The sequence below is a fragment of the Aminobacter sp. Y103A genome (assembly GCF_030294925.1).
GTDB lineage: Bacteria > Pseudomonadota > Alphaproteobacteria > Rhizobiales > Rhizobiaceae > Aminobacter > Aminobacter ciceronei.
Window position 1 is genome coordinate 321,473 of sequence record NZ_AP017986.1, and the last position, 115,343, is coordinate 436,815.

98 protein-coding genes and 1 tRNA gene (2 of these 99 running past the window's edge) are annotated in these 115,343 nt (G+C 64.9%); 39 read left to right on the forward strand and 60 right to left on the reverse strand.

The window, feature by feature from the left end; translation table 11 throughout:
• The 6 genes from Amn_RS01525 to Amn_RS01550 all read right to left on the reverse strand — a co-directional run.
• Positions 1-145 carry the beginning of a DUF1513 domain-containing protein gene (locus Amn_RS01525; RefSeq protein WP_286294366.1) on the reverse strand. Its footprint begins 965 nt before the window's first position, so only the first 145 of its 1,110 coding nucleotides appear in the window; its start codon is at positions 143-145; the stop codon falls past the left edge of the window.
• Positions 146-157: 12 nt separating this feature from the next.
• Positions 158-1,237 carry an imelysin family protein gene (locus tag Amn_RS01530; RefSeq protein WP_286294367.1) on the reverse strand — a complete coding sequence of 360 codons (1,080 nt, stop codon included), beginning with the start codon at positions 1,235-1,237 and terminating at the stop codon, positions 158-160.
• The gene (locus tag Amn_RS01535; RefSeq protein WP_083948305.1) at positions 1,237-2,847 is read right to left on the reverse strand and encodes a di-heme oxidoreductase family protein; all 1,611 of its coding nucleotides are present in this window, start codon (positions 2,845-2,847) and stop codon (positions 1,237-1,239) included. The genes Amn_RS01530 and Amn_RS01535 overlap by 1 nt, the downstream gene beginning before the upstream one ends.
• An 11-nt stretch (positions 2,848-2,858) precedes the next feature.
• Positions 2,859-3,344, reverse strand: a complete 486-nt coding sequence (gene bfr, locus Amn_RS01540; RefSeq protein ID WP_154385891.1) for a bacterioferritin — start codon at positions 3,342-3,344, stop codon at positions 2,859-2,861.
• Entirely contained in the window at positions 3,310-3,621 is a 312-nt protein-coding gene (locus Amn_RS01545) for a bacterioferritin-associated ferredoxin (RefSeq protein WP_083948303.1), read from the reverse strand. The genes bfr and Amn_RS01545 overlap by 35 nt, the downstream gene beginning before the upstream one ends.
• A gap of 78 nt (positions 3,622-3,699) precedes the next feature.
• Positions 3,700-5,004 (reverse strand): imelysin family protein, encoded by a 1,305-nt coding sequence (locus Amn_RS01550; protein ID WP_286294368.1) that lies wholly within the window; start codon positions 5,002-5,004, stop codon positions 3,700-3,702.
• 631 nt (positions 5,005-5,635) lie between these two features.
• On the opposite strand from Amn_RS01550, the gene Amn_RS01555 reads away from it, so the two are divergent.
• The gene (locus Amn_RS01555; protein ID WP_067955317.1) at positions 5,636-6,868 is read left to right on the forward strand and encodes an NAD(P)/FAD-dependent oxidoreductase; all 1,233 of its coding nucleotides are present in this window, start codon (positions 5,636-5,638) and stop codon (positions 6,866-6,868) included.
• A gap of 54 nt (positions 6,869-6,922) precedes the next feature.
• Here the strand turns inward: Amn_RS01555 and Amn_RS01560 are convergent, their stop codons facing one another.
• Positions 6,923-7,468, reverse strand: a complete 546-nt coding sequence (locus Amn_RS01560; RefSeq protein ID WP_286294369.1) for a DinB family protein — start codon at positions 7,466-7,468, stop codon at positions 6,923-6,925.
• A 66-nt stretch (positions 7,469-7,534) separates the two neighbouring features.
• On the opposite strand from Amn_RS01560, the gene Amn_RS01565 reads away from it, so the two are divergent.
• Positions 7,535-8,158, forward strand: a complete 624-nt coding sequence (locus tag Amn_RS01565) for a TetR/AcrR family transcriptional regulator (RefSeq protein ID WP_312870997.1) — start codon at positions 7,535-7,537, stop codon at positions 8,156-8,158.
• Between the two features lie 60 nt (positions 8,159-8,218).
• On the opposite strand, the gene Amn_RS01570 is transcribed toward Amn_RS01565, so the two are convergent.
• Complete coding sequence (locus tag Amn_RS01570; protein ID WP_067965823.1) at positions 8,219-9,493, reverse strand: 4-aminobutyrate--2-oxoglutarate transaminase; 1,275 nt, start codon at positions 9,491-9,493, stop codon at positions 8,219-8,221.
• 188 nt (positions 9,494-9,681) lie between these two features.
• On the opposite strand from Amn_RS01570, the gene Amn_RS01575 reads away from it, so the two are divergent.
• Positions 9,682-10,056, forward strand: coding sequence for a YciI family protein (locus tag Amn_RS01575; RefSeq protein ID WP_192319367.1), 375 nt, complete (start codon positions 9,682-9,684; stop codon positions 10,054-10,056).
• Positions 10,053-11,342, forward strand: coding sequence for an RNA polymerase sigma factor (locus Amn_RS01580; RefSeq protein WP_286294370.1), 1,290 nt, complete (start codon positions 10,053-10,055; stop codon positions 11,340-11,342). The genes Amn_RS01575 and Amn_RS01580 overlap by 4 nt, the downstream gene beginning before the upstream one ends.
• A gap of 116 nt (positions 11,343-11,458) precedes the next feature.
• Here the strand turns inward: Amn_RS01580 and Amn_RS01585 are convergent, their stop codons facing one another.
• The 8 genes from Amn_RS01585 to Amn_RS01620 all read right to left on the reverse strand — a co-directional run bounded on the left by Amn_RS01585 (position 11,459) and on the right by Amn_RS01620 (position 20,373).
• Positions 11,459-12,334, reverse strand: a complete 876-nt coding sequence (locus tag Amn_RS01585) for a DUF2189 domain-containing protein (RefSeq protein ID WP_067955308.1) — start codon at positions 12,332-12,334, stop codon at positions 11,459-11,461.
• 214 nt (positions 12,335-12,548) lie between these two features.
• Complete coding sequence (locus Amn_RS01590; protein ID WP_286294371.1) at positions 12,549-13,454, reverse strand: carbohydrate kinase family protein; 906 nt, start codon at positions 13,452-13,454, stop codon at positions 12,549-12,551.
• A 60-nt stretch (positions 13,455-13,514) separates the two neighbouring features.
• Positions 13,515-14,759 carry a Gfo/Idh/MocA family protein gene (locus Amn_RS01595; protein WP_067955306.1) on the reverse strand — a complete coding sequence of 415 codons (1,245 nt, stop codon included), beginning with the start codon at positions 14,757-14,759 and terminating at the stop codon, positions 13,515-13,517.
• A gap of 21 nt (positions 14,760-14,780) precedes the next feature.
• On the reverse strand, positions 14,781-15,797 hold the full coding sequence (locus Amn_RS01600; protein WP_286294372.1) for a LacI family DNA-binding transcriptional regulator: 1,017 nt from the start codon (positions 15,795-15,797) through the stop codon (positions 14,781-14,783).
• A complete protein-coding gene (locus Amn_RS01605) occupies positions 15,794-16,783 on the reverse strand; it encodes an ABC transporter permease (protein ID WP_067955302.1) in 990 nt (329 codons plus the stop codon). Before Amn_RS01605 ends, Amn_RS01600 begins: the two co-directional genes overlap by 4 nt.
• Positions 16,780-17,766, reverse strand: a complete 987-nt coding sequence (locus Amn_RS01610) for an ABC transporter permease (protein WP_439502387.1) — start codon at positions 17,764-17,766, stop codon at positions 16,780-16,782. The genes Amn_RS01605 and Amn_RS01610 overlap by 4 nt, the downstream gene beginning before the upstream one ends.
• Positions 17,766-19,265: a sugar ABC transporter ATP-binding protein gene (locus tag Amn_RS01615; protein WP_286294374.1), complete on the reverse strand. Its 1,500-nt coding sequence runs from the start codon at positions 19,263-19,265 to the stop codon at positions 17,766-17,768. The genes Amn_RS01610 and Amn_RS01615 overlap by 1 nt, the downstream gene beginning before the upstream one ends.
• An 82-nt stretch (positions 19,266-19,347) precedes the next feature.
• Positions 19,348-20,373 carry an ABC transporter substrate-binding protein gene (locus Amn_RS01620; RefSeq protein WP_067965821.1) on the reverse strand — a complete coding sequence of 342 codons (1,026 nt, stop codon included), beginning with the start codon at positions 20,371-20,373 and terminating at the stop codon, positions 19,348-19,350.
• A gap of 211 nt (positions 20,374-20,584) precedes the next feature.
• Here Amn_RS01620 and Amn_RS01625 point away from each other — a divergent pair, with 211 nt between their 5' ends.
• The 4 genes from Amn_RS01625 to rpe all read left to right on the forward strand — a co-directional run bounded on the left by Amn_RS01625 (position 20,585) and on the right by rpe (position 27,964).
• Positions 20,585-21,424, forward strand: coding sequence for a DMT family transporter (locus tag Amn_RS01625; protein ID WP_286294375.1), 840 nt, complete (start codon positions 20,585-20,587; stop codon positions 21,422-21,424).
• A gap of 344 nt (positions 21,425-21,768) precedes the next feature.
• On the forward strand, positions 21,769-23,754 hold the full coding sequence (locus Amn_RS01630; RefSeq protein ID WP_502874744.1) for an NHL repeat-containing protein: 1,986 nt from the start codon (positions 21,769-21,771) through the stop codon (positions 23,752-23,754).
• Between the two features lie 11 nt (positions 23,755-23,765).
• Positions 23,766-27,044 (forward strand): EB domain-containing protein, encoded by a 3,279-nt coding sequence (locus Amn_RS01635; protein WP_286294376.1) that lies wholly within the window; start codon positions 23,766-23,768, stop codon positions 27,042-27,044.
• Positions 27,045-27,289: 245 nt separating this feature from the next.
• Positions 27,290-27,964, forward strand: coding sequence for a ribulose-phosphate 3-epimerase (gene rpe / locus Amn_RS01640; protein ID WP_067955269.1), 675 nt, complete (start codon positions 27,290-27,292; stop codon positions 27,962-27,964).
• Between the two features lie 85 nt (positions 27,965-28,049).
• Here rpe and nagA read toward each other — a convergent pair whose 3' ends face one another.
• Genes nagA through Amn_RS01660 form a run of 4 tightly spaced genes read right to left on the reverse strand, consistent with a single transcriptional unit; the run spans position 28,050 to position 31,891 of the window.
• The gene (gene nagA, locus Amn_RS01645; RefSeq protein WP_286294377.1) at positions 28,050-29,207 is read right to left on the reverse strand and encodes an N-acetylglucosamine-6-phosphate deacetylase; all 1,158 of its coding nucleotides are present in this window, start codon (positions 29,205-29,207) and stop codon (positions 28,050-28,052) included.
• Entirely contained in the window at positions 29,204-30,214 is a 1,011-nt protein-coding gene (locus Amn_RS01650) for an SIS domain-containing protein (RefSeq protein ID WP_286297807.1), read from the reverse strand. Before Amn_RS01650 ends, nagA begins: the two co-directional genes overlap by 4 nt.
• Positions 30,215-30,228: 14 nt before the next feature.
• Entirely contained in the window at positions 30,229-31,017 is a 789-nt protein-coding gene (locus Amn_RS01655; protein ID WP_286294378.1) for a GntR family transcriptional regulator, read from the reverse strand.
• The gene (locus tag Amn_RS01660) at positions 31,010-31,891 is read right to left on the reverse strand and encodes a glucosamine kinase nucleotide-binding domain-containing protein (RefSeq protein WP_192319340.1); all 882 of its coding nucleotides are present in this window, start codon (positions 31,889-31,891) and stop codon (positions 31,010-31,012) included. Before Amn_RS01660 ends, Amn_RS01655 begins: the two co-directional genes overlap by 8 nt.
• Before the next feature lie 198 nt (positions 31,892-32,089).
• Here Amn_RS01660 and Amn_RS01665 point away from each other — a divergent pair, with 198 nt between their 5' ends.
• The 6 genes from Amn_RS01665 (at position 32,090) to Amn_RS01690 (ending at position 38,437) form a co-directional block, all read left to right on the forward strand.
• The gene (locus Amn_RS01665) at positions 32,090-33,004 is read left to right on the forward strand and encodes an N-acetylmuramic acid 6-phosphate etherase (RefSeq protein WP_286294379.1); all 915 of its coding nucleotides are present in this window, start codon (positions 32,090-32,092) and stop codon (positions 33,002-33,004) included.
• Between the two features lie 36 nt (positions 33,005-33,040).
• Positions 33,041-34,300 (forward strand): ABC transporter substrate-binding protein, encoded by a 1,260-nt coding sequence (locus Amn_RS01670; RefSeq protein WP_067955257.1) that lies wholly within the window; start codon positions 33,041-33,043, stop codon positions 34,298-34,300.
• A gap of 218 nt (positions 34,301-34,518) precedes the next feature.
• Positions 34,519-35,460: a carbohydrate ABC transporter permease gene (locus Amn_RS01675; protein ID WP_286294381.1), complete on the forward strand. Its 942-nt coding sequence runs from the start codon at positions 34,519-34,521 to the stop codon at positions 35,458-35,460.
• 7 nt (positions 35,461-35,467) lie between these two features.
• Positions 35,468-36,307, forward strand: a complete 840-nt coding sequence (locus Amn_RS01680) for a carbohydrate ABC transporter permease (protein WP_286294382.1) — start codon at positions 35,468-35,470, stop codon at positions 36,305-36,307.
• A gap of 44 nt (positions 36,308-36,351) precedes the next feature.
• Positions 36,352-37,368, forward strand: a complete 1,017-nt coding sequence (locus Amn_RS01685; protein ID WP_502874762.1) for a Gfo/Idh/MocA family protein — start codon at positions 36,352-36,354, stop codon at positions 37,366-37,368.
• Positions 37,369-37,438: 70 nt separating this feature from the next.
• Complete coding sequence (locus tag Amn_RS01690; protein ID WP_286294384.1) at positions 37,439-38,437, forward strand: ABC transporter ATP-binding protein; 999 nt, start codon at positions 37,439-37,441, stop codon at positions 38,435-38,437.
• Positions 38,438-38,621: 184 nt separating this feature from the next.
• Here the strand turns inward: Amn_RS01690 and Amn_RS01695 are convergent, their stop codons facing one another.
• Positions 38,622-40,355 carry a hydantoinase B/oxoprolinase family protein gene (locus Amn_RS01695; RefSeq protein ID WP_286294385.1) on the reverse strand — a complete coding sequence of 578 codons (1,734 nt, stop codon included), beginning with the start codon at positions 40,353-40,355 and terminating at the stop codon, positions 38,622-38,624.
• A gap of 184 nt (positions 40,356-40,539) precedes the next feature.
• Positions 40,540-42,615 (reverse strand): hydantoinase/oxoprolinase family protein, encoded by a 2,076-nt coding sequence (locus Amn_RS01700; protein ID WP_286294387.1) that lies wholly within the window; start codon positions 42,613-42,615, stop codon positions 40,540-40,542.
• Between the two features lie 186 nt (positions 42,616-42,801).
• On the opposite strand from Amn_RS01700, the gene Amn_RS01705 reads away from it, so the two are divergent.
• From Amn_RS01705 to Amn_RS01715, 3 genes are all read left to right on the forward strand, one after another.
• A complete protein-coding gene (locus Amn_RS01705) occupies positions 42,802-43,629 on the forward strand; it encodes a ferredoxin--NADP reductase (RefSeq protein WP_286294388.1) in 828 nt (275 codons plus the stop codon).
• 222 nt (positions 43,630-43,851) lie between these two features.
• Entirely contained in the window at positions 43,852-44,898 is a 1,047-nt protein-coding gene (gene deoC, locus Amn_RS01710; RefSeq protein WP_286294389.1) for a deoxyribose-phosphate aldolase, read from the forward strand.
• A 255-nt stretch (positions 44,899-45,153) separates the two neighbouring features.
• A complete protein-coding gene (locus tag Amn_RS01715) occupies positions 45,154-47,523 on the forward strand; it encodes an aldehyde dehydrogenase family protein (RefSeq protein ID WP_286294390.1) in 2,370 nt (789 codons plus the stop codon).
• An 83-nt stretch (positions 47,524-47,606) separates the two neighbouring features.
• On the opposite strand, the gene Amn_RS01720 is transcribed toward Amn_RS01715, so the two are convergent.
• From Amn_RS01720 to Amn_RS01745, 6 genes are read right to left on the reverse strand one after another with little or no spacing between them, the layout of a single operon-like run.
• Complete coding sequence (locus Amn_RS01720; RefSeq protein ID WP_067955239.1) at positions 47,607-48,035, reverse strand: MarR family winged helix-turn-helix transcriptional regulator; 429 nt, start codon at positions 48,033-48,035, stop codon at positions 47,607-47,609.
• A complete protein-coding gene (locus tag Amn_RS01725) occupies positions 48,032-48,616 on the reverse strand; it encodes an amino acid synthesis family protein (RefSeq protein ID WP_067955236.1) in 585 nt (194 codons plus the stop codon). Before Amn_RS01725 ends, Amn_RS01720 begins: the two co-directional genes overlap by 4 nt.
• A complete protein-coding gene (locus Amn_RS01730) occupies positions 48,609-49,490 on the reverse strand; it encodes a UPF0280 family protein (RefSeq protein ID WP_067955234.1) in 882 nt (293 codons plus the stop codon). The genes Amn_RS01725 and Amn_RS01730 overlap by 8 nt, the downstream gene beginning before the upstream one ends.
• On the reverse strand, positions 49,487-51,022 hold the full coding sequence (locus Amn_RS01735) for a 6-hydroxynicotinate reductase (RefSeq protein WP_154385741.1): 1,536 nt from the start codon (positions 51,020-51,022) through the stop codon (positions 49,487-49,489). The genes Amn_RS01730 and Amn_RS01735 overlap by 4 nt, the downstream gene beginning before the upstream one ends.
• Positions 51,019-53,775, reverse strand: a complete 2,757-nt coding sequence (locus Amn_RS01740; RefSeq protein WP_286294392.1) for a molybdopterin-dependent oxidoreductase — start codon at positions 53,773-53,775, stop codon at positions 51,019-51,021. The genes Amn_RS01735 and Amn_RS01740 overlap by 4 nt, the downstream gene beginning before the upstream one ends.
• A complete protein-coding gene (locus Amn_RS01745; protein ID WP_185910231.1) occupies positions 53,772-54,629 on the reverse strand; it encodes an FAD binding domain-containing protein in 858 nt (285 codons plus the stop codon). Before Amn_RS01745 ends, Amn_RS01740 begins: the two co-directional genes overlap by 4 nt.
• Positions 54,630-54,835: 206 nt before the next feature.
• On the opposite strand from Amn_RS01745, the gene pncA reads away from it, so the two are divergent.
• Positions 54,836-55,435 carry a bifunctional nicotinamidase/pyrazinamidase gene (gene pncA / locus Amn_RS01750; RefSeq protein ID WP_067955228.1) on the forward strand — a complete coding sequence of 200 codons (600 nt, stop codon included), beginning with the start codon at positions 54,836-54,838 and terminating at the stop codon, positions 55,433-55,435.
• 84 nt (positions 55,436-55,519) lie between these two features.
• Positions 55,520-56,947, forward strand: coding sequence for a sodium:proton antiporter (locus Amn_RS01755; protein WP_286294393.1), 1,428 nt, complete (start codon positions 55,520-55,522; stop codon positions 56,945-56,947).
• Here the strand turns inward: Amn_RS01755 and Amn_RS01760 are convergent.
• From Amn_RS01760 to gcvA, 8 genes are all read right to left on the reverse strand, one after another.
• Positions 56,944-57,651: an ABC transporter ATP-binding protein gene (locus Amn_RS01760; RefSeq protein WP_286294394.1), complete on the reverse strand. Its 708-nt coding sequence runs from the start codon at positions 57,649-57,651 to the stop codon at positions 56,944-56,946. The genes Amn_RS01755 and Amn_RS01760 overlap by 4 nt on opposite strands.
• Positions 57,648-58,385, reverse strand: coding sequence for an ABC transporter ATP-binding protein (locus tag Amn_RS01765; RefSeq protein WP_286294395.1), 738 nt, complete (start codon positions 58,383-58,385; stop codon positions 57,648-57,650). Before Amn_RS01765 ends, Amn_RS01760 begins: the two co-directional genes overlap by 4 nt.
• Entirely contained in the window at positions 58,382-59,347 is a 966-nt protein-coding gene (locus Amn_RS01770; protein ID WP_286294396.1) for a branched-chain amino acid ABC transporter permease, read from the reverse strand. Before Amn_RS01770 ends, Amn_RS01765 begins: the two co-directional genes overlap by 4 nt.
• Positions 59,344-60,225, reverse strand: a complete 882-nt coding sequence (locus Amn_RS01775) for a branched-chain amino acid ABC transporter permease (protein WP_067955222.1) — start codon at positions 60,223-60,225, stop codon at positions 59,344-59,346. Before Amn_RS01775 ends, Amn_RS01770 begins: the two co-directional genes overlap by 4 nt.
• A 225-nt stretch (positions 60,226-60,450) precedes the next feature.
• Entirely contained in the window at positions 60,451-61,755 is a 1,305-nt protein-coding gene (locus tag Amn_RS01780; protein WP_182575106.1) for an ABC transporter substrate-binding protein, read from the reverse strand.
• 154 nt (positions 61,756-61,909) lie between these two features.
• Complete coding sequence (locus Amn_RS01785; protein ID WP_286294397.1) at positions 61,910-63,358, reverse strand: hypothetical protein; 1,449 nt, start codon at positions 63,356-63,358, stop codon at positions 61,910-61,912.
• A 352-nt stretch (positions 63,359-63,710) separates the two neighbouring features.
• Positions 63,711-65,015 (reverse strand): nicotinate phosphoribosyltransferase, encoded by a 1,305-nt coding sequence (gene pncB / locus Amn_RS01790; protein WP_286294398.1) that lies wholly within the window; start codon positions 65,013-65,015, stop codon positions 63,711-63,713.
• 248 nt (positions 65,016-65,263) lie between these two features.
• The gene (gcvA, locus tag Amn_RS01795; RefSeq protein WP_286294399.1) at positions 65,264-66,226 is read right to left on the reverse strand and encodes a transcriptional regulator GcvA; all 963 of its coding nucleotides are present in this window, start codon (positions 66,224-66,226) and stop codon (positions 65,264-65,266) included.
• A gap of 209 nt (positions 66,227-66,435) precedes the next feature.
• Here gcvA and speB point away from each other — a divergent pair, with 209 nt between their 5' ends.
• From speB to asnB, 9 genes are all read left to right on the forward strand, one after another.
• Positions 66,436-67,497: an agmatinase gene (gene speB / locus Amn_RS01800; RefSeq protein ID WP_154385747.1), complete on the forward strand. Its 1,062-nt coding sequence runs from the start codon at positions 66,436-66,438 to the stop codon at positions 67,495-67,497.
• Positions 67,498-67,592: 95 nt separating this feature from the next.
• Entirely contained in the window at positions 67,593-68,396 is an 804-nt protein-coding gene (locus tag Amn_RS01805; protein ID WP_154385748.1) for a transporter substrate-binding domain-containing protein, read from the forward strand.
• 3 nt (positions 68,397-68,399) lie between these two features.
• Complete coding sequence (locus Amn_RS01810) at positions 68,400-69,068, forward strand: amino acid ABC transporter permease (RefSeq protein WP_067955212.1); 669 nt, start codon at positions 68,400-68,402, stop codon at positions 69,066-69,068.
• Positions 69,065-69,712 carry an amino acid ABC transporter permease gene (locus tag Amn_RS01815; protein WP_067955210.1) on the forward strand — a complete coding sequence of 216 codons (648 nt, stop codon included), beginning with the start codon at positions 69,065-69,067 and terminating at the stop codon, positions 69,710-69,712. The genes Amn_RS01810 and Amn_RS01815 overlap by 4 nt, the downstream gene beginning before the upstream one ends.
• Positions 69,713-69,778: 66 nt before the next feature.
• A complete protein-coding gene (locus Amn_RS01820; RefSeq protein WP_154385749.1) occupies positions 69,779-70,867 on the forward strand; it encodes an ABC transporter substrate-binding protein in 1,089 nt (362 codons plus the stop codon).
• Positions 70,868-71,046: 179 nt separating this feature from the next.
• Positions 71,047-72,084 (forward strand): ABC transporter ATP-binding protein, encoded by a 1,038-nt coding sequence (locus Amn_RS01825; protein WP_154385750.1) that lies wholly within the window; start codon positions 71,047-71,049, stop codon positions 72,082-72,084.
• Entirely contained in the window at positions 72,081-72,935 is an 855-nt protein-coding gene (locus Amn_RS01830; protein ID WP_154385751.1) for an ABC transporter permease, read from the forward strand. Before Amn_RS01825 ends, Amn_RS01830 begins: the two co-directional genes overlap by 4 nt.
• Entirely contained in the window at positions 72,935-73,732 is a 798-nt protein-coding gene (locus Amn_RS01835) for an ABC transporter permease (RefSeq protein ID WP_185910376.1), read from the forward strand. Before Amn_RS01830 ends, Amn_RS01835 begins: the two co-directional genes overlap by 1 nt.
• A 150-nt stretch (positions 73,733-73,882) precedes the next feature.
• On the forward strand, positions 73,883-75,403 hold the full coding sequence (gene asnB / locus Amn_RS01840) for an asparagine synthase (glutamine-hydrolyzing) (protein ID WP_154385752.1): 1,521 nt from the start codon (positions 73,883-73,885) through the stop codon (positions 75,401-75,403).
• A 21-nt stretch (positions 75,404-75,424) separates the two neighbouring features.
• Here the strand turns inward: asnB and Amn_RS01845 are convergent, their stop codons facing one another.
• Positions 75,425-76,828 (reverse strand): MATE family efflux transporter, encoded by a 1,404-nt coding sequence (locus Amn_RS01845; protein WP_067955203.1) that lies wholly within the window; start codon positions 76,826-76,828, stop codon positions 75,425-75,427.
• A 177-nt stretch (positions 76,829-77,005) separates the two neighbouring features.
• Positions 77,006-77,908 carry a LysR substrate-binding domain-containing protein gene (locus tag Amn_RS01850; RefSeq protein WP_154385753.1) on the reverse strand — a complete coding sequence of 301 codons (903 nt, stop codon included), beginning with the start codon at positions 77,906-77,908 and terminating at the stop codon, positions 77,006-77,008.
• A 131-nt stretch (positions 77,909-78,039) separates the two neighbouring features.
• Between Amn_RS01850 and Amn_RS01855 the strand changes: the two genes are divergently transcribed.
• Complete coding sequence (locus Amn_RS01855) at positions 78,040-78,219, forward strand: hypothetical protein (RefSeq protein WP_154385754.1); 180 nt, start codon at positions 78,040-78,042, stop codon at positions 78,217-78,219.
• A 96-nt stretch (positions 78,220-78,315) separates the two neighbouring features.
• Positions 78,316-78,951, forward strand: a complete 636-nt coding sequence (locus Amn_RS01860) for an HAD family hydrolase (RefSeq protein WP_154385755.1) — start codon at positions 78,316-78,318, stop codon at positions 78,949-78,951.
• A gap of 3 nt (positions 78,952-78,954) precedes the next feature.
• On the opposite strand, the gene Amn_RS01865 is transcribed toward Amn_RS01860, so the two are convergent.
• The 14 genes from Amn_RS01865 to Amn_RS01930 all read right to left on the reverse strand — a co-directional run bounded on the left by Amn_RS01865 (position 78,955) and on the right by Amn_RS01930 (position 88,575).
• Positions 78,955-79,713: a class II aldolase and adducin N-terminal domain-containing protein gene (locus Amn_RS01865; protein WP_154385756.1), complete on the reverse strand. Its 759-nt coding sequence runs from the start codon at positions 79,711-79,713 to the stop codon at positions 78,955-78,957.
• 115 nt (positions 79,714-79,828) lie between these two features.
• A complete protein-coding gene (ureG, locus tag Amn_RS01870) occupies positions 79,829-80,464 on the reverse strand; it encodes an urease accessory protein UreG (protein ID WP_067955196.1) in 636 nt (211 codons plus the stop codon).
• Entirely contained in the window at positions 80,461-80,901 is a 441-nt protein-coding gene (locus Amn_RS01875) for a DUF3995 domain-containing protein (RefSeq protein WP_154385757.1), read from the reverse strand. The genes ureG and Amn_RS01875 overlap by 4 nt, the downstream gene beginning before the upstream one ends.
• Positions 80,898-81,620, reverse strand: a complete 723-nt coding sequence (locus Amn_RS01880) for an urease accessory protein UreF (protein WP_371746538.1) — start codon at positions 81,618-81,620, stop codon at positions 80,898-80,900. The genes Amn_RS01875 and Amn_RS01880 overlap by 4 nt, the downstream gene beginning before the upstream one ends.
• Positions 81,559-82,158: an urease accessory protein UreE gene (locus Amn_RS01885; RefSeq protein ID WP_286294410.1), complete on the reverse strand. Its 600-nt coding sequence runs from the start codon at positions 82,156-82,158 to the stop codon at positions 81,559-81,561. The genes Amn_RS01880 and Amn_RS01885 overlap by 62 nt, the downstream gene beginning before the upstream one ends.
• A 35-nt stretch (positions 82,159-82,193) precedes the next feature.
• Entirely contained in the window at positions 82,194-82,781 is a 588-nt protein-coding gene (locus tag Amn_RS01890; RefSeq protein WP_286294411.1) for a hypothetical protein, read from the reverse strand.
• A 197-nt stretch (positions 82,782-82,978) separates the two neighbouring features.
• Positions 82,979-83,524, reverse strand: a complete 546-nt coding sequence (locus Amn_RS01895; protein ID WP_067955188.1) for a peroxiredoxin — start codon at positions 83,522-83,524, stop codon at positions 82,979-82,981.
• A 160-nt stretch (positions 83,525-83,684) separates the two neighbouring features.
• A complete protein-coding gene (locus Amn_RS01900) occupies positions 83,685-84,473 on the reverse strand; it encodes a PhzF family phenazine biosynthesis protein (protein ID WP_286294414.1) in 789 nt (262 codons plus the stop codon).
• A 27-nt stretch (positions 84,474-84,500) separates the two neighbouring features.
• The gene (gene ureC / locus Amn_RS01905; protein WP_067955184.1) at positions 84,501-86,213 is read right to left on the reverse strand and encodes an urease subunit alpha; all 1,713 of its coding nucleotides are present in this window, start codon (positions 86,211-86,213) and stop codon (positions 84,501-84,503) included.
• Positions 86,213-86,518 carry an urease subunit beta gene (locus Amn_RS01910; RefSeq protein ID WP_067955182.1) on the reverse strand — a complete coding sequence of 102 codons (306 nt, stop codon included), beginning with the start codon at positions 86,516-86,518 and terminating at the stop codon, positions 86,213-86,215. Before Amn_RS01910 ends, ureC begins: the two co-directional genes overlap by 1 nt.
• Before the next feature lie 4 nt (positions 86,519-86,522).
• The gene (locus Amn_RS01915) at positions 86,523-87,113 is read right to left on the reverse strand and encodes a HupE/UreJ family protein (RefSeq protein WP_286294417.1); all 591 of its coding nucleotides are present in this window, start codon (positions 87,111-87,113) and stop codon (positions 86,523-86,525) included.
• Positions 87,114-87,139: 26 nt separating this feature from the next.
• Positions 87,140-87,394, reverse strand: a complete 255-nt coding sequence (locus Amn_RS01920; protein WP_067955178.1) for a DUF1272 domain-containing protein — start codon at positions 87,392-87,394, stop codon at positions 87,140-87,142.
• A 7-nt stretch (positions 87,395-87,401) separates the two neighbouring features.
• Positions 87,402-87,704, reverse strand: a complete 303-nt coding sequence (locus Amn_RS01925) for an urease subunit gamma (protein WP_286294419.1) — start codon at positions 87,702-87,704, stop codon at positions 87,402-87,404.
• A 16-nt stretch (positions 87,705-87,720) separates the two neighbouring features.
• A complete protein-coding gene (locus tag Amn_RS01930) occupies positions 87,721-88,575 on the reverse strand; it encodes an urease accessory protein UreD (RefSeq protein WP_502874745.1) in 855 nt (284 codons plus the stop codon).
• A 197-nt stretch (positions 88,576-88,772) separates the two neighbouring features.
• Between Amn_RS01930 and Amn_RS01935 the strand changes: the two genes are divergently transcribed.
• The 3 genes from Amn_RS01935 to Amn_RS01945 all read left to right on the forward strand — a co-directional run bounded on the left by Amn_RS01935 (position 88,773) and on the right by Amn_RS01945 (position 91,090).
• Positions 88,773-89,027 (forward strand): acyl carrier protein, encoded by a 255-nt coding sequence (locus Amn_RS01935; protein ID WP_067955172.1) that lies wholly within the window; start codon positions 88,773-88,775, stop codon positions 89,025-89,027.
• A gap of 1 nt (position 89,028) precedes the next feature.
• Positions 89,029-90,240 carry a beta-ketoacyl-[acyl-carrier-protein] synthase family protein gene (locus Amn_RS01940; protein ID WP_286294421.1) on the forward strand — a complete coding sequence of 404 codons (1,212 nt, stop codon included), beginning with the start codon at positions 89,029-89,031 and terminating at the stop codon, positions 90,238-90,240.
• A 145-nt stretch (positions 90,241-90,385) separates the two neighbouring features.
• Positions 90,386-91,090, forward strand: coding sequence for a glutathione S-transferase N-terminal domain-containing protein (locus Amn_RS01945; RefSeq protein WP_154385764.1), 705 nt, complete (start codon positions 90,386-90,388; stop codon positions 91,088-91,090).
• 70 nt (positions 91,091-91,160) lie between these two features.
• Here the strand turns inward: Amn_RS01945 and Amn_RS01950 are convergent, their stop codons facing one another.
• Together Amn_RS01950 and Amn_RS01955 are read right to left on the reverse strand one after the other, a co-directional pair.
• Positions 91,161-91,787 (reverse strand): nucleoside triphosphate hydrolase, encoded by a 627-nt coding sequence (locus Amn_RS01950; protein WP_067955166.1) that lies wholly within the window; start codon positions 91,785-91,787, stop codon positions 91,161-91,163.
• Between the two features lie 66 nt (positions 91,788-91,853).
• Complete coding sequence (locus tag Amn_RS01955; protein ID WP_154385765.1) at positions 91,854-92,945, reverse strand: hypothetical protein; 1,092 nt, start codon at positions 92,943-92,945, stop codon at positions 91,854-91,856.
• Between the two features lie 304 nt (positions 92,946-93,249).
• Between Amn_RS01955 and Amn_RS01960 the strand changes: the two genes are divergently transcribed.
• Positions 93,250-94,221 carry a serine hydrolase gene (locus Amn_RS01960; protein WP_312883648.1) on the forward strand — a complete coding sequence of 324 codons (972 nt, stop codon included), beginning with the start codon at positions 93,250-93,252 and terminating at the stop codon, positions 94,219-94,221.
• Positions 94,222-94,245: 24 nt separating this feature from the next.
• Here the strand turns inward: Amn_RS01960 and Amn_RS01965 are convergent, their stop codons facing one another.
• On the reverse strand, positions 94,246-94,647 hold the full coding sequence (locus tag Amn_RS01965; RefSeq protein ID WP_067955162.1) for a (R)-mandelonitrile lyase: 402 nt from the start codon (positions 94,645-94,647) through the stop codon (positions 94,246-94,248).
• Between the two features lie 275 nt (positions 94,648-94,922).
• The gene (locus Amn_RS01970) at positions 94,923-95,510 is read right to left on the reverse strand and encodes an IMPACT family protein (protein ID WP_067955160.1); all 588 of its coding nucleotides are present in this window, start codon (positions 95,508-95,510) and stop codon (positions 94,923-94,925) included.
• 223 nt (positions 95,511-95,733) lie between these two features.
• On the opposite strand from Amn_RS01970, the gene Amn_RS01975 reads away from it, so the two are divergent.
• Positions 95,734-95,810, forward strand: a tRNA-Arg gene (locus Amn_RS01975).
• Between the two features lie 38 nt (positions 95,811-95,848).
• Here the strand turns inward: Amn_RS01975 and Amn_RS01980 are convergent.
• The 3 genes from Amn_RS01980 to Amn_RS01990 all read right to left on the reverse strand — a co-directional run bounded on the left by Amn_RS01980 (position 95,849) and on the right by Amn_RS01990 (position 107,381).
• On the reverse strand, positions 95,849-96,325 hold the full coding sequence (locus Amn_RS01980; RefSeq protein ID WP_067955064.1) for a pyridoxamine 5'-phosphate oxidase family protein: 477 nt from the start codon (positions 96,323-96,325) through the stop codon (positions 95,849-95,851).
• A gap of 173 nt (positions 96,326-96,498) precedes the next feature.
• Entirely contained in the window at positions 96,499-106,251 is a 9,753-nt protein-coding gene (locus Amn_RS01985; protein ID WP_286294422.1) for an autotransporter-associated beta strand repeat-containing protein, read from the reverse strand.
• A 236-nt stretch (positions 106,252-106,487) separates the two neighbouring features.
• The gene (locus Amn_RS01990; protein WP_246340573.1) at positions 106,488-107,381 is read right to left on the reverse strand and encodes a hypothetical protein; all 894 of its coding nucleotides are present in this window, start codon (positions 107,379-107,381) and stop codon (positions 106,488-106,490) included.
• A 323-nt stretch (positions 107,382-107,704) separates the two neighbouring features.
• Here Amn_RS01990 and Amn_RS01995 point away from each other — a divergent pair, with 323 nt between their 5' ends.
• From Amn_RS01995 to Amn_RS02010, 4 genes are all read left to right on the forward strand, one after another.
• On the forward strand, positions 107,705-108,871 hold the full coding sequence (locus Amn_RS01995; RefSeq protein WP_286294423.1) for an efflux RND transporter periplasmic adaptor subunit: 1,167 nt from the start codon (positions 107,705-107,707) through the stop codon (positions 108,869-108,871).
• Positions 108,868-111,951 carry an efflux RND transporter permease subunit gene (locus tag Amn_RS02000; RefSeq protein ID WP_286294424.1) on the forward strand — a complete coding sequence of 1,028 codons (3,084 nt, stop codon included), beginning with the start codon at positions 108,868-108,870 and terminating at the stop codon, positions 111,949-111,951. Before Amn_RS01995 ends, Amn_RS02000 begins: the two co-directional genes overlap by 4 nt.
• A 227-nt stretch (positions 111,952-112,178) precedes the next feature.
• Positions 112,179-113,240 (forward strand): GNAT family N-acetyltransferase, encoded by a 1,062-nt coding sequence (locus tag Amn_RS02005; RefSeq protein WP_185910228.1) that lies wholly within the window; start codon positions 112,179-112,181, stop codon positions 113,238-113,240.
• Positions 113,241-113,392: 152 nt separating this feature from the next.
• Positions 113,393-114,523, forward strand: a complete 1,131-nt coding sequence (locus tag Amn_RS02010; protein WP_286294425.1) for a glycoside hydrolase family 3 protein — start codon at positions 113,393-113,395, stop codon at positions 114,521-114,523.
• Between the two features lie 15 nt (positions 114,524-114,538).
• Here Amn_RS02010 and Amn_RS02015 read toward each other — a convergent pair whose 3' ends face one another.
• Positions 114,539-115,343 carry the 3' portion of a bile acid:sodium symporter family protein gene (locus tag Amn_RS02015; RefSeq protein WP_286297814.1) on the reverse strand. 167 nt of this gene lie beyond the right edge of the window, so the window shows 805 of its 972 coding nt (coding positions 168-972); its start codon lies off the right edge, out of view; it ends in the stop codon at positions 114,539-114,541.

The window sequence follows — 115,343 nt, forward strand, 5'->3', positions numbered from 1 at the left end:
ACTCGCCGGTCCTGGCCTGGTAAGCTGTGGCGAACATTGCGTCGGTTTCGAGTGCCAGTGCGCGCCTGGCGGGGCTGAGCGAAAGCACGAAGCCTGCTCCAGCTGCCTTGAGGAAATCGCGACGGTCGAACAGCGGTGTGCGCATTGTCCTGGCTCCTCAGTCGCCGTCGAGCGACGAGAAACCGGCAGTCAGTCCGAGGGCCCCGGAAAGCCTGGTGCCGAACTGCTCCGACAGGCTCGACGTCACCAGCGCGAAATAGCCGAGCTTCTCGCGTATGGCGGGGTCGGCAAGGGCCGCATCGATCGGGCCGGTGACCGCAGCCGCCGCTGCCTGTGCATTGGTGAATTCGAAGCCGATCGACTCGGCAACCCAGCGCTCGTCGGCCGGCACCAGCTCGCCGAATTTCGAAGCGGCGAAAAGCGCTTCCATGCCCGCGATGTTGCCGGCAAGCGAGGCGCCCGTGCCTTGAGAGCGCCAATAAAGCGCCTGCTTCGGCTTGTCGGACGCCGCATTCTTGCCGAAAAAGCCATTGAGGCGCACGTCGCGCACCAGCTCGAGCCCGTTGACATAGACTTCGAGCAGTTCGGTCAGCGCTTCGTTGTCGTCGCGGTAGAGCGGATTGGCAGCACCCGGGTTCTTCCACTGGCTGGCAAAACCCTTGTCGTCGCGCCATGCGGCGTCGACCTCGGCGGCAATGGCCCCGATGTTGCCTGATATCGCCTGGCCATAGGCGCAGCGATAGGCGGCCGAGGTGCCGGAAAGCTCATCGGCGGCGGTGCCGAACAGCACGAATTCCAACGCGCCGAGCCCCTGCATGGCAACGCTCTTCTGGCCGAGAGTGGCTGCGTCGGTGGCGGTGGCATCCTTGTCGGCAAGGGCCGACTGCACCTGCTTCAGCCCGGTTCCCTTGCGGTCTGGCCAGAACAGCAGGCGCTCCAGCCGGTTCTGCTCGGTGATTGGTCCGAAGCGGATGATCTCGATCTCCGACCAGGTCGCCGTGGTTCTGGCGAATGCCGCGCGCGCTGCAGCAAGCGTGTCGGAAGACGGTTTTGCACAAAGCGTAACCATAGACTTACTGAGATCGGCAGTCGTGCCGACCAGCCGGCCATAGGCCGGGCGGATGAAACCGTCGATGGCGTCAGTGATCACCTTGGCCGACGCCTCGCTGGCGTAAGCGGCGGTCGACGGCACGAACAGGCAAAAAGCGAGGACAGCAGCCAGGGGACGTCCAGCCATCACAGCGACTCCAGGAACTTGATCAACGCATCGCGGTCCTGCGGCGGCAGCGCGGCAAAGTGGTCTCGTGACTTCTGGCCTTCGCCACCATGCCAAAGGATCGCCTCGGCCAGATTGCGGGCCCGACCATCGTGCAGGAAGAAGGTATGGCCGTTGACCGTCTTGGTCAGGCCGATGCCCCACAGCGGCGGCGTGCGCCATTCGTTGCCGCTGGCGTCGCCGACCTGCTGGCCGTCGCCGAGTTCGTCGCCCATGTCGTGCAGCAGGAAGTCGGAATAGGGCCAGATCAGCTGGAATTTCTGCGCCTTGTTGGGCGCATCGCGGCGCGTGACGAATTTCGGCATGTGGCAGGACGCGCAGCCGGCCTCGTAGAACATCTGCTTGCCGCGCAGCACTTGGCGGTCGTCGATGTCGCGCCGAGCCGGGACGGCCAGGTTCTGCGAATAGAAGGTGACCAGATCCATGATCGGGTCGGGGGCTTCGCTGCTGCCGAGCCGCTCCTGCACGCCATTGGGCTTCTCGAGACACGCCGTCTGGGCGTCGGTGCAGTCGCCCCAGTGCCTGGGCACGTCGGGCGTCGAGATGCCGATGTCGCCGGCAAAGGCATCGGCCGATTGCTGGCGGATCGACGGCGCCGACGCCTTCCAGCCGAAGCGGCCGAGCGTCAGCTCGCCTGATTTGTGGTCGCGCACGATGGAGGCCTTGCCCGAAATGCCGTCGCCGTCCTTGTCGTCGGGATCGGCATTGGCAAGGATGTCGGCGGGATGGATCTGCTCGACGAGGCCCAGGCCGATCATCGGCGGCGTGATGCGTGGCGACAATGTCGTCTTCGGGTCCATCGCACCATAGCCGAGGTCGGTCACCGAATAGATCGGCCAGCGCAGCGTCGTCATGGTGTCGGAAAGCTGGACCGGAAACTGCTGGTAGGAAATCACCATCCGGCCTTCGCTCTTGAGGCCGGGCACGGCAAGATCCTGGAACTGGCCGCCATAGGTGGGATCGGGGAAGTTCAGCACCTTGCGCTCGACGATCGCGGCTTTTTCTTCTGCCGTTTCTGCCGTGCGGGCGAGCCTCAGGAACATTGAGGTGGCGTCGGAATTGCCTTCCGGCGGATGGCCGCGGCCGTCCTTGAGGTGGCAGCTCTGGCAGGCGCGGGCGTTGAACAGCGGCCCCAGCCCGTCGGAGGCCTGGGTCGACGACGGCGACGACACCCATAGCTTGCGGAACATGCCGTTGCCGAGCTTGAAGGTGCCTTCTTCCTCGAAGGTGATGTTGGCCGAGGATTGCGAGAACGCATCCTGGTTGACGCGCTTTTCCGAAGTACCGGCTCCGCCCTGCATGCGCTCGAACTGTTCGGGTTTGCTGAAGTCGGTGGTCGGCCGGACGATGTTGTCGACGCGCGCCTTGTCCTTGGGATCGAGGTCGGTGCGTTCGGTGGCCAGGCCGGCGGGGACCGCTTCGCCTGAAATCACGACCGTTGCCGGCAGGGCCGCTATCAGGCCGGCCAACAGCAGGAGGCGAAGCGCTGTCGCGCTCCGCTGTCGTTTTATCTTGTCGTCGGGAAACTTGCCGGTACGTGCGCGGCGCGTGGTCAGAAAAGTGCGCCGCATTCCGGCATGTCCTATTCGGCCTTGTCAGCTGGTTCGGCGTTGAGCTGGCCGTACTTCTCGTCGCCGATCTCGGCGAGCAACTGCAACTGCGTCTCGAGGAAGTCGATGTGACCTTCCTCATCGGCGAGCAGTTCCTCGAAGAGCTTCATCGATACGTAGTCGCCATGCTGCGAGCAGATATCCCGGGATTTTTTGTAGGAAGTGCGGGCGTCATACTCTCCGGCGAGATCGCTCTCGAGCACTTCCTTGAGGTTCTGGCCGATACGCAGCGGCGAGATGGACTGCAGGTTGGGATGACCTTCGAGGAAGATGATGCGCGCGATCAGCTTGTCGGCGTGGTGCATCTCCTCGATCGATTCCTCACGCTCCTTCTTGGCGAGCTTGCCGTAACCCCAGTCTTCAAGCAGGCGGTAATGCACCCAATACTGGTTGACGGCGCCGAGCTCGAGGAAAAGCGCCTCGTTAAGCCGCTCGATGACCTGTTTTTCGCCCTTCATTTGCCTTGCTCCCAAATTGAACGCGCAACTCTCTGACGCGGTCCAGGTGTGAAACGACATCCACCTCGCCCGATTCCGAACGAGCATGATAAGCTTCGGTAATCCGAATTATCGTTTCGACCACATTTGGGAAGCAGCCGCAACAACGTCCGCGCTTCTGCAGCGTATGATAGACCTTCGCGGGCACGATCAGTGTCCACGGGTCCCGATCCAAAAGCTCGACGATTGTGTCTTCGATCTCCTTTTGGGTAATCAGATTGCAATGGCAGATAAGCATGGTTTCGAACGACCGTGGCTGACGGCGCGCTCCCTTTGGCGCGCCGTTTGGCTAGAGAAACTTAGGCGCGGCAAGCCCTCACTGGAAGACCTTGTCAGGCGAATCCAGGCTGTCCGAACCTTCGAATGCGATGGCGTCGAGCTTGAGCGCGGCAACCGCGCGCTCGATCGACTTGGTCTGGTCGACCAGCGCGTCGATGGCCGCCTGCACCGTGGCGTTGCCTTCGGTGTTGCCTTCGCCGATCTGCTGGTCATAGGCCTCGCCGCCGACGGCGCGGGCCTGGATCGCTTCCATCTTGGCGACCGTGGTGTCGAGCTTGCCGCTGAGCTCGGTGTCGAGCCCTGCGTCCGCTTCCTTGACCATGTCGGAGACCGACGGGCCCTCGACGGTCGAGCCGTCGATGCGCTTGTAGCTGCCGTGATAGGCGTTGCGGATGCCGACGGCGTCATAGAGATGCGAGATATGGGTGTTGTCGGAGAAGCAGTCATGCTCCTCTTCCGGATCGTGGAGCAAAAGGCCGAGCTTCATGCGTTCGCCGGCCAATTCGCCGTAGGACAACGAGCCCATGCCGGTCAGGATGGTCGAAATGCCAGCCTTGGCGTCGCCGTCGAGAAGCGCCTTGCGGGCCGCGCCGTCGGCCTTCCAGTTGCCGACCATCTCCTCGAGATCGGCGACGAGCAGGTCGGAAGCGGCGTTCAGATACTGGCCGCGGCGGTCGCAGTTACCGCCGGTGCAATTGGCGGTGTCATAGTCGGTGTAGGGACGGTTGCCGGCGCCGGGTCCGGTGCCGTTCAAATCCTGGCCCCAGAGCAGGAACTCGATGGCATGATAGCCGCTGGCGACGTTGGCCTCGATGCCACCGGCTTCCTGCAGCGTGCCGGCCAGCAACTCGGGCGTGATCTTGGAGGCATCGACCTTCTGGCCGTTGATCTCGATCGACGGGTTGGCGATGACGTTGGCGGTGTAGAGCGAGTTCTCGTCGGACTCGGTGCCATAGCCCTTGTCGACATAGTCGATCAGGCCTTCATCCAGCGGCCATGCGTTGACGCGGCCTTCCCAGTCGTCGACGATCGCGTTGCCGAAGCGGTAGACTTCCGTCTGCTGGTAGGGGATGCGGGCAGCCTTCCAGGCTTCGCGCGCTGCCTTCAGCGTCTCGTCCGACGGCTTGGCGATCAGCGCTTCGATGGCTGTGTCGAGTGCCTTGGCTGATGTCAGCGAGTCTTCGTATTTGGCAAGCGCAATGTTGGAATAGGTGGTGAGAACGGCCTTGGCGTCGGTTGCGGCCTTGGCCGGCAGCACGAAGATCGCGGCGGTCAGCGCGGTCGTCGCGGCAATGGCGGCGAGCCTGCCGTAGTGACGGTTGCGCGAGATGGATGCAGGCATGGTCTCTCCTCAGTGAACCAGTTGGCGCCGGCAAGCGCCTGGAAATCGTGTGCCGTCAGCATTTCTTGCTGGATCGGCGGCATGGCATCGAAAGAAAGCTCAGGGGCGATCCGGCCTCGGATATGCGCGTGGTTCGAGGCCCTGATAGGGCGCAGCGCGACCAAGCTGCAAACAGCCGCGCCATGGCGCGGTTCGACGAAGGCAGGCACCCAGATAGCTCCAATCGAAAGGGTTAAAGGCCCAGACATCAAAGACAGGCGCTGTAAAGCACGACTTCATAAAAGCCGAGCGCCATCAAAAGTCAACGCAATTTCGGCTAAAAGCGTAGCGGTATCAATAGTTTGGAATGATTCTAAACTGTTTCTGTCCAGTTTTTTTGCAGAGCTTCTTGAGGCCAAGCCGTTGATTTGTCGAGACATGGCGCGGGACCTGCCGAGCAGCACCCGGCACCCGCTGCGACATCAGGTAGCGCCACGACGCGGGATGATCAGGGGGCCACGCCTGGCACTATCTGGCCCGCCTGTACGATATGAAATCCCGCCTGTCAGCCATGAAATCACGTCATGGCCCCTTGCGGCGGAGGCCCCTAGCGGTCATTTCGGTAGAGGTTTCCGGTGTTGCAGAGGCGAGCATGAAGAACGGTGTGGTGATTGTCGGGGCCGGCCATGCCGGCGTGCAGGCTGCAGCCAGCCTTCGCGAGGAGGGCTACGATGGGCCGGTCATTCTGCTCGGCGACGAGAAGGAGCTGCCCTACCACAAGCCGCCGCTGTCCAAGACCTTCATCAAGGATGCTGCCGCCCAACCGCAGCCCTTGCGCGGCGAGGTGTTTTACACCGGCCACACCATCGACTTCCGGCCCGGAACCCTGGTCGAACGCATCGATGCCGCGGCGCGCCGGCTCGAACTCGCCGGCGGCGGTGACCTTGCCTATGACCAGCTGATCCTTGCCACGGGTTCGCGCCCGCGCCTGCTGCCGCTGCCGGGGGCCCATCTTGCAGGCGTGCTGTCGCTTCGCTCTGTGGCCGATGCCCGGCTGATCCGCGAGCAGAGCGCTGCCTGCGAGGAAGTCGTCGTCATCGGCGGAGGCTTCATCGGCCTGGAGATCGCCGCCACGCTCGCCGCCGGCGGCCGCAAGGTGACGGTGATCGAGGCGCTCGACCGCCTGCTCGGCCGCGCCGTGGCACCCCTGATCGCCGAACATGTGCGCCAGCGCCTGACGGCATCGGGTGTCCGCATCCTGCTCAAGACCACCATCGAGCGCATCGAAGGTGAGGACGGCCATGTCGCGAGCGTGCTGACCTCTTCCGGCGAGCATCTGCCGGCGAAGATGGTGATAACAGGCATCGGCGTCGTGCCCAATGTCGAACTGGCCGAGACGGCGGGGCTGGCGATCGCCAACGGCATCCGCATCGACACGGCCATGCGCAGCTCGGTCGAGAACATTCTCGCCATCGGCGACAACGCCAGCTACCGCCATTGGCAGACCGGCAGCGACGTGCGCCTGGAATCGGTGCAGAACGCCACTGACCAGGCCAAGCTCGCCGCCCGCACGGTTCTTGGCCATCCCGGTGACTACGTCGCCGTACCGTGGTTCTGGTCCGACATTGGCGACATGAAGTTGCAGATGGTTGGCCTGACCGCCGGCAGCGACCGCCAGATCCTGTCGGGCGATCCGGCCGAGAACCGCTTCTCGGTGTTCCATTTCATCGGCGACCGCCTTGTCGCCATCGAATCTGTCAATCGTCCCGCCGACCACATGCTCGGCCGCAAGATGCTCGGCCTCGGCTTCTCGCCGACGACGGAGCAGGTGGCGGGTGGGGCCGAGGCGCTCAAGGCTGCACTGGCGGCGCTGCCGGCGGGGTAGTCGCTCGAGAACCCCGCTGGCAAGCCAATCGACCCGTGGATTTGAGGACCCGCGCTAGCCTGAGACTGCTGCTGTTGTGGCGGATGTCGGTGCTTGGCTGCCTTGCAGGCGGCGCGCCGGTTCCGTCTGGTGGAGATAGACGGCGAGCGTATCCCATGGCGGCATGATGGACAGCTGCGACAGGATGCGGCCGACCTCGCCGCGGTGATAGCCGCCGTGCAGGATGACATGGCCCAGCATTTCTTCCCGCGACATGTATCCCTTGTCGCCGTCGGTGAACATGAATGCCAACCGCTCGGTCAGCCGGCCTGATGGTACATGCTCGACATAGTCGAGATACCACCGGTCCGAGTCAGTGACGGCCGACCGCAAGTCCGCAAGGGTCGGTGTTTGCGCGACATTGTCCGAGGTGTAACGGTGCGTCTCGCCGCTCAGATGCGCGGCAAAAATCCGGGCGACGACATGGTAATGGCTGATCAGCCGCAACGCCCTGGCCAGCTCCGCCCCCTGCCGCTCCGGGTCGAGTTCTTCGAGCTTGCCGAACAGATCTGCATTGGCCCAGGTGTGATAGCCGAACAGGGTGTGCAGAAGACCGCTCATCGCGAGGCTCCTTTTGTCTGTGTGCAAATGTGAGTAACGTCCTGATGATCGTCCGGAGCAGCCCAAGTGTCTACTCGCATTGCGAAATCGAACTCCCCGATGCGCAAGCTGCCGCGGCAGGGCCGTTCGCAAGCGACCGTCGAGGCGATCATCGAGGCCGGGGCTCACATTCTGGGCGAGAAGGGCTGGGACGACTTTAGCACCAACAAGGTTGCCGAACTGGCGGGTGTGAGCATCGGATCGCTCTACCAGTATTTTCCCGACAAGCAGTCGCTGGTCGAGGCCATTCGGCGCCGCCATCTCGACGATTGCCTTGCCGTCATGCGCGGGTCGCTGCGCGAGGGAAAGGCTGTCGAGCAATTTGCCGAGGATCTCGTGCGCGACATGTTCGCGGCGCACAGCATCAATCCGGGGCTGCATCGCAAGCTGCTCGACGAGGCTCAGAGCTCCGAGAGCATGAGGGATCCCAACAGCGCTTTCGAAGCCGAGTATCTCGGTCACTACACCGCCGCTGTCGCCGCTTATCGGACCTCGCGATCGGGGGCGAATGAGCGGGTTGCCGGTATGGTCCTTTCCGACCTGATGGACGGCGTGGTTCACAACGCCGCCCGTCGCGGCTTGCTCGGCTCCGAGGAGCTGAAACAAGAGCTGATCCGGCTGGTGCGGGCCTATCTCACAGTTGCGGACTGAACGGCGGCTCCGGCACCATTCATGTGATGCCGGAGGAGACCTGTTGCATCGGCAAGCAGCTTATGTCCGCACTTCCCGGATCGACGCCTCCAGAATATCGAGCGCCTCGGTCAGGACGTCGTCCTGGATGGTGATTGGCGCGAGGAAACGGATGACGTTGCCGTGGACGCCGCAGGTGAGCAGGATCAGGCCCTTGTCGAGCGCCTTGAGCCTGACGGCGTTGGCGAAGTCGGCCGAGGGCAGCTTGGTCTTTGCGTCGTTGAACTCGACAGCATTCATGAAGCCGAGACCGCGGATGTCTGATATCTCCGGCACGTCGTCGCGCAAGGATTCCAGCCGCTGCTTGAGCCGCGCGCCGAGCTGATTGGCGCGGTCGCAGAGTTTTTCGTCCTCGATGACGTCGAGCACGGCGTGTGCTGCCGCGACACCGATCGGGCTGCCGCCATAGGTGCCGCCGAGGCCGCCGGGATTGGGCGCGTCCATCAGTTCGGCGCGGCCGGTGACGGCGGCCAGCGGGAAGCCGCCGGCGAGGCTTTTCGCCATCGTCATCAGGTCGGGCGCGACGTCATGATGGTCCATGGCGAACATCTTGCCGGTGCGCGCAAAGCCGGTCTGAACCTCGTCGGCGATCAAGAGCATGCCGTGCTGGTCGCAGATCTTGCGCAGCGCCGTCATGAAGTCGCGCGGCACCTCGTAGAAGCCGCCTTCGCCCTGCACCGGCTCGATGATGATGGCCGCCACCCGCGCCGGGTCGACATCTGCCTTGAACAGCCGGTCGAGCGCCGCCAGCGCATCGGCCGTGGTGACGCCATGCAGCGGCACCGGGAAGGGCGCATGGAACACATCGGCCGGCATGGCGCCGAAGCCTGCCTTGTAGGGCTGCACCTTTCCGGTCAGCGCCATGCCCATGAATGTGCGGCCGTGGAAGCCGCCGGCAAAGGCGATGACTGCCTGGCGGCCGGTGGCGTTGCGGGCGATCTTGACGGCGTTCTCGACGGCTTCGGCGCCTGTCGTGACGAAGATCGTGCGCTTGTCGCCCTTCATCGGCGCGATCGCGTTCAGCCTTTCGCCGAGCCTGACATAGCTTTCATAGGGCACGACCTGATGGCAGGTATGGGTGAAGCGGTCGAGCTGTGCCTTGACCGCCTCGATGACGCGCGGGTGGCGATGGCCGGTGTTGACGACGGCGATGCCGGAAGAGAAGTCGATGTAGCGGCGGCCTTCGACATCCCAGATCTCGGAGTTCTCGGCGCGGTCGGCATAGACCTGCGTCGTCATGCCGACGCCGCGGGCAATGGTCTGCATCTTGCGCTGTGAAATTTCGGCGTTTTTCATCGGTGGTCCTCCAACCTCGCCGGCACCTTGCAGGCGCCAAACCGGCGTCATATCTGCACCTCTCCCGGTTTTTCACAAGCCGTCACGGTGATCGCAGGCATTGGTCCTCGCCGACGGCAAAAAAAGTTGCCGACGCCTTGTCGGAATTGCACATTCTCGCGCGTCCTAGTCATGAAGGAACTGAAAAGATGCTCTACGCCATCCTTTGCTACAACAACGAAGACGTCGTCTGCGCCTGGTCCAAGGAGCAGGACGACGAGGTGATGGCGCGCCTGCAGGTGGTCACCGGCAAGCTGCGCGACCAGGGCAGGCTCGGGCCGGTGGCCCGGCTGATGCCGACGACGGCTGCCACCACCCTGCGCAAGACCAGGGACGAACCATTGGTCATCGACGGGCCCTTTGCCGAAACCAAGGAGCAGTTCCTCGGTTTCTATGTCGTCGATTGCGAGACGCTCGACGATGCCGTGGCCGTGGCCAAGGACCTGGCGGAAGCCAATCCTGGCGGCGGCTCTTACGAACTGCGCCCGATAGGCGCATTTTTCCCCGGAAAAGAGGCAGCATGACCGACCCGGCCTGGATCAACACGGCACTTTCTTCCGCCCGGCCGCAGGCCGTGGCAGCCTTGCTTCGCTATTTCCGCAACCTCGACACGGCGGAAGAAGCGTTCCAGGAGGCCTGCCTGCGCGCCTTGCGCACATGGCCGGAGAAGGGACCGCCGCGTGATCCGGCCGCCTGGCTGATCTTCGTCGGCCGCAATTCCGGCATCGATGCTGCCCGCCGCCAGAGCAAGCAGGCGCCGCTGCCGGCCGAAGAGCTGGTGTCCGACCTCGAGGACGCCGAGGCCGACATCGCCGAACGGCTCGACGGCCAGCACTATCGCGACGACATCCTGCGCCTGCTGTTCATCTGCTGCCATCCCGATCTGCCGGCGACGCAGCAGGTGGCGCTCGCCCTGCGCATCGTTTCCGGCCTGTCGGTCAAGCAGATCGCCCGCGCCTTCCTCGTCGGCGAAAGCGCCATGGAACAACGCATCACCCGCGCCAAGGCGCGCATTGCCAATGCCGACGTGCCGTTCGAGGCGCCTGGCCCGGTGGAGCGCTCGGAGCGCGTCGCGGCCGTACTTGCCATGGTCTATCTCGTCTTCAACGAAGGCTATTCCGCCGGTGCCACCGAGATCGCCAACCGCGCGCCGCTGTGCGAGGAAGCGATCAGGCTGGCGCGGCTGTTGCTGCGCCTGTTCCAGACCGAGCCCGAGGTGATGGGCCTGACCGCGCTGCTTTTGCTCCAGCATGCCCGCGCTGCCGCCCGCTTCAATGCCGAGGGCGAGCTCGTGCTGATGGAGGATCAGGACCGCACGCTGTGGAACAAGGCGCTGATCGACGAAGGCCTGGCGTTGATCGACAAGGCGATGCGCCACCGTCGACCCGGCCCCTACCAGATCCAGTCGGCGATCGCAGCACTCCATGCCCGCGCCGCCCGGCCCGAGGATACCGACTGGGCCGAGATCGACCTGCTTTATTCGGTGCTGGAATCGATGACGCCGTCGCCTGTCGTCACGCTCAATCGCGCGGTTGCTTTTGCCAAGCTGCGCGGACCTGAGGCGGCGCTGAAGCTGATCGAGCCGCTGGCGCCGAAGCTGTCGGGCTACTTCCACTTCTTCGGTGTGAGGGGTGGGTTGCTGATGCAGCTCGGCCGCACCGACGAAGCGCGCGAAGCCTTCGACAGGGCGATCGCACTGGCCAACACCGCAGCTGAAGCCGCCCACATCCGCATGCATCTCGATCGGCTCTCAGTGCCGTCGCCGGCAGCGAAGCCGAAGGCCAAGGCGCCAAGCCGTCAGCTGCATTAGTCGCGCGGGTCCAAGTATCCACGCGGCGATGTCGATGCCGCGCGCCAGGACCCTCAGCCCATCACAGCAGACAACCTTCTCCCCCGTTACGGGGGAGAAGGTTGCGTCAGATTCGGCTAAGACCCGCGCAGCCAGTACGGGAAGTGCCTGTCTTCCCCCTGCTCGGGAGACGGAGGCAGCGGCGTCTTCTTGTCGGCCGGAACGTCCACGACCTTGCGATAGAGGTGCCAGGTCGCATGACCGAGCACCGGAATGACGACGGCGAGGCCAGCCAGGAACGGCAGCGACCCGATCAGCAGCGCGACGGCGACGATCAGGCCCCACAGAAGCATTGGCACTGGATTGTCCCGTACCGCCCGTGCCGACGTCTCGATCGCGGCATAGGCACCGACATCGGCGTCGAGCAGCAGCGGAAAGGCGACGACGGTGGTGCAGAGCACGACCAGGGCGAACAGGAAGCCGATCAGATTGCCGAGGAGAATCAGCGTCCAGCCGCGCTGGGTGGTGAAGAGATCGCTGAAGAACGCTGCCATCGACAGCGGGGCGTCGGCTCCGTAAAGCCAGCTGTAGAGCGCCTGCGCGACAAAAAGCCAGGCGACGAACAGCGCGAGCAGCATGATGCCGATGGCCACCATTGCCGGGATGGCCGGCGAATGCCTGACATCGAAGGCATGCCTCCAGGATGTGTCGAGGCCCTGCTCACGCCTTCGGCTGATCTCGTAGAGGCCGATGCCGAAGAAGGGACCCAGTAAGGCAAAGCCGGACATCAGCGGGAAAATGAGCTGCAGGGCGTTGCCGCCCGACGTCCATGTGATCAGGAACACCCCGACGATCGGGTAGATCAGGCACAGGAAAACGTAATGCGACGGCTTGTCCCAAAAGTCGTCCAAGCCACGTCGCAGCGCGTCGAACACATCAGCGACCGTTATCCGCCGGATGGCGGGATGCTCGATCGTATTGGTGGCGCCTGCGTACACATGGAAACTTGCCATGACCACTCCTCCGTTGGGGTGGGTCGCGGCCTGCGCTTGGCATGAGTGGTCACGCCAAACCGCGACCTTCACCTGGACAAATCATAGCGTGCTTCGAGAGATTTGACGACCCTGCGCGACCGTGCAGCTGATGGCTCACGCAAAGGTCATCGAACAAGGTGGCTTTGCCCGCCGCCAAAGCGGTCCAGGCAGAGTGCGTGGAGGCGTTCTGGCGTCAGCTGCAATAGCGGCGCGGAAAGGTCGAGATCGCCCGCGCGGCGATGTCGGTGCCGCGCGCCAGAGCTTCGGCAAGCGTCCGGCCCTTGGCGAGCGCCGCGAGCAAGGCAGCGTTGAACGTGTCGCCGGCGCCGACGGTGTCGATCACCTGGACCTTCGGCGATGCGGCGTGGAAATGTGCCCCGCCGGCATAGGCATGCGCGCCTTCGGCTCCGTCCTTGATGACGAGCGTATGCGAAGGGCCGATACGCCCGGCCAGAAGCTCGGCCGCGCCTTCGAGATCGTCCATGCCGGCAAGTCCCTTGGCTTCCTCGGCATTGATCAGCGACACGTCGGCAGCGGCAATCCATTCGCCCAGACGCTGCATGTTGGTCGCGCTCCAGCCGGCGGGTGGCCAGCCCGGATCGATCGCCGTGCGCCAGCCTCTGGCCGCAAGCGCCGCCAGAAGCTTGATGGTGCCTGCCTCGATGGCGGGCATCAGGAAGCCGCCCGAGATCAACGCGAAGGCGTTTTCGCCTGGCGCCCCGGGCAGGCGTTCAATAAGGTCGTCGAGGCTGGCGCGCTGCAAATGTCCGGGCGTGGTGAAAAACACCCGGTCGCCACCCTTGTGGACGATGCCGACGGTGAGCGTCGTCTCGCAGGGTTCGACGATCCATTCGGTCGATGGCTGGTCGAACTGGCCGCTCAGCCACGCGCCGTTCGAGTCGTTGCCGACCGAGGCGATCATGCGGTGTGCGACCTGCATGCCTGACAGCGCCAGCGCGGTGTTGCCGGCCGAGCCGCCCGGCCGCATCTCCGAGCGGTCGACCATCACTTCGGTGCCGACGGCAGGCCAGCCGTCGACCTCGCCGAGCACGAGGTCGACATTGACATTGCCGAGAACCAGCAGCGGCGGAACGGTCATGGGATGGCCTGTGATGCAAGAGAGCGGCCACACACATGGCACGGCCGCCGAATGGTCTGGTCAGGCACCAATGCGGGCCACGACCGGGACATAGTTTTCGAGTTCCGGAGCCGGGAAGCTGACCGAACCGGAAATCTCCGCCGAGCGGTAGAGCCCCATCAGGATCTCGACCACGGCGAGCCCGTCATGGAAGGTTTCCATCGGCGTCTCGCCCTTGCGGAAGCACTCGACCATGTGTCGGTTCTCGTCGGTGTAGCCATAGACGCCCGCTTCGTCTTCCAGCACCGGCATCAGACCCTGTTCGGCATTCTGCTTCTCGACAAGGTCCTCGCCTTCTTCGCCCTTGACCTCCCGCGACATGAATATCTTGAGGCCGGTGTTGAGCGAGTTGAACTCCATCGCATATTCCGGCCCGAGCAGTTCGAGCTGGATCCGCAGGCCGGCACCGACATAGGCCCAGGAGGTCGTCGCCTCGATCACCAGCTCGTTGCCGTCCTCGTCCTCGAGCAGGATGGTGCCGCGGGCGAAATCTTCGGACGGGCGGTTGCGGTAGTCCACCTCGCTGCCGAAGCGCTTGCGCAGCTGGTCGGCATAGTTGGGTCGCGTCCATTTGAGATTGGCGACGGTGCCGCTCACCTGCTTGATGGTCAGCGACTTGCGCGGGGCACCCGGCTTGGTCAGCAGATGGCGGGCGACCTCGACACTGTGGCACATCATGTCGGACAGCACGCCGCCGCCCTGCTTGTCGCCCTGCCAGAACCACGGCTCGTGCGGACCGGAATGCTCTTCGGCCGCGCGTGCCAGATAGGGCCGACCGGTGGCCGAGGCGGCGCGGCGCCAGATAATGTCCTTGCCGCGGATGACCGGCGTGCAGAACACCTGATTTTCAAGATAGCCGTGATTGAGGCCGGCGTCCTCAGCCAGGCGCAGCATCTCGCGCGCCTCGGCGATGGTCCGCGCCAGCGGCTTTTCGCAGGCAACCGCAATCACCTTGCTGCGGCCGGCCTTCACCTCGGCATGCAATGTGCGCATCACGTCGAGGCGGGTGTAGTTGGGCGACAGAATCCAGATCGCGTCGACATTGTCGGCGTTGACGAGCGATTCCAGGCTGTCGTGGCTGGTGCAGTCGCCCAAGCCGAGTTCGGCAACGCGGCTGGCGAAGCGGGCGCGGTTCTCGGCCTTGCGGCTGAACACGCCGGTGACATCGACATTGCGCACGCCGAGCATGCCCTTGAGGTGGAATTCCGCGATGAAGCCGCTTCCGACGAAGCCGACGCGCAGCCGCTGTTTGGGCAATCCGGTCATGTGAGGTCCCCTAGACTGAAATCATTTCGGCGCCGGCGCCGTGGTGCCGCGGACCTTGAGCGTTGTCGGCAGCATCACCGGCCTGCGCGGCGTGGCACCGCCCGACAGCAGGTCGAGCAGCATGGTCATGGCGGCGCGGCCGATGTCGGTGCGCGGCTGGCTGACTGTCGTCAGCGGCGGATAGAAGGCTTCGCTCAGGAACAGGTCGTCGAAGCCGACGACCGAGACCTGGCCGGGCACGTCGAGGCCGAGCTTGCGCAATTCGTGGATCACGCCGAAGGCCATTTCGTCGTTGGCGACGAAGATCGCCGTTGGCGGCTCGGGCAGTTCGAACAGCGCCCGGCACAGGCGCTGGCCGGTGTGCAGCAGATAGTCGCCGCGCTGCTCGTAGCCGTCCGGGATGGCGAGGCCTGCGGCCTGCATTGCGGCGCGATAGCCGTCGCGGCGGTCGACGCTCATGATCTCCGGCACCGGGCCGGAGACATGGGCAATGCGCCTGTGGCCAAGGCCGATCAGATGCTCGACGGCGTTGCGGGCGGCCGCCGCGTTGTCGATCATCACATGCGGGAAGCCGGCGTCCTGGATCTCCTCCAGCGCCACCACGATCGGCGCGCCGCCTTCGACCGAGGCGACAAAACCCTCGCGCCGGGGCAGCTTGCCGGTCATCAGGATCATGCCGTCGGCATGGCCGTCGCGCAGCATGTCGAAATACTCGATTTCGCGGTCGGAGTCGTTTTCGGTGTTGCCCATCAGCACCGAATAGCCGGCGGCGCGGGCGGTCGCTTCGACACCCTTGAGGATCTCGAGGTAGAACGGGTTGCCGACGTCGCGCACCACCATCAGCACCGCCATCGCCTTCTGCGTGCGCAGGTTGCGGGCGCTGACATTGGGCCGGTAATTCATCTCGCGCGCCATGTCGCGAATGCGGCTCAGCGTCGGCTCGGCGACGAGGCCGCTGTCGGAAAGCGCGCGCGACACGGTGGCTGCGGAAACGCCCAGCCGCTCGGCGATATCCTTGATCTTGGGTCGCTCGTTCATGCGCGCATCGCCCTGCCACGGCCGTAGAAGAGCATCAGGATCAGCAAGGTCGCGCCGAACACCATCTGCCGCCCGGATTCATCGATATGCACTGTCGTCAGGATGCTCTGGAGAACGACCAGCAGCACGGCGCCCGCCATCGTGCCCGTGTAGCCGCCCTTGCCGCCCGACAGCGGTGTGCCGCCGAACACCACCGCAATGATCGAAGGCAGCATGTACTGCTCGCCGACATTGGCGAAGGACGAGCCGGAATAGCCGATCAGGCACATGCCGGCGACCGCGGCGAAGGCGCCCGACAGCATGAACAGGGCGATGCGGGTGCGCTTCACCGGGACGCCGGCCATGAAGGCCGCCTGCTCGTTCGAGCCGATGGCGTAGATACGGTGGCCGAACACGGTGCGGCCGAGCATGAAGGCCATCAGCAGGCCGATCGCCACCCACAGCCAGATGATACCGGGCAGGCCGAAGAGGAAAGGCTGGGTGACGAACTGCGACAGACCGGGCGCGGCGCGTCCCGAGGGGATGCCGTTGCGGATGACGACGAGAAGACCTTGCAGCACGCCGAGCATGCCGAGCGTCATGACCAGCGGCGGGATGCGCAGCAGCGTCACGCCGAGGCCGTTGAACAGGCCGATCACTGCACCCGCGGCGATGCAGCCGAGGATCGCCGGCAGGATGCCGCTATCCGCACCGTTCATCAGATTGCCGCCGATGATGGCGCTGAGCGAGACGACGCCGCCGACCGACAGGTCGATGCCTTCGCGGCCGCCAAGGATGACCAGGTTCTGGCCGGCGGCGACGATGCCGAGCAGGGCGGCGACGATGAGCAGGCGCAGGATCTGCTGACCCGAGGCGAAGCCGGGCGACAGCGCCTCGCCGAGCAGCAAGAGCGCGGCGATGAGGGTCAGCGCCACGACCAGCGGCTGCTTGAGGAAGGTCAGCACCGGCGAGGGGGCTGCCGCTGGCGTTTGGGTTGCTGCGGTCATGCGCGTGCCCTCCGTCCGACAAGGATGCCCGCCATCAGGGCGACGAGAATGGCGAGGCCCTGGACCAGGTTCTGCCATTCCGACGGCGTGCCGACGAAGAACACCAGCGAGTTGATCAGCCCGATGATCAGCGCACCGATGATCGAGCCGACGACGGTGCCGAAACCGCCCGACAGCGCGCTGCCGCCTAGCACCACCGCCGCCACAGAGAACAAGGTCATCTTGCCGCCGACAAGTGGGTCGCCGCTGGCCGTGTCGCCGGTGATACAGAAGGCGGCGAGCGCCGCAAACAGGCCGCAGAGCGCGTAGCCCTGGACGCGGATCTTCGTCACCGGCAGGCCGCTCTGGTAGGCAGCCTGCGCATCGTCGCCGACCGCGAGCAACTGCGTTGCGAGCCTTGTGCGGGCAAGCACGTAGAGCACGATCGCCAGCAGAGCCACGGCGAAATAGACAAACGGAATCTCAAAGAAGCGTCCGCCATAGGTACGCCAGAAGGCGGCGGGCGCCGGCGTGCCGGCCACCGGCATGACGTAGAGCGCCAGCCCGGTGAAGAAGATCGAGGTGGCGAAGGTGGCGACGATCGCCTGCAGCCGGAGCGCCGCAACCACGATGCCATTGATAATGCCACAGGCGAGGCCAACGAAGAGCCCGATGCCGAGCGCTGCAACCACCGAGAAGCCGCTGCCGCCCAGCTTCTCCATCGTCACCACGATGACGACATTGACCAAAGAGACGATGGCGCCTGCCGACAGGTCGATGTCGCCGGCATAGACGACATAGGTCTGGGCGATGGCGAGCATCATCAGCGCCAGATAGGTCTTGGTCAGGCCGGTGATGCCGGCAAAGCTTACGCTGCGCGGCTGGTAGAGGCCGTTGAGCGCAAGCAAGACGATGGCGATGACCAGCGCCGGCAGGAACGGATGGCGCTCGACGAGGCGCTTCAATCCGCCCGGCTTGCTGGAGGGAAGGGACGCGGCTGTCATCACGCGGCCTCGTAAGCTGCCTGGTAGAGATTGTAGCGCGTTCTGTCGGCGCCGGTGAGTTCGCGGCGCACCGCACCGCCGTTGAAGACGAGGATGCGGTCGGCATTGTTGAGCAGCTCGGCATCCTCCGAGGAATAGAGCACGATGCCCATGCCCTCGGCGGCGAGCTGGCGGATCAGCGCGAACAGATCTGCCTTAGCCGACAGGTCGATACCCTTGGTCGGATCATCGAGCAACAGCACGTCGGGCCGGTCGATCAGCCAACGGGCGATGACGATCTTCTGCTGGTTGCCGCCCGACAGCGAATTGATCGGGTAGCCGAGCCCGGCAAATTTGGTGTGCAGCGCCTCGAGCGCCGGCTTGACCCGCTCGGCCAATGCCGAGGGTCGGGCGAGGAACAGCTTCTGGCGGAGATAATGGATCGGCGTGACGTTTTCGAGGATCGGCCGGCCCTGGATCACGCCGTCGCGGCTGCGGTCGCCGGAGACATAGGCGAGGCCGCGTCGGATCGCCGCGCGTGGGTCAGATGGCGCAAAAGTCGAACCCGCCAATGTGAGCGTGCCGCCATTCGAGGGAGTGGCGCCGAAGATGGCGCGCAGCACCGCCGACTGGCCCTGGCCATGCAGGCCGCCGAAACCAAGAATCTCACCTTTGGCGACCTCGAAGCCGACATTGGCGAAACCCTTGCCGAAGAAACGGGAGACCGTCAGCACCGGTGCCTTGCGATCGGCGGCCTCGGCCGGCGGTGCGCTGGCGCCGGGCGCCAGCTCGTCCTGGCCGCCGACCATCAGCCTGATGACCTCGCCGGGATTGGTGTCGGCGATGTTCTTGGTGCCGACCGTCTCGCCGTCGCGGATGACGGTGACGCGGTCACCGATGGCGAAGATCTCATCCATGCGGTGCGAGATGAAGATGATGCTGCGGCCCGCGGCCTTGAGGTCGCGCAGGATGTCGAAGAAGCGGTCGACCTGGGCCCGGTCGAGTGCCGATGTCGGTTCGTCGAAGATGGTGATGGGTGCTTCGGTCGCCAGCGCCTTCATGATCTCGACCAATTGGCGCTGGTCGGCGCGCAGGTTCTCGACCACTGCCTCGGCCGAGAAGCCCTCGCCGGAAACGGTGTCGAACAAAGCGATGTAACGCTGTGCCCGGCTCTCCAGGGCTGCGCGGTCGACGAAGATGCCGCCCGGCATGTCGGGCAGGCAGATGTTTTCTGCAACCGTCCGATGTCCGGCCAGGCTGAGCTCCTGGTAGAAGATGCCGATGCCTGATGCGCGTGCGGAATGCGGGCCGGTGATGGTGACCGGCTTGTTGTCGATCAGGATCTCGCCGCCGTCCGGCCGCACGCTGCCGGCCAGCACCTTGCACAAGGTGCTCTTGCCCGAACCGTTCGAGCCGATCAGCACATGCACTTCGCCTGCCTCGACCGTTAGGTCGCCGCGGCGCAAGGCCAAGGTAGCGCCGTAAGCCTTGCTTACGCCGCGCATGATGAGTTTTGACATGGTGGTGGCTTCCCGGTGCTTCGTCGGTCGCGGGGACGCGGGCCTGTGTGCAGGTGCCGCGTCCCCCGTCTTGGGAGGAAGCTTACTTGAAGAGCTTTTCGGCGTCTTCGATGGAAAGCTGGCTGGTGTAGGAATAGTAGCCCGGCTTGCCGTCTACCGCCTTCGCAGCGTCAGCGAGGTTCTTGCTGTCGATGAACGGGATCGGCAGGTACATGGCGTTCTTGTACTGGCCAGCCGTTGCCGGTTCCTTCAGTTCCTTGCCCTGCAGCATCAGCACGGCGACGTTGAGTGCCGAGGCCATCACGCCGGGCGGGTTCACCGAGGCGCCCGAGTTGAGCTTGTCCTTGGTCCAGATGTCGATGAAGTCCTTGCGGATCTCGCCGGTGGCGGCGATCGACGATTCCTTCTTGGCATCGATGATCGACTTCCAGGCGCCCGCCGCCATGCCGTCTTGCACCCAGACGCCGTTGATGTCGGGGTAGGTGGCGAGCAGGTTCTGCATCGCCTGCTGGCCCTGGGCCTGATCCCAGTTGGCGTTGACTTCGTTGACGATCTTGATGTCGGGATACTGGCCGAACACTTCCTTGTAGCCGGCGACGCGCATCTCGTTGGCCGGGTGGCCGGCGACGCCGTTGATCGCAACGACATTGCCCTTGCCGCCGAGCGTTTCGGCGAGCCACTTGGCGCCGGCCGCACCCCAGGCCTTCTGGTCGATGCCGACATAGGTGGCGTCAGGCGACGACACTTCGGCGTCGGTCGAGATTACCAGGATGCCGGCTTCCTTGGCCTGGGCGAAGACCGGGTCGAACGCCGTCGGGCTGTTCGGGTTGATGATGATGGCGTTGACGCCTTCGCTGATGAAGTTGCGGACATGCGCGATCTGGCCGGGCACGTCGACATTGGCGCTCTGCACCACGACCTCGACATTGACGCCCTTGTCCTTCCAGGCAGCCGCTGCGGCCTGGGCTTCCTCGATCATCTGCGTGCGCCACTCCGAGCCGACCCAACCATTGGACAGGCCGATCTTGTAGTCGGCCGCCTGGGTCGAGAACGCCGACACGGCCAGTGCCGCGACGGTGGTGAGCGCCAGTGCTGAAAATTTCCTCATGAACTCCTCCCGATGCACAGAAAAACTGCTGCAAGGGATCATATGCTGAAAATGTAATCGATTTCAATCGCGATTTTCCGGCATTCTGGCGGGGTGATGTCGAAACGCCGACCGCGACCAGTCGCTCCCGGCATGTTACGTTCGCGCAGCTGGTCCAATGGCGGATCCGGCGGCGTCGATGCAGTCGCCAAATACAGACGAGGTCCGTTCCGTGACCATTCTGCTGACGGTGCTGGCGATGATCGCTTTTGCGGCCAACTCGCTGCTGGCGCGTTCAGCTCTCGACGGCGGCGCGATCGATGCGGTTGCCTACACTGCGATCCGCCTGTGCTCCGGCGCGGCGGCGTTGCTGCTGCTGATCTCCTGGCAGCGCGGCCGCAGCATCTTTCGAGCCCGGCCCGGCAACTGGCCGTCGGCTGTCGCCCTGTTCGCTTATGCCTTGGCGTTTTCGCTTGCCTATCTCCGCCTTGGCGCCGCGGTGGGTGCGCTTGTGCTTTTCGCGTCCGTCCAGGGCACCATGATCTTTTGGGGCATTATCAGGCGAACCCGGCCAACCCTGCGCGAGCTTGCCGGGTTGGTCATTGCCTTTGCGGCTTTCCTCTATCTCGTGCTGCCCGGCCTCAACGCTCCTGATGCCATCGGCAGCGTGCTGATGGTGGTTTCGGGCATTGCGTGGGGCATCTACTCGCTACGTGGCCGTGGCTCGGCGAGCCCCCTTGGCGATACCGCCGGCAATTTCCTGCGCGCCGCCTTGATCTGCATCCCACTCGCCCTGCTGCCCACCTTCGGCGCCGGTGTGACCGCGCGCGGCGTCTACCTCGCCGCCGCCTCAGGCGTCGTTGCTTCCGGATTGGGCTATGCGATCTGGTACCGCGCCTTGCCCGGTCTCACGCCGACCCAGGCCGCCGTCGTCCAGCTGACGGTCCCGGTCATTGCGGCGGCGGGCGCCACGGTATTCCTGTCCGAGGTTCTGTCGGCGCGCCTGGTGCTTGCCAGCATCTGCATCCTGTCAGGTGTCGCGCTGGCGATCACGTCACGCCGTCCAGTTTGAAAACGTCGACCCCGGTCCAATCCGGCGTGAACCTTTCCCTGCTCGGCCGCGACCCATGCGCAGGCCCCGCATGATGCGGCGTCAGCAAAGGAAAGAAGCCAATGACCACAGACACCAGGTGTTGCGGGTCACCGCGAGCACCCGGAGCACGGCGCGATCACTGCCTCAGGGAGAGGGTGGACGCGTTGGGCTTCGGGCTTGTTCCATTGACCCAAGGTAAGCCCCGGCGTATCGTCGCGCCGAGGGACATTCTAAGGACTGCAAGGGAGGAAAGTGCCGGGTATCAGCGCTTTGCACTTGCTTGCGCGCCAGCACCTTCTTCCACCCAACTCGGGAGAGGTGCCATGCCGTGCTTTCGTGGTGGTTCCGGCGCGCTCGCGCGACCAGCCGAACCGTCCAGCCTCCGCCTGAGGGCACTGGCGCTCAATGCCGGCATGGCCGCCCTGGCGCTTGCCGCCGGCCTGTGGCTGGCGCCACCGGCACAGGCCCAGGAAACGCAGATCATCAATCCCGGATCGATGGCGGTGACCGGCTTTTCCGGCACCGTCATCCCTGGGTTCGAGGAAGGGCTGCCACCCGGCGTCGATCCGGTCGACGAAACCTTCATCGACACCGAGCGCGCGACCTTGCGCGTTTTCGACGTCACGGCACTTGGCGGACCACCCTCCGGCCAACTCGTCAACACGCCGCAGCCCTTCGAGGTCCTGGCCAGCCAGATCGGCCAGGTCTTCGCCCTGACCTTTGACGATGGCGTCCGCAACGGTACCCCGTCAGGCGTACCCGACCTCTACGCGGGCGCGACCTCGCTGCACGGCATTCGCATCGTCACGCCCGACGCCGACGCAGACGGTCGGCCCGAGCGCGAGCGTCGCGGCAAGGCCGGCGCCACTTTCATGGCCGGCCAGTTCGGCGAGGAGAATGGCGGCGGACCCGGCACCATCTGGCGCATCGACGGCATTTCGGGTGCCGTCAGCAAATTCGCCGACATCGACACAAACAGCGGTCCCGGCATTGGCGACGTCACCTTCGACAAGGTTCATCGCCAGTTCTTCGCCTCCGATCTCGACACCGGCCTGATCCACCGCATCGACGCAACGGGCGCTGCGGTCGACACCTTCGACCACGGTGTTGAGGGGCGTCCGGTGCGCGGACTGGCGCCGACGGCCGACGACGGCGCGGTGATGGATATCGAAGGTGCCGCCTTCGACAGCGAGGACGCAGGCACCTGGGGCTACACCCAGGACGAACGTCGGGTCTGGGGCACAGCCTTTTATGGCGGCCGCGTCTACTACGCGGTCGGTGACAAGGCCGAGATCTGGTCGGTCGGTATCGCCCGCGACGGCAAATTCGCCGGCGATCCGCGCTGGGAGCTGACGGTTACGGCCGACAAGGACCTTCCGGTCACCGACATCGCCTTCGACAACAAGGGCTTCATGTATCTGGCCCAGCGCGGCGAGATCGAAAACCGCTACGACTACAGCCAGTTCGCCGACACCGGCGATGGCGAGGTCATCCGCTACTGGCGCGAAAGCCCCGACGATCCGGCGACCGAAAGCATCTGGGTGCCGGTGCCGCAGGAATATGCCGTCGGTTTCCCCGAGGGCAATCGCCAGTCGGCCGGCGGCATCGACCTGCAATATGGCTATGACGCGCAGGGCTTCCTCAACCCCAACGCCTGCACCGACACCATCGTCAAGACGGGCGACAAGCTGAGGGACAATCCGGCCCTGGCCGAGCAGCTCGCCGTGGGCGGTCCGCTTGCCGTCCATGGCGTGCAGATCACCTCGCCCTCACTCGTCAAGCCGGCCAACGTTCCGCCCTTCGGCTCGTGGTTCGTCGACTTCGACAGCTTCTTCGAGGACCCCGAGGTCGAGGGTCACGTCGGCGACGTCGAGATCTGGCGGCCATGCGAAGGCCGTGCCGGCTACTACGAGCAGCTCCCTTATCCGGGCGATTATCCGACGCCGCTGTGGCCGCCGGACTTCCCGCCGCCCGGCAACATCCCGCCTTGTCTCGACGTCGAGGCGGTCGAGTATTTCTGCACCCCGGCCGGGCTCGAGGCCGATCTCTATGTGCGCGACGTTGCAGGCATCGGCGGCGATTCCGTCAAGGCCGATTCCAGGACGCCGGGCGTCGGCATTACACCGTTGCAACAGACCAAGGCTCCGGGCGCGCCGTTCACCATCGGGGTGACGGGGCACTTCCCCGGCGACACGGTCAATGTCGGCCTGTGCTTCTACAAGCAGTCCGACGCCGACAAGGGTGGCTATTACCCTTGCTGCAAGGTGGTGGTGCCGCTGGCAACGCCCGCCGCAAGCTGCGAACCGTGAGGGAGGGAGAGATGACACTTCACACCTCCGCCCCGCTCGCCACGCAGAGCAACCCAACCGTCATGGAGACGATCATGAAACCCCTGTCCTTTGCCAGGCGCGGCGCGCGCTGGCTGGTGGCAGCAGGGATCGCGCTCGCCGCCATGCCCTTGTCGCCGGCAGCAGCCCAGCCGCTGCCCGAGGTCGTGCCTGAATTGAGGCTCGACCATGCCGTACCGCATCCCGGCCACGACGACGTCGTGCCGTTCTTCACCAAGAAGGGCGTCCAGCGCAATTGCGACTATGTCATCTACAATCTGCGTTTCGGCGCCCGCGGCAATCCGGAGAAATTCTTTGATCCGGCCTTCGCCAACGGCCTGAAGGCGTTGCGGATGGACTTCCGCGACCAGGTCGCCGCTGGGTTGACGATCGTCAACGTCCAGGCATCAGGTGACGGCACCGATGCCGTCGGCGGTCCATTGCCGGCAGCGACCATCGGCACCACGACCAACCCCAATGATACGGCCACGATTTCCGACTTCCGCCTGTCGGCGACCGATCTCGACGGCGTCGGTGTACCCAACGAGCGCTACATCGACATCCGCATCACGGCTCTGATCGACCACGCCGCCTTCCCGGCGCCCGCGGTCGTCGACAATCAGGGCTTCGTCAAGCTTTCGGCAGGCCCCGGCTCGATCGAGATCCCCTCGCACGATCCGTCCAAGCCCGACGACGGCGACTTCCGTACCGGCGAAAAGACCTCTATCCGCATCGACGTCACCGACTGCGAGCCGCCTCCGCCCCCGCCTCCTGGCGGTGACGGGCCGTGCTTCAAAGTCGAACGCGGCGATGTCGATTGTGTGCCCGGCGGCGGCGCCTACATCTACAACATGCCTGTCGGACCCGAGATGGCCGGCCGCTGGGTGCAGCTTCGCACCACCACGCCCGGCATCACCATCGATCCGCCGCTGCAGCTCGTTCCGCCTGGTGGCGGCGTGCTGCACTGGGAGATCGAAGGTGCCGGCCCAGGTGATGTCGTGCATCTGATCGTCACCGGCATCGAGACCTATGCCGGTCCGGAAGAAGGTGTCGGCCTGTGCTGCACCCAGACCGTCGATATCGTCATTCCGCCCGACCTCAGGTGCCCGCCCGAAAAGCAGCCCGACATCAAGGTCGAGAAGCGTGCCGACGTTGCCCGCTGCACCTATCTTGGCGGTTGCAACTTCACCATCCGCGTTACCAATGTCGGCGACGGCCCTTACAACGGCAAGATCGTGCTCGACGAAGTGACCTTGCCAGGCAATGCGACGATAGATTCCGGGCCCAATCCGCCCTGGACCTGTCTGCCGGCAACCAGCCCGATGAGCTGCGAGCATCCCGCGACCACACTCGATCCCGGCGAGTTTGTCGAACTCAAGATCGGCTTCAAGCCCGGACCAGGCTGGGAAGCACGCTTCATCCGCAACTGCGCCGAGTACGACTACACGGCGAGCGGCAAGCCCGAGGCGTTTGGCCGTACCGACAACGACAAGGCCTGCGCCACCATTCCGATCTGCAAGCGCGGCGATCCCGATTGCCGTCCGCCTGTCGAGAAGAAGGTCGACCTGCGCATCACCAAGGACCCACGTTCGGTGTCCTGCAGCGCCGCCGGTGTCTGCAGCTTCCTGATCCGTGTCTACAACAACGGCACCCAAAACTATGTCGGCCCGCTGACCGTGATCGACGACTATCCCACGGGAGCGCCGGCGTCCTCGACCTTCGGACCGACCCCGCCCTGGGCCTGCGGTCCAGCCGGCCCCGGTCAGTTCCGCTGCGATCATCCCGGCGTGGCGCTGGTGCCGGGCGCGTCTGTGCCGCTCTCCGTGGTTGCCATCGTGCCGGCGGACTACCAGTCCGACACGATCCGCAACTGCGGTGAAGTGCAGGCGATCCCCGGTGAGACGGTGCTGGCCAACAACAAGGCCTGTGCCGAGATGCGCATCCCGCATCCGGGACGTCCGAAGCTGAGTGTCCAGAAGACCGGCGACCGGCTGTGCCGGACCGGCCAGCCCTGCACGTTCGAGATCACCATCACCAACAGCGGCACCGGTCCCTTCAATGGCTCGGTCCGCATCGGCGATGCGATCGGCGTGGACGGGCTCGGCCGGCTGGACGGCGTTCCGATCAGCTCGATCGAACCGCCCTTCGGCTGCTCGCCGGAACCGACGACGCTGCCGCTGTCCTGTGTCGCCAACGTCAGCCTCGGCGCCGGCGAAAGCCGTGTCCACAGGGTGACGGTGGTAATCCCGGACGATGGTCGCCTTGCCAACTTCCCGCGGCCGGCGCCGGCCCAGAACTGCGTTGCCGTGCTTCCGCCCGACACGCCGGTTCGCGGGCTCGATATGGCCGGTGGCACGGCAGTTCCGGGCGGCCTTGGCGGCAGCCCTTATGCCTGCCACCGCTTCCTGATCGACCATGAAGAAAAGCAGCAGTGCTCGGAAGGCTTCGTGCTCAACCAGGCAGGCCGCTGCGTTTGCCCCGAGGGGACGACCTTCCGCAATGGCCAGTGCGTGCCCGATGGCGGCACGGTGACGCCGGTTCCGCCGGTCAAACCGCAATGCCGCCTGTTGCCGGGCCAGATCCGCACCGAAGACGGACGCTGCATCTGCCCGCGCGGCACGGAACTGTCGAATGGCAAATGCGTGCGGCCGGAGCAGCCGCCGGAACGGCAGTGCAAGCTGCTGCCCGGCCAGATCCGGACACAGGACGGAAGCTGCATCTGCCCGCGTGGCACCGAGCTCAAGAACGGCCGCTGCGTCAAGGATGTGCCTCCGGTGCGCCAGTGCACGCTGCTTCCGGGCCAGATCCGGACGCAGGACGGACGTTGCATCTGCCCGCGCGGCACCGAGCTCAGGAACGGCCGCTGCGTCAAGGATGTGCCGCCGGTACGTCAGTGCACGCTGCTGCCTGGCCAGATCCGGACCAAGGACGGGCGCTGCATCTGCCCGCGTGGTACCGAGCTGATCAGGGGCGCATGCCGCAAGGCACCGACGACGCAGTGCCCAGACGGCACCTCGCTGGTGCGCGGCCGCTGCGTGCCCGACCGTCAGGACACCGTCTGCCGCCGTGGCGAGGTGCTGATCAACGGCCAGTGCATGACCGTCGAGCGTGAATGCCCGCGCGGCACGATCGGCAAGTATCCGAACTGCCGTCCGCGCCAGCGTCCGACGCTCGAGATCATGCCGATCAATCCTGACGTGTTCCGCGGCCTGATCCCGCAGAGGCAGCCACAGCCTCAGCGGCCCAGCAACAACAACATCATTCCGCAGTGATCGGAGCGAACGCATGGAACCCCGCCGGCCTGGCCGGCGGGGGTCTGCTTTTCAGGCGTGAGGGCACCATTTTTCGAGTGACGGCCTGCTCGGCTTCTTTTCCGCAACTACGGTCGGAAAACCGCCGCACATCTCCCCGGAATTGCGCTTGGCCGCGATGCGGCGGGATTCTCGGCTCGACAAGGGCCGCCGCTTTAATTAGGCAGTCCGGAAAACCGGCTCTGCCCCTTTCGAAAGGCCTGAACGTGAGCAACAAGACCCTGATTGCACCCTCGGTGCTGTCGTCCGATTTCTCCAAGCTCGGCGACGAGGTCGAGGCGATCGTCGCCGCAGGCGCCGACTGGATCCATCTCGATGTCATGGACGGCCATTTCGTCCCCAACATCACCTTCGGCCCGCCTGTTATCAAGGCGATCCGCAACCGCACCGACAAGGTGTTCGACTGCCATCTGATGATCCAGCCCGCCGACCCGTATCTCGCGGCTTTCGCTGACGCCGGCTGCGACATCATCACGGTTCATGCCGAAGCCGGTCCGCATCTCGACCGCTCGCTGCAGACAATCCGCAATCTCGGCAAGAAGGCCGGCGTGTCGCTCAATCCGTCGACGCCGGAATCGGTGATCGAATACGTGCTCGACCGCCTCGACCTGGTGTTGCTGATGACGGTCAACCCGGGCTTCGGCGGCCAGGCCTTCATCCCGGCGGTGATCGACAAGGTCAAGCGCGTCAAGGCGATGATCGGCAACCGTCCGATCGACATCGAAATCGACGGCGGCGTCACGCCCGAAACCGCACCGCTGGTCACCGCCGCAGGCGCCAATGTGCTCGTCGCCGGCAATGCCGTGTTCAAGGGCGGACCCTCGGCCTATGCGGCAAACATCGAGGCGATCCGGGCTGCTGCCGACAAGGCGGTGATCTGAGACTTGGATATTAGGGGAAAAGGCTCCCCCTCTCCGTCACGGCTTCGAAGCCGTGACGGAGAGGGGGAGCTTCCCCGCCCGCTGGCTAAGCCTCAAACACCTTCTTGCCGTCGATCCACGTTCCCGACACGTCGAGCCCGTCGGTCAGCTGCACGGCGTTCGCCGCATAGCCCTTGGCCAGTCGTCCAAGGCGATGCTCCTGCTTGACCGCTTCGGCCGGGTAGAGCGAGGCCATGCGGATGGCTTCGTCGAGGGAATAGCCCATCTTCTCGTGCATGAAGCGTACCGCCGAAATCATGTCGAGATCGGCACCCGCAAGCGTGCCGTTTTCCAGCGTCAGGCGGCCGTTCTCGCGCTTGATGGTGCGGCCGTTGAGCTGGAACGATTTGAGGTCGGTGCCGATGGTCGCCATGGCGTCGCTGACCAGGAAGATGCGGGCAGGGCCGTTCTTTGCCTTGAGCGCAATGTGCATTGCCGCCGGATCGACATGGATGCCGTCGGCGATCAGGCCGGCCGAAAGCGTCGGAATGTTGACAGCAGCGCCGACGAGCCCGGGCTCGCGGTTGCCGATCTGGCTCATGGCGTTGAACAGATGTGTCGCCATCGAAGCGCCCGCCTCGGCATAGTCCTTGGCGGTGCGGTAGCTGGTGTCGGTGTGGCCGAGGCTGACGACGATGCCGGCATCGGCAAGCAGCTTGACCTGCTCGGCCTTGACCGATTCCGGCGCGATGGTGGTGAGCAGCACCGGCATTGTCGGCCGGGCAGCGATCAGCGCCGCCTCGTCGTCGGCATCCATCGGGCGGATCAATTGCGGATCGTGCGCACCCTTGCGGGCGAGCGACAGATGCGGGCCTTCGAGATGCAGGCCGAGGAAGCCCGGCACCTTGCGCCTGGCGGCCTCCGCTCCGGCGGCGATCGTCGAGCGGGTGATCTCGCGCGTGTCGGTGATCAGCGTCGGCAGCACCGCCGTCGTGCCAAAGGCCATCTGCGCCCTGCAGACGATCTCGAGCGTGTCGACATCGGGCTTGTCATTGAGCATCAGCCCGCCGCCGCCATTGACCTGCAGGTCGATGAAGCCGGGAACGAGCATGGCGCCCGCCTCGGCGACCTTCACGCCATCGGGGATATCGCGGCGCGCGACAATGCCCTCGATGACACCGTCCGCAACCAGCAGCGCGGCGTCCTGGTGCCAGGCGTCACCGTCGAAGATGCGCCCGGCTGCTATGGCAAGACGGTCGCTCATATCGTTTCGGTCACTTTGCGCAGGTTGGGCGGGGTGTCGGGGTTGAGGCCGCGATGGCGGGCGAAGGCCTCGACGAAGCCGTAGAACGAGGCGATCAGCATCAGCGGATCGGTGAGCGGATGGCCAGTGGCGACATGCTCCAGCACCTTGGCCTTCTTGGCCAGCGACGAGGTGATGTGGATCGCCGCACCGCGGTCGGCGAGGCCGTCGGCGGCCTGGGCGATCGACGGTTCGGAGGCGTCGCGCGCGGCCAGCGCCAGCACCGGGAAGCCCGGGCGCACCAGCGCCAGCGGGCCGTGCATCACTTCAGCCGCGCTGTAGGACTCGGCGTGCATGGCACAGGTTTCCTTGAACTTCAGCGCCGCCTCGTTGGCGATGGCGAAGGACGGGCCACGGCCGAGGATGAACAGCGAATTTCCTTCGGTCAGCTCGCCGGCAATGCCCATCCAGTCGCAGTCGACGGCCTTGGCGAAGTGTTCGGGCAGAGCGTCGAGCGCGGCGAGCAGCTTGTCGTCGCCGGTCCAGTGGGCAAGCACGGCGAGGCCTGCGACCGCCGAATTGACGAAGGTCTTGGTGGCGGCAACGCTCTTCTCGACGCCGGCGCGGATATCGATGGCGTGTTCGGACGCCTCGGCCAGCGGCGAGCCGGCGGTGTTGGTCAGTGCGATCGTCAGTGCGCCGCCAGCGCGTGCGCCCTCGGCCATGGCGACGATGTCGGGGCTTTTGCCCGACTGCGAGATGGCAAGGCAGGCGGAATCGGCGAGTTTCAGCTTGGCGCCATAGATCGACGAGATCGACGGGCCGATCGAAGCCACCGGCAGGCCGGCATTGAGCTCGATGGCGTATTTGAGGAAGGAGGCGGCGTGGTCGGAGGAGCCGCGGGCGACCGTCGTGACGAAACGCGGCTGGGCGCGCTTCAGGTGCAGGCCGGTCTCCGCCAGTTCCTTGGCCGAGCCTTCCAGCAGGCGGGCGGTCGCTTCTGGGATTTCGGCGATTTCGCGCCGCATATGGGTAGTCGCGTTCAAGTAGCTTCTCCTTCTTGCCCATCCGGGCCGGGCAATCTCAGTTCCGCGACGAAGTCATAGGCGTCGCCGCGATAGATCGACTTGGTGAACTCGATCACCTTGCCGCTGGCAAGGTACGAAATGCGCTCGATCTGCAGGCAGGCCGAGCCAATGGGCACGGCCAGGAGCTGTGCCTCGGCTTCGCCGAGATTGACGGCGGAGATGCGCTGCACGGCCCGGACCGGTCGATGACCGGTCTTGCCAAGAGCCAAATAGAGCGAAGATGTCACTTCGTGAGGGTCTGGCAGCACCGAAGCCGAAATTGTTGCGCGCTCGATGGCGAGCGGCGTCTCGTCGGCGATGCGCAGGCGGCTGAGTCTGGATACCAACTCGCTGGCCGAGAGCCCAAGCACCATCATCTCGTCCGGCGAAGCGGTGTAGATGCCGCGATCGAGCCATTGCGACCGAGCGGCCATTCCACGTCGCGCCATGTCTTCGGTGAACGAGGTCAGGCGCGACAGCGACTGCTCGACGCGCTCCATGCGCGGGGCAACGAATGTGCCCGAGCCGTGGCGCTGCACCAGCACGCCCGACTTCACAAGGTCCTGCACCGCCTTGCGCACGGTGACGCGCGAAATGTCGGCCTGGGCCGCAATATCGCGCTCCGAGGGCAGGGCGTCGCCGGGACCGATCAGGCCGCGCTTGACCGCTTCCTCGATGTTCTTCTTGAGCTGGAGGTACAGTGGCGCGCCAGACTGGCTGACGTCGCGCAGGGCGGCGAAAATGCGTTCGGCACCGTCATCCATGGTGACCTCCCGCTTTGCGGAATTTCTTCACCGCCATCTGCACGGCGCCGCCGAGCGCGTCCTGCAGCGGCGGATGCATGATGGTGCGATAGCGCTTGGAAAGCAGCGGTGCATAGAGGCCGGCGAGCCCGCCGAGAAGGCAGAGTCGTTCGCTGGGCGCGAGATCGAAAACGGCGAGCGTTTCCTCGACGTCGGCAACGGCGCGCTCGACAAGCTTCTGTCCGACAGCGTCGCCTTTTGCTGCATGCTCGAAAACCATCGGCGCAAACTGGCCGTAGTCTCCGGGCTTCGCATTGGTGGTGAACTCGACAATGTCGCTGGGGTTGTCGTTGAAGCGCTCCAGCATGATGTCGGTCAGTGCCGAGCCGGCATGGATCCTGTCGTAGACCAGCAGGCTTTCCTGCAGCAGGTCGCGGCCGATGCGCGCGCCACTGCCGAGATCACCGATCTGAAAGCCCCAGCCGCCGAGGGGCTGGAACTGGCCGAGCCTGCGACCAAGGTAGACGGTGCCGGTGCCGAGTGCCGCGATCGCGCCGTCATGGTCGCCGAGCGCGCCTTCCAACGAAATCAGCGAGTCATTCTCTACGGAGCTGTTTCGAAACGGCAGCATGGCTTCAAGCCGCTGCTTGTAGTCGCCGACATTGGCGCCTGCGAGCCCGAGCACCGCGTCGGCATTGGCGATCAATGCCGGGTCCTGGCCGGCATCCACGAATGCCTGGCGGGCTGCCTCGACGATATTGTTGCACGCACCGGCAAGGTCGGTGCGGATATTGGCCGGCCCGCCACGCCCGCGGCCGATGATATCGCCGCTAGCATTGGCCAGAGCGGCCCGGCAGCCAGTGCCGCCACCATCTATCCCGAGCACAAGATCCACGGTGTTTTCTCCTCGATGCTGATAATACCAATAAAATACCAATAGCCAAGTGTTAAATTTCGGATGGCGGAGCCTGATGCCCATTCAATTGAATTTTAAGGGATTTTTGAATTGCCTTGCGCTGCAGCAAAGGAATTTATTAACGGCGCTGGACAAGTGGTATTTTTTTGGTATTGTCGATGAAAGGGAGAGACCAGAATGGCGTCAAGGCGTACAGAAGCGGTGCACAAGGATGCCGGGGGTATTGATGCCCAGGCACCCGATTCTGTTCTTCGCCTGCTTGCCGATGCGCAGATCGAAGCTGCGCGCGCCGTTCACGCCGCCATCCCCGCAATTGCCCAAGCCGCTGAAAAGATTGCTGCCTGCCTCTCGCGCGGCGGTCGTCTCGTCTACGCGGCGGCCGGAAGCTCTGGCCTGATGGCGCTGGCCGATGCGCTCGAACTGCCCGGCACCTTCGGCATCCCGCGCGAGCGTGTCTTCATTCTTCTGGCTGGCGGCCGCGAGGCGCTGGTCAATCTCGCCGGCGGTCCCGAGGACGATGTTGCCCTGGCCGCCAGCGACGTTGCCGGGACCGGCCTGGAAGCGGGCGACTGCCTTGTCGCTGTCTCGGCCAGCGGCTCGACGCCTTATGCAATGAGCGCGCTCGAAGAGGCGCGGCGCCGCGGTGCCGCGACCATCGCCTTCGCCAACAATGCAGGCGCGCCGATGTTTGACCGCGCCGATGTTTCCGTGCTGCTGGCGACGCCGCCGGAAGTCGTTGCCGGCTCGACCCGCATGGGCGCCGGCACGGCGCAGAAGATTGCGCTCAACATGATGTCGACGCTGGCCGCGATTCATCTCGGTCATGTCCATGACGGCTACATGGTCAATTTGCACGCCGACAACATCAAGCTGCACGAGCGTGCCGCGCGTATCGTTTCGGCCATTTCAGGCTGCGATACGGCGACTGCCCAGGCCCTGCTCGCAAAGAGCGGCGGTTCGGTCAAGCTCGCCATCCTTTTGGCTTCCGGCGCGTCCAGCCCGGAAGCGGCAAACCAACTTCTTGAAGGGGCGGATCAACGGCTCAGGTCCGCACTTTCGAAGCTCGAGGGGAGCAGTGGCTCTCATCAGTAGAGGCCCGAGAGAAAGTACAAAACAGGGAGAACTGAAATGTCTAACAGGTTGCTTACTGGACTTCTGATGGCGTCCAGCATTCTCGGCTCCGCCGGGATCGCTCTCGCCCAGGACAAGACGCTGACGATCGAAAGCTGGCGTAACGACGACCTCGCCATCTGGCAGGAAAAGCTGATCCCGGCCTTCGAGAAGGCCAATCCGGGTATCAAGGTCACCTTCTCGCCGTCCGCTCCGACCGAGTACAACGCCGCCCTCAACGCCAAGCTCGACGCAGGCTCGGCTGGTGACCTGATCACCTGCCGTCCGTTCGACGCTTCGCTCGAGCTGTTCAAGAAGGGTCACCTCGCCGACCTGACCTCGCTGAAGGGCATGGAGAACTTCTCCGACGTCGCCAAGTCCGCCTGGCAGACCGACGATGGCAAGGCCAGCTTCTGCGTGCCGATGGCGTCCGTCATCCACGGCTTCATCTACAACAAGGACGCCTTCGAGAAGCTCGGCATTGCCGTGCCGGCGACCGAGGACGAGTTCTTCGCAGCGCTCGACAAGATCAAGGCCGACGGCACCTACATCCCGATGGCGATGGGCACCAAGGACCTCTGGGAAGCCGCGACCATGGGCTATCAGAACATCGGCCCGAACTACTGGAAGGGTGAGGAAGGCCGCCTGGCGCTGATCAAGGGCGATCAGAAGCTGACCGACGCCGACTGGGTTGCGCCTTATGCGACGCTGGCCAAGTGGAAGCCTTACCTCGGCGACGGTTTCGAAGCCCAGACCTATCCGGACAGCCAGAACCTGTTCACCCTCGGTCGCGCCGCCATCTATCCGGCCGGTTCGTGGGAGATCGCGACCTTCAACACCCAGGCTCAGTTCAAGATGGGCGCCTTCCCGCCGCCGGTCCGCAAGGCTGGCGACACCTGCTACATCTCGGACCACAACGACATCGGCATTGGCCTCAACCCCAAGAGCGCGAATGCCGAAGCCGCCAAGACCTTCCTGACCTGGGTGGCTTCGCCAGAATTTGCGTCCATCTATGCCAACGCGCTACCGGGCTTCTTCAGCCTGAACTCGGCCGCCGTGAAGATGGAAGATCCGCTGGCCCAGGAGTTCGTCTCCTGGCGTGAGAAGTGCAAGCCGACGATCCGCTCGACCTATCAGGTCCTGTCGCGCGGCACGCCGAACCTCGAGAACGAAACCTGGGTCAAGTCGGCCAACGTCATCAACGGCACCGAGACCCCGGAAGCTGCTTCTGCCGAACTGCAGAAGGGCCTCGACAGCTGGTACAAGCCGGCTAAGTAAGATGCGGCGGGCTTGATGCTCGCTTGGAGGGCGCCGCTTTGGCGGCGCTCTCCATCCCCTCAGCGAATTCGAACCTCGCGGAATCGGCAAGAGGGGTTGAATGCTCGCGCACAAAGATGCGCTACTGCTTCCCAGGCCATTGGCGGGAAGCCCGCAGAGGTCCATCCTCGCTATGATGAACAACGGCCTCCCAAACGGCCGGACCCAGGGATATTGAGATGTCGCAGCAAAGCCTAGAGCATAGCCAAGACAGAAGACCGAGGCGTTGGCACATAGCCGTCTTCCTGGCGCCGGCCGTGCTGATCTACACAGCAGTCATGATCTTGCCGCTGTTCGGCACCTTGCAGCTGTCGCTGTTCCGCAATGTCGACAACGCCCAGGTCTTCGCCGGCCTCGATAATTTCCGCACTCTGTTCGGCGATCCGCGCTGGTCGGCTTCGTTCTGGAACGCACTCGGCAACAACACCTGGTTCTTCATCATCCATATGCTGGTGCAGAACCCGATCGGCGTGGTCCTTGCGGCCCTGCTGTCGAGCCCCAAGCTGCGCTTCTCGGCCTTCTACCGCACGGCGATCTTCATCCCGACGCTGCTGTCCTTCGTCATCGTCGGTTTCGCCTGGAAACTGATCCTGAGCCCGCTCTGGGGCGTCGCGCCCAATCTGCTCGACCTCGTCGGCCTGAAGAGCCTGTTCGTGCCCTGGCTCGGCAAGGAAGAATACGCGCTGACCGCGCTCAGCCTGATCTCGGTCTGGCAGTTCGTCGGCATCCCGATGATGCTGATCTACGCCGCCATGCTGTCGATCCCCGACGAGGTTATCGAGGCCGCCGAATGTGACGGCGTCACCGGTTTCTCGCAGTTCTGGAAGATCCAGCTGCCGCTGATTCTGCCCTCCATCGGCATCATCTCGATCCTCACCTTCGTCGGCAACTTCAACGCCTTCGACCTGATCTATTCGGCGCAGGGCGCGCTTGCCGGTCCAAACTATGCCACCGACATCCTGGGTACGTTCCTCTACCGCACCTTCTTCGGCTTCCAGCTGCAGATCGGCGACAAGAACATGGGCGCTACCATCGCCTCGATGATGTTCTTCATCATCCTCGCCGGCGTCTGCCTGTACCTGTTCCTTATCCAGACGCGGCTGCGCCGCTACCAGTTCTGAGGGCGTCATGAGCAAGGCTGCCTCCTCCCTGCCACGCACCATCGGCGCCCATGCGGTGCTGCTGACCTACACCGCGATCGCGCTGTTTCCGGTGATCGTCATCGTCGTCAACTCGTTCAAGTCGCGCAACGCCATCTTCCGGTCGCCGCTGTCGCTGCCGACATCAGAGACCTTCGACCTGATCGGCTACACCACCGTGATGGCGCAGGGCGACTTCTTCCTCTATTTCCAGAACAGCCTGATCGTCACGGTTGCCTCGCTGTTCCTGGTGCTTTTGTTCGGCGCCATGGCGGCGTTTGCGCTGTCGGAGTACCGCTTCAAGGGCAACACCATGATGGGCCTCTATCTGGCCCTCGGCATCATGATCCCGATCCGCCTCGGCACGGTCGCGATCCTGCAGCTGATGGTGGCGTCGGGCCTGGTCAACACGCTGACCGCGCTGATCCTGGTCTACACCGCCCAAGGCCTGCCGCTCGCCGTCTTCATCCTGTCCGAATTCATGAAGCAGGTGTCGGACGATCTGAAGAACGCCGGCCGCATCGACGGTCTCAGCGAATACCGCATCTTCTTCCGCCTCGTCCTGCCGCTGGTCCGTCCGGCAATGGCGACGGTTGCGGTCTTCACCATGATCCCGATCTGGAACGACCTGTGGTTCCCGCTGATCCTGGCGCCGTCCGAGGCGACCAAGACGGTCACCCTAGGCGCCCAGGTGTTCATTGGCCAGTTCGTCACCAACTGGAACGCCGTGCTGGCGGCACTCTCGCTGGCGATCCTGCCGGTGCTGATCCTCTACTTCTTCTTCTCGCGGCAGCTAATCCGCGGCATCACTTCCGGAGCCGTCAAGTGACAACTGAAAAGCCCCTTCGCGTCGTCGTTGCCGGCCTCGGCAACATGGGCCGCAGCCACGCGCTGGCCTATCACAACAACCCCGGCTTCGAGATCGCAGCCCTGGTCAATCGCTCCGACGTGCCGCTGCCCGAGGGCATGGAAGGTTACGGCATCCAGCGCTCCTTCGAAGGCGCGTTGAGTGAACTCAGACCAGACGTCGCCTCGATCAACACCTATTCCGACAGCCATGCCGATTATGCCGTCATGGCAATGGAGATGGGCTGCCACGTCTTCCTGGAGAAGCCGCTGGCAACAACGATCGCCGACGCCGAGCGGGTCGTCGCCTGCGCTAAGGCCAATGGTCGCAAGCTGGTGATCGGTTACATCCTGCGCCATCACCCCTCCTGGATGCGCCTGATCGGCGAAGCCCGTGCGCTTGGCGGTCCCTACGTGTTCCGCATGAACCTCAACCAGCAGTCCTCGGCCCACAAGTGGGACACCCACAAGCAGCTGATGAAGACGACGTCGCCGATCGTCGACTGCGGCGTGCACTATCTCGACGTCATGTGCCAGATCACCGACGCCAACCCGGTCGAGGTGCGTGGCATGGGACTGCGCATGACCGACGAGATCGCGCCCGACATGTACAATTACGGTCACCTGCAAGTGCTGTTCGCCGACGGTTCGGTCGGCTGGTACGAGGCCGGCTGGGGCCCGATGATGTCGGAAACGGCGTTCTTCGTGAAGGACGTGATCTCGCCCAAGGGCAGCGTCTCGATCGTCGTCAACGAGGCGGCCACCAAGTCGGATGACGTCGATTCCCACACCAAGACCAGCATGATCCGCGTCCATCGCGCCGAGCTCGGCGCCGACGGCAACTTTGTCCATGCCGACGAGGACCTGTCGATGAAGGACGAGCCGGGCCACCAGGGCCTGTGTGATCGCGAGCAGGCCTTCGTGCTGAAGGCCATCCGCGAGGACATCGACCTTACCCGCCACATGGACGACGCCGTCAAATCACTGCGCGTGTGCCTCGCCGCGGACGAAAGCGTCCGCACCGGCCTCCCGGTCAAGCTTTAACAGCATGACCCCGAAAAGTTGCTGACTTTTCGGTTGGGATCATGCGTCAGGAAAACAGGAAGGAAGACCTGTGGGTTCTGTCAAGATCGAAAACGTCAAGAAGTCCTTCGGCCCGGTCGACGTGCTGAAGGGCATCGACCTCGACGTCAAGGACGGTGAATTCGTCGTCTTCGTCGGCCCGTCGGGCTGCGGAAAGTCGACGCTGCTGCGCCTCATCGCTGGCCTCGAGGACGCGACCTCGGGCAATGTGCTGATCGACGACACCAGGGTCACCAACGCCCCGCCGTCGAAGCGCGGCATCGCCATGGTGTTTCAGACGTACGCGCTCTACCCGCATCTGACCGTGCGCGACAACATGGCGCTCGGCCTCAAGCAGGCCGGCACGGCGACAGCCGAGATCGACAAGCGTATCGCCGCCTCCTCGGCCATGCTGTCGCTGGAGCCCTACCTCAAGCGCCGCCCGGCCGAACTGTCCGGCGGCCAGCGCCAGCGCGTTGCCATCGGCCGCGCCCTGGTGCGCGAGCCCAAGCTGTTCCTCTTCGACGAGCCGTTGTCGAACCTCGACGCCGCTCTTCGCGTCAACACGCGCCTCGAAATCGCCCAACTGCACAACCGCCTCAAGGCGACGATGGTCTATGTCACCCACGACCAGGTCGAAGCCATGACGCTGGCCGACCGTATCGTTGTTCTCAATGCTGGCCGCATCGAGCAGGTCGGTGCGCCGATGGAGCTCTACAACAAGCCGGCCAACCTGTTCGTCGCCGGTTTCATCGGCTCGCCGAAGATGAACTTCATCGACGGTGCCCGCCTTGGCGAAACCGCCAAGACGGTCGGCGTCCGCCCCGAGCACATTTCGGTCAGCCAGACCGAGGGCGCGTGGAAAGGAACAGTGGTCCACGCCGAACATCTCGGCGCCGACACCAATGTGTTCCTGGAGACGGAGAAGGCCGGCCTGATCACCATCCGCCTGTTCGGCGAATACCAGACCGGCCCCGGCGCCACGCTTTATGCCACGCCCGAACCTGCCCGCACCTATCGCTTCGGTGAGGATGGCAAGGTTCTGGGCTGACGATTGACGCCGCGGGGAGGGAAGGGCGATTAGCCCCCTCTCCGTCCGCTTCGCGGCCACCTCTCCCCCACTGCGTGGGGGAGAGGAAACGCCAATCTTGAAGGGCGCAATCTGCCAGAGCTCGGTTCCTCTCCCCCATGAAATGGGGGAGAGGTGGCACGGCGAAGCCGTGACGGAGAGGGGGCTACCTCTGCCTCAGCCGCTCCGTCTCCGCCGCATCGACCCCATCATCCCCGATCACCACGCCGAACATGTCGGCCGCCTGCGCACGCGTATAATAGCCGAGCCCGACATCGTGCAGCACCAGCCCCGCATCGCGCTCCATCGGATCGCCATAACCGCCGCCGCCGGGCGTGGCGACGGATACGCGGTCGCCTGATTTCAGCGGAATGTCCTGCTCCTTGGACAGATGCGGCGGCACATGCGCCACACCGTCGCGAAACACCGTCACCGAATTGACCTTGCCATCGTGCCCGCCGAGCGCGCCCTGCGGGCCGGTGCGGCCGTGGTCCATGACGAAGGAGGCGCGTGCCGCGCCGCGCAGCAATTCGATCTCATAGGCGAGGCCAAAGCCGCCGCGCTGCTTGCCGGCACCGCCCGATCCCTCGCGCAAGGCATAGTGGCGGTAGAGCACGGGATAGGCCTGCTCCATGATCTCGACCGGCGGCGATTTCGAGATGCCGATGGTCGAGCAGCCGTTGGACAGCCCGTCATGGCCTGAATTGCCGCCATAACCGCCGCCCGAGATCTGGTACATGACATAGTCGCGGCCGCGCGCCGGATCGTTGCCGCCGAGCGCGAAATTGCCGCTCGAACCGGCGGGTGCGGCCGTCACCTTGTCCGGTGCTGCCTGCACCATGGCGGCGAAGACGGCCTCGGCGATACGCTGCGAGACTTCCGCCGCGCAGCCCGAGACGGGGCGAGGGTAGCGCGCATCCAGGAACGTGCCCTCCGGCCGCTTGACGATCAGAGGCTCGAAGGCGCCGGCGCTGATCGGCACGTCGGGGAAGATGTGCCGCATGGCGAGATAGACCGACGACAGCGTCGTCGCCAGCACGCTGTTCATCGGCCCGGCGCAAGGGGCGGACGAGCCGGTGAAGTCGAAGGTCAGCGTGTTGCCGGCCTTTTCGACCGACAGCGCGATGGTCAGCGGGGCGTCGACCACACCGTCGGAATCGACGAAGGCCTTTGACCGGTAGGTGCCGTCGGGCAGGGCAGCGATATGCGCCCGCATCTGTTCCGCCGCGCGGCGGCGCAGTTCGGCGATGGCCGCCGTGACAGTGTCGTCTCCGTAACGATCGAGAAGCTGGAACAGCCTGTCCTGGCCGACATGCAGCGCGGCGGCCTGAGCCCTGATATCGCCGATGCGCTGGTCGGCCACCCGGATGTTGGAACAGATGATGGCGTAGATCTCGGGGTCCATCACCCCTTTCTTGAACAGCTTGACCGGCGGCAGGCGCAGGCCCTCCTGTTCCACTGCCGTCGCCGAGGCGGAAAAGCCGCCTGGCACGGCACCGCCGATATCGGGCCAGTGACCGGTGTTGGACAGCCAGCAGAAGATTTTACCCGCGCGCCACACCGGCATGGCGAAACGCACGTCCATCAGATGTGTGCCGCCGAGATAGGGGTCGTTGACGACATAGATGTCGCCTGGCTCCGGCGGCAGTACACGCCCGTCCGCGATCATCTCGATGATGGTTTTGGTCGAGTGCTGCATGACGCCGACGAACACCGGCAGCCCTTGCGACCCTTGCGCGATCAGCGCGCCGTCGATCGCCGAATAGATGCCATCCGAGCGGTCGTTGGCCTCGGCGATAACAGGCGAAAACGCCGCGCGCGAAAACGTCAGGTCCATCTCGTCGCAGGTCTGCTGCAATGCCGCCTGGATGACGGAAAGGGTGATGGCGTCGAGGGTCATGCGGCAACCTCGCTTGGCGTCCAGCTGGTCGACCCCCAATCCGCCTCGCTGCGCTCGGCACCTCTCCCCCGTTCGACGGGGGAGAGGAAACGCAGCTTTGCCGCCAGCGCCCCTTCGGCTTGGGTTCCTCGCCCCCGCGGAGCGGGAGTGAGGTGGCGAGCGAAGCGAGACTGAGAGGGGGGCTTCATGCGCTTGCTCCCACCTCGACGATGACGTTTCCATCCCGGTCCGACCGCGCCCGGTCGCCTGGTTCCAACACCGTCGTCGCGTCCATCTGCTCGAGGATCGCCGGTCCCAAAATCTCGGCGTCGAGTGGCAGCTTCTCCCTGAGATAGACCGGCGTGTCGTGCCAACTGCCGTCGAACCACACCGGCCTGATTTCGCGCAACGCTTCCGCCAGTGTCGCTGCCCGTCCCGCCGGGTCGATCAGACGGCTGAGGTCGACCTCGGGCCGCGCGCCGGTCACCGACGTGTTGAGGTTGACGAGATTGGCGCGGATCTCCGGCAGCTCGACCTTGAAGCGGGCGAAATAGGCCTTCTCGAACAGCGCTTGCAACGTCGCGCGGTCGACGTCCGCCGAGGGTAGCGGCACGTTGACGATGTGCGTCTGCCCGACGAACTGCATGTCGGCGGAGTGGCTGACACGGATGTTCTTCGGTCGCACCGCCTCCTGGGCGATCAGCGCCTCGCCTGCCGTGCGATGCCCGGCGAGAATGTCCCGCGCCCGCTTTTCGTCGAGCAGCGCGACCGGCTGGTTGACCGTGTTGACGAAATCGTGGCGCAAATCGGCGACGACGCAGCCGAGCGCATTGGTGATGCCAGGCCTCGCCGGCACCAGCACCCGGGGCAGGCCGAGCTCGCGGGCCAGCGCCGAGGCATGCAACGGCCCGGCGCCACCGAAGGCAAACAGGGTGAAATCGCGCGGGTCGTGGCCGCGCGACACCGACACCATGCGGATGGCGCCGGCCATCTTGATGTTGCCGAGCCGGAGCACCGCGCCTGCCGCCGAAACACCGTCCAGCCCGGTCGCTTTGCCGATCCTGTCGGCGAAGATTTTCCGCACGGCCTCGACCGTCACCGGTGCGTCGACGGCGAGCAGTTTCTTAGGGTCGAGCCGTCCGAGCACCAGATTGGCATCGGTGATCGTCGGCTCGGTTCCGCCGCGGCCGTAGCAGATCGGTCCGGGATTGGCGCCGGCGCTCTCCGGCCCGACCTGGATCAGCCCGGAGGCATCGACGCGGGCGATCGAGCCGCCGCCGGCGCCGACCGTGTGCACTGCCACCATAGGCACATGGATCGGCATCGCATATTCGATCTCGATCTCGTTGGAGACCGCAGGCTCCGCATCGAGGATAAGTGCGACGTCGGTCGAGGTGCCGCCCATGTCATAGGTGACGAGATGGCCATAGCCGGCGCGCCGGCCGGTATGGGCCGCGGCGATAACGCCCGATGCCGGCCCCGACATGACGGTCTTGGCTGCCTCGCGGGTGACGAAGCGCGCCGAGATCATGCCGCCATTGCCGTTCATGATCAGGAAGTCGCGGCCATAACCGCGCGCGGTCAGCTCGTCGCGCAGCCGCCCGACATAGCGTTCGAGGATCGGCTGCACTGCGGCATTGACCGAGGCGGTGACGCCGCGCTCGAACTCGCGCGCTTCCGAAAGCAGCGAATGTCCTGTCGTAATGTGCCCGTTCGGCCAGCTTTCCCCAGCGATCTCGGCGGCGCGGCGCTCATGCGCCGGATTGGCATAGGCATGAAGGAAATGGATGACCAGCGCCTCGCAGCCGGCAGTGACCAGCTGGCCCACTGCCTGCCGGACCTCGTCCTCGTCGAGCGGTTCGCGCACCCGTCCCGAGGCCTCGACGCGTTCGGTGACCTCGAGCCGGAGATTGCGGGGAATGACCGGCACGAACACCCCTGTCATGCCGTAGGGCTGCGGCCGCGTGCGCCGGCCGAGCTCGATCACATCGCGAAAGCCGCGTGTTGTGATCATGCCGGTCCTGGCCAGCCGGCGCTCAAGGACTGCGTTGGTGGTGGTGGTCGTGCCATGCACGATGAGGTCGATGTCGGCGACCGGAAAGCCGGTTGCTGCGAGTGCCGCGATCACGCCATGGGCCTGGTTTTCAACTGTTGTCGGTGTCTTGGCGATGCGGACCGTCCCGCCATCCCTGCCGTCGATCAGCAGCAGGTCGGTGAAGGTTCCCCCGACATCGATGCCTGCCACGACATTTCCCGCCTCTGCGGGAATATTCTCGTCCATGGACTAATCCCGAAAAGCCCGGACTACGTTCCTGTGCCAGTTTAGAAAGGCGTTTTATGCCACAATCTTGACGCTGATATCATTTGTATACTAATTAATAACCCGAACAAGGTCCCATTATTTGCCTGTATTTCCGCTGCGCGCCGGGTCTGGAAACGTCGCCGCGCCGGGCGAGAGGTTTGATCGATGAACACCGCAGCAGCGCTGAAGACGGCCGAAGCCAAGCCACTTCAGTTCCCAATCCCTGCCAATGTTTACGCCGAAACCGTGGTTTCGGTGAAGCATTACACGGATCGCCTCTTTTCCTTCCGTATCACCCGGCCGCAGTCGCTGCGCTTCCGTTCGGGCGAGTTCGTCATGATCGGCCTGCCCAATGCCGAAAAGCCGGTTTACCGCGCCTATTCGGTGGCGAGCCCGTCCTGGGACGACGAGGTCGAGTTCTTCTCGATCAAGGTGCCGGATGGTCCGCTGACCTCCGAATTGCAGAAGATCGTTCCCGGCGACACCGTTCTGATGCGCCAGAAGGCGACAGGTACGCTGGTGCTCGACGCGCTGACCCCGGGCAAGCGCCTGTTCATGATCTCGACCGGCACCGGCATCGCGCCCTTCGCCAGCCTGCTGCGTGACCCCGACACCTATGAGCGCTACGAACACGTCGTCCTCACCCACACCTGCCGCGATGTGGCCGAGCTGACCTATGGCCAGGAACTGGTCGCCAATCTCGAAAGCGACCCGCTGATCGGCGAGCTGACCCATGGCCGCGTCACGCTCTACAATTCGACGACGCGCGAGCAATCCGAGCGCATGGGCCGTATCACCGCGCTGATTTCGTCGGGCAAGTTTTTCAGCGATCTTGGCATCGACAAGCTCGATCCCGCAACCGACCGCATCATGATCTGCGGCTCGATGCATATGCTGAAGGATGTCAAGGAACTGGCCGAGAGCCTCGGCTTCGTCGAGGGCTCGTTGCATGAGCCGGGCAGCTTCGTCGTCGAGCGCGCCTTCGTCGGCTGACATTTCTATCAGCGCCGGATCGCCTGGTCGGTCCGGCGTTTTGACCATCTGGTCAAAATAACGCTGCGTCGTTCCGATTTTTCGTCTATCTTCCGCCCCGGGGACTCGTGGAGCATAGCTGCACGGGCTATTCTTGTTTTGCCGCGACGAAAGCATGGCTTTCCGTCGACGGCTCTTGAGATGTCGCGCCGACGACAAGGCGTCCGGAAGAAAGGCAGTCACATGAGCGGCAAGCTGCGCGAAGCCGAGAACCCGTCGTCCGCTATTGTGACCCCCTTGCCGGCGCGGCTGGTTGCGAATGCGGCCGACAGGCACGCCATTGCGCGCAATCCCGGCATGGCGCTGGATCTTGGTTTTCTGGAATCGCTGCGCAGCGTCAACCGCTCGGCGCTGGAGCGCAGGGTCGGCACGCTGACCAAACGGCGCTCGATCAAGGCCGACAACCAGGCGGCCTGGCTGCTCAGGTCGATCTCGCTGATGGATCTGACGACGCTCAACTCCAACGACACCGATGAACGTGTGCGCCGGCTCTGCGCCAAGGCGCTGAACCCGCTGCGGCGCGATCTTGTCGAAGCGCTGGGACTGGGTGAGGTGCTGATCCGGCCGGCGGCGGTCTGCGTCTATCATCCGTTCGTGGCCACCGCCGTGGAAGTGGTGAAGGGCTCGGGCATCCATGTGGCTGCGGTGTCGACGGCCTTTCCGCATGGCCTGGCACCCCTGTCGACACGTCTTGCCGAGATCGAGGCGTCGGTATCGGACGGCGCCGACGAGATCGACGTCGTCATCCCGCGCGGACTGGTATTCGGTGCGAAGTGGCAGGAGCTTTATGACGAGATCAAAGAGATGCGTGCTGCCTGCGGCGAGGCGCATCTCAAGGTCATCCTCGGCACCGGCGATCTGGCGACTTTGCGCAATGTCACGCTCGCCTCGATGGTGGCGATGATGGCAGGTGCCGACTTCATCAAGACCTCGACCGGCAAGGAAAGCGTCAATGCGACGCTGCCCGTCGGCCTCGCCATGGTCCGGGCCATCAGGGCCTATCACGAGCAGACCGGTTATCTCATCGGCTTCAAGCCGGCCGGCGGCATCTCGACGGCAAAGGTCTCGCTCGACTGGCTCATCCTGATGAAGGAAGAGCTCGGCCGGCCCTGGCTCGAACCCGAACTGTTCCGCTTCGGCGCCTCGAGCCTTTTGACCGACATCGAACGCCAGCTCGAACACCACATCAGCGGCCGCTACTCGGCCAACCACCGCCACGCCATGGCGTGAGACGATGGGCGCGAAAGCAATCGCCGTGGAGCTTCTTCGCACCCCCCTCTGGCCTACCGGCCATCTCCCCCGCAAGGGGGGAGATTGGCAGCTTCGCCGCTCACACCTTTCCTCCAACCTCGATGATTGGCGGCGACGTCAGCGCAGGCTGATCTCCCCCCTTGCGGGGGAGATGGCCGCCCCTTTGACAAATATGGGGCCAGAGGGGGGTGCGAAGGATCGCCGACCTCGCAACGAATTGCTGGGAACATTCCAATGAACATTCTCGAACGATACCACGCCATGGATTATGCCCCAGCTCCCGAGGCCCGCAGTGAAGCCGATGCCTGGCTTGGGGCCCGCGATTTCTCGAAGGCGCTGTTCATCGCAGGCGACTGGCGCGCCGGCATTGACGGCAAGAGCTTCGACACATCCGATCCCTCAACCGGCAAGCTTCTGGCCAAGGTGTCGGACGCCTCTGCCGCCGACATCGAGACGGCGGTGGCCGCGGCCCGCAAGGCGCTGCCGAAGTGGAGTGCTGCCTCGGGTTATGAGCGCGCCAAGGTGCTTTATGCCATCGGCCGCGCCATGCAGCGCCACCAGCGCCTGTTTGCGGTGCTGGAAAGCCTCGACAACGGCAAGCCGATCCGCGAGAGCCGCGACATCGACGTGCCGCTGGCGATCCGCCACTTCATCCACCATGCCGGCTGGGCCCAGTCGCTGGACCGGGAATTCCCAGGCCGCAAGCCAGCCGGTGTCGTCGGCCAGATCATCCCGTGGAACTTTCCGCTGCTGATGCTGGCCTGGAAGATCGCACCCGCTCTTGCCACCGGCTGCACCGTTGTCCTGAAGCCGGCCGAGTTCACGCCGCTGACGGCAATCTTGTTTGCCGAGATCTGCGAACGCGCCGGTGTGCCCAAGGGCGTGGTCAACATCGTCCAGGGCGGACCCGAGGCAGGGGTGGCGATCGTCAACCATCCCGGCATCGACAAGATCGCGTTTACCGGCTCGTCGGAGGTCGGCAAGATCATCCGCAAGGCAACTGCGGGCTCTGGCAAGAAGCTGTCGCTGGAACTCGGCGGCAAATCGGCCTTCATCGTCTTCGAAGACGCCGATCTCGACAGCGCCGTCGAGGGGCTTGTCGACGGCATCTGGTTCAACCAGGGCCAGGTCTGCTGTGCCGGCTCGCGGCTTCTGGTGCAGGAGAGCGTAGCCGAAGCCTTCATCGCCAAGGTCAAGACACGGATGAGCCGGCTGCGGGTCGGTTCTCCGCTCGACAAGAACACCGACATCGGCCCGCTGGTCGACAAGACCCAGCTCGACCGGGTCAGGCGCCTTGTCGAGGAAGGTGCAAGACAAGGTGCTGTCTGCTGGCAGCCCGACCAGGATGTGCCATCACAAGGCTATTATCACCTGCCGACGCTGGCGACCGGTGTGGCGCCTGCCAACATCCTTGCCCAGGAAGAGGTGTTCGGCCCGGTGCTCGCCACCATGAGCTTCCGCAACACCGAAGAGGCGGTCGAACTCGCCAACAACACGCGTTACGGCCTTGCCGCCTCGGTGTGGAGCGAAAACGTCAATCTTGCCTTGCATGTCGCCCCGCAGCTCAAGGCCGGCGTGGTCTGGATCAACGGCACCAACATGTTCGATGCTGCCTGCGGCTTCGGCGGCTACCGCGAGAGTGGTTTTGGCTGCGAGGGCGGGCGCGAGGGGCTGGAGGAATATCTGGCGCCGGGCGAGCCGCATGGCCCGGTCATCAAGCCGTCGACGGCGCCGAAACAGGCCGCCCGCGACAATGGCGAAAGCCACGGCATCGACCGCACGGCAAAACTGTTCATCGCAGGCAAGCAGGTGCGCCCCGACGGCAACTATTCGCTGCCGGTTCTCACCTCCAAGGGCAAGCTCGCGGGCGAGGTCGGCTTGGGCAGCCGCAAGGACATCCGCGATGCGGTCTCGGCGGCGCGCGCCTGCAAGGCCTGGCCCGAAGCGACCGCCTACAACAGGGCCCAGGTGCTCTATTACCTCGCCGAAAACCTCTCCGGCCGCACCGAAGAGTTTGCTGCCCGCATCGCCGAACTGACCGGTGCTGCCCACAAGGCTGCCAAGGCAGAAGTCGAGGCCTCGATCGAGCGGCTGTTCTATTATGCCGGCATGACCGACAAGTTCGAGGGCAGGGTGCACCAGCCGCCGGCGCGCACCGTCACGCTTGCCCTGCACGAGCCTGTCGGCGTCATCGGCATCGTTGCCCCTGACGAGGCGCCGCTGCTCGGCCTGATCTCGCTGCTCGCCCCGGCACTTGCCATGGGCAACACCACGGTCGTGGTGCCCTCGGCCGCCGCCCCGCTCGTGGCCACCGACCTCTACCAAGTGCTCGAGTACTCAGACGTCCCTGCCGGTGCGATCAACATCGTCACCGGGCATACGGCGGAACTCACAGCCGTGCTTGCCAAGCATGATGACGTCGACGGCCTCTGGGTCGTCGCCGAAGCCGAGATCTGCGCCAAAGCGGAGGCTGAATCTGTCGGCAATCTCAAGCGCGTCTGGACCGGGCACGGCCGCAGCCTCGACTGGCCGACCGCCCAGGGCGAAGCCTTCCTCCGCCGCGCCGTCGAGGTCAAGAACGTCTGGGTCCCATACGGGGACTGAGGGAAATAGGGGAATAGGGGAATAGGGTTATCGCCCTTACTCCCTTACTCCCTTACTCCCTTACTCCCTTACTCCCTTGGCCCTCAGCTTATCTTCGTCAGCAGCTGCAGCAGCGTCTCTGCGTCCTTCGCCGACAGCGGCGACAACGTCTCCTCGGTGATCGTCCGCGCCCGCGGCAGAAGCTCGACAATGAGGCGGTGGCCCTCGTCGGTCAGCTTGACCATCAGGCGCCTTTTGTCGACCTCATGTTTGGCCAGCTGCACCAGCCCGCGTGCCGCGAGCCGGTCGATGACGCCCTTCACGGTCGCCGCATCCATGGCGATCAGGCCGCCCAGCTGGTTCTGCGAGGTTTCGCCGACGTCGCGCAGCTTGGCGAGCGCGGCGAACTGCGGTGGCGTCAGGTCGGCAATATGCGTCGCGAAGATCGCGACGTGACGCTGGTTGGCCTTGCGCAGGACAAAACCGATCTGTCCCTGGACCTGGTAGGTACCTTCGGTGGTTTCGGGGCTCATCGCAAGCCATCCCAGGCCTTGATGTCGGAGGCCTTCAATCCACCCATGCGGTCGTGAATGCGCGGCCCCGAGGTCATGACCAATGCAAAGACGATCTCGTCCGGTCGCGGCCCGTCGGGCACCCCCACTTCCATGGCATCGAAATGGCTGCGCACATAGGCGGCGTTGACATGGCCGATCGGCACGTCGAGCCGCGCGCCGAAAGCACCCAGCTTCTTGGCCGAGGGCACGATCGCCTTGGCTTCGCCAAGCCGCTCGCGCATGGCGTAACCGCCGGGCACATGCCACAGAGCGCCGTGTTCCAGTTCGCCGGCCGAGCCGACAATGGCGCCTTTGCCATAACCGTCGATGGCCTTCGCATCGCCGCCCAGCGCCGCGATCAGCCGGTCGGACAGCATCAGCCCGAGCGGTTTCAGATCCTCCATCGCGCTCTCAAGCTCTTCGACATAGCGGTCGGCGAACGGGTTCTTCACCACCGCAAGCGCTGCCGCTCGTCGTCGGGGGATATGCGCGGGTGGCCCTCCGTCGTGCAGGATTTCCTCGATCGTTACAGCGATCTTCCGGATCGGAAAGTCAGGCATGGACAGGTTCCCCCCTTGTCACACCATCGGTTACGGCAAGCTCATGCGTGCCGCTTATGCGGGTTCGGCCTCCTAGGTATAGAGCTGCAGTCTGGATTGACCCTTGCCGCCGCAAGGATTCGGCCACGGAAAATCCGGCGTCGAGCGCCGCCTCGATGTCGGCGGGGGCAAGCGGTGCGACGTCTGTCGTCACCAGCCGGTCGCCAAGGTCGCTGTCGGGCGCCAGGTCGCATGCTGGCCTGCGGTGGATGGCTGTGTGGCCGGGCAGGTCGACAGCGTTGGCGATCAGCGTCGCCGCAGCATCGGCCGCGGCCGCGTTTACCGCGAGCACCGTTACAGCGTCGGCGATGCCGAGCGAAAAGCTGCGGCCGCGCCAGCCGCTGGTGGCGATGCCGCGCACTGCGTCCTGCCAGTGGATCGTCAGCCTGTCGGCCAGGCCGTGGCCCGTGCCGGCAATCGCCACCGAGAATTCCTGGCCACGGGCGATGTGCAGGGCGATGTCACCGCCATTGTTGACATAGGCGCGCTCGATTGAACGCCCGGCGATCATCGCGGCCATCATCTCGTCGGCGACAGAACCTGCGACGGCGGCCATCGGTGTGATGAACTGCCCAGCCAAAGGCGCGACGGCGGCTTCCATGCGCCGCGCCGTTGGTCCGTCAAAGTCGCGGGGCCTTGACGATGCCGGGCGGCGCAGTTGGGCAAGCTCCTCGACCAGCTCGTCCAGGATGGTCTGGAAGCGTTCCGCCGCCTGTTCGTAAGCGGCGCGCACCTCGCCGGTCTCGCCAAATGCCTCGACGATCAGGTCGATGGGGCCATGATTGAAATGCAGGCGGTGCTTGTCGGGCAGCCAGGAGATTTCGGGTCCATTCATCGCGACCCGCCCGGCGCCGTCAGGCGCAACTGCGCCAGCGGTGGCCAGGGGTTGTCGGTCCCGGCCGCTTCCGTCGCCCGCTCGTTGAGATACTCGCCGCCGCGCGCCAGCACGTCGTCGATGCTCCTGATCTCGCCGTCATAGCCGCCCAGTGCCAGATAGTCGTCGCGCCGCAAGGTGAATTCGATCGGCGCCACCAGGGCCGGTGTCGGCACATAACCGAAAGCGTTGTCGGGCACCCTGAGGACGTCGACCATCAGCGTGATGCCGCCGCCCGGCCAGACATAGACAGGCGCGCCGCCCACCGTCACGTAGGTTCTCAGGCCTTGCACCGAACGCGTCAGGTTGACCGGGTTTTCCGTCACCCCGGCGCGCAGGCTGCCGCCGGCGCCGCCGACGAACAGCACGGTACACAAAGCCGGCTCACAATTGTCCTCGATCAGCCCAACCGACTTGCGCAAGCGGTCCGGGAACGGCTTCTTGACCGGCATCAATTCGTCGTTGAGCTCGTAATAGGCGAACTGCTCGCCCGTCGTCGAAACCATCAGCAGCGACAGGCCGGGCCGCGCGCCTTTCTTGGCATTCCATTCGCCGAGGATCTCGAGCGGGTCGGAGATGCTGGTTCCACCCCAGCCGAGGCCGGGCTCCGACACCTTGAAATAACGCCCCGGCGTCGAGCGGCGGCCGAGGATCTTAATGCCGGTCTCCTCCCAGCCAAGCACCTTGCCGGCCTGGTGCTCGGAGACGACGCCAGTGATGTGGTCGTCGACGACAACCACCTCGTCAACGAGCCCGCGCCATTGCGTGGCGAACATGCCTATGGTCGCCGAGCCACAGCCGACGCGCATGCGGTGTTCGGTCGTGCCATCGATGACCGGCGGCTTGCCGGCCTCGACCACGATGGCGGCGCCGCCGTCGATGCTCAGCTCGACGGGCTTCTTGTTGCAGAGGTCGAGCAGCACCGCGCAGGTCACCCGGCCTTCGCTCTTCGAGCCGCCGGTCAAATGGTGGACGCCACCGAGCGACAGCATCTGCGAGCCGTATTCGCCCGTCGTCACATGGCCGATGGCCTCGCCCTGGGCACGCACCGTCGCCGTCTCGGGGCCGAGATGGCGGTCGGTGTCGATCTTCACCTTGACGCCGCAATAGGAGAAGATGCCCTCGGTGACGACGGTGACTAGATCGACGCCTGCGAGCTGCTGGCTGACGATGAACGGTGCCGGCTTGTAGTCGGGATAGGTGGTGCCGGCACCGATGGCGGTAACGAAGCGCCGCCCGGTGTTGACCAGTTCGCCATCCCACGCCTCGCCGCTGAAAGGCACCACGGAATTGCCGCTTTCGACCGCGAAATCGAGCACGCGGACTGGGTCGGCGCGCACGATCATGCCGCCGAAATTGCCGTAGCGGTCGCAGGCGCCGGTGTGCCCTTCGGCGATGTAGCACATCACGGGGCAGGCATCGCAGCGCAGCTTTTCGCCCGCCTGCCTGTCGCCGGCCGGGTGTGTCTCGAAACGCTCGGAAAGCTCGTTCATCGACGTGCCTCCTCGATTGTGGCCAGGATTCGCGACGGCGTTGCCGGCACCTTGGTGATCGCCACTCCGATGGCGTGGCGGATGGCGTTGAGGATGGCGGGCGCCGTCGGGATCAGCACATGCTCGCCCAAACCCTTGGCGCCAAAGGGTCCTTCCGGGTCCGGAACTTCCACCAGTATGGTTTCTATCGGCGGTACGTCACCGATCGTCGGGATCAGGTAGTCGTGCAGGTTCTCGGTACGGCCGGGAATGTACTCTTCCATCAGCGCCATGCCGATGCCCTGGGCGATGCCGCCCTCGATCTGGCCTTCGGCAAGCAGCGGGTTGATCGCCCGGCCGACATCATGCGCCGCGGTGATCTTGATCAGCTTCACGGTGCCAAGCCTCATGTCGACCTCAAGCTCGGCGATCTGCGCGCCATAGCCGTAGACAGCATAAGGTTTGCCTTGGCCCTTGGCATCGAGCGTCGTCGTCGGCGGGTCGTAGCTTTCCTCGGCGGCGAAGACAAGGCCGTCCTTGTCCACTTCGAGCAGCGTCAGATCGATGCGCCGCCGCTCGCCGCCCTCATGCACCAGGAGCAGTCCGCCCGGCAAAAGCTGCAGCGACGCTTTGGCCGAGACATTGGCAAAGCGCAGGATGCCGTCTCGCAAGGCTTTCGCGGACTTTTCCGCTGCTTTTCCCGAGACATAGGTCTGGCGCGACGCCGAGGTCTTGCCCGCATCGGGTGTAACAGCCGTATCGGCACTTCGAAGCACGAAATCGCCGAGCGGCAGGCCAAGCGCGTCGGCGGCGATCTGGGCGATGACGGTGTTGGCGCCCTGGCCGATGTCGACCGCGCCCTGGTGCAGCACGACCTTGCCTTCGGGCGAGATGCCCAGCTTGATTGTCGAGGGGTTGGGCAAAGACGTGTTGCCGCAGCCATACCAGCACGAGGCGATTCCGACGCCGCGCTTGAACTTGCCGTTGGCCGCGTTGAAAGCGTCCGCTTCGGCCAGCGCGCGTGTCCAGCGCAGGCTCAGCGCCTCGAGGCAGTCGCCGATGCCGACACCGGTGTCGAGCCGCTGCCCGGTCACCGTTTCGGAGCCGTTTCGAAGAGCATTTTTCAAGCGTATTTGCAACCGGTCGAGGCCAAGCTTGTCGGCCAGTTGGTCGAGCAGCGTCTCTTGCATCAGGGTAGCCTGCGGCACGCCGAAACCACGGAACGCGCCCGACACCGGGCCATTGGTGTGGATGGCGCGAGCGATGGCGCGGTAATGCGGCGTGGCATAGGGCCCGGAGGCATGCACCGGCACGCGATTGGCGACGGTCGGGCCGAAGCTGGCATAGGCACCGGTGTTGAACTCGCCATCGAACACCATGCCGCGAATGGTGCCGTCGGCATTGGCGCCGATTGTTGCCTTCATCGCGGCCGGATGGCGCTTCGTCGTCGAGGCCATCGATTCGGTGCGGCTATAGGCAAGGGCTGCCGGGCGCCCTGTCTTCAGTGCCACCAGCCCTATGAGCGGTTGCAGCGAAACGTCGATCTTGGAGCCAAAGCCGCCGCCGGTCGCCGTCGGCAGGATACGCACTTTTTCCACCGCGAGACCAAGGATACGCGCCGTGTCGTCGCGATCCAGATGCGGTGCCTGAGTGCAGGCGGCGATCGTCAGCGTATCGCTGTCCATCAATGCATAGCCGGCTTCCGGTTCGATGTAGGCGTGCTCAACATAGGAGGTCTGCATGCTGCCGGAGACCACGCATGCGGCCTGCGCCAGGGCACTTTCCGGCGCGCCGCGCTCGACAAGGCCGCGCACCAGCAGGTTGTCGGGTCGGTTGGCATGGACCAGCACTGCGCCTTGCGCCTGGGAAGTGGCCGCCTCCAGTGCTGCCGGCAACTCGCGCCAGGTGATGGGGAAAGACGTCACATCCAGGTCGCGCGCCGCCCAGCCTTCGCAAGCGACAAGCGCCACCGCCTCGCCACGGAAACGTGTCTCGCTCTCGGCCAGTGCCGGCTGGTCGGCAAAAGGCGGGATAACGCCGAAGCTGTTGATGCCGGGGATGTCGCCGGCGGTGAAAACCGCAACGATGCCCGCATTGCCTGCGACGTAGGCGTCGAGGTCGCCGAACGAGAATGCGGCTCGGTGATGCGGCGAGCGGATCACCAGCACCGACAACGCATCGGCGGGAAATGAATCGCCGCCGAATCTTTCGCTGCCAATCACCTTCGGGATGCCGTCGAGCCTGATGGGCGAGGCGCCTACGGCCGAACCAGCCGGGGGCATGCGAAAATCAAGGGATGGTGGCAGCATAAAGTGCCATGCCTCCATCACCGCCTCGACGATCTTGCGATAGCCGGTGCAGCGGCACAGGACCCCGCCGAGCGCGTCCTGGACCTGTTGTTCGCTTGGGCGCGGCTCCCGTGCCAGCAACGCAGTTGCCGTCACAAGCAGTCCGGGCGTGCAGAAACCGCATTGCGCGGCGCCATGTGCCAGGAACGACGCCTGCAGCGCCGAGAGGTCGCTGCCCCGCAGCCCTTCCACGGTGCGGATCGAAGCGCCTTCGACCGAGGCCATCGGCAGCAGGCAGGCGCAGACGGGCTCGCCGCCGAGCAGCACGGTGCAGGCGCCGCAATCGCCGGCATCGCAGCCGACCTTGGTGCCCGTCAGCCTGAGGTCGTCGCGCAGTACCGACGACAGGCGCCGCATCGGCGCAGCGGACACCGACACGGAGGCGCCGTTGACAGTGAAGCTGATCGGCGCCCGGTCGGTTTTCATGCCGCCGTCCGTCTCTGCGAGCCATGCGTTGCAAGCAGAAGCGCCCGCGCCACGATTTCGCGCGCAGCACTTCGCCTGTATCCGGCACTGCCGCGCACATCGTCGATTGGTGACAATTCATCCAATCCGGCAGCTTGCACCGCGGCTTCGGCGACCTCCGGCCTATGCCCGACAAGTGCTGCTTCCAGCGCGTGCAGCCGTCGCGCCACGGCCGAGCACGACCCCACCGAAATCGCCGCGCTTGCGATCCGCGCGTCCGTACCGAGCACGACCCTGGCCGCCGCCATGGCGATCGAAATGACCAGATAGCGCCGCGCACCCAGTTTGACGAAGGCCGAGCCGCCGCCAGTGCTGGCCTTGGGGATGCGCAGCGCCGTCACCAGCTCGTCCTCGCGCAGCTTGGTTCGGCGGTTGCCTATGATGAACGCGCCAAGCGGCAAAATGCGCATCTCGTGGCGCGACCGCAGCTCGACCTCGGCGTCGAGGATCATCAGCGCCGGCACCCCATCGGCGGCCGGTGAGGCGTTGCATATGTTGCCGGCTATCGACGCGACGTGCTGAATCTGGATCGAGCCAATTTCGCGCGCCGCCTGCTTCAGCGCGTCGAAGGCCGGCGGCAGCGGCGCCTGGATGATCTCGGTCCAACTGGTGCGCGCACCAATGACGAAGTGATTGTCGCTTTCGGTGATGCCGCGCAGTGCGCCGATGTCATTGATATCGATTACATCGAAATAGAGAGGCCGGTTGCCAAGAGCGGGATAAACGTCCGTCGCACCCGCCAACACTCGCCAAGAGCCCTCGCTGAGCAGCGCCAGCGCCTCGTCGAGTGACTTGGGTTTCGCGTAACGGGTCACGCAATGCCTCCCGGCTGTTGCCGGACATTTTCATTCGTACACAAGTGATAACCTGCCGCGATCTTTTGTCAAAGCCTGGCTTTACTTCGCCGGATCACTTGCCGGTGGGCGCATGGCGGCCAAGTTGAAGGTTGACGCCGGCCGCCATCTGGTCGAATTTCGGCGGCCCGCCAGCGCGGCGGTATCAGAAACGAGTTGGGGACATCATGGCTACGGACGCGCTCGTCGTCGTCGATCTGCAAAACGACTTCTGCCCTGGCGGCGCGCTTGCCGTGAATGGGGGCGACGAGATCATCCCGCTGGTCAATGACCTGATCCGCCACAGCGAGCACGTGCTGCTTACCCAGGATTGGCATCCGGCCGGTCATTCGAGCTTCGCCTCGAGCCATCCCGGCAAGCAGCCTTTCGAAAGTGTCCGCATGTCCTATGGCCCCCAAACGCTGTGGCCGGATCACTGCATTCAGGGCAGCCGCGGCGCCGATTTCCATTCCGGGCTCGCCTGGTCCAAGGCCGAACTGGTTATCCGCAAGGGGTTTCGTCCGAACATTGACAGCTACTCGGCGTTTTTCGAGAACGACCGCTTCACGCCGACGGGCCTTGCCGGATACCTGCGCGAGCGCGACGTCGCCTCGATCACGCTTGTCGGCCTCGCCACCGATTTCTGCGTCGCCTATTCGGCGCTTGATGCGGTCAAGCATGGCTTCGCCACCACGGTGCGGCTCGATGCGTGCCGCGCGATCGATCTGGGCGGTTCCCTCGACTCGATGATCGGCAAGATGCGTGACGCCGGCGTCAAGCTGGTCTGATTTCCTGACTTTGGCAGCATCAGACATTGCGGTCACCAATTCGAACACAATGCCCGGCGTAAACGCCGGTTCCGAGGGGACGGCATGAAGGGTTCGCGTATTGCGGCAGCGTCTCTGGCGCTGGCCTGCCTGCTGGCGAGTGCAAGCACCGCGCTGGCTGCCGAGCAGGGATTGCCCGGGGCGACGATGTCGTTGGTGTGGGCACTGCCGTTTGCGGGATTGCTGCTCTCCATCGCCACCGGGCCGCTGCTTTATCCGCACCTCTGGGAGCAGCACTACGGCAAGATCACAGCCGGCTGGGCGGCGCTGGTGGTGGTGCCGATGGCGCTGTCTTTCGGCTTCGACATCTCAGTCGAGGCCGTGCTGCACACGCTGCTGCTCGAATACATGTCCTTCATCATTCTTTTGTTTGCCCTTTTCACCATCTCGGGCGGCATCCTGGTGGCAGGCAACATCCAGGGCACGCCGCTCATCAATGCCGGCCTTCTGGTCATTGGCGCGTTGCTGGCCTCCGTCGTCGGCACCACCGGCGCGTCGATGATCATGATCCGGCCGGTGATCCGCGCCAACGACAACCGGCCGTTCAACGCCCATGTCATCGTCTTCTTCATCTTCCTGGTGTCCAACATCGGCGGCTCGCTGACGCCGCTCGGCGACCCACCGCTGTTCGTCGGCTTTCTGCGCGGCGTAGACTTCTTCTGGACCACCGTCCATCTCTGGCGCGAGGCGCTGTTGGTCGGCGGCATCGTGCTGGCCGCCTTCCTCGCCGTCGATTGGCACTTTCACCGGCGCGAGTCCGGGGAGCCCAAGGTCAAGGACCCGACACCACATTCGAAGGTGCGCATCCGCGGACTTGCCAATATCGCTTTGCTCGCCGGTGTCATCGCCGCGATCCTGATGTCGGCGTCATGGAAGCCCGGCGTCGCGTTCTCCGTCTACGGCGTCCATGTCGAACTTCAGAACCTCGTCCGTGACGCCATCATCTTGGCATTGGCCTTCGTGTCACTGGCGGTCACCCGCAAGGAATACCGCGCCGCCAACGGGTTTTCATGGGGTCCTATTCTCGAAGTGGCCAAGCTGTTTGCCGGCATCTTCGTTTGCATCGTGCCCGTCATCGCCATCCTGCGCGCCGGGCTAGATGGGGCTTTCGCGCCGCTGGTGGCGCTGGTCACCGGACCGGGCGGCGAGCCTGACAACCTCGCCTATTTCTGGCTGACGGGCGTGCTGTCGTCCTTCCTCGACAATGCGCCGACCTATCTCGTCTTCTTCGAGCTTGCCGGCGGAGACCCACAGGCGCTGATGACGACCTTTGCCACAACACTGGTGGCGATCTCGGCCGGCGCCGTGTTCATGGGCGCCAACACCTATATCGGCAATGCGCCGAACTTCATGGTCTACGCCATCGCCCGGGAAAGCGGGGTCAGGATGCCCGGCTTTTTCGGCTACATGCTGTGGTCGAGCGCGATGCTGATCCCGACCTTCCTGATCGCGGGGTTTGTGTTCTTCGCCTAACCCACGCCGACATAGCGCCTGACCATCCCAGGATCCTCGCGCAGCCGCCCCACGTCCACCGTCTCGCGGTTGCGACCGTTCTCAATGAAGGCGACGCGATCGGCGACGGGCAGCACGGCGTCGACGCGCTGTTCGACGAGAATGGTCGAGACCCCGCGCTCGCGCAGCCTGGCCACGGTTTCGCGGATCTTGGCGATCATCGACGGCATCAGCCCTTCGGTCGGCTCGTCGAGCAGCAGGACCTCGGGTTCAACACACAGCGCGCGCGCCATGGCCAGCATCTGCTGCTCGCCGCCCGACAACGTGCCGGAGCGCTGCTTCAGCCGGTCGCGCAACAGCGGGAACAGGTCGAGCACGCTGTCGCGCACCGCCTTGCCCCTGTTGCGGGTCATCAGGCCGATCTCGATGTTTTCGGCGACGGTCAGCTCGGCAAACAGCCGGCGCCCTTGCGGCACATAGGCCACACCCGCCTTTGGCACCTCGTGCGCAGGGAGCTCGGTCAGCACGCATTCGCCCAGCCTGATCGAGCCCGCACGCGCCGGCACCAGCCCCATGATCGCCTTCAGCGTCGTGGTCTTGCCGGCGCCGTTACGGCCGAGCAGGCACAGCACCTCGCCCTTGCGCAGTTCGAGGTCGAGGCCGTGCAGCACCTGCACTTCGCCGTAAAAGCAGTCGAGGCCTGATATCGTCAGCGCCGCATTCATGCTTCGGCCTCCTGAGCGGTGCCAAGATAGGCTTCTTGCACGGCGGCGTTGGCGCGGATCTCGGCCGGGCTGCCTTCGGCGAGGATCCTGCCGGCATTGAACACGCTGATGCGACGGGCCAGCGCCATGACAACGGGCATGTTGTGCTCGATCAGCAGGATGGTGGCGTCACGGGCGATCTCGCGGGCCAGGGCGATGAAGTTCTCGATCTCGCCGTCCGACAGGCCCTGCGTCGGTTCGTCGAGAATGAGCAGACGCGGCCTGAGCGCCAGGCCCATGGCCACCTCGAGCAGCCGCTGGTGGCCATAGGCCAGAGCGCCGGCCTGCTCATGCGCGCGGCCAGCGAGGCCGACGCGCTCCAGCGCCTCAATCGCCCCTTGCCGCACCGCGCCGCGCGACCGGCCGTCGGTCAGTGTGCGCTGTACCGGCAGGGCGACGTTGTCGTAGGCGCTGAGATTGGCGAAGACGCTGGTGATCTGGAAGGTGTAGGCGATGCCGCGCCGGACCCGCAGATGCGCCGGCATGGCGGTGATATCCTCGCCGTCGAAGACGATACTGCCTGAGGTCGGTGCGTAGCGGCCGCAGACGAGGCTGACGAAAGTGGTCTTGCCGGCGCCGTTGGGGCCGATCACCGCCCTGATCTCGCCCGGCTCAAGCGAGAAGTCGACATTGTCGACGGCGCGCAGGCCGCCGAAATGACGCGACAGACCCTTGGTGGTCAGAAGCGCCGTCACGGCAGCCACCCGAGCCAGCGGTCGCGCAGCGTGCCGAGAACGCCCTTGCGGAACCAGAGCACCAACAGGATCAGCATTGCGCCGACAATAAGCATGTAGGCCGAGGTGTAGCTGCTGGTGATGTCGATCACGTAGTACATGAACAGTGTGCCGAGCAGCGGCCCGAGTGTGGTCGCGGCACCGCCGAGCAGCACCCAGAGCAGTGGCAGGATCGAATATTGCACCGAGGCGAATGTCGAGCCGACATAGCCGAACAACAGGGCATAGGCCGCCCCGGCCGCGGCACAGATGACGCCCGAGGTGACGACTGCCGCCAGCTTGTTGGCGAAGGTGTCGTAGCCAAGCATCTTCGCGCGCTCCTCGTTTTCGCGGATCGCGACCAGCACACGGCCGTGGCGCGAGCGGACGATGGCGAGCGTGGCGAACAGGGCAGCGGCAAACAGCGCCACTGCCGAGAGATAGCGCGTCGCCGGGTTGGTCAGGTCGAGCGTGCCGGTTCCCAAAGTGATCTGCCGCGCCTGCTGCTGCAGCACCAGCCCCTCGTCGCCGCGCGTCCATGCGCCGAAATAGAGTGTTACGAGATAAAACACCTGGGCAAACATCATGGTCACGATCATGAAGGCGACACCCGAAGTCCGGAGCGCCAGCAGGCCGACAATCAGCGACACGAGGAAGCCCGCGCCGACGCCACCGGCAAAGGCCGGCACCACGCCCCAGCCAAGATGATAGAGCGGCAGCCCGGCGCCATAGAGCCCGGCGGCGAAGAACATGGCGTGGCCGAGGCTCAAGAGTCCGACATAACCGAACAGAAGGTTGTAGCCCATGGCGAAGACGGCCAGCACCAGCACCCGCGCCAGAACGCCATGGTGGTATTCGGGCAGGATGAAGTTGAGCGCGACGAGCAGGGCGATGACCACTGCATGCAACGCGTAGACCCTGGCCGTCGCCCCGTCGCCGCTCATTTTGTCGCCGTTCCGAACAGGCCCTGCGGCCGGAACACCAGCACCATGGCGACGACGAGCGTGGCGATGATCTTGGCCAGGGTCGGCGAGAAGAACACCGAGATGATGCCGTCGGATACGCCGATGAGAAGGGCGGCAATGACGGTGCCGCGCAGCGAGCCCAGCCCGCCGATGATGACGACGATGAACGACAGCAACAGCGGGTCGAGACCCATCAAATAATGCGCCTGCTGGATCGGCACGATCAGCACGGCGGCGATTGCCGCGAGCATCGCGCCAAGCGCGAACACCGCGCCATAGACGCGTCCGACCGGGATGCCGAAGGCCTGAGCGGTCTCACGGTCGTATTGAGTCGCCCGCATGACAAGGCCGATCCTCGTGCGGGTCAGGACCAGCCAGGTGGCAAGCAGCAAAAGCGCCGATGCGGCGATGATCGACAGCTTGTAGCCGGAGTAGCCGAACCAGGGCAGCTGGATTCGGACGTTGAAGGGCGGCGTCACCGGCCGCGCCTCGGGGCCGTAGAAGGTCAGAGCCAGCTGCTGGATGATGTAGAGCAGGCCGATGGTGGCGACAATGGTGGCTTCCGGGTTGTAGTCGAGCCGGCGCAGGACAAGCCGCTCAGATATCCAGGCGATGAAGCCGACGATCAGCGGCGCCAGCACCAGGGCTGCGGCGAAGCCGAGAGCTGGGTGTCCACCAACGGCTGTGGTGATCGCCCATGCGAGCACGGCGCCGAGCATGAAGAATTCGCCATGCGCGACATTGACGATGCGCATCACGCCGAACACCAGCGACAGGCCAAGCGCTGTCAGCGCCAGCACTGCCGAGGTGACCAGGCCTTCGAGCGTGGCAAGCAGGAGATGCGGGAAGAAGGCCACTAGCCAACCCACCTGGGTTGCGCTTCGTCGCACCCCCCTCTGGCCTGCCGGCCATTTCCGCCACAAGGGAGGAGATCAGCTGACGCTGATATCTGCGCCAACCACGGACGGTGCAAGATGGCAGTGGCGACAGAGCTGCTTATCTCCCCCCTTGTGGGGGAAATGGCCGGCAGGCCAGAGGGGGGCAACGTCGAGCGCATTACAGGCCAGTCTATCGCCGTACCCTCACAACGGCTGCGTCGTGTAGTCCGCCTCCGGCTCGTACAGACCGTCCTCGATCGAGGTCCGGTGGACGACGTTGAGCTTGCCGCCTTCGACCTTGGAGATGTTCTGGTGGCCGAAGACCTGGTGGATCTTGCCGTTGAACGTCTTGTCGCCCTGCGGGTGCTCGGGACCTTCCTTGAACGCGGTCAGCGCCTCGGTCGCCTCGACAAGCTTGGCGCGGTCTTCGGGCCCCTTGTAGCCTGAATCCTCCATCGCCTTCTTGATGACGTAGAGCGTTTCCCAGCAGCCGAACATGTGGGCGGCGGTCGAGACGTCCTTGGCATCCGTCGTCGAGGCGCCGTTGTCGTCGATGCCGACGGCGGCGCGATACGCCTTCTGCGCCTCGCTGTCATTGGCTTGGGCGTAGCGCGGCGAGCCTTCCCAGAAATGGCTGCCGTCGAGGAATTCGAGGCCCGGGCTGTTGATGTCGACGGCCTCGAGCGAGTCGATGAAGCCGAACAGCTGCGGCTTGGTCGAGCCGTAGAATTCGCCGAGCTCCTTGACGAAGGTCAAAACGCCTGGGCCGACCATGACGTGGTACAGCACCTCGGTGTCGGCAGGGATCTGCGGCAGGTATTTGGTGAACGAGCTTTCGGTCGGCGGGATCGGAATCTGGGCGACGACCTCGCCGCCCTGCGCCTTGATGGCGGGCGCGAAATAGTCGCGATGGTCGTAGCCGAAAGCGTAGTCCGGATAGATCATCGTCACCTTCTTGCCAAGGTTGGCCGCGACCCAGGGCGCGACCGAGGTGACCTGCGAGCGCACGTCGGTGATGCCGGGCTGGAACACCCAGCGGTTCAGCTTACCCGAGGCGACGTGATAGCCTTCGCTGACGACATAATAGGGGATCTTGAGCTCGCCGGCGGTAGGTGCCGAGCCGACGACGACATGCGAGAACAGCGTGCCGAAGACGATGTCGGTCTTGTGCTGGCTGGCGAATTTCGCCACCACTTCGGCGCCGCGCTTGGGGTCGGTGCCGTCATCCTCGACAATGATCTCGACCGGCCGTCCGTTGATGCCGCCGGCATCGTTGATCAGCTTGACGGCGGCGTTGGTGGTCTTTTCGTACCAGCGGCCATAGGCGGCGCCGATGCCGGTGCGGTGGGCCTGGAAGCCGATCTTGATCGGAGCGGAAGATTGCGCCTGTGAGTAGCGCACGAAACCCGGGGCTGCCATCAGGCCGGCGCCGGCGGCGATGCCTTTCAGCGCCGTGCGGCGGCTGAGGCGCGATTTTCCGAGGTCGAAGAAGCGATTGCTGTCAGTCATGCCCTGTCCCCTTGCCGTGTCCTTTGACCAACGATCGTGCGGATTGGCAGCCCTTCCGCCGAGGGCGAAAAATTGCATGTATACAAACTAGATCACCAATCCCTGGACGTGGCAATAGTTGCTTCCCCAAGGTCAAAATCCACCTGCATTTGCACTATCCCGCCGTTGCTGTCGAGAGCAGCCAGAGGCCGAAAACGGTGTAGCCGATCATCAGCACGGTGAGCGGCAACTGGCTGAGCGAGGCACTGGCCGCATTGGGGTGCATTCGCCAGGCAAACACATGGGCGACGAGCACCGCCAGCACATGCCCGCCGACGATCGCCGCCGCCTGGAGGTTCCACAGCAGCCAAGCCGAATGCGCGCCCATGGCGATGCCGGCCTCGACCGGCATGTGGGCTGTGCCGAGCAGGTTCCAGCCCAAGGCGAACGGATCCGACAGCGCCACCAGCGCGTATTGGCCGTTGACCAGAAGTGCCGTCAGATAGTGCGAGAAGTGATAGGCCAGCGCGATGGGAACGATCGACCAGACGAACAGGCCGGCGGCCTCGGGCAGCGGCGCGGGACTGCGGACCAGCCTTTCGCCCGCGACGACCGCGAGCAGTCCGACGCCGGCGAGTGCAACGAACATCGCCATCAGGCCGAAGCTGTTGGTGGCGACCAGCGCGGTGCGGCCGGGCAGTTCGAGCGGGTTGATGCTGTTGAGCCCGAGCCAGAAGAACGTCTTCGAAAAGCCGTCAAACGATACCGAAGCGAGGGTCGCGAGCAGGAACAGCGCCCCCGCGGGCGGCAGCGCTTCGGCTTGGTAAAGCTTGGCGCCCGGCCAGCACAGGGCAAGGCGCAGGCGGGACCGGTCCTTGCTTGCCTCGACGATGCCGAAGCGGCCGATCATGGCGAAGAAGGCCGAGAGGAATTCGCCCTGACGGCTCCAGCGCTCGAAGCCGAAGGCCAGCATGGCGGTGAAGGAGATGATCCAGTAGAGGCCGGCGGCCATGGCGAGGCGTGCCGGATCGTCCGGGGCGGGGTCGATCAGCTCGAACCAGGCGAAGGCGAAGAACAGAATGACTGCGGGCCAGTAGCCGAGCCATTCGGGAAGATGCAGTGGGGGCTTTTGCCGAGCCTTGGCACCCAAGGCTCCTGTGACCAAGCGATAAGGTCCGTACCATGGGTTGAGCCAGGACCAGAGATTGCCGCACAGGCCCTGGGCCAGCGTGAGCCCGACCCAGAGCAGTGTCCAGACCGTCAGGGGCAGCGGGTTGGACAGCGGGTCGCGCGAGCCGATGAAGCCCGCTGTGATCAACACTGCGAAGACGGCGAAGGCGGCGAGGCTCGCAGGCAACCGTAGATCAGGGATGGAGCCGAGCGGCAGGCGCTTGCGCCAGATGGACACCAGCCGCGCCGGCGGCAGCAGTGCCAGTACCAGAAAACTCGCCGCCACCGCGAACGCTGCGCCGGCTATGTAATGCCCGGTCGGCAAAAGCAGCACATGGCCACGGTCGGAGGCATGGGCGAAAGCGGGCGAGGTGTGCGATGCGGCGGCAGCGCATGCGGCAAGCACTGCTGCCGCTTTGCGTTGGACGGTTGTGGCTGTGTTGGTTCCGCGCATCACCTTGCCGGTGTGCCACATGGTCGGGGTCGCGGGAAGGGTGCGACTATCGACGGCGGATGGCGACAGGTGGTGACGCTCGCGCTTTGCGAGGCAACCCTTTAGCCTCGCGACCTTCGCACCTCCCTCTGGCCTGCCGGCCATCTCCCCCACAAGGAGGGAGATCACGTCTTCATCAGCCGCCCGGCCAACTACCAACGTTGCAAAGGCTCATCCATACAACGTTGCAGAATGAGCGCCGCCGGCAACGAGACTAATCTCTCTCCTTGTGGGGGAGATACCCGGCCGGGCAGAGCGGGGTGCGAAGGAATGAGAGGTTGAAGGAAACCCAAATTCAAGCCCCAAGCCACCCCTAAACCTTCACCAACTGCTCCACCCGGTCCTTCTCGCCGAAGATGCGCAGATAGCGGGCGATTTCTTGTCTGTCGCCGGTGGCCTTGGCGGGGTTGTCGGAGAGCTTGACCGCCGGGCGGCCATTGGCCTCGGTGACCTTGCAGACCAGCGAGATGGCGTTGAGGCGGTCGGTTTCCTTGGGCGCGCAGCCCTCGAAGTCGTTGGTGAGGTTGGTGCCCCAGCCAAAGGACATGCGCACCTTGCCCTCGAAGTGGCGGTAGGTCTCGATGATGGTGTCGACGTCGAGGCCGTCGGAGAAGATCAGCAGCTTCGAACGGGGGTCCTGGCCCTTCTTGCGCCACCAGTCGATGATGCGCTCGCCGCCTTCGATCGGCGGGGCGCTGTCGGGGCGGAAACCGGTCCAGTCGGCGACCCAGTCGGGCGCGTCGCGCAGGAAGGCCGCCGTGCCGAAGGCATCGGGTAAGACGATCAAAAGGTTGCCGCCATAATAGCGCTGCCAGTCGCGCAGCACCTTGTAGGGCGACTGCTTGAGCTCGTCTTCTGAATTGGCAAGCGCGGCATAGACCATCGGCAGCTCATGCGCGTTGGTGCCGAGCGCCTCAAGGTCGGTGTCCATGGCCAGCAGCACGTTGGAGGTGCCGGTGAAGGCCTCGCCGATGCCCTCCTTGAGCGCCTCGACGCACCAGCGCTGCCACAGGAAGGAGTGGCGGCGGCGGGTGCCGAAATCGGAGATCTTGATCTCGGGCAGCATCTTCAGCCGCTCGGTCTTGTCCCACATCTTGGCCTTGGCGCGGGCATAAAGCACGTCGAGCGCGAAGGGGCCGAAGGCCTTCATCGCCGAGCGCGAGCGCAGCTCGTTGATGATGGCGAGAGCCGGGATTTCCCACATCGAGGTCATCACCCAGGGACCGGCGAAGGTCAGTTCGTACTGGCCGTCGCGCTTTTCCAGGTGGTAGGGGGGCAGCTGGAAGTTCTCGAGCCAGGCCAGGAATTCCGGCTCGAAGATCTGTTTGCGGCCGTAGAAATTGTTGCCGCCGAGCCAGATCATCTCCTTCTTGGAGAAGCGCAGCGTGCGGGCATGGTCGAGCTGCTCGCGCAACTCGCCCTCGTCGATCTCCTCGGCAAGTTTGACCGAGGTGGCGCGGTTGATCAGCGAGAAGGTGGCGTCGACATTGGGGTGCATGCCCCAGATCATCTGCAGCATCAGCAGCTTGTAGAAATCGGTGTCGAGCAGGGATCGGACGATCGGATCGAGCTTCCAGGTGTGGTTATACACCCGCCTTGCAATGTCGGTCCTGGCCATGCCGCTTCAGTCCTCCTTGGCGCGTCCGCCCGCCGGGCCGGCGCGCGCCGCATTCCTCGTTGCTAGCATTGGGATATAGCGCCGGGGCGATCAAGCTTAAGACGCGAAAAAAGCAACGCTGGCCCTATAGTTGCATCGTCCAATCAAGTTAATCGCTGGAGTGGGTCCGCCTTCTTCGAATCGCAGAACCTCTCTGGCTCTTCGTTTCGACGCAGTTCCGGACGCTACGCACTTTTCCTGGAATTGTTTTAGCCGGCAACGGCGGCCTTCTGGCCGCGCCGCTTGCGGATGCTGATCTGACCGGTGACGGCCTGCTCGGTGCGGGCGGGAAGTTCCTCGCGCTCGGCAAACAGCCAGTCGATGAAGGACTGCACGATGGGCGCCGAGCGCACCTCGTTGCGGCAGACGACATAAAAAGCATCGACAGCCGGCACCGACAGGTTGAAGGGCGTGACCAGTTGACCGCGGGCGAGCAGGCTCGATGCCGTCACCGTGTCGCCCAGCGCCAGGCCATGGCCGTGCACGGCGGCTTCCGTGGTCAGGCTGGCACCGGCCATGCGGTGCTGTTGCACCGGCTTGACGTCGAGCGCGTCGGCGGCGGCAAGCCAGGTGTGCCATTCGCGGCCGTCATCGGCATGGAGCAGGACGTGGTCGGCGAGGTCGCGGACGCTGCGGATCGGCCGGTTGTTGATCAGCGTCGGGCTGACGACGGGAAACAGCTCCAGCGTCGACCACTTCTTCAGCCAGCAATCGGTCCAACTGCCATTGCCATAGAGGACGCAGACGTCGACGTCGGGTGAATGGATGTCGCGTGGGTCGTTGGAGGCGTCGAGGCTGAGGCTGATGCCAGGATAACGCGTGGTGAAGCCGCCGATACGCGGCACCAACCACAGCGACAAAAGCGCCGGGACGCAAGAGACGGTGAGCTTGCCCGAGCTCGTCGGCCGGGTCATGCGCGCGGTGGCGGACGCGATGCTTTCGAAGGCGCCGGTGACGGCAGGCAGAAGCTCGGCGCCCTGCGGAGTAAGCTTCAGGCGCGAGCCGGCACGCTCCAGAAGCTTGACCTTGAGCGTCGCCTCGAGCGCGCGGATCTGGTGGCTGATAGCGCCGTGGGTGACGTTGAGCTCGCCCGCCGCCTTGGTCAGCGAGCCATGGCGGGCGGTCGCCTCGAAGGCGCGCAGCGGGTTGAGCGGGGGCAGGCGGCGGGACATCGCAACTCCACGCGAGGGACGAGGCATTGTGAGAAAATCTCACAGCGCTAAGCTTAACATTATCAATTGCTATTTCAACGGCGCTGCCGGAAACTCGCTCCACAACAAGCAAAAAGCATGCGGGGACACGAGATATCAGGCCGGACGCCGGGAGCGGGCGGCCGCAGGCGATCGCCCCGCTTTGCCGTCTTGGACCACAGGAGGATAGCATGGGTTTCGACGTCAAAAAGCTCGACGAGCTGCGCAAGAAGTATGGCGAAGGCCATGGCGGCGATCTGTTCGACCCGAAGTTCCGCCGCGTCGCCGACAAGATCTTCAACAAGGCCGGCACCCGGCTTGCGCCCTATTCGGGCATCCCGACCTTCCTGACTGCGCCCTATCTCCAGGTCGACAACGACAACCCCGATTTCGGCGACCTGCAGGTGGCGATGATCGGCGTGCCGATGGATCTCGGCGTGACCAACCGTCCGGGTTCGCGCTTCGGCCCGCGCGCGCTGCGCACCATCGAGCGCATCGGCCCCTACAACCATGTGCTCGACTGCGCCCCGGTGCAGGAGCTGCGCGTGGCCGATATCGGCGACGTGCCGTTCCGCAGCCGCTACCGGCTCGAGCTCAGCCATGAGGACATAGAGCGTCGCATCGGCCAGATCGTCGACGCCGGCGTGGTACCGCTGTCGGTCGGCGGCGACCATTCGATCACCCACCCGATTCTCAAGGCTGTCGGCAAGAACCGCCCGGTCGGCATGATCCACATCGACGCCCATTGCGACACCGGCGGCGCCTACGACCTGACCAAGTTCCACCATGGCGGCCCGTTCCGCAACGCCGTGCTCGACGGTGTGCTCGACCCGAGCCGCGTCATCCAGATCGGCATCCGCGGCTCGGCCGAATATCTCTGGGAGTTTTCCTATGAATCCGGCATGACGATTGTGCATGCCGAGGAGATCACCGGCCTGGGCATCCCCGCGGTCATCGAGAAGGCAAAGAAGATCGTCGGTGATGGCCCGACCTACTTGTCCTTCGACATTGACAGCCTCGACCCGTCCTTCGCGCCCGGTACCGGTACGCCCGAGGTCGGCGGCCTGACGACGCGCGAGGTGCTGGAGATCATCCGTGGCCTCAAGGGCCTGAACCTTGTCGGCGGTGACGTCGTCGAGGTGGCGCCGCAATACGACTCGACCACCAACACTGCCCATGCCGGCGCCCAGGTGCTGTTCGAGATCCTCAGCCTGATGCTGTTCAGCCCCTTCGTCACCGGCAAGAAGGACTGACCGGACAGATCAATACTGGCCGCCGTGACTGGAAGCGGCGGCCGGGCGGCAACGACCGCAACCGACAAATCAATCAATCCAGAGGGAACCGAAACATGAACATCAAGACCGCACTGCATCAGACAGTCGCCGCCCTCATCGTCGCGGGCAGCATCATCTTCGGCCTGCAGCAGGCCAATGCCGACGCGCTGGAAGACATTGCCAAGGCCGGCCAGATCAATGTCGGCGTCTTTGCCGACTTTCCGCCTTTCTCTTCCGCCAGCGCCGACATGAGCCTCAAGGGCTACGACATGGACGTCGCCCAGGCGATCGCCGACGCCCTCAAGGTCAAGCTCAACCCGGTGCCGGTGACCGGCCAGAACCGCATCCCCTACCTCACCGACAAGCGCGTCGACCTTCTGATGAGCGTCGGCTACTCCAAGGAACGCGAAGAGGTCATCGATTTCGCAGCGGCCTACGCGCCTTACTACATCGCCGTGATCGGCCCGGCCGAACTCAAGGTGGCGGGCAAGGAAGACCTTGGCGACAAGTCGATCGCCGTCAACCGCGGCACGCTCGAGGACACCTCGCTAACCGAGGCCGCCCCGGCTTCCGCCGACATCAAGCGCTTCGACAACTACAACGCCGTCATCCAGGCCTTCATCTCGGGCCAGACCCAGCTGATGGTGGTGGGCAACGACGTTGGCGCCCAGGTGCTGGCGCGCCAGGAGGCGCTTAAGCCGGAGCAGAAGTTCCAGCTCTTGACCTCGCCGTCGCATATCGGCCTCAACAAGAACGAGGAAGGCCTGAAGAAGGTCATCAACGACACGGTCGCGGCGATGCTCACCGACGGCCGGCTGTCGAAGTCGTCCGAGGCCTGGCTCAAGGTTCCGCTCAACCCCGAGAACCTCAAGGACTGAGCCGTGAGCTACAGCCTCGACTTCGGCTGGCTTGAAGGGGCCGTGGGCGCGATCGCCCGCGGCGCCGCCATGACGGTGTTGCTGATCGTCGTGACGACGATCGCCGGCACAGTCATTTCCATCGCTGCCGCCGCCGGTCGTCGCAACGGGCCGAAATGGCTCCAGCGGGCCATCACCTGCTATGTCGAGGTGATCAGGAACACGCCGTTCCTGGTACAGCTGTTCTTCATCTTCTTCGGCCTGCCCAGCCTCGGCATACGGCTCGACCCGATCGTCGCCGCCATCCTGGCGATGACGCTCAACATGGCAGCCTACACCACCGAGATCGTCGGCGCCGGCCTCGACGCGGTGCCGAGGGGCCAGCGCGAGGCGGCCGCTGCTTTGGGCTTGCGGCCACGCCAGGTCTTCGTCAAGATCGTGTTGCCGCAGGCACTGAAGGTCATCTTCCCCGCGCTGACGAGCCAGATCGTGATCATGATGCTCGAGTCTTCGGTCGTGTCGCAGATCGCAGTGAGTGAACTCACCTACGAGGCCGACATGCTGCAGGCGCGGACATTCCGTCCCTTCGAAACCTATTTCGTCGTGGCGATGATCTATCTCGGCTTGTCGATCTTGTTGCGCCGCCTGCTCGTCGGCATAGGGCGCCGCACGCTTTCGGCAGGTGTATCATGATCGAGTTCACCTTCTGGGACATTGCGCGCAACCTGATCTTCGCCACACGGTGGACCGTGTTGCTGTCGATCGCGGCGTTCGCCGGCGGCGGCATTGTCGGCGTCGCCATCCTGTTGTTGCGCATCTCCAAGGCCAAATGGGCACGGCGCTTCGCCAGCGGCTATATCGCCTTGTTCCAGGGTACGCCCTTGCTGATGCAGCTGTTCCTGATGTTCTTCGGCCTGCCGATGCTGGGCTTCCGGATCGAGCCATGGACGGCGGCGGTGCTCGGCCTGACCTTCTTTGCCAGCGCCTATCTCGCCGAAATCTGGCGCAGCGGCGTCGATGCCTTGCCGCGCGGCCAGTGGGATGCCGGCGCCAGCCTCGGCCTGCACTACCTGCAGGAACTGCGCCTGATCATCCTGCCGCAGGCCTTCGCCATCACCCGGGCCCCGGTTGTCGGTTTCCTCGTCCAGCTGATCAAGGCAACTGCACTGACCTCGATCATCGGCTTTGAGGAACTGCTCCGGACCTCGAACGCCATCAACAACGCGACGTTCGAACCCTTCACCGTCTATGGGCTGGTGGCGCTGATCTTCTTCGTGCTGTGCTACCCCCTGACCCAGTATGCCCGTTCATTGGAGGCCCGTGCCGCAGCACACTGAACCGCCCATCACAATAACGACAGGGAACAGCTGGCACAAAGCCAGCGCCAAATGAGGAGAACTGAGATGACCAAGATCCTGAACCATCCGATCAGCCGGCGCGCCGTGCTGGGCGCGGGCGTCGCTTCGGCAAGCCTTCTGGCGATGCCGTCGATCCTCAAAGCCCAGGACAAGTCGATCAAGATCGGCGTCTATGGCGGCTACTTCAAGAAGTCGTTCGACGAGCACATCTTCCCCGAATTCACCAAGGCGACCGGCATCGCGGTCGAATCCGTCGCCGAGCCGACCGGCGAAGCCTGGCTGGTGCAGCTGGAGCAGGCGGCCAAGGCAGGCCAGGCGCCGGCCGACCTGTCGATGATGTCGCAGACTTCGATGCTCAAGGGCCAGTCGACCGAGCTGTGGGCACCGCTCGACCTCGCCAAGATCAAGAACAGCTCGAACCTGATCGAGCATTTCATCAACAAATATCCTGATGGACGCGTCGCCGGCATCGGTGCTGTTGCCTGGTACATCACGCTGGTCACCAACACCAACGTCTTCCCGACCGCGCCCGACAGCTGGGCTGCGTTCTGGGATCCGGCCAATGCCGACAAGCTCGGCCTGCTGGCGCTCGCCTCCAACTCCTTCCTGCTCGAGGTGACGGCGACCACTTTCATGGGCGGCACCAAGGCGCTCGACACCGAGGAAGGCATCCAGAAGGCGCTGGAGAAGCTCGCCGAGGTCAAGCCGAATGTCCGCCTGTGGTATCGCGACGAGGCGCAGTTCGAACAGGCGCTGAAGTCGGGCGAGATTCCGATGGGGCAGTATTACCACGACGTCACCGGCCTCGCCGCCGCCGAGGGCCAGCCCGTGCGCTCGACCTTTCCCAAGGAAGGCGGCATCCAGGATTCCGGCTCGTGGGTGCTGTCGCGCGCCTCGAAGAAGACAGAAGAGGCGCATGCCTTCATCGACCATATGTGCCAGCCGGCGGTACAGGCGCTGATGTCGCGCAAGGTCGGCACCGCACCGACGGTCAAGCGCGAGCTGACCGACCTGACGGCGGAACAGTTCGCCGGCGTGTCGTCCGACATCCCGCCGATCATCCCGCGCTACGATCTCTACACCACCAAGGCCGACTGGATTAACCAGAAGTGGACCGAACTGATCGTCGGCTGATCTGCCTTTTTCCTTCTCCCCGCTCGCGGGGAGAAGGTGGCCCGCAGGGCAGGATGAGGGGCAGAGCCGGCGCGGCAAGGCTCGCACCGCCCCTCATCTGTCTGCCGGCATCTTCTCCCCCGTGAACGGGGAGAAGCAACGGTTTCCGCAACGCCGCTCCAACATTTCAAGGCCCCCTCATGTCCGGACTCGTGCTTAAGGACATCACCAAGTCATTCGGCAACTTCACCGCTGTCGATACGGCCAACCTGTCGGTGCCGCATGGCAAGTTCGTCTGCCTGCTCGGCCCGTCCGGCTGCGGCAAGACAACGCTTCTGCGCATGATCGCCGGCCTCGAGGACCCCTCGAGCGGCGCGATCCTGCTCGACGGAACCGACATCACACCGGTGCCGACGCACAAGCGCAATCTCGGCATGGTGTTCCAGTCGCTGGCGTTGTTTCCGCATCTGACCGTCGGCGACAACATCGCTTATCCCTTGCGCATTCGCGGGGCGTCACGCGAAGAGCAGAAGAAGCGCTCCGACGAGCTGTTGAAGCTCATTCATCTGCCCGGTTTCGCCGACCGTCCAGTCGCCAAGCTGTCGGGTGGCCAGCGCCAGCGTGTTGCCATTGCCCGCGCGCTGGCACTGTCGCCGAAGCTGTTCCTCCTCGACGAGCCGCTGTCGGCGCTCGATGCCAAGCTGCGCGAGGCGATGCAGGTCGAATTGCGCCAGCTGCAGCAGCGCTTGGGCATCACCACCTTCGTCGTCACCCACGACCAGCGCGAGGCGATGACCATGGCCGACCTCGTCGTCGTCATGGGCAACGGCAAGATCCTGCAGGCCGCACCGCCGATCGATATCTACCGCAAGCCGGCCGATGCCTTCGTCGCCGACTTTATCGGCATGACCAACCTGCTCGACGCGGAAGTTGATCGCGCCGGCCGGGTCTCGGTGCTCGGCCAGGCCATTGCAGGCCTCACGATACCTGAAGGCCTGACCAAAGCCTCGGTATCGATCCGCCCCGAGGACGTTCATCTCGGCTCCGTCGGCGGCGACGCCATATCAGGCACGGTGACCTTCGTCCGCGATCTCGGCGGCACCATCGAGACCTTCGTTGAAACAGGCGGCAAGACAATCATCGCAGTGGCGACGCCACGCGAGCGGCCCGACGTCAAGGCCGGCCAGCAGGTCGGCGTGACATTGCCGGCGCAGTCTTGCGTGGTGCTGAAATCATGAAACGCGAGGCGCCGAAATCGCTTGCCGATTACAGCCCGCTGTTCTTTCCCGGGCTGATGCTGATCGTCTTTTTCGTCGTGCCGTTCTCGACGATGATCGCCGTCAGCTTCTTCCAGCGCGATCCCTCCGGCTTCTATACGCCGGATTTCGTCTTCTCCAACTATGCCCGTTTCCTCAGTCTGTTCTTCGGCAAGGTGCTGGGCTTTTCCTTGGTGCTGGCGGTGATGGTGGCGATCTGCTGCGTGGTCATAGCCTTTCCCTTCACCTATCTGCTCACCAAGCGGCCGCGAAAGGTGCAGACGATCTGGCTGGTCTGCCTGCTGTCGGTGCTGTCGCTGTCGGAAGTCATCATCGGCTTTGCCTGGTCGACGCTGTTTACACGAACCGCCGGCATCACCAATCTGTTTGTGGCGATCGGCTTGATGAAGGAGCCGGTGGCGCTGACGCCGAGCTTCTGGGCGGTGCTGACCGGTATGGTCTACCAGGCGCTGCCTTATACGATCCTGGTGCTCTATCCCGCCTTGGTGCGGCTTGACCCGACGCTGCTGGAGGCGGCGCGGACACTCGGCGCCTCGCCGGTCAGGGCGTTCATGAACGTCGTGGTGCCGGCGTTGCGCAACACCATCGTCGCCACACTGATCATGGTCTTCGTCTTCGCGCTCGGCTCCTATCTGTTGCCGCAGATCCTCGGCCGGCCGTCGCACTGGACACTGTCGGTGCTGATCACCGACCAGGCCATCTACCAGTCCAACATGCCGTTTGCCGCGGCGATGGCGGTGTTTTTGGTGCTGATGTCGCTGGCGCTTGTCGGCTTGACGCTGCTGGTCGGACGCAGGGAGAACGCGCTGTGATACAGACTTTCCTTCGCCGGCTCTATTTCGTCGCCGTTGCCCTGTTCCTGGCGGCCCCGTTGATCGTCGTTGCCGGCGTCTCGGTCAACGAAAAGCAGGACCTGGCCTTTCCGCCGAAAGGCTTTTCATTGGCCTGGTACGCACAGATCTTTGTCGATCCGGAATGGCGCAAGGCGCTGTTTGCCTCGCTGTCGCTGGCGGTCACTGCGGCGGCTCTCGCTGTCGCCATAGCGCTTCCGCTGGCATGGTTCCTGTGGCGGCGCATAGCGCCATGGGCCAACGTGTTCCAGATCCTCGGGCTGGCCCCGTTCATACTGCCGCCTGTCATCACCGCACTCGGCATGCTCACCTTCTGGGCGACGTCAGGCTTCTACGGCCAACCTTGGACGGCTGTCATCAGCCACGCGATCTTCTTCGTCACCCTGCCGCTGGTGACGCTGTCGCTCGGCTTCGCCTCCATCGATCGTTCGCTGGTCGAGGCAGCGGCGACGATGGGCGCCGACGACCGCACGGTGCTGAAGACGGTGGTGCTGCCGCTGATCCGCCCTTATCTCGTCTCGGGCTATGCCTTCGCCTTCGTGCTGTCGCTCAACGAGTACATCGTCGCCTACATGACCATCGGCTTCACGCTGGAAACACTGCCGATCAAGATCTTCAATGCCCTGCGTTACGGCTATACGCCGACCATGGCCTCGGTGTCGGTGTTCTTCGTCGCGGTGGCGGCGCTGGTGTTCGGCCTGATCGCCAAATTCGGTGACATCAGGCGGCTCTTGGGTGCGATGTCCTCGGAGACCTGACGCGCCTGCGACAAGTCGGGCGGCACCTTCGAACGGTGTCGCCTGAGTGACAATTGTCAGCCACCCGGTTGTCGCGCCCGGTGGCTGCCGCTCCTAGCATCGCAATCATGCCGACCAAAACCCCCGGCGGCCATGCGGGAGCGAAGCGCCATGTGCGGATTTGTGTGCCTCTGGAACCTCGATGACGAGGAACTGGCCTCGCGGATGATCCGCAAGATGGAGCACCGCGGGCCGGACGCACTGGAGGTGCTGCGGCCAAGGAACATCCCGGTGGTCATGGCGCACGCCCGGTTGGCCATTATCGGCCCCGACAACGGGGCCCAGCCGATCTACCAGGGCGACGACATCCTGGTCGTCAACGGCGAGATCTACAATCATAGCGATCTCAGGGCGATCCTCGGCGAGAGCGCCTTCCAGACCCGCAGCGACAGCGAGACCGTGCTGCATCTTTTCCGCAAGAACGCGCTGCGCTGGGTGTCGCGGCTGGACGGCATGTTCGCCTTCGTGCTGGCGACCCCGGATCGCATCATTGCCGCGCGCGACCCGCTCGGCATCAAGCCGCTCTATGTCGCCCATATCGGCGAGGGGCTGGCGTTTGCATCCGAGCTCAAGGCCTTCGACGGCGTAGATGTCGCAAAGATCGAAGCGCTCGAACCTGGCGTCATGTTCGACAGCCAGGCCGGCATGCGGCGCTGGTACCGCATACCGCAAGGTGCGGCCGACCCGGAGCCCGGTATCGACGAGGAGCTGACCTGGCGCGAGCTCAGGCTGGTGCTGGAAGAGGCGGTCGCCAAGTGGATGGTCGCCGACGTCGAGGTCGGGTCGTTCCTGTCGGGCGGGCTGGACAGCTCGATCATCGCGGCAATCGCCGCAAGGCAGTCGCCGAAGCGGCTGAAGACATTTTCCGTCGGCCTCGCCGGCAGCCCCGATCTGATCGCGGCGCGGCGGGTCGCCGGCTATCTCGGCACCGAGCATTTCGAGCATGCGTTTACGCCGGAAGAGGTTGCCGACGTGCTGCCGCATGTCATCTATCATCTCGAAAGTGCTGATATCGACCTGGTGCGTTCGGCGGTGCCGACGCATTTCGCCGCCAGGCTGGCGCGGCGGCACGTCAAGGCGGTGCTGACGGGCGAAGGCGCCGACGAGCTGTTTGCCGGCTATAGCTATCACCACGCCTATATCGACCGGCCGCGCGAGCTGGCAGACGAGCTGACGCGCTCGCTGGGCACGATGCACAACATCAATCTGCAGCGCGTCGACCGCGTCACCATGGCCGAGAGCCTGGAGGCGCGCACGCCGTTCCTCGACCGCGAGCTGATCGATTTCGCCCAGAGCATTCCGGCGACGCTGAAGCTCAGGCGCACCGATCCGGCTTCACCCGAAAGCACCGGACCGACGACGGAGAAATGGATCCTGCGCAAGGCCTGCGCCGACTTGCTGCCGCATGATCTCGTCTGGCGCAAGAAGGCGCAGTTCGACGAGGGGTCGGGAGCTGTGACGGCACTTGGCGAGGCACTGCAGGCAATGACCGGCTCGGCCACGCCGCTCGACCGCGCCGCCGAGGGCGCGGTCTATGAGAGCCTTCTGCGGCAGAGCTACAGCGATCCCGATCGCATCATCAATGCGGCCGGCAAATGGGTCGCCAACCGGGTGTCGGTGGCGGTTGCCTAGACGGGTGCTGCGAAGCGCCCGTCAGATCACCGGCTTGTGCATCAGGCCGAGATGGTCGCGCCGGAGCCAGCGCCATAACAGCAGCACCGACACCACGGCGAGGCCGGAGAACAGGCCGATCCAAATGCCGCGGCCCTCGAAGCCGAAGTGGAAGGCAAGCAGCACGCCAAGCGGCAGGCCGATGCCCCAATAGCCGATCGCAGCGAGGATCATCGGCACCTTCGTATCCTGCAGCCCGCGCAGTTGGCCTGCCGATACCGCCTGGGCGCCGTCGACGACCTGGAACAGGGCCGCGAAGACCAGGAAGCTGACCGCGAGGCCGACCACCTGCGCGTTGGCCGGGTCGCCGACGTCGATGAAGGCCGAGATCAGCAAATGCGGCCAGAACACCATCACCAGCGCCATCAGAGCCATGAAGCCGACGCCAAGCACATAGGCCGTCCAGCCGGCACGCGTGATGCCGTCGCGGTCCCTGGCGCCGTAAGCCAGCCCGACGCGCACAGTGACGGCCTGGCCGAGACCGAGCGGGATCATGAAGGTGACCGAGCAGATCTGCAGCGCGATGGCGTGTGCTGCGAGCGAGGACGAGCTGATAAGCCCCATCAGGAATGCCGCGGCGTTGAAGATAGTCACCTCGAAGGCAAGGATGCCGGAGATCGGCAAGCCGAGTTTGAGCAGCGCCCTGAAGCGCGGCCAGTCGGCGCGCCAGAAGCGACCGAACAGGTGGTAGCGGCGGAACTTCTTCTCCATCATGACGACGGCCGCCATGCCGACGAACATCATGCCGCTGGCGATGCTGGTGGCAAGGCCGGAGCCGGCGATGCCCATCTCGGGGAAGCCCCATTTGCCGAACACCAGAAGCCAGTTGCCGAGCGCGTTGGCCGCCACCGCGATCGCCATGATGACCAGCGCCCAGCCGGGCCGCTCCAGCGCCGAGATGAACGAGCGCAGCACGATGTAGCCGAAGAACGGCAAGGCCGCCCATTGCAGGTGATGGACGTAGATACCGGCCTGCTCGGCGAGTTTGGGCTCCTGGCCCATCGCCAGAAGTATCTCCTCGGCGTACCACAACAGGGCCCAGATCGGGATCGAGATGAGCACGGCGATCCACAGGCCCTGGCGCACGGTGCGGCGGACGTCGCGCACCGAATGGCGCTTGCGGCCAAGCTCGGCCGCCATCATCGGCGAGGTCGCATACATCAGGCCGAGGCCGAAGATCAGTGGTGCGAAATAGAGGTTGGAGCCGAGTGCGCCGGCGGCCAGCGCATCGGGACCCAGCCGGCCGAGGATCATCACGTCGGTCGCCGTCATCGCCGTCTGGGCGAGATTGGTGAGGATCATCGGCCAGGCAAGCGCCAGCATGGCGCGAAGTTCGTCGCGCCAAGGAGTGGCCGGTGATTGCGCGCCGGTTGCGATCGCAGACATGGTTTTTCGTCTTTCGGTGGCGATATCGCGGCTCATTTGGCGTCGATATCGCGAGTTTTGACGACGGAATCCGCCCTTTTGGCGCGTCGTGGCGCCGTTTGTGACCGAAAGTGCCAGTTGTGGCAAGCTGTCACCAAGACCAAGGATTATGCCAGCAGAGGTGGGCAGGCTGTGCTGTCAGTCGCCTGTCGCATCCGTCGGGCAATTGAGCTCGGCCATGATCCATTCGCGGAAAGCCCGGATCTTGGGCACGTTGCGGCGTCCCTCGGGATAGACCAGCCAGTAGTCGCCGCCATGGGCAGTGAGTTCGAACGGCTGGATCAGCCGGCCCTCGGCCAGTTCCGCGGTGAACAGCGCCGTGGTCAGGACCGTCACGCCCTGGCCGGCTATGGCGGCATTGGCCTCGGCGGCCTGCGAACCCAGGCTGGTATCGGGCATCCTGTCGAGTGCGTCCGCCGGCACATTGGCCTTTGCGAACCAGTCCTTCCACCAGATGTCGGCGGGGTTGAGGATCCTGAGCTTGAGCAGGTCAGCCGGCTCCTTGATCCCGCCGATGCTTTCGGCAAGGCGCGGGCTGAGCATGGGCGAAAATTGCGAGCGCAGCAAAAAATGGGTGGCAAGCCCGGGCCATTTGCCTGAGCCGGAGCGGATGCCGATATCCATCTCCTCGCGCGAGAAATCGACGAGGTAGCTCGAGGTGTCGAGGCGGACGGCGATGTTGGGGTGGCGCAGCTGGAACGAGCCGATGCGGGGGGCCAGCCAGTTCGACGCGAAGGTGTGGACCGTCGAAATGCCGAGCGTGCCGCCGGAGCCGGCGCGCGCCACCTGATAGGCCTCGCTCAACAGCCCAAATGCCTCTGTCACCATAGGCACCATGCGGCTGCCGACCTCGGTCAGCACCACCTGGCGCGGTTTGCGCAGGAACAGCGGTGCGCCGACGCGCTCCTCGAGCAGCTTGATCTGGTAGCTGACGGCGGCCTGGGTCATGCCGAGCTCGGCCGCGGCCTTGGTGAAACTGCCCTGGCGGGCAGCGGCTTCGAACACCCTGATCGCGGTCAAAGGCGGCAGCTGAAGCGGCATTTCCCGCACTCCCATACATAAGGCCATTTAATGGGTTGTGATCGACGTTCAATTGGAAAAGTCAATCATTCCAGACCAATATCTAGGTCAAGACATCAGCAAATTTCAAGCATCTCTAAAGGATGACGATCATGGCCACGGCACAGGCAAGCCTTTTCCATTGCGAGCAGATCGGCTGGACCTCACGTCTGGCTGCAGCCTTCGGGCTGCGTTCGAGAAAACGCGTGCTGGACTTCCGTGACCTGCCGGACCACCTCCAGCGCGACGTCGGCTACATCGACGGCAAGGACCCTTGCGGCCGGCGGGTTTGAGCCTCCGCACGCGCATGTGTTCCCCGCTGTCATATCAACGGTTCATTTCCGCCGCCAAAGCTCCTATGAGCAATGGGGTGAACAGGGACCGGTCATATGACGCCGAAGGCAGTGTATTGGGACATGGACGGCACGCTGATCGACAGCGAGCCGCTGCACGAGGAATCGCTTGTTTCGGCGCTGCGCAGCGTCGGCATCGAGCCGCCGGCCGACCTGCACGCGCGTGTCGTTGGCCAGGCGGCGCGGCCGGTCTATGAGGTGCTGCGCGACCAGTTCGGCCTCGCCCTAGACTTCGACGACTGGATTGCCCTCAAATACGATCACTATCTGGGCCGCGCGCCGGACCTGCTTCCGCGCGAGGGCGCGATGGAGATTTTTCGCGATCTGAAGGCAAGGGGTGTGGTCCAGGCGATCGTCTCCAATTCAGACCGCTTAGTGGTCGAGGCCAATTTGCAGGCCGTCGGCGTGCACGAGCCGACGATGAAGACGATCAGCCGCAACGACGTGCGTCTCGGCAAGCCCGATCCCGAACCCTATCTGCGCGCTGCCTACCTCACCGGCATCGACCTGGCCGACACGGCTGTCATGGAAGACAGCGTCACCGGCGCCATGGCCGGCGTTGCCGCCGGCATGCGCACCATCTTCTGGCCGCAGGACAAGATCGATGGCCCGGCTGGCGCCTTGGTGGCGCATAGCGCTGAAGAGGTCAGGGCGCTGCTTGGGCTGGACTAGCTACTAGTTCCGGTACATCGGCTCCTGCTCGTCGAGGATCGCCTTGAGCTCGGCGAGGTGGCGCTCGGCCTGGCCGGGATAGTCTTCCTGCTCGAGCGCGGCCTTTTCGGCGATCTCGTCGGATAGCGTGCGCAGCGGCCGGCCGGTCCACAGCGCCTTGATGTAAGTTTCGCAGGCGCGCTCGAAATAATAGAGCCGGTTGAAGGTATCGGCGACGCTGTCGCCGATGACCATGACGCCGTGATTGCCCATGATCATCACCTTGATCTTGGGGTCGGCCAGCAACTGCGAGCAGCGTTCGCCTTCTTCCTCGAAGGCGAGCCCGCCATAATGGCCATCGATGACATGGCGGCGGAAGAAGATCGCGGTGTTCTGGTCGATCGGCGGCAAGGTGGAATCGGCAAGCGAGGCCAGCACGGTGGCGTGGATCGAATGGACATGCATGACGCAGCGCGCGTGCGCGCAGTTGCGATGGACCGCGCCATGCAGGCCCCATGCGGTCGGGTCGGGCGCGTTGGGGCCTGACATCGTCTGGGGGTCGTTGGCGTCGATCAACAGCAGGTCGCTCGCCTTGATGCGCGAGAAATGCACCTGGTTGGGGTTCATCAGGAACTTCGAGCCCTCGTCGTTGACGGCAAGCGAGAAATGGTTGGCCACAGCTTCGTGCATATTGAGTCGCGCCGTCCAGCGGAAGGCGCAGGCGAGGTCGACGCGCTCTTCGTAGAACGGCAGATTGGTCTGCTTGAGCTGGGTGACGGGCATTTGTTCCTCCCTCGCAATTTGCTGGCGTATCGTACCTTCGCAAGGTCGTTGCCGGCTTCGGAGCGATGCGGTGGCAGGAAGAATGCCGCGTCATGACTGGCGCGGCAACATCGGCTCATGCTGATTTCAGCTGGTCCAGCCTCAGCCCGCCATTCTCGACGATGAAGTCGATGACCGCTTCCAGCCCCTTGCCGCGCGACAGATCGGTGAAGCCGAACGGACGCTTGCCGCGCTGGCGGGCGGCGTCGCCTTCCATGACCTCGAGATTGACGTTCACATAAGGCGCAAGGTCGCTCTTGTTGATGACCAGGAAGTCGGAACGGGTGATGCCGGGGCCGCCCTTGCGCGGGATCTCTTCGCCCTGGCAGACCGAGATGACGTAAAGCGTGATGTCGGCGAGGTCGGGCGAGAAGGTCGCGGCCAGATTGTCGCCGCCGGATTCGATGAAGACGATGTCAAGGTCGGGGAATTTCCTGTTCATCTCAGCGATCGCCTGCAGATTGATCGAGGCGTCCTCGCGGATGGCCGTGTGCGGGCAGCCGCCCGTCTCCACGCCCATGATGCGCTCTTCAGGCAGCGCCTGCAGGCGGGCGAGCAGCAGTGCGTCTTCCTTGGTGTAGATGTCGTTGGTGACGACCGCGATGGAAAACTCGTCGCGCAGCGCCTTGCACAGCTTCTCGGTCAGCGTCGTCTTACCCGAGCCGACCGGGCCGCCGATGCCGATACGAAGCGGGCCGTTTTTCGAGGTCATGACTGGAATCCGTTGAAGGCGAGGATGACGAAACCCGTGCCGATGACGAGGCACAGTGGCGAATAATACTGCCTGTCGAGCCGAGCGAACGGCATCTCGGGCGAGAGCCTGCGCCATGCCGGCGTGAAGCCGGCAATGCCACGGCCGATAAACACCAGCGCGACCATCAGCGCCGACGCTGCCAGGCCAGGCTTGGGAAAGGGCGTGGCGAAGACACCGACAAGCGCCAGCGGCCACAGCGTCACCACGATGAGACAAGCGGTGACGGCGAAGCAGGCAAAGGGCGTGGGCATGGTCCTGATGCCGCGTGCCCCGACGACAGCGCGGGCGCAGGAGGCCTGGTCCGTACCGGGCCAGACGCCGCCGAGGCCCCAATAGGCGTGGATTGCGGCGATCAGATAGAGCACGAAGGCCAGGGCGAAGGCGAGAACGATCATGAGCGGAACAGTCTCGAATGTTGGGTCTCGTGGCGCATCGCCATGATGTCGGAGGTTAGGGCAGCGGACCCCAGATCGTCGAGGGTCGATACTGCCGCACGTGCGCCCACACGGAGCGCCACAGGCTCGAAGCCGGCAATGATGCTGGTTGCAGCCGTCTGGCCAATGACGCTTAGCCGGATTGCCGCCTGAAGGAGGTTGGTGGAGAAAGCCTGCAGCCAGGCGGCCAGCGCATCTTCCAGCGTTATGCCATGGGCGCCGGTGACGGCGCCGACGGCGACGCAATAGGGGCACTCGGCCGGAAGCCGCGCGACGACAGGATGCGGCCAAGCAGCGGCGGCGCTGAGGAAGGCCTCGCCCTGCAGCATCGATTCCATGTGGCGCTCGCGCGAGCCGGCCAATGCTTCGGCGAGTTCCGCCACCTCGCGCAGGTCGCCGTCGGCAGCGGCGCGGCGCCAGCTTTCTGCGAACAGCACCGCGTCGTTCCAGCCCGAGCCGATCTCGGCGAGCGCAGTCAGCCATGCTGCGAGGTCGTCGCGGCTGCCGATCAGATTATCATGTGCGGCCCGTTCGAGGCCGTGGCTGTAGGAAAATCCGCCGACCGGGAAGGTCGGCGACAGCCAGGCCATCAGCCGCAACAGCGAGGCATTGCCGCGCTCAGTCATGGTGGTGATGATGGTGGCCGCCATGGTCGTGGTGATGAGCATGGTCGTGCTCATGATCATGCTCGGGGTGGTCATGACCATGATTGTGGCTTCGTTCGTGATGATGGGCGTGACCGTGGGAATGACCATGATCATGCGCGTGGCTGTGATCGTTGCCATGGCCGGAATAGGCGCCGCGCACAGGCTCGAAGGGGGCCACGATGTCGATCACCTCGGCACCCAGACCCTCCAACATCGTCTTGATGACATGGTCGCGCAGGATGAGGATGCGATCAGCCGATATGGCAGCGGCGAGGTGGCGGTTGCCGATGTGCCAGGCGAGCTGCGTCAGCTGGACGGCGTCGCGGGCGCGGATGTCGTAGAGCTCCTCCTCGGCGGCGACGACGCCGGCCGTGCGGCCGTCTTCAAGAAGCAGCAGGTCGCCGGTTTCGAGCACGACCGGGTCGGGCAGGTCGACGAGCACGCGTTCGCCATTGGACAGCGCGATGGCACGGCGCCTGATGTGGCGCTCGTCATGGGCGAGCACGGCGACGTCGAAGGGCTGCGCGCCTGATGTGGGCTCGGCACGGATGATCTTGGTTGCGCGCAGCATGGGGCGTTGTTCCTGTGGCGGGGGCCGGCGGCGGCTCAGACGATGGTGTCGAACAGCCGCCAGATCCACGATATCTGATACAGCAAAGTCGCTGTCACGAATGCCAGATGATATCGCCTGCCCGCGGTGGCGATGGCGATGAGGCAAAGTGCCACCAGGATCGGCGTGCGGATCAGGTACTCGCCACCGAAATGGGCGAAATGCGCCTCGCCCTTGACCAGCGTGTCGATGACGTCGAGCAGATAGGTCAGCGCCAGCAGCCCGAAAAACCAGGCGCGGCGCGAATAGAAGAAATCCTCGTAGCTTTTGTAGTCCTGCATTGAGTCGGGGAAGAGCAGCGCGCACAGCAGGAACAGCGCAATCGCGTAGCCGAGGATGAACAGGTAGGTGCCGAAGGTCCAGCTGTCGATGGCGTAAAGGCCGAACTCCCACCACCAGAAATGCACCAGCGTCAGAAGCAGCGACGCCACCCAGGCGAGGTGCACCGGGTAGAGCCTGTACTGGTCGGGATGCTGGACGATGCGGGCGACGCCCGACAGGAGCCGCGCCATGCCCAGGCCGATGATCATGCCCATGACGATGCGGATATGCGGGAAGACCTCGGCCGGGACATCGGGCGTCATGGGACGCTCCTGGGATGGTCGAATGCGGGCATTGTCGGTTCCGGGAAAGTTTTCACGGCGAGGGTTGGAGGGAGCATCGTGCGCCGAATCAGCTGTCCAGCCAATAGACGTTGCCGTGAGCACGCCGTGTGCGAGACACAAAAAAGCCCCGGCGCGCTTTCGCGGCCGGGGTTTGTCTCAAGCGAGGACGGCGAAGCTTATGCGGCTTCGGCGACGTCGTCGTTCTTCAGCGCTTCAAGAATGTTCTGCGGCGAGGAGACGCCATAGGGGTCGCTGTCGCAATTGTCGGCGAAGCCTTCTTCCTCGAACCACTTTTCGATGCGGCCGTTGTTGATGACGGCGGCGTAGCGCCAGGAGCGCATGCCGAAGCCGACATTGTCCTTGGCGACCAGCATGCCCATCTTGCGGGTGAACTCGCCCGAGCCATCGGGGATCAGCTTGACCTTGTCGAGGTTCTGCGACTTGCCCCAGGCGTTCATGACGAAGGCGTCGTTGACCGAGACGCAGTAGATCTCGTCGATGCCTTCGGCCTGGAATTCGCCATGCAGCTTCTCGAAGTCGGGCAACTGGTAGGTCGAGCAGGTCGGCGTGAAGGCGCCCGGCAGCGAGAACAGCACGACGCGCTTGCCGCCGAAATAGTCGGCCGAGGACTTGTCTTCCCAACGGAAGGGGTTCGGGCCGCCGACGGCCTCGTCGCGCACGCGCGTGCGGAAGGTGACAGCCGGAACTTTCTTGCCGATCATTTGAAACTCCATTTCCAAGATAGCGGGACCCCCGATCTTGGGCTCGGGGAATCCTGCCGAATTTTTAGCTAGCGCGGGCTCAATACCAATTGGCCGGAGGCGGTTCCAGCGCAACCGACGTGGCATCAGGTCGCGGGCGATTCCCCGGCGGCAGACACGGTCAGGGAAGGTGGATCGTGGCGTCCATATAGATCACCGCCTGGCCGATCAGATAGACCCGGTCGGCCGCGACTTCGCAGCCGAGCACACCGCCGCGGGCCGACAGCTGGCGTGCTGAAAGGCTCGTTTTGCCGAGTTTTGCAGCCCAGTAGGGAGCAAGCGTGGCATGCGTCGAGCCGGTAACCGGATCCTCCGGAATGCCGGCGCCGGGGGCGAAGTAGCGCGAGACGAAGTCGCAATCATTGCCGCGCGCTGTGATGCACAGGCCGAACGATCCGAGTTCGGCGATGCGCGGCAGGTCGGGCCGGTAGGCAAGCAGCGCAGCCTCGGAGGCCAGCTCGACGAAGTAGTTCTCGCGGTTGCGGAACAACTGCACCCAGCGGTCATCGCGCAGGCCGTTGACCAGCGCATCGCCTGATATGGCGAAGTCGGGGTCGAAGCGCGGGATGTCCATGCGATAGCCGTCGCCCTGCGGTGTGACGAGAAGATCGCCGACCTCGCGGGTGGAGAAACGCATGGTGCGCTCGACACCCTTGCGCAAATGCAGCGCGCAGGCCGAGGCCAGCGTGGCGTGACCGCAGAACGGCACCTCGTCGGTGGGCGTGAACCAGCGGATGTCCCAGCCATCGTGGCTTGGCTTGAGGAACGCCGTCTCGGCGAGGTTGTTCTCCAGGGCGATGCCCTGGAGCACCTGGTCGGGCAGCCAGTCCGCGAGGAACACGACGGCAGCCGAATTGCCCGAAAAAACGTTGTCGGTGAAGGCGTCCACCTGGATCATTTCGAGCTTCATCGCGGCCTCCTCATCGCAAGCCTGAAGCTAGAACAGGAAGTAGCGCTGCGCCATGGGCAGCACCGTCGCCGGCTCGCATGTGAGTAGCTCGCCGTCGGCACGGACCTCATAGGTTTCGGGGTCGACGTCGATTTCAGGCATGGCATCATTGAGGATCATCGAGCGCTTGCCGATGCCGCCGCGGGTGTTTTCGACCGCCACCATCTCTTTTGCCACGCCGATGCGGTCGCGCAGGCCGCCCTCCAGCCCGGCCTTCGAGACGAAGGTGATCGAGCTGTGGGTCAGCGCCTTGCCATAGGCGCCGAACATCGGCCTGAAATGGCTCGGCTGCGGCGTCGGGATCGAGCCGTTGGGATCGCCCATCGGCGCGGTGGCGATCCAGCCGCCGAGCAGGACCATATCGGGCTTCACGCCGAAGAAGGCCGGATTCCACAACACCAGGTCGGCGCGCTTGCCGACCTCGATCGAGCCGATCTCGCGCGACATGCCATGCGCGATCGCCGGATTGATGGTGTATTTGGCGATGTAGCGGCGGGCACGGAAATTGTCGTTGTTGCCTTTTTCCCCGGGCAGCGATCCGCGCTGGCGCTTCATCTTGTCGGCGGTCTGCCAGGTCCGGATGATCATCTCGCCGACGCGGCCCATGGCCTGGCTGTCGGATGAGATCACCGAAAACGCACCGAGGTCGTGCAGGATGTCTTCCGCCGCGATGGTCTCCTTGCGGATGCGGCTTTCGGCGAAGGCGATGTCTTCGGGGATCGACGGCGACAAATGATGGCAGACCATCAGCATGTCGAGATGCTCTGATATGGTGTTGACCGTGTAGGGTCGCGTCGGGTTGGTCGAGGCCGGGATGACGTTCGGGTACTGGCAGACCTTGATGATGTCAGGCGCGTGGCCGCCGCCGGCACCTTCGGTGTGGAAAGAGTGGATGGTGCGGCCCTTGAAGGCGCCGACGGTGTCCTCGACGAAACCGCCTTCGTTGAGCGTGTCGGTGTGGATCGTCACCTGGACGTCATGGGCGTCGGCGACCGACAGGCAGGTGTCGATGGCCGCCGGCGTCGTGCCCCAGTCTTCGTGCAGCTTGAGCCCGCAGGCGCCGGCCAGCACCATCTCCTCCAGCGCGCCCGGCAGCGAGGCGTTGCCCTTGCCGAAGACACCGATGTTCATCGGCAGGCCGTCGAAGGCCTGGATGATGCGGGCGATGTTCCATGGTCCCGGCGAACAGGTAGTGGCGAGCGTGCCATGCGCCGGGCCGGTGCCGCCGCCGACCATGCAGGTGACGCCGGAGTTCAGTGCTTCGTCGACCTGCTGCGGCGAGATGAAATGGATGTGGGTGTCGATGCCGCCGGCGGTCAGGATCTTGCCTTCGCCGGCAATGACCTCGGTGCCCGGTCCGATGATGATGGTGACGCCGGGCTGGGTGTCTGGGTTGCCTGATTTGCCGATGGCGGCGATGCGCCCGTCCCTGAGGCCGACATCGGCCTTGTAGATGCCGGTGTGGTCGAGGATCACGGCATTGGTGATGACGCAGTCGACGGCACCCTGGGCGCGGCTCAGCTGGCTCTGGCCCATGCCGTCGCGGATGACCTTGCCGCCGCCGAACTTCACTTCCTCGCCATAACATGTGAAGTCGTTCTCGACCTCGATGAACAGCTCGGTGTCGGCGAGCCGGACCTTGTCGCCGACGGTAGGGCCGAACATCTTGGCATAGGAGGCGCGGGAGATTTGTGCCGGCATCAGAGTTTACCCATCACCTTCTTCTGGAAACCATAGACCTCGCGCTTGCCGCCATAGGGCACCAGCGTGACGTCGCGCTCCTGGCCGGGCTCGAAGCGCACGGCGGTGCCGGCGGCGATGTCGAGCCGCATGCCGCGTGCCTGTTCACGGTCGAATTTCAGGCCGCCATTGGTCTCGTAGAAATGAAAGTGGCTGCCGACCTGGATCGGCCGGTCGCCCGTATTGGCGACCTTGAGCGTTACCGTCGGCTGGCCCTTGTTGAGCTCGATCGAACCTTCGGCCGTAATGATTTCACCGGGGATCATGCTCTTATGCTCCTAGCGCCAGCCAGAGGCCGCCGAGGGCCGTGGCAGCGCCGGCGATGCGGGTGACGAGGCGGCCGGTGTCGCCGCCGAAGGCGCCGCCGATGCCGAGGCCGAGACCAACGCCGGTGGCATGCAGCAGTGCCGTCGACAGCGCAAAGCCGATGCCGAAGCTCAGCGCGCCGGCCGAGCCGAGTTCGCCGCCATGGGCGTGGCCGTGGAAGAAGGCGAAGACGCCGACCACCAACATGCCGGCCCATGTCGGCACCTTGAGCGCGATCGCGGCAAGCAGGCCGATCACCACGACGGATGCGAGGATGACCGGTTCGACGAAGGGCAGGGGCGCTCCGGCGATGGCAGCCGCGAAGCCAACGGCCATGGTGGCGACGAACGCCGCGGGCACCAGCCACAGGGCGCGGCCGCCGAGCAGGGCAGCCCACAGGCCGACGGCCACCATGGCGAGGATGTGGTCCATGCCGAACAGCGGATGCGACACGCCGGCGAGCAGCGAGCCGTGCTCATCCGGATTGAGGTGGGCGAAGGCGGGTGCGACCGACAAAGACATCAAGGAGAGGGCGACAGCGAGACGCTTGAGCATCGTTGATAACCTTTCGTTCAGGGCAATCAGGCGGCGGATTTCGACGCGCAGCCTTCGGCTTTCAGCACGCGCCTGGTCGAAGCAGGATATTTCGCAAGCATGGCCGCGGGCCGGATCGGCCGAGCCGAAAAGTTGCCGCCGCAATTGGGGCAGCTGCCCGAGAGCACACCTTCCGCGCAGTCGCTGCAGAAGGTGCATTCGAAGGTGCAGATGACGGCGTTCTTCGCCTCGGGTGGCAGGTCGCGGTCGCAGCATTCGCAATTGGGACGCAGTTCGAGCATGGCGGCCTCAGCGGATCGGTTCGTGGACTGTGACGAGCTTGGTGCCGTCGGGAAACGTGGCTTCGACCTGGACGTCGTGGATCATCTCGGCGATGCCGTCCATGACCTGGGCGCGGGTGACGACATGGGCGCCGGCCTCCATCAGTTCGGCGACGGAGCGGCCGTCGCGGGCGCCCTCGACGATGAAGTCGGAGATCAGCGCCACCGCTTCGGGATGGTTGAGCTTGACCCCGCGCTCGAGACGCTTGCGCGCCACCATGGCCGCCATGGCGATCAGTAGCTTGTCCTTTTCCCTTGGCGTCAGGTTCATTCGCGCACCGAAATTTCTAGAGTGACCACAATCTGGGCAGGCCTGCCTGTCCATTGAGCAGGGCGACCAGCGGTATCAGTCGCTTCCGTAACGTGTAGCCGTCCCCGGCGTGAAGCCTCGCAAGAAGCTTGCCAGTTTGCCCCACCGTCCAGAAGCTGGCGCCGCCATCGTCGCCGACGATCTGCCGTGCCGGTTCGAGCAACTGTTCGCCACGATCGGCAACGAGCAGCAACGTTGCGACGGCAATGCGTCCGTCGCCCGATGCCGGGCGGTCGAGCGTTCCTCCGATGTCGGGACCGACGAAGAAATCTTCGGCATGGATGAGCCGGCCCTCGCGCCTGATGCGCCAGCGGTCGCGGAAGGTACCGGTTTCGACGCGTTCGCCCATGGCGGAGCGACCGAACACCGTCGCTTCGACGACCAGCGCCTCGGCACCCGCCGCGAGATCTGCGTCCAGCGTGCGCGAAAAGGCAGCGCGATCATAGCTGATCGTTTCCTGCGGCAGCCAGCCGAGATAGCCGCCGGCGCCGACCGACAGGCGAACATCGATCTCGGCGCGACCCGCGAGCGCACGATAGACCTTTTCGCAGGCTTGGGTTGTGACGACGGCACGAGCGTCCGCGCCGACGGACACCTCCCAGCCAAGCCTGTCGCCGCCGGTCAGGCCGCCGGCCATGTTGATCAGCACCGCTTCGAGCGGATCGGCTGCGGTCTCGGGCAGCCTGATCTTGGCGGCGCCGTCCTGGTAGAGGCGGGCGAGGCGGCTGCGGCTGGCCCGGCGCTCAACCTCGATACGGGCTCGAGCCTTCACGCGCTGCGTCGATATTGCCGCTGCGTCAGCCTGGGCGGACAGTGATGTGCCTGATGTCATGATGCCCGGAGGGTAGCTGCAATGGCGGATTTGTCGATATACAAGCTTGTTGCCTCCTCGCGTTTCGCTTTCTATACAGGGACGCCTTTTTGGCTCAATTCGGGGGCGGTATCGTCTGATAAGGTCTGGTTCGCGCCCGGCGCAGGAGCTGCGCGGCGCGGACATGACAAGTTAGAGAGTTCTGGGGAAGGGTATTTATGGCCGACCAGTTGGCAACGGACATCATCGCCAAGATCAAGGCGCATGCCGAGGAAGGTGGCGAAGAGATCACGCTCGGCACCGAGCTGACGGCGCTTGGCATCCATTCGCTCGAGCTTACCGAGATCATCTTCGACCTTGAGGAAGAATACGACATCGAGATCGAGATGAACACCGTCGACGCCTGGAGCAACCTCAAGAATGTCGGCGACATGGTCGAAGCCGTTCGCGCCCTGATTGCAAAATCTGCCTGAGATGAAGCGTCCCCGCATCGTCATCACCGGTATCGGCGGGCTGTGCGGGCTCGGCACCGATGCACCCGCCATCTGGGATGCCATGCGCGCCGGCCGTTCGGCCATCGGGCCGCTGACCAATGGCGAGCTGCATGAGCTCAAGATCCGCATCGGCGCGGAGATCAAGCAGCTGCCCGAGCACGGCATCGACCGCAAGCAGCTCGTTTCCATGGACCGCTTCAGCCTTCTGGCCGTGATCGCGGCCAAGGAAGCGTTGCGCCAGTCCGGCCTGGTCGTCGACGACAGCAACACCCATCGTGTCGGCACCATCGTCGGCGTCGGCGTCTGCGGCTGGGAAGCGATCGAGGAAAACTACCGCGCCATCCTACTCGAAGGCAGGACCCGCGCCGCCATCTTCACCGTGCCGAAGGTCATGCCGGGTGCCGCCGCCGGCCAGGTCAGCATGAACCTTGGCCTGCGCGGGCCGGTGTTCGGCGTCACCTCCGCTTGCTCGTCGTCCAACCACGCATTCGCAACCGCAATGGACCAGCTGTTGCTCGGCCGCGCTGACGCGATCGTCGCCGGCGGTACCGATGCGCCGCTGGTGTGGGGCGTGATCAAGGGCTGGGAAGCGCTGCGCGTCGTTGCACCCGACACGTGCCGTCCGTTCTCCGCCGACCGGCAAGGGCTGGTTCTCGGCGAGGGTGCGGGCATGGTCGTGCTCGAAAACTATGACCACGCCGTTGCCCGCGGCGCGACGATCCTGGCCGAACTGGCGGGAGCCGGCATGTCCGGCGACGCTTCCGACATCGTGGCGCCGACAGTCGAAGGCCCGACGTCGGCGATGCGCGCCTGCCTGGCGGATGCCGGACTGGCTCCCGAGGACGTCGACTACGTCAACGCCCATGGCACCGGCACCAAGGCCAACGACCAGATCGAAACGGCGGCCATCCGCCGTGTCTTCGGCGCCCATGCCGACAAGCTTTCGGTGTCGTCGACAAAGTCGATGCATGCCCATTGCCTCGGCGCCTCTGGCGCGCTCGAGATGATTGCCTGCGTCAACGCCGTGCGCGAAGGCATCGTGCCGCCGACCGCGAACTATCGCGAGGCGGACGCCGATTGCGATCTCGACGTGACGCCGAACGTGGCGAAGAAGCGCGACGTGCGTGTGGCGATCAGCAACGGCTTCGCCTTTGGCGGCACCAACGCCGTCGTTGCGGTCAAGGCTGTCTGATCGGGCCGTCTTCGGCGTCATCTGTCATCTCGATAAATCAGGCGCGCTGCATATTGATGCGGCGCGTCGGTATGACTACCTCTTGGCAGCCCCCACCATTCTGGCCAGCGCGCTTCACGCCGGCCCACCCCACGAGGAACCGTCGATGAGCGATCTCACTCCATTTCCGATTGCTGCCCGCTGGCCGGCACAGCACCCCGACCGCATCCAGCTCTATTCCTTCCCGACGCCGAACGGCGTGAAGGTATCGATCGCACTCGAAGAGCTCGACCTGCCCTACGAGGCGCACGCCATCAATATCGGCAAGAACGAGAGCTGGACGCCCGAGTTCCTGTCGCTCAACCCGAACGGCAAGATCCCGGCGATCCTCGATCCCAACGGCCCCGGCGGCAAGCCGCTGGCGCTGTTCGAGTCGGGCGCGATCCTGCTCTATCTTGCCGAGAAGACCGGCCGCCTGATCCCCGCCGACCGCGCCCGCCATTACGAGACCATCCAGTGGGTGTTCTTCCAGATGGCGTCTGTCGGCCCGATGTTCGGCCAGCTCGGCTTCTTCCACAAATTTGCCGGCCGCGAGATCGCGGACAAGCGCCCGCTCGAGCGCTATCGCGACGAGTCGCGCCGCCTGCTCGGCGTGCTCGACAAGCGGCTCGAAGGCCGCAAGTGGATCATGGACGACGACTACACCATCGCCGACATTTCGATGCTCGGCTGGGTGCGCAACCTGATCGGCTTCTACGACGCCGGTGACCTTGTCGGCTTCAAGAGCTTCGAGAATGTCGGGGCATGGCTGGAGCGGGGCCTGGCCCGCCCGGCGGTGCAGGCAGGCCTGAACATTCCAGCACGCGGCTAGTCAGCCCGAAGATCGAAAGAAAGCGCCGCGCGTCCTCGTGACACGCGGCGCTTCTGATGACTGCGGACCGTCAAAGCGGCCCGGTACGTCCGATCACCAGGTCGGCTTCGCGCCTGGCGGCGAGCACCCGGTCGATGTTGGGCATGTCGTTGCTGTCGATCCAGTTACGCGCATCGGCGTCCGAGCGGCCATGCTCGCGCCAGCGCTCGACCAGCCGCCGCTCCAGCTCCTCGCGTGGCACGTCGACGAAGATGGTAAAATCGAACAATTGGTGCAGCCGCTGCCACGGCTCTTCGTCGAGCAGCAGATAGTTGCCCTCGACGAGAATGAACTTGACGTCGGCCGAGACGATCTCGGCTGCCGCCCGCGACAGCTCGATGCTGCGATCGAATACCGGGATGGCGATGTCGGGTTCGGCGGCGCGCAGGCGCTTGAGCAGCACTTCGAAGCCGGCGAAATCGAAGGTTTCGGGCGCGCCCTTGCGCTCGCTCAGGCCACGACTGGCCAGCACCGCGTCGTCGAAGTGAAAGCCGTCCATCGCCACCACTGCGGCCGAGCCTTCGGGCAGCACGTCGCGCAGCGCCGCCGACAGCGTCGACTTACCCGATCCGGGCGGGCCGGCGATGCCGATCACGAAGCGCTCGGCATGGTGGGCGCGCTTGAACAGGGTTGCGGCGATGTGGGCGATTTCGGACATGGATCTCCCCAATGGTTTCGATGACATTCTGCCGCCGCACCCGTCAAAAATGAGGCGGCGGCTGCGTCACTTCAAGATCGGCTGGCCGATCCGCAGAAAGGTTTCGTCGAACGGTGCTTCGCGCCGGCTGCCATCGGCGAAGGTCAGGCGCAGACGGCCCGGCAGGGCTTCGACCTGCAACGGCGCTTCGCCGCCATCCCAAGGCATGGCACCGACAATCTGGCGGAAGGCGACGCGACTGCCGAGTGCGAAGGCCGTCTCTATGCCTTCCTGCTTCAGCCAGTTATCGCCGAGGGATGCGGCATGGCCGATCGCCGATCGCCCGTCCTCGATGCCGAGCACGCCGTGCCGGCCGTTCCACGGCGCGTAGTAGCGGCCGCCATTGCTGATCCACAGCATGGTGACGGGCAGTTCGGCCGGGTTCTTCAGCACCAGCACGACGTCGGCCTCAGCCGTGCGCGCCACTGCCGTCCAGCCCATGCCGCCATGATCGGCCTCGACGAGGGTGACGAAATCCTCGTGCCGGCGCGTCGCACTGTAGCAGGTGAGGTCGGTTTGGCTGCCATCCGCTGTCGGGAAGCGGGTGAGGTTGGCGCTGCGGGCGGGATAGGCGAGCAGATGGGCGCCGCGCGCCGGGTCGGGCTCGGTCACATCGGGCGGTGTCGCTGCCAGCCGCTTCGGCGAAAAGGCGAGGCGGCCGCCAGCGGCCATCTCGGTGATCGGATGGTGGGCGACCGATATGGAACCCGCACCGCCGGTGAACGAATGCTCCTGGTAGAGGAACGGGTGGTCGTCGCGCAGGATGAGCGTCTTGTCGACGGTGGCGCCCATCACCTTGTGCCGCAGCCGGAAGCTGACGCGGCGTCCGCCTGATATGGTTTCGTCGGCGAGCAAATCCCATGCGCTGTTGGCCGGCCAGCCATGCAGCGGTGCCGCTTCCACGTCGCTGCGCGAAAACGGCGCGCACAGGAAATCACCCGACAGCCTGGCGACGCCTTCGGGCAGGCCTTCAGGCAAGTCGTCGTGGTCGATCCAGGGCGCGCGGTGCAGCGGCTTCAGCGTGCGTCCGCCGCTTGTGATGGCGAAATCGGCGATGTGGCCAACGGCAAGGTCGAGCGCGGCTGATATGCCCTCGGCCTGGAAACCATGCTCACTCATGCCAAATCACCTCGCTATGTCAGCCAACAGAGCCGATTTGGCATCCTTCGCGCAAGCCGGCGGGTGTAACCAATATTCAACACCACCGGCGCAACATGCATCTGCTGCGCCAGGCGAAATGGACGGAATGGCGTGCGTTCTGTAATTTTCGGCTGTCGTTGCCGGCCGGCATGTGACAAATCCCAATCTTGGGCCCAATTTTGGCGATCACCGACAGGTTCTTTTCTTGTTAGCCCAGACCCACTCTTTCTTGCCGCCTTTAAGACTTCCCCGGTCTCTGTGGTCTGGGCTGTGGCGCACTATCGTGGCGCTGCTTGCCGTGATCACGCTTGTCACCGGCTGCGCCACTTCGGAGACGCTGAATGTCGCGCCGCAAGCCGCTGCGCCCGACAAGTTTGCGGCCATCGTCGTCGACGCCTCCAACGGGCGCACGCTATACCAGGCCTATGCGACGGCGCCGCGTTATCCCGCTTCGCTGACCAAAATGATGACGCTGTATCTGACCTTCGAAGCGATGCAGCAGGGTCGCGTCGCCAAGACGACGTTCATTCCGGTGTCGGAGAATGCGCGCTCGCAGCCGCCGTCCAAGCTCGGCTTCAAGCGTGGCGAGCAGATCGAGCTCGATGCGGCAATCCGGGCGCTGGCGACCAAGTCGGCCAATGACGTTGCCGTGGCCGTCGGTGAATATCTCGGCGGTTCGGAAGAAGGTTTTGCCCGACAGATGACGGCGAAGGCGCGTCAGCTTGGCATGACCAGTACCGTCTTCCGCAACGCCTCGGGCCTGCCCGATGCGCAGCAGCGGACGACGGCGCGCGACATGGCCGTGCTCGGCATGGCGCTGCGCAAGCACTTCCCGCAACATTATTACTACTTTTCGGCCACCGACTTCAATTTCCGCGGCAAGCGTATCCGCGGCCACAACGACCTGCTCGGCCGGGTCAACGGCGTCGACGGCATCAAGACCGGCTACATCAGGGCCTCCGGCTTCAACATTGTCACCTCCGTGCAGGCCGACGGCCGCAAGCTGGTGATCGTCGTCATGGGTGGCGACACGGCGCGCAAGCGCAACGCCCAGGTCGAGGAGATGATCGTGCGCTACATGCCGCAGGCTGCCGGCGGCAGCCTGGCGTCGCAGATGTTCACCCCGGCGCCGGCGGCTACCGCATTGGCAGCACCCTTGCCGGCACCCGCTGCCCCCGGCATGCCTATGCCGGTCGACACGTCAACGACCATCCAGCAGGGCGACGCGCCCGTGCCGATGGGCGAAATCCAGTAGCCAGACGGGTTGGTGCCGCGCGGCTCAGGCCGGCGCGGTGTACTGATCGTCAGTGACGTGCTCGAGCCAGTCGACGGCACGGCCGTCGAGTGCCTCCTGCAGCGCGATGTGGGTCATGGCCGTTGCCGCGGAGGCACCGTGCCAGTGCTTTTCGCCGGGCGCGAACCATACCACGTCGCCGGTTCTGATCTCCTCGACCTTGCCGCCCCAGACCTGGGCCCAGCCGAGGCCTGAGGTTATGACCAGCGTCTGGCCGAGCGGATGGGTGTGCCAGGCCGTGCGCGCGCCCGGCTCGAAGGTGACGGTGACGGCGCGCAGCCGCGCCGGCGCCGGCGCCTCGATGACCGGATCCTGGCGCACCGCGCCGGTGAAATAGTCGGGCGAGGGCGTCGCCGAAGGCCGCGAACCGCTGCGTTTAATGTCCATCTTTTTGTCTCCTGTGGTCTTGCCTGCCCGGTCTCTTCGGAGCGCGGAGCCTCATTTCCGTTGCTACGCTATTCCGGACGGAAAACCACTGCACGCTTTTCCTGGAGTATTGTTCCAGCAAGCATTGCGGACGGGATTACTCACGCATTTTGCGGACGGGAATGCCGCGTTGATGGACGTCGCCACGCATGTCTCCGACAAGGTCAGGCAGCAGTCGCACCGTTTGGCCGCGGCAGTCGGCCCGGCCCCAGACCGATCGAAGCATCGAAGCGGCCTCAGTCCGGTAGGGCGACGATCGCCCGCCCGCTGGTCAGGTCGGCGATCTTCCGCACGATCGTTTCGACGTCGGCCTCGGGCAGCGCCACCTTCAATTCGGCACCGGTCGCGGTGAAGGTCTCGGCAACGATGCGCACGCCCGACTGGGCCGCGAGCCTTGCCTGGACGATCGCCAGATCGGCGAAGCCGCAGGTGATTTTCGCTTCGACCGAGATGACGATCTCGGTCTTGGCGGCCGCCCGCAGGCAGGCGGCCGCAGTGCCGCCATAGGCTCGCACCAGCCCGCCGCTACCCAACAGGATGCCGCCGAACCAGCGCGTGACGACGACGGCGACATTGTCGAGGTGCTGGCCGTCGAGCGCCGCAAGGATCGGTTTGCCGGCCGTGCCGCTCGGCTCGCCATCATCGCTGAAGCGATAGCTCTGGCCGATGCGCCAGGCCCAGCAATTGTGGTTGGCCCCGGCATCGGAATGGGCAGCAACAAACGCCTTCGCCGCCACCTCGTCCGCCACCGGCCCAGCAGCAGCCAGGAAGCGGCTCTTCTTGATGTCCTGGGCGAAGGTTTCGGGTTGAGCGAGCGTGAACATGTCTGGTGGCGTTAGACAACGCCGGGCGGGTGGCCGTCAATTGCGCCGTGCGAGCGGAAGGGCGCGTTAGGCTGTCCGAAGGCGGAGGCAGTGGTGATGCTGCGATTTGCAGGTGCCGGGCATAGCGATTTGCCACTACCCCCCGTTGCCGCCCGCCGCGGCATCGGTTATGAACGCGCGTCGTCCGGTGCGCCGGGCGTGGTTCGCGGCCTGCCGCGGACGAGCACCCGTAGCTCAGCTGGATAGAGCGCTGCCCTCCGAAGGCAGAGGTCACAGGTTCGAATCCTGTCGGGTGCGCCAGCTTATTTCAACCACGTCCGAGCTCGCTCGCCTTTTGGCTAAAGGGGCACTTTCGCCACGCTGTCCTTGTAGTCCTGCTTGGGGTCGCCCAGGCCCAGGAACATCTTGACGCCGGCAACGAGGCTGGAAGCGTCGAGCCAGATCTGGGCGTCCGCCGGTTCGAACCGCAGCAGCCTGAGCTTCGGATCATCCTTGCCCTTCTCGAACCACGCGGCGACGAAGCGGTTCCACAACCGATCGATCGTGCTACGGTCGCCGTCGATCCTGAGGGTGCCATGGACGGTGGCAAACAGGTCATGTTTCTTGGCCGCGTAGACCAGCGTTGCTTTTCTGGCGCGCGCTAGCTTGCCTGCAAGCTCCGTGTCGCTTGCCGTGAAGAAGTAGATGGTCTTACGTTCGCCATCGAACTGCGCGGTCATCGGGCGCGGGTCGAAGCCTGAGACGCTTACCATCACGGTCATGTCTGAACGTATCGACTTCCAGAACTTCGCTTCGAACTCTCGCTTGTCGGCCATTGTGAATCTCCTTGAAGGAGGTTCAACCCCTGGCGTCTCGGGAGGTTCCATCTGAGGGGCGGCGAAGGGAGTTCCCGAGCGTCTCGGTCTGGCCAACTGTTCGTAAGCGGCGGGGGAGTGTCTGGGGCCCTGACTGCGGACAGACCGGAGCGGCGTCTCCGTCGCCCCCTTGATCAGAAATTGACGCCGAGACTAGCCCGGAAGCTCTGGTCGACGACGCCGGAGCCGAACTGGCCGGTATAGGCTATGCCGAGCTTGGCATCGGGGCTCAGCGCGAGGTCGAGACCGGCCTCGACTATCGCCACGTCCTTCGCGACGGGCGCGCCGGCGATCTGGAAGGCGCTGCCGCCTGAGAAGGCGACCGAGCTCAGCGGGGTGACGTCGCCGAAGGCGTGGCGCCAGCCGGCCATCCCGCGCAGCGTGGCGTCCATGCCGCGGATGGCAATGTCGGTGCTGGCCCTGACGCCGAGCGTCGTGAACGTCGTCTCGGTGGTCGAGGCGTTGGCCGTCAGCGCTGCCTGGCCGCCCTTCTCGGTGAAGCTGTCGGTCCTGACATTGATATAGGCAAGCGCTGCGAAGGGCTCGACGATCGCGTCGCCCGTCTGCAGGCGATAGCTCGCCTCGCCGAAGACCTGGGCGATGCCGGCGTCATAGCTGGCGGTCAGCCTGTCCTTGAAGTTGGCAAAGGCAACGGTGCGGCTGGTCTCGATATCCGTCCAGCTGTAGGCGGCGCCGGCGCGCAGGCCGAACGCCTGCCACCGGCCGCCCGCGAAGACACCGGCATGGTAGGCCCTGCTGTCACCCGAGGACGCGCGGTCGTCGGCATCGAAGCTGCCATTGCTGTAACCGGCGAAGGCACCGATGCGAAGGTTGTCGCCGATGCCGGCATCGAGACCGCCGATGAAGCCGCCGGTGCTGCGGCCGAAGGCTGCCGCGTTGCCGTCGCTGCCGGTCTTGCCCCAGGAGCCATAGGCCTGACCCCAGAAGGCCATACGCTCGGTCGTCGCCTCGGCGATCTCGGGGCCGTCGAGGCCATAGGCCATGACGGGCGGGGCTTGCGTGCCGATGTCACCGAAGGCAGCGCGGATACGGTCGTTGGCGGCACTTGCGAGGAAGCGGCTGTCGTCGACGAGCATGCCGCCGACCGAGGCGTGGACCTCGCCCGACAGTGCGTCGAAGGCCTTGCGCGCGGCGTCCTTGTCGAGATTGACGATGGCCTTGTAGATCGCGTGCTTGTTGCCCAGCTTGTCGGCTGCCCCGCCGGCGGCGAACTGGTTGCGGGTCGCGGCGATGTCGGTGAACTTGATGTCGTTGCGGTCGAGCGACAGGCCGACGGCGTTGCTGGTATAGGTCAGCGTCGGCGTCAGGAAGGCGAGGTTGCTGGTGACGGAAGCGAACTGGCCGAGCACGCCGGTTGCCGCGGTCAGGATGGTGTACTGCGTCGACGGTGCGTAGTTGCCGCTGCCGGCCAGCACCTGGACTGTGCCGCCCGAGAGCGTCGCCTTGCCGGCGACGGAGAGCCTGTCGGACTTGGTCGTGTCGACATCGACCTGGAAGGTCGAGCCGGCGGCGAAGCTGGCGTCGCCGGTGACGCTGAGCGTGCCGATCGAGCTGCCGGTGTTGACGATCGAGCCGGACTGGGCGGTCAGCTTGCCGATGATGCCGGTGCCGCCGAGGGTCGCGCCCGAAGCAACCGTCACCGCCGACTTGGCGAGCGAGCCGTTCACCGAGAGCTTGCCGGTGCTGACGGTCGTGTCACCCGAGAGCAGGCTGGTACCGGTCAGGGTGAGCGCGCCGTTGCCCGACTTGGTGAAGCTGCCGGTGCCGTTGATGGCATTGGCGAAGCTGGCATCGGTGGACTGGTCAATGATGAAGGCGGCGTCGTTGAGGATCGCGCCGCTGCCGAAGCTGGTGGCCGAGCCGGAGAGCGTGCCGGCGGCGATGGTCGTGCCGCCGGTGTAGCCGTTGGTGCCGGTGAGGACCGTCTTGCCCGAGCCGATCTGCTTGATCGCGCCGCTGCCCGAAATCGCGCCGGCGAAGGTCAGAAGGGCGGAGCGGTTGAAGGCCAGTGTGCCGGAATTGGCGACGTCGCCGGTGATCGAGCCGCTCGTGGCGCCATTGCCGATCTGCAGCGTGCCGGAGCCGATCTTCGTGCCGCCGGCATAGGTGTTGGTGCCGGTCAGCGTCAGCGTGCCGCTGCCCGTCTTGGTCAGCTTGCCCTGGCCGGAGATCGTGCCCGACGCTGTGAGGTCCGCCTGGGTGTCGAACGTGCCGCCTGCCAGGCGCAGCTCGATGTCGCGTTCGGTGGTCATGGCGGCGGTGTTGGTCAGGATGCCACCGATGAAGGTGAGCCCGCCCGAGGTCCCGCCGAGATTGCCGTCGGAGGAGATCGACAGCGTGCCGCCTTTGATCGTGGTGCCGCCGGTGTAGCTGTTGGCGCCGCTGAGCACGAGCGTGCCGTAGTCGTCCTTGACCAGTCCGCCGGCGCCGGTGAGCTCGGATTCGATCGATGCAACGGTGCCGGCGCTCGACACCGTGCCGTCGCCGACGCGGATGGTGGTGGCGGTATCATGCAGGCCGATCGCGTCGCCCTTGAGCACGTAGCCGCTGGTCGCGAACTGCATGCCGGTGACCGACATGCGGCCCTGGCTCGAGTCGACGGTCACCGTACCGGCTGTGCCCTGGAAGATGGCGTAGCCGGGCTGGGGCGCCATCGGTGCGTTGAAGGCGCCATCCTGGCGGGTCCAGTCGCCGCCTTGGGCGCTCCATGTGCCGTCGCCGCCGTCGACGCTGCCGTTATTGAGATTGCCGCTGGCGCCGCCATCCCAGAAGGCAAGTGCCGTGCCGCCGGTGTTGATCAGGTTGATCTGCTTGGCCACCTGCGTCTGGATGGAGAGGTCGCTGGCCTGGAAGGCACCGGGTACGGTGCCGATGACCAGGCCGTTGTCGGTCAGCGTGCCGCCATAGTCGATCAGCCGGTAGACGCCGGCGCCGAAGTCGTTGCCGCCGCTGACATTGAGCTTGCCGTCCAGCACGAGGTCGCCCTTGACGTCGATGCGGTCGCTCTGGGCGCCGAGCTCGAAGTCGAGATTGGCACCGTTGGACAGGTTGAGCGAACCGACCGTCAGCGTGCCCTTGCCGGCGCCAGGCGCGATATGGCCGCCGTCGGAGACGGTGACGCTGCCCGAGACCGTACCCGAGCCGGACAGCGTCGCGCCGCTGTCGACGCTGACGGCGGTATTGCCAAGCTTGCCGTTGACCTGAAGCTCGCCGGCCTTGACCGCGGTCGCGCCGGTGTAGGTGCTTTCGCCCGACATGGTCTGCTTGCCGCTGCCCTGCTTGGTGAAGCCGCCGCCCGACATGACGCCTGAGAATTCGGTGTCGTCGCCATTGCCCGATGTCAGCGTGCCTGCCCCAAGCTTGACGTTGCCGGCGCCGGCCAGCGAGGCGATGGTCTGGTTGTGACCGTCGAGGTCGAAGGTGGCGCCTGAGCCGACGCTGACCGCGCTGGACGAAGCAAGCGTGTTGGCGGCGCCCGCGGTCAGCGTGCCTGCATCGATTTTGGTTGCGCCTGTGTAGGTGTTCGCGCCGGACAGGGTGAAGCTACCCGTGCCCTTCTTGGTCAGGCTGCCGGTGCCGGTGATGATGCCGGAAAATTCGGTCGAGCCGTTGTTGCCGCCCGCGGTCAGCGTGCCGGCTCCAAGCGAAACCGTGCCCGCGCCTGCGAGAGAGCCGATGACCTGGTCGAAGCCGTCGAGATCGAGCTCGGTACCGCTGGCGACTTCGACCGCGCTGGCTGAAGAAAAGCTATTGGCAGCACCCGCTTTGAGCGTGCCGCCATCAAGCCAGGTCTTGCCCGTGTAGCTGTTGCTGCCGCTCAGGGTGAAGACGCCGGTGCCGATCTTCGACAGGTTGCCGGCCCCGGAAATCGAGCCGGAGAAAATGGTCGAGGCGTCGTTGCCACCCGTCGTCAGCGTGACCTCTTGCGGCGAACCCCAGAGCGGCCTGGCCACGCCGAGCGTGACTGAGCCAGCGCCTGCCAGCGAGCCGATACGCTGGTCGTAGCCGTCGAGGTCGAGCGTTGCATCGGCCTTGACGGTCATCGCGCCAGTCATGTCGAATGCATCCGCATTGCCCGCTTTGAGCGTGCCTCCGCTGACCGTGGTCGGACCACCGTGTTGCATGGCGTTGACGACAAGCGCGCCGGCGCCGGTCTTCTCCACGGCGCGCGGTTCGCCGCCACCGCTGAGAATGTAGCCCGAATGCGTGGCCGTGCCCGACGCGACCGACAGCACGGTGTTTTCCTGCTGCAGGGTCATTATGTTGGCGAGGTCGACACCGGCGCCATAGTCGAGGCCGCCGCCGAACATCATGATGTAGCCGGTGCCTGCCGCGAGGCTGTTTTCGAGCCGCAACGTTCCGGCAAGCGAATAGACGATGCCGTCGAAACCGCTGCTGTCGCCCGACAGGGTGAGCTTGCCTGCGCCATATTTCTTGAAGTCGCCCGAGCCTGACATGTCGCCGTCGAAGGAGCTGTCGTCCGACCTGTCGAAAGCAAGCGTGCCGGAATTGCTGACCTTGCCCGACAGCGTGCCGCTCGTCTCGGATTTGCCGATCTGCAGCACGCTGCCGCTGTCGATGGTGGTGCCGCCGGAGTGGCTGATGTCGCCGCTCATCAGGACGGTGCTGTTACCGGTCAGCGTCATCGCGCCGGTGCCGGTGATGTCGCCGGCAAATTCGCCATTGGCCTCCGTGTTGTTGAAGACCAGCCTGCTGTTGTTGAGCACGTCGCCCTTGATCGAGCCGCCATTGCCGATCTGCAGCGTGCCGGCGCTGATCGTGGTGCCGCCGGTGTAATAGTTGGCGGAGGTCAGGGTTGTCGTGCCGGTGCCGTTCTGCTCGACGCGCCCGGTGCCGCCGATGTAGCCGCTGATCACGAGTGCGTCGTCGGAGCGGTTGAAGGCCAGCACGCTGTTGTTGACGATATCGCCGGCGACCGAGCCCGACGTGCCGCCATTGCCGAGCTGCAGGGTGCCTGCGGAAATGGTGGTCTTGCCGGTGTAGGTGTTGTCGCCGGTCAGGATCAGCGTGCCGAGGCCGAGCTTGTCGAGTTCGGTCATGTCGCCGTCGGCGATCATCGAGCCGATTGTCGCCGTGACACCGTTGTCGGTGTTGATGAAGCTCGCTTTTTCGTTGCCGTGGGGATTGCCGGACAGGGCGAGGATGCCGCCGGTGAGCTCATAGCCGTCGGTCGAGAACTGCAGGCCCTGGAAGGCCAGCGAACCGGTGACGGTGACCGTTCCGGCCGTGCCGGCAAAGACGCCGACCTCGCCACGCCAGCCGTCGTTGATGGTGGCCTCCCCAGGTGCCCCGGTCCAGTTGCCATTGCCGGCGCTCCAGGTGCCGCTGCCGCCGTCGACGGTGCCGTTGCCGGCGAGGTCGCTGCCGTCCCAGAACTGCAGCAACTGGTCGTTGTTGCGGATCATCAGGTTGACCTGGTTGGCGACGGCGGTGCTGATGATGGCATCGGTGGGCAGCGTGTGGAACGAGCCGGTGACGCTGCCCGAGACGTTGAACAGCCGGTAGTAGCCGGTCACCGCATTGGGCGTATCAAGCGTGCCCCCGAGCGTCAGGTCGCCATTGACGATGACGAGATCGTTGGTCGGGCCGCCAACGACGCCTGACGTGCCGAGCTCGAAGATGCTGGTTGAGCCGCTGTTGAGGGTGAGGTCGCCGTCGACGGTCAGAGTGCCAGGGCTGTTGCCCGCCGACAGCGTGCCGTTGACGATGGTGGTGGCGATGGTGCCGCTGCCGCCGATGGTCGCGCCGGCATCGACCGTGACGCTGGAGGACGACGCGATCGAGCCGTTGACCACCAGCTTGCCGGCGGAAACCCTGGTTGCGCCGGTGTAGCTGCTGGTGCCTGTGAGGATGGTGGTGCCGGTGCCGGCCTGATCGAACGTTCCGGCGCCCGAGATGGCATTGGCGACGGTGACGATGTCGGAGCGGTTGAAGGCGAGCGTGCCGGCGTTCTCGACGCTGCCCGAGCCCAGCTTGCCTGACGTGGCGCCGTCGCCGACCTGCAGCGTGCCGGCGGTGATCTTCGTCGTGCCAGCGTAGATGTTCTCGCCCGACAGCACAGTGGTGCCGTTGCCCTTCTGCGTCAGCCCGCCGGTACCGGACAGGATGCCACCGAAGGTCACCAGGCTCGACCTGTTGAAGGCAAGCGTGCTGTCGTTCAGGGCGACGACAGAGCTGCTGCCGATGCCGCCGCCCGAAGTGCCGTCGCCGATCTGCAACGTGCCGCCGACAAGCGAGGTGGTGCCGGACATGGTGTTGGCGCCGCTCAGCGTCAACGTGCCGTAGCCCTGCTTCTCGATGGTGCCCGTGCCGGAGAAGCTGTTGGCGAGGGTGTAGTCGCCGTCCCGGTTGAGGACCAGCATCGCGTTGTTGACGACCGCGCCGCTGCCGAGCGTGGCGGGGTCGCCATTGCCAAGGGTAAGCCTGCCTGCCGAGATGGTCGTTCCGCCGGAGTAGCTGTTGACGCCGTTGAGGACCAGATCGCCCGACCCGGTCTTGACCAGGCTGCCCGCGCCGCTGATCGCGCCGTTGAGGACGATCGAGGTGTCGGTATCGAGCGTGGCGGCGGCATCGAGATCGAAGGCATTGTCGAGCCAGCCGTTGGTGCCGCGCAAGGTTGCCGCGCCGCCGAAGGCCACGGTGCCGGTGCCGAGCCCCCCGAACCCGTCGACCTCGACGGTGCCGCCGCCGATGTAGGTGCCGCCGGTATAGGTGCTTGGCCCGCGCAGCAGGAGCTTGCCGGAGCCGGCTTTCACAAGTTCGGAGCCGGCACCGCTCAGGCCCGTGATGCCGGTCCGGCCGCTGCCGTCGATGGTCAGCCGGTGACCGTCGCCGTCCACGCCGCCGAGGAACTCGAAGCCGGTGCCCGCTTCCGTCAGCACCAGCGCGGTGCCGCTCAGGGTGGCCTGAGCCATCGCGCTGCTTTCGCCCGAGACCGTGTGCAGGGCGCCCTTGCCGTTGGCGCCGGTGCCCTTGAGCCTCAGCGCGCGCGTGTCGATCGACATGTCACCGTCGATCTCGAGCGTTGCATTGGCCGCGACATCGATGGCGCTCGAACCGTTGCCGAGCGCACCAGCATTGCGGACACTGAGCGTGCCGGCATTGACGGAGATGCCACCTGAGAAGGTGTTGGCGCCGGTCAGGATCGTCTTGCCCGTGCCGCGCTGGCTGAAGCCGCCATTGCCGTTGATGCTGTTGGCGAGCGTATAGGTGTTGGAACGGTTGACGGCGACCGTGCCGTTATAGTTGTCGATCGCGCCGAGAATGGAGCCGGTGGTCCCGCCATTGCCGAGCTGGAGCGTGCCAGAGTAAATTTCGGTACCGTTGGAATGGCTGTTGTTGCCGCTTAGGATCGTGGTGCCACCGCCCAGAATTGTCACCCTGCCGCCACCGGAGATGACGTCAGCGAAGGTCAGCGTGTTTGAGCGATTGAACGTCAGCGCAGTGCCGCTGGCCAGCGCGACGTTGCCGGCTAGCGAACCTGACGTGCCGCCATCGCCGATCTGCAATTGACCGCCGCTCACCGTGGTGCCGCCGATGTGCGTGTTGGCGCCCGTGAGCGTGAGCATGCCGCTGCCGACCTTGGTCAGCGAGCCGGTGCCCGAGGTCGCACCGGCGAAAGTCGAGGACACGTCGCCCTGGCCGACGGTCAGGGCGCCCGCGCCGAGCGCCACCGCGCCGGCGCCGGTCAGCCTGCCGATGGTCTGGGCCTTGCCGTTGAGGTCGAAGGTGGCGCCGCCGGCGACGGAGAGATCCTTGCCGAACAGCAGGCTGCCGCCGGCGCCGAGCCTGAGCGTGCCGGTATTGACCGCGGTGCCGCCGGCATAGGTGCTGGCGGCGCCAAGCACCACCGTGCCGGCGCCCGACTTGGACAGCGCGCCGGTGCCGCTGAGCAGGCCGTTATAGGTCAGCGTCATGCCGGCGTCGGCCGAAAGCCCCCCGCCGCTGGCGCCGAGGGTGGCGTCGCGGCCGGTGGCGAAGGATGCGGTGGCATTCAGCGTGCCGCCGTTGAAGCTCAGCACGCCGTTGCCGAGGCTGGCGTCGGACGCGACCGAGAGCGTACCGCCCGAAATGTCAGTGCCGCCGGTGTAGGTGTTGGTGCCGGTCAGCGTGACCGTGCCAGGGCCGATCTTGTTGAGCCCTGCCGTCCCAGTGAGTTTTGTCGCGTAGGAGCCGGCCTCGAGGTTGAAGGCGGTCGATGCCTCGATGGTCCCGGCGCCCGTGGTGCTACCGCCGGTTCCGGCGAACGTTGCGACGGAGAGCTTTCGTCCGGCGGCGATGTCGACCGTGGCGCCGGTGCGGTTGAAAAGCTGGTCGATGCCGGACAGGCTGCCGCCCGACAGCGACAGCGTGCCGCCATCGTTGTAGAACGCGCCGGCGCTGACCACGTCGCCGTTCTTGACGTTGAACTGCCCCAGATTGGTCACCGCCCCGTAGGTGGCCTTGACCGTCGCGGTGCCGTTGAGATTGAGAACCGCACCGGCATAGTTGAGAAAGGCGGTTCCCGCGTCGATGATGCCCTGATCGGCGACGTTGATCGTGCCTCGGTTGTTGAACTCGGCATAGGTGGTTTCGAGTTTTGCAGCAGAGCCGATGTTGATCGTCGCGTAGTTGGTGCCGGCGCCGAGGCTCAGCCACCTCGATGCCCCGAGCGTGACCAGGCCATAGTTTTGCAGGTCGTGGATCGCCTTGGCATCGTTGGCAGCGGTGCTGCCTTCGACCTTCATCTCCGCCCCGCCGTCTACCAGTATCCAGGTCGGCCTGACGCCGCCCGAATAGTTGCCTGCGATGGTGGTGACGCCGGCGCCGAGATGGATCGCGCCCTGGACGGTGCCCTGATTGGGGGCGGTGCCCAGACTGGTGACCCGGTTGGTTCCGCCTGTGATGTAGATCGCGTCCTGCCCGTTTTGCGAGCGTCGGATCGCGCCTGCGGTGCCGATGGTGATGTTCAGGTTCTGGCCGCGGATGCCGACACCCGCAGCGCCGCTCGGCGCCCGAGCACCCGCCCAGCCACCGCCCGCACCGCCATCGAGGCCGGAGACATCGCCATTGACGATGATCGTCGCGCCGTTCGGATCGGTGACTGAAATGCCATGGCCGCCATTGCCGCCGGCGCCCATGTCACTGGCTCGCAATGCACCGCCCGGTCCACCATTGGTATGACCCTCGGTGCCGTCACCGCCGAACCCGCCGCGCACAAAAACACCGGCGCCCACGGTTACTGTGGTGGAGCCGCTCGTACCGCCGACGAGAATACCGCTGCCGCCACCGCCACCGCCACCGCCGCCGCCGATCGAGGTGCCGCCAATCTGAACACCGGCGTAACCGCCCTTGCCGCCCTTGCCGCCATACGAGTTCTGATTGACGTTGACGATACCGGAGTTGACGACCAGGCCGGCGCCGCCGCCACCACCGCCACCACCGCCGCCTGCGCCGTTGTAGCCCCTGCCACCACCACCGCCGTTGTCAGAAACACCACCGCCGCCACCGCCAAAGCCGCCATCGGCGCCGCCGTTGCCGCCATTGCCTCCAGAAGGCTGGCCGTTGCCCGACTGGCCGCCGCCGCCGCCGTTGCCGCCGGCCGCGTTGACAGCGGGCATGCCGAACGAGCCGGCTCTGGTGCCACTACCGTTGCCGCCATTGCCACCGTCGTTGCCGATAGTATCGGCCGACGCCGCCTGGATCGCCGGGCCAAGCACCAACGGCGCAATCAGCGCCGAGCAGGCAAGCAGCGCCATGCGGTAGCGGCCGTGCCGGGATGATTGCGACGACACCGGCACGACGGTCCTCGCATCCGTCGCGGCATTGTCACGAATGGCTTCAAGGTCGCCGCTGGTGCTGCTCACGTGATATTCCCTGTATCGCGGACGCAAACCGGCAGCCGGCGGCGCGCAAGGCTCCGCCAGCGCCGCGACAGGTGTGCTGTCGGCGCAGTTCACATCGGCTGCTAAGTTCAGCTCCGGCGCCCGCCCAAAAAACCCCAAGCGCCGGGATGAGCGGGACCCTATGCCCGCCAAAAAAAGGGGTCAATTGTTAGAGACTGACTATTATTGGGGGGAATTTCGGCCGTTATTGCAGGTGTTTAGCCGATTTCGGGGGCGAGCGAGGCCTCGTACGCCGCGTCGATCACGGCGAGCTTCGCTGCCTGTGCGGCGGCGATTTCGCCGAGGAACCCCCTGGAAACCCACATCACCGAACTGCCGCGCTTGCCGCGCCAGCCGATGCTGCCGAGTGCTTCCGCTTCGCGCAACTTGCGGGCGAGATGCGAGCGCGAAAGCTGCAGCCACAGGCCCATTTCGGCGATCGAGGTGATGCTTGTCGACAACTGTTCGGCACCGCTGCTGGCGTCTTCCAGCCCGACGATCAGCCGTTCCATGATGATGCCGCCATTGTTGAGCCAGGTGAACAACGAAAACGTGTTGGCCGGCTCGCGGATGGCCTGCGAAGACAGCAGCCCTTCGCAGATCAGCGGCTCGATGCGGTCCATGCCGTCCGAAGTCGCCAGATAGGTGGCGAGGCGCTGGCCACCGTCGAGGCCGTCGAGCGTCGCCAGATGCACCATGATCCAGCCATGTATGGCATCGAACGTCGATTGCGACGGACGCACCGGCCGTGCCCGGCGGTCGTCGCTCTCGGGGCAATATTCGATGTAGCCGTAGTTGAGCAGTTCCTTGAGGAAGGCGTCGGCAGTGTTGCGGCTCGCCACCGCGTAGGCCTGGGTCATGTCGAGGAAGCGCGACGTCAGGAGTCCTGGCTCGCCGGCGTCTCGATTGAAATAGACGGCGAAGCCGATGTGGCCCATCAGCCAGCGTTGCTGGGTGGCGAAGATGGAAGACTGCCGCGGATTGGCCTCGTAGGCGATCAGCAATGCCTGCGATTGCCGCCGGATCAACTCCTGCAGCGCGGGGTGGCTGGCGATTTCATCCGCAGTTATCGGCAAGAATCGGCCCTCGAACTGCTCGCTATATCCACGCATCAGCCGTGATCTGTCCAGCCCCGACGAAGTAGTCCGGCGTGCTCTTCTTGGGGTGATGGTCATAGCAGCCACGCCGGCAAATCTATCTCGGCAAATGACCTTTCGATCGGCCTTGCCCGAGGAAAATCAAGTTGCCACCGCAAAAATGGCCGGCCGCCGGCGCGACGACAGATTGCTGCAATGGTGCCCTGTCATTTGGCTGATCATGAAAACGGGTTTGGCCCAATTAATAGATTGATCAATCGAATAATAGTATATTGGCTTGGAGGGCGCCGGCAGCCGCCATTCTTCGGAGACATCGGACTGTGGAAAGTTTGTACCAAATGACGCACCACCTTCACCCCCGGGCGCGGATCGCGGCGATAGCCGCGGCGCTGCTGGTAAGCGCGGTCATGCCTGCGGCGGCTGATACTGCCGCCAATGCTGCCGCGCAGGGCGAAACCGCCAAGCGCCTGGTGTCGACCTTCGTCGTTGCCAGCGACATGACCGAATGGACGCTGTCGTTCACCGGCGTGCTTGCGGCCCGCGAGGAAGTTGCCGTCGGCGCGCCGTTTCAGGAGCAGCGCATATCAAGCGTCGAGGTCGAGGTCGGCGATCGCGTCGAAGCCGGCCAGATCTTGGTTCGGCTCGACACCGCGATGCGCGAGAACCAACTGCATGAGAGCCAAGGCCGGCTGGCACGGGCCAAGGCAGCGCTGGCCCAGCAGCAGGCCAAGGCGGCGCAGGCGCAGGCAGCCCTGCAGCGCGCGATGCCGCTCAGGCAGTCGGGGGCCCTTTCCGCCCAGGGTTACGCCGACCGTGCCTCGACCGAGGCTGTCGAGCGCGAGGGTGTCGCTCTCGCCCAGGCAGAGGTCGACCAGGCAGAGGCCCAACTCACCGAGTCCCGCCGGTTGGTCGAGCGCAATGTCGTGGTGGCACCCGTTGCGGGCGTCGTGTCCGAACGCCACGCCAATGCCGGCGCGCTGACCGGCGGGGAGCCGCTGATCAGGTTGATCCGCGACGGCGAGGTCGAGCTGGCAGCCGAGATCCCGGAACGCGAGCTGCCGCAGTTGGCCGTCGGCCAGACCGCCTCGGTCACCCTGCCGGGCGTCGCAGGCAGGATCCCGGGCAAAGTCCGGCTGATCTCGCCGAAGATCGACCGCGAGACCCGTCTCGGCGTGGCCCGCATCGCCTTCAAGACAGATACCGCCCTGTTCTCCGGCGCCTTTGCCCGCGCTGCCATCGTCGTGGCCAAGCGCAAGGCGATCGTCATTGCCGACTCGGCATTGGTCTATGGCGGCAAGGACAAGACATCAGTCTTCGTGGTCGAGGACGGAAAGGTCGACCTCAGGCCGGTCCAGACCGGCATGCGCAACAACGGCAGGCTGGAGATCCGGGCCGGCCTCAAGGATGGCGACGTCGTCGTCGCCAAATCCGGTGCTTCGCTGCGCGACGGTGATGAGGTGGCTACCACCGACATCGGCGCCAAGACCGGAAGCGTCCGGCCATGATCAGCAACATCTCCGCCTGGGCGATCCGCAAGCCGGTGCCCACAATCGTGCTGTTCGTGGTGGCGACGCTGGCCGGCATCGCTGCCTTCATGCGCCTGCCGGTCAACGCCAATCCCAGCCTGTCGTTTCCGATCGTCACCGTTGCGGTGACGCAGCCGAGCGCTGCGCCGGCCGAGATGGAGAGCCAGATCACCCGCCGAGTCGAAGGATCGATCTCCGGCCTTGCGGGCGTCAAGAACATCCGCTCGACGATCAAGGACGGCGTGTCGACGACGACGGTCGAGTTCAAGATCGGCGTCGATCCCGACCGGGCGACCAACGATGTCCGCGAGTCGGTCGGCCAGATCCGCTCCGACCTGCCGCAGTCGATCCAGGAGCCGATCGTCTCGCGTGTCGACGTCGAAGGCGGCGCCATCCTCTACTTCACCATGCAGGCGCCGCAGATGTCGGCGCTGGACGCCTCGTGGTTCGTCGAGGACATGGTCAGCCGCGAGCTTCTTGCCGCGCCCGGCGTCCAGAAGGTCGAGCGTTTCGGCGGCGTCAACCGCGAGATCACTGTTTCACTCGACCCCGACAGGCTGCTTGCGCTCGGCGTCACCGCCGACCAGGTCAACACCGCGCTGCGCGGCATCAACGTCAACGTGCCGGGCGGACGCGGCGAGGTCGGCGACCGCGAGCAGTCGATCCGTACGCTCGGCAGCGTCACCTCGTTCGACCAACTGCTCAACCTCTCGGTGTCGCTGCCGGGCAAGCGCTGGGTGCAGCTCAGCGACATCGCCGCCATCACCGACGGACCGACCGAGGCGCGCAGCTTCGCCCGTTACAATGGCGATGCCGTTGTCGGCTTCTCGGTCTATCGCGCCAAGGGCTACAGCGACACTGCCGTTGCCGACGCGGTGACCAAGCGGCTTGGCGAGATCACAGCGCGGACACCTGACGTCGCCTTCGTCGAGGTGATCTCGAACGTCGAATACACGCTCGAAAGCTACAATGCCGCCGTGACCGCGCTGCTCGAGGGCGCCGGTCTGACAGTGCTCGTGGTGTTTCTGTTCCTGCGCAACTGGCGCGCCACGCTGATCGCCGCGGTTGCCATGCCATTGTCGATCCTGCCCACCTTCGCCGTCATGGGCCTGCTCGGCTACACGCTGAACGGCGTCAGCCTGCTGGCGTTGACGCTGGTCATCGGCATCCTCGTCGACGACGCCATCGTCGAGATCGAGAATATCGAGCGCCATGTCGACATGGGCAAGCGGCCCTACCTCGCCTCGATCGAGGCGGCCGACGCGATCGGCCTTGCGGTTGTCGCCACGACCCTGACCATCGTTGCCGTATTTGCGCCGGTCAGTTTCATCGGCGGTGCCGTCGGCCAGTATTTCAGGCAGTTCGGCATCACGGTTGCCGTTGCCGTGATGATCTCGCTGGTCGTCGCGCGCCTGCTGACGCCGTTGATGGCGGCCTATCTGCTGCAGCCGAAAGGGGCCGGTCATCACGCCGCCGAACCGTCGCGGCTGTCGCGCCGCTATCTCGCGCTTCTCGGCTGGACGCTCGATCATCGCAAGACGACGTTTGCGCTGGTCTTCGTATTCTTTGCCGGCTCGGTGTTCCTTTTGTCGCAGCTTTCGACCGGCTTCGTGCCCGGCACCGACAGCAACATCTCCGACGCCAGCATCACCCTGCCCCCGGGCACCAGGCTCGACGAGACGACGCGCGTTTCCGACCACATCGTCAAGCAATTGCTGCAGCGCAAGGAAGTGGCGAGCGTCCTGGCCATCACCGGCGACGTCAACAGGGTATCGCTGATCATCAGGCTGAAGCCGCGCGGCGAAAGGCAGCTCTCGCGCAAGGAGTTCGAGCTTTCCGTGTTGCCCATCCTGGCCGGCGTGCCGGACATTCAGTTCAGCTTTGCCAGCGACTCCGGCGGCAAGGAGCTGTCCATCTTCCTCGCCGGCAACAATCCGGAGGAGCTGAACCTGGCCGCGCGCCAGCTCGAGGACGAGATGCGCAAGCTGCCGCAACTGGTCAATGTGCTGTCCAATCAACCTCCCGCAGCACCCGAGCTGCTGGTCAGGCCGCGCATGGACGAGGCGGCACGCCTTGGTGTGTCGGTGGTCTCGCTCGGCACCGTGGCGCGTATCGCCACGCTTGGCGAAACCGATGCCAATTCGGCGCAGTTCAACTTGGGCGACCGGCTGGTGCCGATCCGCGTGCTGCTCGACAAGTCGGCGCGCGGCGACCTCGAGACATTGCGCAACCTCAGGGTCGGCACCGATAGTGGCGCCGTGGTGCCGCTGACCTCGGTGGCCGACATCGACTTCGGCGCCGAGGAAGGCAAGGTTGAGCGGCTCGACCGCAAGCGCATGGTGGCCGTCGAAGCCAATCTGAACGGGGTGACGATCGGCGACGCGATGGCGGCCGTCGAAGCGCTGCCGCTGCTGAAGAACCTTCCCGCCAGTGTCCAGCATGTGAAGTACGGCGCCTCGGAAGAAATGGGCGAGATGTTCCGCGGCTTCGCGCTGGCGTTGGTGGCGGGCATCCTGATGGTGATGGCGGTGCTGGTGCTGCTGTTCAGGAACTTCCTGCAGCCGATCACCATCTTGATCGCCTTGCCTTTGTCGCTCGGCGGTGCCGCACTGGCCCTGCTGCTCTATGGCGCGGCGCTCGACCTGTCGTCGACCATCGGCATCCTGATGCTGATGGGCATCGTCTGCAAGAACTCGATCCTGCTCGTCGACTACGCCATCGACTGCCGTGCCCAGGGCATGGCGCGTCGCGAGGCGCTGATGCAGGCGGGCATGACCCGTGCCCGGCCGATCATCATGACGACGATCGCCATGGTCGCCGGCATGGTGCCGGCGGCAGCCGGCATTGGTGCAGACGCAAGCTTCCGTGCGCCGATGGCGGTAGCGGTGATCGGCGGCCTGATCACGTCGACGCTGCTCAGCCTTGTCGTGGTGCCGGTCATGTTCACCTCGATGGACGACCTCAATGCCTGGTTCGCCCGCCGCCTCAAGCGGCTGACATCGGTGACCGAGGCGGACCGCGCAGAAGGCGAGCTGATCGCCGAACGGGCGAGGGGCTGACAGGCCTGAGATTTGCGGGAGGCTGGCTGCCGGTCTCTTGCCCCAAGAGTTTCCAGCGTGGCGGCGGCGAGCAGCCACGTTTCATTTCAAAACGACGGAGAGACAGATGACAGCGACCTTTTACGCGACAGAACGGGCAGGTGGCCGGGACAAGCCGGCCGCCGCCTTTGAAACCATCGATCTTTGTGCCCGCGCTGAGGCGCGTGGCCGACCAAGGACATATGCCTATGTACAAACTCGACCCGGCACGCTTTGCCGTCGCCGAACCTCTGCTTGATCGTCTTACTGCCACACACGCCAGCATCGAGGCGGTGGCCTCCGGCGTGCTTGACGGCGATATCTGGGTGGATGATCCAACCCGGCCCAGGGTGGCGCTGCTTTGCGAAGGTGGCGACGGCTACTATCTCGCCGGCGACGTCGACCACCAGCCGTCCTATGCGGCCTTGAAACGGACGATCCCGCATACCGCCTATCTGATCCCCGACCGCGTGGAATGGGGTGAGGTGCTGGCCGACATCTGGGACAATCCATATGCCCGGCTGCATCGCCGCAAGGCCTTTCGGCATATCGGCGGAATGGGGAACGTTGCACGGCAGTTGCCCGACGGCTTCGAGCTCGCGCTCGTCGACCAGACACTGCTCGACCGCGGTGTATCAATCGATATCGAGACGATCACCGACCACCTCGAAAGCTGGACCTCGCCCGACCTCTTCCTTCAGCACGCCATCGGCTATTGCGTCATCCATGACGGCACTGTTGTCAGCCATTGCATGGCCGACAGCGTGGTGGGCGACCGCTGCGAGCTCGGCGTCGGCACCGAGGAGGCCTATCGCGGACGCGGGTTCGGCGCGCTGGTGACCCGCCAGACCGTCGCCCGTTGCCTCGACCGCGGCATCCGGCGGATTGGCTGGCATTGTCATGCCTCCAACGCTGCCTCGATGCGGATCGCCGAAACAAACGGCCTTGTCGAGGCGACAACATATGTGGCGTTCAGCTCGACCTTTCCGGCCGAGAATGTCGGCGACCTGCCAGCAGAGGAGTGCCTGGACTGGGCTCGTCACTACGCGGCGGCCAGCGACGACATCTCCTGGTATGCCTTCCATGCCGCGGGTTCGTTCGCACTTGGCGGCGACCTCGATCGCGCCTTGGTCCATCTCGGGCGGCTGGTCGACGGCGACTGGGAGGGGCAGCCGGAATGGCTGGAGAGCTACTGGACCTTCACCGCGCTGCGCGGCCACCCCGAATTGCCTGACATCGTCGCCAGGCAGTCACGGAAGTTCGGGGACTAACATAAACTGACGTTGCCGGCACGCCGCCTCGCATCTTTTGCGGGGCGGCGGATTCGAAAGCGATTCCGAATCCTTCGCTCATGTTCTAAGGACTTTGTTTGCATCGGTCTGCCACATGATGGCAGCGGACAGCGGCGGAGTTTGGCACGGCAATGGATCTCTCATTCGATCTCGGGCGCGGTCCTGCGTCCTATGGACACCGATTTCTGATCGGCCTGCAGCCCGGCCATGTGCTCGGCGACAAGGACAAGCGGCTGCTGTCGTTGCTCAGGCCTGCCGGCGTCGTTCTGTTTCGCGCCAACTTCCTGCCCGACGCGCCTTATGAGGACTGGCTCGACAATCACAGCAGGCTGCTGTTGGACGTGCGCGAATACATCGAACGTGACGAGGTGATCGTCTCGATCGACCATGAGGGCGGCGGCGTGCTGCGTCCGCCGGCGCCGATCACCGCCTTTGCCTATGCGCGTGAGTGGCCGAAGCAGGCCGCCGACGTCGGCAAGGCGATGGGCGTCGAATTGCGCTCGCTCGGCTTCAACGTCAATTTCGCGCCCGTCGTCGACGTCAATTCCAACCCGGCCAATCCCGTCATCGGCCAGCGCTCGTTCGGCACGACGCCTGACGATGTGGTGCCGGCTGCCAGGGCGTTTCTCGATGCGATGCAGGCCGAAGGCGTCCTCGGTTGCCCCAAGCATTTCCCCGGCCATGGCGATACGGCGGTGGATTCGCACTATTCGCTGCCGGTCATCGACGTCGACCCCAGGACGTTCCGCAGCCGCGAGCTCGAGGCGTTCCGTCATTTCAACGATGCGCGGACGCGCATGATCATGACCGCACACATCGTCATCTCGCAGATCGACCCAGGCGTTCCTGCGACGATGTCGAAGGTGATCCTGCAGGATATCCTGCGCAAGGAACTGGGATATGAGGGCGTCGTCGTCAGCGACGATCTCGGCATGAAGGCGATCTCCGACCGGCTCGACAAGCCCGAAACCACGATCCGCATCATCAATGCCGGCTGTGACCTTTTGTGCATGTGCGCCTACTGGGCCGACACCGAGATCATCACGCGCATGATCGACTACATGGCGGCCGGCCTGAAGGCCGGCGAGATCAAGGAGCGCGCGCTCGAACAGTCGTTCACCCGCGTTGCCGGCCTGCTAAAGGACCTGCCCAGCCACAAGGTCGAGCGCCTCGGTGAGGAGACTTTCGAGCAGCACGCCTCGGTCGCCCCGCTGCGCGCCCGCTCGCTACCGGCCAACCACGGCGGCGCCACCAAGATCTAGGTCTTTCCGGCGCGGCTATTGCGCCGCGCCCTGGGCTTCCGCTGCCGTCGCGTGTTCGGCGGCGGTGCGCTCGGCATAACGCCTGGCCATCCAGGCGCAGACCATCAGCTGCAGCTGGTGATAGAGCATCAAAGGCAAGACGATCGCGCCGATCTCCTGGCCGGCGAAGATGACGTTGGCCATCGGTACGCCCGACGCCAGGCTCTTGTGCGAGCCGCAGAAGGCGACGGTGATTTCGTCCTGCCCGGAAAAGCCGAGGAAGCGGCTGGCGAAGATGGTGACTGCCAGCACCGTCGACAGCAGGAAGGCGGCGATCAGCAGCAGCACCACCAGCGACTGCAGCGGCAACTGCTGCCACAGGCCTGCGACCATCGCCTTGGAGAAGGCGAGATAGATCACCATCAGGATCGAGCCGCGGTCGACGACAGTCACCAGCCATTTGTGCCGGCCGAGCCAGCCGGCAAGCCAGGGCTGGACGAGCTGGCCGGCGATGAAGGGCGCCAGAAGCTGCAGCATGATGCCTTCGATCGCCGACAGCGACACGCCGCCACCGCCGGTCTTGGCGAACAGCAGCCCAACCAGAAGCGGCGTCAGGAACATGCCGATGATGTTTGAGGCCGAGGCCGAGCACACGGCGGCCGGCACGTTGCCGCCGGCAAGGGCGGTGAAGGCGATGGACGACTGCACGGTCGACGGCAGCACGCACAAAAACAGTACGCCCGCATAGAGCGCTGCCGGCAGCACCGTCGGCACCAGCAGGCCGAGCCCAAGCCCGATGATCGGGAACAGCACGAAGGTGGTCGAGAACACCAGAAGGTGC

Coding starts and splice junctions, on each gene's coding strand:
- Amn_RS01650 (WP_286297807.1), bottom strand. CDS start 30,214: ATGCGGCGCGAAATCGCCGAAATCCCAGAAGCGACCGCCCGCCTGCTG.
- Amn_RS01915 (WP_286294417.1), bottom strand. CDS start 87,113: ATGCTCAAGCGTCTCGCTGTCGCCCTCTCCTTGATGTCTTTGTCGGTC.
- Amn_RS01675 (WP_286294381.1), top strand. CDS start 34,519: ATGTCGCAGCAAAGCCTAGAGCATAGCCAAGACAGAAGACCGAGGCGT.
- Amn_RS01880 (WP_371746538.1), bottom strand. CDS start 81,620: ATGAGCACGACCATGCTCATCACCACGACCATGGCGGCCACCATCATC.
- Amn_RS01695 (WP_286294385.1), bottom strand. CDS start 40,355: ATGACCCTCGACGCCATCACCCTTTCCGTCATCCAGGCGGCATTGCAG.
- Amn_RS01785 (WP_286294397.1), bottom strand. CDS start 63,358: ATGCGCGGAACCAACACAGCCACAACCGTCCAACGCAAAGCGGCAGCA.
- Amn_RS01580 (WP_286294370.1), top strand. CDS start 10,053: ATGACCGACCCGGCCTGGATCAACACGGCACTTTCTTCCGCCCGGCCG.
- Amn_RS02000 (WP_286294424.1), top strand. CDS start 108,868: ATGATCAGCAACATCTCCGCCTGGGCGATCCGCAAGCCGGTGCCCACA.
- Amn_RS01920 (WP_067955178.1), bottom strand. CDS start 87,394: ATGCTCGAACTGCGTCCCAATTGCGAATGCTGCGACCGCGACCTGCCA.
- bfr (WP_154385891.1), bottom strand. CDS start 3,344: ATGAAGGGCGAAAAACAGGTCATCGAGCGGCTTAACGAGGCGCTTTTC.
- Amn_RS01605 (WP_067955302.1), bottom strand. CDS start 16,783: ATGACCGCAGCAACCCAAACGCCAGCGGCAGCCCCCTCGCCGGTGCTG.
- Amn_RS01610 (WP_439502387.1), bottom strand. CDS start 17,766: ATGACAGCCGCGTCCCTTCCCTCCAGCAAGCCGGGCGGATTGAAGCGC.
- Amn_RS01955 (WP_154385765.1), bottom strand. CDS start 92,945: ATGAGTGAGCATGGTTTCCAGGCCGAGGGCATATCAGCCGCGCTCGAC.
- Amn_RS01655 (WP_286294378.1), bottom strand. CDS start 31,017: ATGGATGACGGTGCCGAACGCATTTTCGCCGCCCTGCGCGACGTCAGC.
- Amn_RS01950 (WP_067955166.1), bottom strand. CDS start 91,787: ATGTCCGAAATCGCCCACATCGCCGCAACCCTGTTCAAGCGCGCCCAC.
- Amn_RS01630 (WP_502874744.1), top strand. CDS start 21,769: ATGCCGTGCTTTCGTGGTGGTTCCGGCGCGCTCGCGCGACCAGCCGAA.
- Amn_RS01995 (WP_286294423.1), top strand. CDS start 107,705: ATGACGCACCACCTTCACCCCCGGGCGCGGATCGCGGCGATAGCCGCG.
- Amn_RS01590 (WP_286294371.1), bottom strand. CDS start 13,454: ATGACCGTTCCGCCGCTGCTGGTTCTCGGCAATGTCAATGTCGACCTC.
- Amn_RS01925 (WP_286294419.1), bottom strand. CDS start 87,704: ATGAACCTGACGCCAAGGGAAAAGGACAAGCTACTGATCGCCATGGCG.
- Amn_RS01740 (WP_286294392.1), bottom strand. CDS start 53,775: ATGAAAACCGACCGGGCGCCGATCAGCTTCACTGTCAACGGCGCCTCC.
- Amn_RS01570 (WP_067965823.1), bottom strand. CDS start 9,493: ATGAAAAACGCCGAAATTTCACAGCGCAAGATGCAGACCATTGCCCGC.
- Amn_RS01865 (WP_154385756.1), bottom strand. CDS start 79,713: ATGCCCGTCACCCAGCTCAAGCAGACCAATCTGCCGTTCTACGAAGAG.
- Amn_RS01945 (WP_154385764.1), top strand. CDS start 90,386: ATGAGCGATCTCACTCCATTTCCGATTGCTGCCCGCTGGCCGGCACAG.
- Amn_RS01725 (WP_067955236.1), bottom strand. CDS start 48,616: ATGCCTGACTTTCCGATCCGGAAGATCGCTGTAACGATCGAGGAAATC.
- Amn_RS01910 (WP_067955182.1), bottom strand. CDS start 86,518: ATGATCCCCGGTGAAATCATTACGGCCGAAGGTTCGATCGAGCTCAAC.
- Amn_RS01990 (WP_246340573.1), bottom strand. CDS start 107,381: ATGCGTGGATATAGCGAGCAGTTCGAGGGCCGATTCTTGCCGATAACT.
- Amn_RS01555 (WP_067955317.1), top strand. CDS start 5,636: ATGAAGAACGGTGTGGTGATTGTCGGGGCCGGCCATGCCGGCGTGCAG.
- ureG (WP_067955196.1), bottom strand. CDS start 80,464: ATGACCTCGAAAAACGGCCCGCTTCGTATCGGCATCGGCGGCCCGGTC.
- Amn_RS01620 (WP_067965821.1), bottom strand. CDS start 20,373: ATGAGGAAATTTTCAGCACTGGCGCTCACCACCGTCGCGGCACTGGCC.
- Amn_RS01585 (WP_067955308.1), bottom strand. CDS start 12,334: ATGGCAAGTTTCCATGTGTACGCAGGCGCCACCAATACGATCGAGCAT.
- Amn_RS01820 (WP_154385749.1), top strand. CDS start 69,779: ATGACCAAGATCCTGAACCATCCGATCAGCCGGCGCGCCGTGCTGGGC.
- Amn_RS01550 (WP_286294368.1), bottom strand. CDS start 5,004: ATGCCTGCATCCATCTCGCGCAACCGTCACTACGGCAGGCTCGCCGCC.
- Amn_RS01715 (WP_286294390.1), top strand. CDS start 45,154: ATGAACATTCTCGAACGATACCACGCCATGGATTATGCCCCAGCTCCC.
- Amn_RS01665 (WP_286294379.1), top strand. CDS start 32,090: ATGGCGTCAAGGCGTACAGAAGCGGTGCACAAGGATGCCGGGGGTATT.
- Amn_RS01545 (WP_083948303.1), bottom strand. CDS start 3,621: ATGCTTATCTGCCATTGCAATCTGATTACCCAAAAGGAGATCGAAGAC.
- Amn_RS01670 (WP_067955257.1), top strand. CDS start 33,041: ATGTCTAACAGGTTGCTTACTGGACTTCTGATGGCGTCCAGCATTCTC.
- gcvA (WP_286294399.1), bottom strand. CDS start 66,226: ATGTCCCGCCGCCTGCCCCCGCTCAACCCGCTGCGCGCCTTCGAGGCG.
- Amn_RS01755 (WP_286294393.1), top strand. CDS start 55,520: ATGAAGGGTTCGCGTATTGCGGCAGCGTCTCTGGCGCTGGCCTGCCTG.
- Amn_RS01530 (WP_286294367.1), bottom strand. CDS start 1,237: ATGGCTGGACGTCCCCTGGCTGCTGTCCTCGCTTTTTGCCTGTTCGTG.
- Amn_RS01825 (WP_154385750.1), top strand. CDS start 71,047: ATGTCCGGACTCGTGCTTAAGGACATCACCAAGTCATTCGGCAACTTC.
- Amn_RS01805 (WP_154385748.1), top strand. CDS start 67,593: ATGAACATCAAGACCGCACTGCATCAGACAGTCGCCGCCCTCATCGTC.
- Amn_RS01815 (WP_067955210.1), top strand. CDS start 69,065: ATGATCGAGTTCACCTTCTGGGACATTGCGCGCAACCTGATCTTCGCC.
- asnB (WP_154385752.1), top strand. CDS start 73,883: ATGTGCGGATTTGTGTGCCTCTGGAACCTCGATGACGAGGAACTGGCC.
- Amn_RS01685 (WP_502874762.1), top strand. CDS start 36,352: ATGGGCCGCAGCCACGCGCTGGCCTATCACAACAACCCCGGCTTCGAG.
- Amn_RS01560 (WP_286294369.1), bottom strand. CDS start 7,468: ATGAGCGGTCTTCTGCACACCCTGTTCGGCTATCACACCTGGGCCAAT.
- Amn_RS01575 (WP_192319367.1), top strand. CDS start 9,682: ATGCTCTACGCCATCCTTTGCTACAACAACGAAGACGTCGTCTGCGCC.
- Amn_RS01600 (WP_286294372.1), bottom strand. CDS start 15,797: ATGAACGAGCGACCCAAGATCAAGGATATCGCCGAGCGGCTGGGCGTT.
- Amn_RS01780 (WP_182575106.1), bottom strand. CDS start 61,755: ATGACTGACAGCAATCGCTTCTTCGACCTCGGAAAATCGCGCCTCAGC.
- Amn_RS01895 (WP_067955188.1), bottom strand. CDS start 83,524: ATGATCGGCAAGAAAGTTCCGGCTGTCACCTTCCGCACGCGCGTGCGC.
- Amn_RS01700 (WP_286294387.1), bottom strand. CDS start 42,615: ATGGACGAGAATATTCCCGCAGAGGCGGGAAATGTCGTGGCAGGCATC.
- Amn_RS01875 (WP_154385757.1), bottom strand. CDS start 80,901: ATGATCGTTCTCGCCTTCGCCCTGGCCTTCGTGCTCTATCTGATCGCC.
- Amn_RS01770 (WP_286294396.1), bottom strand. CDS start 59,347: ATGAGCGGCGACGGGGCGACGGCCAGGGTCTACGCGTTGCATGCAGTG.
- Amn_RS01830 (WP_154385751.1), top strand. CDS start 72,081: ATGAAACGCGAGGCGCCGAAATCGCTTGCCGATTACAGCCCGCTGTTC.
- Amn_RS02005 (WP_185910228.1), top strand. CDS start 112,179: ATGTACAAACTCGACCCGGCACGCTTTGCCGTCGCCGAACCTCTGCTT.
- Amn_RS01970 (WP_067955160.1), bottom strand. CDS start 95,510: ATGTTCACGCTCGCTCAACCCGAAACCTTCGCCCAGGACATCAAGAAG.
- Amn_RS01850 (WP_154385753.1), bottom strand. CDS start 77,908: ATGCCGCTTCAGCTGCCGCCTTTGACCGCGATCAGGGTGTTCGAAGCC.
- Amn_RS01680 (WP_286294382.1), top strand. CDS start 35,468: ATGAGCAAGGCTGCCTCCTCCCTGCCACGCACCATCGGCGCCCATGCG.
- Amn_RS01720 (WP_067955239.1), bottom strand. CDS start 48,035: ATGAGCCCCGAAACCACCGAAGGTACCTACCAGGTCCAGGGACAGATC.
- Amn_RS01885 (WP_286294410.1), bottom strand. CDS start 82,158: ATGCTGCGCGCAACCAAGATCATCCGTGCCGAGCCCACATCAGGCGCG.
- Amn_RS01615 (WP_286294374.1), bottom strand. CDS start 19,265: ATGTCAAAACTCATCATGCGCGGCGTAAGCAAGGCTTACGGCGCTACC.
- Amn_RS01900 (WP_286294414.1), bottom strand. CDS start 84,473: ATGAAGCTCGAAATGATCCAGGTGGACGCCTTCACCGACAACGTTTTT.
- pncA (WP_067955228.1), top strand. CDS start 54,836: ATGGCTACGGACGCGCTCGTCGTCGTCGATCTGCAAAACGACTTCTGC.
- Amn_RS01845 (WP_067955203.1), bottom strand. CDS start 76,828: ATGTCTGCGATCGCAACCGGCGCGCAATCACCGGCCACTCCTTGGCGC.
- Amn_RS02010 (WP_286294425.1), top strand. CDS start 113,393: ATGGATCTCTCATTCGATCTCGGGCGCGGTCCTGCGTCCTATGGACAC.
- speB (WP_154385747.1), top strand. CDS start 66,436: ATGGGTTTCGACGTCAAAAAGCTCGACGAGCTGCGCAAGAAGTATGGC.
- deoC (WP_286294389.1), top strand. CDS start 43,852: ATGAGCGGCAAGCTGCGCGAAGCCGAGAACCCGTCGTCCGCTATTGTG.
- nagA (WP_286294377.1), bottom strand. CDS start 29,207: ATGAGCGACCGTCTTGCCATAGCAGCCGGGCGCATCTTCGACGGTGAC.
- Amn_RS01935 (WP_067955172.1), top strand. CDS start 88,773: ATGGCCGACCAGTTGGCAACGGACATCATCGCCAAGATCAAGGCGCAT.
- Amn_RS01730 (WP_067955234.1), bottom strand. CDS start 49,490: ATGAATGGACCCGAAATCTCCTGGCTGCCCGACAAGCACCGCCTGCAT.
- Amn_RS01760 (WP_286294394.1), bottom strand. CDS start 57,651: ATGAATGCGGCGCTGACGATATCAGGCCTCGACTGCTTTTACGGCGAA.
- Amn_RS01595 (WP_067955306.1), bottom strand. CDS start 14,759: ATGACCGGATTGCCCAAACAGCGGCTGCGCGTCGGCTTCGTCGGAAGC.
- Amn_RS01980 (WP_067955064.1), bottom strand. CDS start 96,325: ATGGCCGACAAGCGAGAGTTCGAAGCGAAGTTCTGGAAGTCGATACGT.
- Amn_RS01855 (WP_154385754.1), top strand. CDS start 78,040: ATGGCCACGGCACAGGCAAGCCTTTTCCATTGCGAGCAGATCGGCTGG.
- Amn_RS01930 (WP_502874745.1), bottom strand. CDS start 88,575: ATGACATCAGGCACATCACTGTCCGCCCAGGCTGACGCAGCGGCAATA.
- Amn_RS01535 (WP_083948305.1), bottom strand. CDS start 2,847: ATGCGGCGCACTTTTCTGACCACGCGCCGCGCACGTACCGGCAAGTTT.
- ureC (WP_067955184.1), bottom strand. CDS start 86,213: ATGCCGGCACAAATCTCCCGCGCCTCCTATGCCAAGATGTTCGGCCCT.
- Amn_RS01705 (WP_286294388.1), top strand. CDS start 42,802: ATGAACACCGCAGCAGCGCTGAAGACGGCCGAAGCCAAGCCACTTCAG.
- Amn_RS01890 (WP_286294411.1), bottom strand. CDS start 82,781: ATGACGCCCGATGTCCCGGCCGAGGTCTTCCCGCATATCCGCATCGTC.
- Amn_RS01735 (WP_154385741.1), bottom strand. CDS start 51,022: ATGAACGAGCTTTCCGAGCGTTTCGAGACACACCCGGCCGGCGACAGG.
- Amn_RS01940 (WP_286294421.1), top strand. CDS start 89,029: ATGAAGCGTCCCCGCATCGTCATCACCGGTATCGGCGGGCTGTGCGGG.
- Amn_RS01860 (WP_154385755.1), top strand. CDS start 78,316: ATGACGCCGAAGGCAGTGTATTGGGACATGGACGGCACGCTGATCGAC.
- pncB (WP_286294398.1), bottom strand. CDS start 65,015: ATGGCCAGGACCGACATTGCAAGGCGGGTGTATAACCACACCTGGAAG.
- Amn_RS01635 (WP_286294376.1), top strand. CDS start 23,766: ATGACACTTCACACCTCCGCCCCGCTCGCCACGCAGAGCAACCCAACC.
- Amn_RS01965 (WP_067955162.1), bottom strand. CDS start 94,647: ATGGACATTAAACGCAGCGGTTCGCGGCCTTCGGCGACGCCCTCGCCC.